Origin of the sequence: Undibacterium sp. Ji83W, assembly GCF_049340385.1 — a bacterium.
Classification (GTDB): Bacteria; Pseudomonadota; Gammaproteobacteria; order Burkholderiales; family Burkholderiaceae_D; genus Undibacterium.
Genome location: NZ_JBMPOZ010000010.1, coordinates 1 through 115,343 on the forward strand (window position 1 = coordinate 1; position 115,343 = coordinate 115,343).

Here is a 115,343-nt window from a genome sequence, read left to right on the forward strand (position 1 = left end):
TCTACTTGCTCTACTACTGATAATTTAAAAGTCAGCGTGTAATCTCGCTGACTCCTGCGCATCCCTGTGTCCATCTCACTTTCCTTTCCGGTTCTAGAAAAGTGTCAACTTTAATCAGGACGGGTCATAAGATAGAAAAAGGGGCGAATATATCGCCCCTTTTCCATGATCACTTACTAGCCAGCAGATCGATCAAGCCAGCCTGCCGTGGCATTGCTTGAATTTTTTGCCACTGCCGCAAGGGCAAGGATCATTGCGACCTACCTTCAGGGCGTAATTGATTTCTGGCTGGTCAGTACCAAAATCTGCCAGCGGTGCCAGCATTTCTTCAGGCGTTGCATCTGCATCAAAATCAGCGTGCTGATAATGGACGTTTTCAATCTGTGACTGTGCCAGTCTTTCTTCTGCCGCATCAATCTCTTCACGGGATTGTATGCGCACCGTAACCACGGTCCTGACCACTTCGCTTTTGATGGCTTCCAGCATCTGGCCAAACAGTTCGAACGCTTCGCGCTTGTATTCCTGTTTAGGATTTTTCTGTGCATAACCGCGCAGATGTATACCCTGACGCAAATGATCCAGCGCCGCCAGATGTTCACGCCAGTGGGTATCTATGCTTTGCAGCATGACATTGCGCTCGAAACCGGCAAAAGACTCTTTACCAACGATGGCGATCTTTGCGTCATACACTTCATTGGCGGCTTTTTGCACACGCTCCAGAATATCTTCATCCGTGATATTGGCATCGTCTTTGAGCATTTGCGTCAGTGGCAAATCCAGCGCCCATTCGTCACGCAAAACAGCTTCCAGGCCAGGGATATTCCACTGTTCTTCGACTGATTCTGCTGGTACATATTCACGTACGATATCTTCGAACATGCCATGACGCAGCGAAGAAATCAGTTCTGCCATGTCCTGCGCTTCCAGCAATTCATTACGCTGCTGGTAAATCACTTTACGCTGATCATTGGCAACGTCATCGTATTCCAGCAATTGCTTGCGGATATCAAAGTTACGTGCTTCGACCTTGCGTTGCGCGGATTCTATAGAGCGGGAAACGATGCCTGCTTCGATAGGTTCGCCTTCAGGCATTTTCAGCCTGTCCATGATGGCACGGACACGGTCACCCGCAAAAATACGCAGCAAAGTATCGTCGAGCGACAAATAGAAACGGGAAGAACCCGGATCACCCTGACGGCCAGAACGTCCACGCAATTGATTATCAACGCGGCGGGATTCATGGCGCTCAGTACCAACGATGTGCAAGCCGCCGGCATTGACAACAGTCTCATGCAGGGATTGCCATTCGTCGCGCAGTTTTTGCGATTGCGCCTGCTTGTCTGCATCAGACAAAGCGTCATTGGCTTCTATCATTTGCACTTGCTTGGCGACATTACCACCGAGCACGATATCCGTACCACGGCCCGCCATATTGGTAGCAATAGTGATGGCTTTTGGACGACCAGCCTGGGCAATGATTTCTGCTTCACGGGCATGCTGTTTGGCGTTCAGGACATTGTGCGGCAAACTGGCCTTGGTCAGTATGTCGGACAAGAGTTCAGAATTTTCAATCGAAGTCGTACCCACCAACACTGGCTGGCCACGCTCGTAGCAATCCTGGATATCCACCAGCATGGCATTGTATTTTTCTTGCGCAGACTTGTAGACCTGATCCTGCCTGTCCTTGCGTTGCGAAGGACGGTTGGGTGGAATGACCACGGTTTCGAGACCGTAGATTTCCTGGAATTCATAGGCTTCAGTATCCGCCGTACCTGTCATGCCTGACAGCTTGGAGTACATACGGAAATAATTCTGGAAAGTGATCGATGCCAGAGTCTGGTTTTCATTCTGGATGCGCACACCTTCTTTGGCTTCAACCGCCTGGTGCAAGCCATCAGACCAGCGACGGCCTGTCATCATGCGACCAGTGAATTCATCAACGATGACGATTTCACCGTCTTGCACCACATAGTGCTGATCCTTGAAATACAGTGCATGCGCGCGCAGGGCAGCATACAAATGGTGGATCAGCGTGATGTGGGCAGCGTCATATAACGATGCACCTTCAGGCAGCAATCCCATTTGCGTGAGGATGCTCTCTGCCTTGTCATGACCCGCTTCAGTCAGCAAGACCTGATGGGCTTTTTCGTCCTTGGTGTAATCACCATGCACTTCAATCTTGCCTTTGCCATCCGGTGTTTCTTCACCGATTTGCAGTGTCAGCAGTTTTGGTACTTCATTGATTTTGTAATACAGCTCGGTGTGATTCTCAGCCTGACCAGAAATGATCAAAGGCGTACGGGCTTCATCGATAAGAATCGAGTCTACTTCATCGACGACTGCAAAATTCAGGCTGCGCTGTACACGGTCTTTGGCTTCATAGACCATGTTATCGCGCAGATAATCGAAACCATATTCGTTATTTGTGCCGTAAGTGATGTCAGAGCCATAAGCTGCCTGCTTGGCGTCGTGATCAAGTTGCGACAGATTGATGCCGGTAGTCAGACCCAGCCAGCCATACAATTGGCCCATCCATTCAGCATCGCGCTGCGCCAGATAATCATTGACGGTAACAACGTGCACGCCCTTGCCCGACAAGGCATTCAGGTAAATTGGCAGGGTCGCCATCAGGGTTTTACCCTCGCCCGTGCCCATTTCAGCAATTTTGCCGTAATGCAAAACCATGCCACCTATCATCTGCACATCAAAGTGACGCATTTTCAAGACGCGTTTACTGGCCTCGCGACAGACTGCGAAAGCTTCCGGGAGGATGGCATCAAGTGTCTCTCCGTTCGCAACACGTGCTTTGAACTCCGCAGTCTTGGCTTGCAAAGCCTCGTCCGACAAGGCTTCCAGCTTGGGTTCCAATGCGTTGATTTCACGCACCGTCTTTTGGTATTGCTTCAAAAGCCGCTGATTGCGGCTGCCGAATATCTTGGTCAGGAATGACATGCTATGAACGGAAAGTTAAATTCTTAAAAAAATTGTTGAAATAGTGCTTAATTTGACAACAACATTAGGATAACCTGTGATTTTACCATGTGACACTCAATTAACCAGTAATTGCGCAATTCTCCTGCCAACTAAGCAAGAAAATAGATTTTTTAGCAATTACCATGAGCTCCTGGCAAACAATTCCCAGACATGCGCTAGCAGTTGGTGACTGAATCGGCAATCTCAATAGGACTTACGCAAAATTGCCCCAGCAAGGGCTATCGCTCTAAGAAATCGCCCTTGCAGGGGCGGTTCGTTACGTCGGCAGACAACATGTTGTCTGAAACCCCAACTACACCGACAGCGACGACGGCAGTACAAATAGTACGACTAGGAGCTGCAACGCAGCTGGGGCAATTTTTCGTATGTCCTACTTCTGGTTCACAGCGGCAAGATTGGCTTGACTCGCCCCTGCAGACAGGAATTTATGGGGATTTTGCGGCACGCCTTTGACATGTACCTCGAAGTGCAAATGCGAACCAGTGGACCGGCCCGTAGAACCAATGTCAGCAATATGCTGGCCACGTTTCACAATATCGCCGAGCTTGACGTAGATTTTGGAGGAATGGGCATAACGGGTCATGATTTCACCACCATGATCTATTTCTACCATGTTGCCAAATTGCGGATGGTATTCGGCCGCCACCACTACGCCACCAGCAGCCGCGACGATGGGCGTACCGCTGGGACTGGAGAAATCGATGCCTTCATGAAAGGCACTGCGGCCAGAAAATGGATCAAGTCGCCAGCCAAAGCCAGATGCATTATAAGCAACATTAACCGGCTGGATGGTGGGTAAGAGCTTGGATTGCACCTTGAAGCCCATGAGCTTGGTTTCCACCACATTCATATAATCTGAACGGTGTTCTATGTCCACGGACATGGCAGCAAGAGCCGCCTGGAACTCGGCCAGATTCAATTCCTGCGCTGGCTGGGTAGAGACTTCAGGGCCACCACGACCTGGCATTTCCTTGAAATTGAATTCTTCTGGCTTGACGCCTGCAAGACCCTGCACCCGTTCACCAAGTGCATCAAGGCGTATCAGTTGCGCCTGCATTTCGCCTAGCTTGGCGGCCATGGCAGCCAGGTTTTCTTTCATGAACTTGTCTTTATTGCCAGTATCACTACTTGCTGCAGCTACTGGCACCAAATCGCGCAAAAGCGGCAAGTCGGCACTGGCCAGTTTAAGGGTCATGGCAGCCATCAGAGCAGCGCAGAAAGTGATGACAAGCAAAAATGCAAATAAACCAAGAACCACGTGACGGGAAGACAAAGTCACTGACTTTGCCTGGGTAAAACGGGAGTGCATCAAAATGATTTGCATCAATATGCTCCTCTGAAAACGATGGATGACCTATAGCTCCTTGTGAGAGCTGGCCTGTCCTGTTTGTGGTAAGGTAATGCGCATGTCAACATTCTCACGCCCTACCTATCCGATTAACATTAAACGCGGTCGCAAAGTGCCTGGTGCCAGCGAAGCCGGTGACTTTTTGCGCAGTAATGAGAGAATCTCCCAACTGCTACCCACAGTGCAGCGCAATTTGAAGCTGCAAAAAGACTGTGGGTCCATACTGCCGCCGATATTTGCCTCTTGTGAGGTTATGCAAGTAACGGAGGGACAGTTGACGCTTTCCGCGCCGAATGCCGCACTGGCGACCAAATTGAAACAGCAATGCCCGAAACTGCAAGCATTTTTGCAAGAACGGGGATGGCAGATTAACGCAATCCGGATTAAAGTACAAGTCAGGCGTGTCGTGGAGAAACCTGTTGCCGTAAAGCAAATAGCTTTTTCAGGCAAGGCTTTGCAGGCTTTTGGGCAGTTGGAACATGCGCTGGAAGACACGCCACAGAATGCAGACTTACGTGCCGCACTGGGGCGTTTGATACAGCGCCACCGATCTGAAAGCTGAATCAGCAGACCACAAACGCGCCGAAAGCCAGGGCCTTAAGCGAGTGCCCACTCCCTGTCTACTTGCGTGGCATAAGTTGGTGGTGCCATGTCCAGATCGTCAAAACTGACGATTTCATAGGCATCGGGCTGGGCCAATAAAGCGCGCAATAACTGGTTATTCAAGCCGTGACCAGACTTGTGGGCAGTGTAACTGGCGAGGAAGGGATGGCCGATCAGGTATAAATCACCAATGGCGTCGAGGATTTTGTGGCGCACAAATTCATCATCAAAACGCAGGCCATCTGAATTCAGAATGCGGTATTCGTCCATGACGATCGCGTTTTCCATGGAGCCGCCGCGTGCCAGGCCTATGCCTCTGAGCATTTCCACATCCTGCATGAAACCGAAAGTGCGCGCCCTGGCAACATCTTGTACAAAGGTGGCACTAGCAAAATCAACTTCTGCCGTTTGCACAGTACCATCGACTGCCGGGTGATTGAATTCAATAAAGAAATGCAGCTTGAAACCATTGAAGGGTTCCAGTCGGGCCCATTTCTCCGACTTGCCTGCGCCTTCGCGAATTTCTACTGGCTTTAATACACGAATAAATTTCTTGGCCGCGTCTTGTTCCTGCATGCCAGCCTGCTGCAATAAGTAGACGAAAGATGAAGCCGAACCATCCATGATGGGGATTTCTTCTGCGCTGACATCAATGTACAGATTATCTATGCCCAGACCGGCGCAGGCAGACAGCAAATGCTCAACCGTTGATACCTTGCCATGTTCATTCGACAAGGTCGATGCCATGCGGGTATCGCCCACAGCCAGCGCCTGGGCTGGCAAGACCACGGGAGGATTCAAGTCAGTACGTGTGAAGATAATGCCGGTATCTACTGGTGCCGGGCGCATGACGAGTTCAACCTTGGTGCCAGAATGCAGGCCGACGCCAACGGTTTTCACTACTTGTTTGATGGTTCTTTGCTTTAACATCGCGCTATTATAGCGTTTCAGGCAATTTCCCATGCAGGAGTGAGGAAAATTAGCCGTTTCACATATTAAAAATGAATACAAAAACAACAATTCAAATTCGCCCCGCAGCGGTCACTGATCTGGATGCCATGTGCGACCTTGCTGACCAGATCAATGCCCAGCATCATGCTGCTGCCCCCAGAATTTTTGTACAAAAACCGAATCGCGAACTTGACCGCCAGTTCTGGCACGGCACGTTTGAAAACCCGGTCGGCTGTGCATTGCTGGCCTGCGATGAAGAGCAAGTCCTGGGTTTTATCACCATGAGCTGGCATGAAAATGTAACCATCCCCTTCTTGTACCGTCGCCGTATCTGCCGCATAGGCACTATCGTGGTTTCTGACTCACATCAGAAGCTCGGCATAGGGAAGTTATTGATGGATGGCGCAACTAGCTGGGCACGTCAGCATGACGCAGTGGAAATCAGGCTGGAAGTCTTTGACTTCAACCGCAATGCCATGGATTTTTATGCAGCTCAGGGTTATGGCGTGCAGTCACACATCATGAGCAAGTCGCTTGAATAAAAATATCGTATAGTAAAAAAAATGGCGCTCAGTTCAAAAACTGCGCGCCATTTTTTATGCGAGTCAGAAGACCTGATTAGCCTAATTGTGCCAACAGTGTTTCTGCGTTCGACACTTCAAACTTGCCGCCTTCTTCGATATTCAATTGCTTGACGACACCGTCAACAGCCAGCAAGGAATAACGCTGGGAACGAGTGCCCATGCCGAATTTGCTGAAATCTGCATCCAGGCCCAACGCTTTGCTGAAATCTGCATTGCCGTCAGCCATCATGCGCACGATGCCTGTGGATTTTTGATCACGGCCCCATGCACCCATGACGAATGCGTCATTCACAGAGATACACCAGATTTCATCAACGCCTTTGGCTTTCAAATCTGCTGCCAGTGCAACATAGCCAGGCACATGCTTGGCTGAGCAAGTTGGCGTGTACGCGCCAGGCAGGCCAAAAATCGCAATGGTTTTACCTTTGGTCAGGTCTGCGACTTTGAACGTATTTGGTCCGAGTGAACAGCCTTCTGATTCCACTTCAATAAATTCTGCCAAGCTGCCTTCAGGCAGGGTATCGCCAATCTTGATTGTCATTTTATGCTCCCTAGATAAGTATTCGGATATTCATTGCCTTGCTGTATGCCCCTCCGCCAAAAGCAGGAAGTTTGGGCCATATCAACACCGACAGTGAAGGACGCAAGTATGCCTGAGCTAGAATTTTCTTGCAGAGGTTAAAAGAGTAAGGCTTAAGACCTCTCAACACAGAGGCACAGAGGAAGGAAGTCTGCTTGCAAGCAGACTTCGTTACGCAGGCACGCGGCATGCCGCGCGAATTCCCTGCTGCACCACAGAGAAGAGCAAGAGAAAAACAATCGAAATAAGTGCTTGATATCGCGCTGCGCCGAACCAATAGTTTTTTTAAGTATTGTCTTCACCAAAAATAGAATCTTTGCTATAAGTCTGATACCTAACCAAACACAGCATTTCTCTTGCCTTTCTCTGTGCCTCTGTGTCTCTGTGGTGAGCCTTTTGGTCTAGCTTTTCGATCTACCAAATAAAAAACGCCAGCCTCTTCCGAAGCTGGCGTTTTGCAGAAAAACCAGATAAATCAGTCAGCCTGTTTGCGCAGGAAAGCTGGGATATCGTAAGTTTCCATGCCATTTTTTTCCAGGGCACGTACTGTTTCTGACGCAGATTCACGGCGCCATACTGCAGGTTTGCTCAGGCCATCAAAGCCTGCTGAACCAGTTCCAGCACCAGTGCTGATGGTGGCAGATGTCATGACAGGGCTGGCCATTACTGTTTCATTGTGCGTACCGGTACGCAGCATTGGTGTTTGCACCAGCTGAATATTTTTCTTGCCACGGCCAAGACCAGTTGCCACTACCGTTACACGGATATCGTCACCCATGTTGTCGTCGTAAGCGATACCCTGGGCAATCGATGCATCCGGTGCAGCAAAAGCGCGCACTGTAGACATGACTTCCTTGATCTCTTTACCTTTCAGGCCACGGCTGGCTGTGACATTCACCAACACGCCACGAGCACCGGACAAATCGATACCGTCCAGCAGTGGTGATGCAACTGCCTGTTCAGCGGCAATGCGTGCGCGGTCAACGCCGGAGGCAGTTGCCGTACCCATCATGGCCTTGCCTTGTTCACCCATGATCGTTTTCACGTCATTGAAGTCGACGTTGATATGGCCGGGCACATTGATGATCTCGGCAATACCGGCGACGGCATTGTTCAAGACATCATCTGCATGCTGCAGCCATTCGATCATGCTGTCGTCTTCATAAATCTCTTCAAGTTTTTCGTTGAGAATAATGATCAGTGAATCGACATGTTGGGACAAGGCTTCCAGACCTTCGTCGGCGATGTCCATGCATTTCTGACCTTCGTAGGAAAATGGTTTGGAAACCACCGCCACGGTCAGTGCACCCAATTCCTTGGCGACTTGCGCAACTACGGGAGCAGCACCTGTACCTGTACCACCGCCCATACCTGCAGCGATAAATACCATGTGCGCGCCGCGCAATGCGTCTTCAATACGGGCACGGGACTCTTCCGCCAGCTTGCGGCCGACTTCCGGTTTCATGCCTGCACCCAGACCAGTCTCGCCGATCTGTATCACATTGTTTGCTTTAGACTGCAACAGTGCTTGCGCATCTGTGTTTGCTGCTATGAACTCAACGCCGGACACGCCTTTGTTGATCATGTGCTGAACCGCATTGCCGCCTGCGCCACCTACGCCGACAACCTTGATTACGGTGCCTTGTGTGGCGTTATCAACCATATCGAACTCCATCATGACTCCTCCAGGTAGGCAGTTATCAGTCGCTAGGCATCACCGGGGTGTGACGACTAGCGACTAATAACTGTATATCGAACTATTATAAAATGACTACACTAATTTAGATACAAAATACAAGCTAAAAATTCCCTAAAAACCACTCTTTCATGCGTTGCCAGACCGCTTTGGCTGAACCTTCTTGCCGAGTGACCAGATGACCGCGCAAATACTGCTTCTTCGCTTCCAACAACAACCCCAAAACTGTGGCATAACGCAGGCTGCGCACGACATCTGCCAACTGCCCGCTGTACGCTGGCATGCCTAATCTGGTCGGTTTCAAAAAGATGTCTTCTGCCATCTCCACCATGCCCGGCATGGCAGCAGAACCACCTGTCAAAACGATGCCGGATGAGAGCACATCTTCATAACCAGATTCGCGCACCACCTGGTGCACCAGCGCAAACAATTCTTCTACACGTGGCTCTATCACTGCGGCCAAAGCCTGGCGCGATAAAGAACGCGGGCCACGGTCACCCAGACCAGGCACTTCCAGCGTGTCGGACGGGTCAGCCAATACCTGCTTGGCGACACCAAAACGCACCTTGATCTCTTCTGCTTCTGAGGTCGGCGTGCGCAAGGCCATAGCGATATCATTGGTGATCTGGTCACCGGCAATCGGTATCACTGCGGTATGACGTATCGCACCTTCGCTGAACACCGCCACGTCAGTCGTGCCACCACCGATATCGATGAGCACTACGCCCAGCTCTTTTTCATCCTTGGTCAACACTGCTTCTGCCGAGGCCATCGGTTGCAAGATCAGGTCAGATACTTCGAGGCCGCAACGGCGAACACACTTGACGATGTTCTGGACTGCAGACACAGCACCTGTGACGATATGCACTTTGACTTCGAGACGTATGCCGCTCATACCTATCGGTTCGCGCACATCGTCCTGGCTATCAACGATAAATTCTTGCGGCAAGGTATGCAGCAATTGCTGGTCAGTCGGTATATTGACGGCCTTGGCAGTTTCTATCACGCGCGAAACGTCAGCTGCGGTGACTTCCTTATCCTTGATCGCCACCATGCCGCTGGAATTAAAGCTGCGGATATGGCTACCGGCGATCCCGGTGTACACATTGCGTATCTTGCAGTCAGCCATCAACTCGGCTTCTTCCAAAGCGCGCTGTATGGATTCGACGGTGGCCTCGATATTGACGACGACACCTTTTTTCAGCCCCTTGGATTCATGTTGACCCAGGCCTATGACTTCATGCCTGCCGTCAGGCATGACTTCCGCCACGACCGCCACAATTTTTGAGGTGCCGATATCGAGACCAACGATCAGATTTTTAGCGTCTTTTGTCATGTCTTTCCACTTGCTTTTGTTTGCTTTTTTGATCCGATATTACTGTGACTCGATTTGAGCGCCAGGCCATTCGGATAACGCATGTCCACACTTTCAATACTGTCCTGCAAACTGGCCAGCAGTTGCGGGTAAACTGTCATCAATTTATCCACCCTGCTCTTGAGCGTTGTTGCATCCTGCACCCTGCCCAATTGCACCTGCATGCCATTATTCAACTTCAGACTCCAGGCATAACGACTGGAATAATTCACTTCATCCGGTGCCAGGCTGATCTTGGCAAACCAGTTTTTAAATTCCATATACTGCGCGAGCACTTCTTTTTCACTACCCTCTGGCCCACTCAGAGCAACCAGATCTGCATCATCTTCTGCCTCTGCCAGATTGGCGGTGAACACATCGCCCTTGGCAGAAATCAATTGCCCGTTTTCACCCCAGGTACCCAGCGCCACATGTTCTTCCAGAGTGACGATGAGCTTGTTGGGCCATTCTCTTTGCACACTGGCCTTGCGCACCCAGGGTACTGCTTCAAATGCTGTCCGCACTGCATCCAGGTTTGCGGTAAAAAAATTGCCCCTGATCTTGGGTAAAGCTGTATTCCTGATCGTGAGTGAGTTCACATGTCGCAAATCCATACCGTCTGTTGTACTACTCGCTTCCACCCGGATCACACGCAAAGTAAAAAGCGGCCTTTGTATTACCCACCACACACCGGACAACACCAGGATGAACAGCACCAGCCCAAACAGGGCATTCGCGGTATTGTTCATCAGCTTGCTGTCATGCCACATTTTTTACTCTTACTCGTTTACTTTTTTTGTTCAGATTTAATTTTCAAGCTTGCTGTCTTCAAAATTTCCACGCATAAGTCTTCATAACTGATGCCAACTGCCTTGGCTGCCATGGGCACCAGCGAATGCCCGGTCATACCTGGAGAAGTATTAATCTCCAGCAAAAACGGTTTGTTATCCGACTTGCGCAACAAGACATCAACCCTGGCCCAGCCTTCGCAATCCAGAGCACGGTAGGCATCGACAGCCATTTTGCGGATGGCATCCGTCAAATCCTGTTCCAGCACTGCCGGGCAAATATATTGTGTGTCGTCAGTAAAATACTTGTTCTGGTAATCGTAGTTACCGTCGGGTGCCACGATCTCGGTAATCGGCAAGGCATACGCCTGCTCACCCTTACCCAGAATCGCGATTGTCAATTCACGACCTTCAACAAATTCTTCTGCCAGCACCACTTCATCAAACTGGGCCGCCAGAGCATAGGCTTCCTGCATGTCGGAATAACCCACGACCTTGGTAATGCCAATTGTAGAACCCTCATGTGGCGGCTTGATGATCAATGGCAAACCCAGTTCATCCGGCACGCGGCGCAATTCAGTCTGACCTGTCAATACGGCATAAGCAGGTGTGCTCAGGCCGTAGGTTTGCCAGATGCGCTTGGTAAAAATCTTGTCCATGGCGATTGCCGATGCCATCACACCGCTGCCAGTGTAAGGAATATTCAATTGCTCCAGCACACCTTGCAGACTGCCATCTTCACCGTAGCGGCCATGCAGGGCGATGAAGACGCGGTCAAATTTTTCTGCTGCCAGTTCGGCGATACTGCGTTCTGCCGTGTCGAAAGCATGGGCATCTATGCCCTTGCTCAATAGGGCTTGCAGTACGCCAGTACCGGACATGATGGAGATTTCACGTTCAGCCGAACGCCCGCCAAACAGCACGCCTACTTTGCCCAGAGATTTCAAATTCAATTCGCTCATGATGATCTGATCACTTGTTTTCTACATTTACACTGACTGCGCCAGTTTTGCCGGCACAGCATTGATGGAACCTGCGCCCATGACGATGACTACATCGCCGTCTTTCAATATCCGCACTATGCTGTCCGGCATTTCCAGAATATCTTCTACAAATACCGGTTCTACCTTGCCCATGACGCGCAAGGCGCGGGACAGGGAACGGCCATCTGCCGCCAGTATCGGTGCTTCACCTGCGGCATAAACTTCCGCCAGAACAACTGCATCTGCATCAGAAATCACTCGCACGAAATCTTCAAACAAATCACGGGTGCGGGTATAGCGATGCGGCTGGAAAGCCAGTACCAGCCTGCGGCCAGGATAAGCGCCACGTGCTGCTGCCAGAGTAGCCGCCATTTCCACAGGGTGATGACCGTAGTCATCGACCAGGGCGAAAGTGCCGCCATTTGCCAGAGCGATTTCGCCATAACGGGTGAAGCGGCGACCTACACCATTGAATTCGCTCAGTGCTTTTTGAGTTGCCTCATCGCTGACACCGACTTCACGCGCAATCGCAATCGCGGCGCAGGCATTTTGTACATTGTGCATGCCAGGCTGATTCAAACTGACCTGCATATTCTCATAGCCATCTTGCACCACAGTGAAATGCATCTTGCCATTGGCAGCGGTTGCATCAACGGCGCGTACATCGGCATCTTCATGAAAGCCATAAGTGACGATGGGTTTGGAAACAAAAGGCATGATTTCACGCACATTTGCATCATCCAGGCACAAGACTGCAACCCCGTAGAATGGCAGGCGCTGGGTAAATTCGATGAAAGCCTGCTTCAGGCGGGCGAAGTCATGGCCATAAGTTTCCATATGGTCGGCATCGATATTGGTGATGACTTCGATGACCGGCAAGAGATTGAGGAAAGAAGCATCTGACTCATCGGCTTCTGCCACGATGAAATCGCCACTACCCAGTTTGGCATTGGCACCAGCGCTATTGAGCAAACCGCCGATGACGAAAGTCGGGTCCAGACCACCTTGCGCCAGGACGCTGGCGACCAGACTGGTCGTCGTGGTCTTGCCGTGCGTGCCAGCAATCGCGATGCCGCTTTTCAAACGCATGAGTTCTGCCAGCATCATTGCGCGTGGCACGATGGGAATATGTTTGGCGCGGGCAGCGATGACTTCAGGGTTATCGCCCTTTACCGCAGTTGATGTCACGACGGCATCTGCACCCGCAATATTTTCAGCGGCATGACCTTGCACGACATTGGCGCCCAGTTGCGCCAGACGTTTTGAAGCAGCATTGCTACCGAGATCAGAACCTGAAATGGTGTAACCCAGGTTCAGCAAGACTTCGGCAATGCCGCTCATACCTGAGCCGCCTATGCCTACAAAATGGATGTGTTTGACTTTGTGTTTCATGCTAATGCTTCCAGAATATGGGCGATGTTGGCACTGGCTTCGCGCTGCCCCAGGGCATAGGCTGTTTCTGCCATCGCCAGGCATTGCGCTCTGTCCAGTACTTTTAATTTCTCTGCCAGCAAGGCTGGGCTTAATTCAGTTTGTGGCAAATGGATGGCGGCTGTTTGCCCTGCCATCCAGATGGCGTTTTCTTTTTGGTGTGAAGTGCTCGACGCCATGAAAGGCACGAGTATGCTGGCCACACCGGCAGCAGTCAGTTCCGACACGGTAATCGCACCGGCACGGCAAATCACCAGATCAGCCTCGGCATAACGACGCGGCATGTCGTCAATAAAATCCAGCACTTCAGCCTGCACGCCGGCCTGCGCATAACTCTGGCGCAAGGCTTCTATATGCTGTTTGCCAGACTGATGCGTAATCAGCGGACGCTGGCTTTCTGGCAACAAGGCCACTGCCTGAGGTACTGCATCATTCAATACTTTGGCACCCAGGCTGCCGCCAACCACCAGTATGCGCAAAGGGCCTGTGCGATTTGCATAACGTGCTGCTGGCGCGGGCAATTCACAAATTTCTTTGCGTATCGGGTTGCCGATGACAGTAGTTTTGTTATCCGCAGTCACCGTTGCCGATGGCAGGCCAAACAGCAATTTACTGGCGAAAGGACGCAAGGCCTTGTTCGACAACAGCAAGGCAGCGTCAGCATTCATCAGGACTACCGGTTTACCACGCAAGGCAGCCATGATGCCACCTGGCACGGTCACATAACCACCCATGCCCAGGACCACATCTGGCTGGCGACGACCGATGATGTTAAAGCAGCTAAAGAAACTCTTGACCAGCTTGAAAGCCCCGCTGACCGTATGCGATAAACCCTTGCCACGCAAGCCAGAGAAATCAATATTGTCCATGGCGATATTGTGCCTGGGGACGATCTGCCCTTCCATGCCTATCTGCGTACCCAGCCAGCTGACTTGCCAGCCGCGTTCGCGCATGATGTCGGCTATCGCCAGGCCAGGGAAGATATGCCCACCCGTGCCCGCTGCCATGATCAGCAATTTTTTCGGCATTTTTTGTATGACCTGGCTCATGCGCGGCCTCCACGCATCAATACGCGGTTTTCATAATCGACACGCAACAAAATCGCCAGACCCACACAATTAATCATGACACCAGAACCACCGTAACTCATCAAAGGCAGGGTCAAACCCTTGGTAGGCAACAAGCCCAGGTTAACCCCCATATTAATAAACGCCTGCACACCTATCCAGATACCTATGCCCTTGGCCAGCAAACCGGCAAAAGTTTGATCCAGCGCTATCGCTTGCCTGCCGATTTCAAAAGCACGTTTCAGCAACCAGTAAAATAAAAGCACGACCACCATGACACCAACGAAGCCCAGCTCTTCTCCGATGACAGCCAGCAAAAAATCTGTATGCGCTTCTGGCAGGTAATGCAGTTTTTGTACGCTGGCACCCAGCCCAACACCAAATAATTCGCCACGGCCAAAGGCGATCAGTGAATGCGTCAGCTGGTAGGCCTTGCCCAAGGCATGATCTTCTTCAAACGGGCTAAGGTAGGCAAAAATGCGCTCACGCCGCCACGGCGACAGCAAAATCACTGAAGTAAAGATGCCAATCAGGGTTGCGGCAATACCGCCAAACCAGACGCCATTGATACCGCCCAAAAACAGGATGCCCATGGCAATACAAACGATGACACCAAAAGCACCCAGGTCAGGTTCCAGCAATAACAGCAAACCCACGATGCCAACCGCCGCCAGCATGGGCACAAAACCCTTGGTCAGTTTGTGCATGTATTCTTGCTTGCGCACGGTATAGTCAGCCGCATACAAGACCATGAACAACTTCATCAATTCGGATGGCTGCAAATTCAACACCTTGAAAGACAACCAGCGCTTGGCACCATTAACACCCTTGCCCAGGCCGGGTATCAATACAGCCGCCAGCAACACCAGGGTTGCAACAAATAAATAGGGTGCATATTTTTGCCAGGTCGCAATCGGGACGCGGAATACCAAAGCACTGGCGATCAAGGCCACCACGACGAAGATCGCCTGGCGCATGAGGAAATGCGAATTCTTGTAATTGGCATACTTGGGTGAATCCGGCAAAGAGATAGAAGCCGAATACACCATGACCATGCCGAACAGCATCAGGATAATTGTCACCCACACCAAAGGCTGGTCATAGTCCATCATCTTGGACCGGCTGACCAGGTTAGTACTCGCTGGTGCTGCGCCAAACGGAGACCACCTTTGCAATGGGAGCAAGAGCTGACGCATCAGCAAACCTCCCCGCGTGCCAGTGCGATTTCGCGCACGGCATCTACAAACACCTGGGCGCGATGCGCATAATTGCGGAACATGTCCAGGCTGGCACAAGCCGGTGACAGCAAAACGATGTCGCCATCTGCAGCCAGTTCAGCCGCAGCCTGCACTGCCATTTCCAGCGTCGCCACATCGTGCACAGATACACCAGTCACTGCCAATGCCTGCTGCAATTCCTCTTTGGCTTTGCCTATCAGGATGACGGCTTTGGTATAACGTTCTACCGGATCAGCCAGCGGAGAAAAATCCTGTCCCTTGCCTTCGCCACCGGCAATCAAAATAATCCGCTTGTGCAATGCGTCAGATTGCTGACCCAAACCCTTCAAAGCAGCGACCGTAGCACCGACATTTGTGCCTTTGCTGTCGTCGATATAATCAACACCCGCTATATTGGCAACCTGCTCTACCCTGTGCGGCTCACCTTTATAATCACGCAAACCATGCAGTAAAGGCGCAAATGACAAACCTATGCCACGGCACAAAGCCAGAGCAGCCAGGGCATTTGCAGCATTGTGCTGACCACGGATTTGCAGTGCATCGGTCGGCATCAGACGACTGATGATGACCGGCATTTCTTCCACTTCTTTTTTCTTGCGGCGGCTATTTGTCACGACTGGTGCATCTTCTGCCGGATTTGCCACCGCCAGCCAGCCCATGCCATGCTCATTCAGCAAACCCAGATCAGCCAGATGTTTGGGTGCATCGATACCAAAGCTGATAGCATTACCAAGCGGTTTTGCCATGGACATGACGAGTGCATCATCACGGTTCAAGACTTGCAAAGTCTGATCACCAAAAATCTTTGCCTTGTCAGTGCAATAAGCTTGCAGACTGCCATGCCAGTCCAGATGATCCTGGGTGATATTCAAGACCGTTGCCACATCCGCTTGCAGACTATGTGTAGTGTGCAACTGGAAGCTGGACAATTCCAGCACCCAGACTTGCGGCAGGCTGTCTTGATCCAGACATTCACGCAGCACATCAAGTACAGCTGGACTGATATTGCCTGCGACCTTGACTGTCAAACCGGCGCGCTCTACCAGCAAACCAACCAGGCTGGTGACCGTGGTCTTACCGTTCGTGCCAGTGATGGCGATGACTTTCGGCTGGTATTCGCGCTCGGTTTTCAATACCTGTAGTGCCTGGGCAAACAACTCTATCTCGCCCCAGACCGGGATATCTTTTTCAGCAGCTACTGGTAACAGTTCCTGCAATTCACGCAGAGGTGACAAGCCGGGGCTGACTGTCATCAACTCGATATCATCGAGTAATGCCGGGCTGAAAGCACCACCAATAAACTCAAGCTGATCTGACAGGGCCTGCAATTGTGGCAATCTGTCCGGTGCTTCACGAGTGTCGGCAACACGCAGGCGCGCACCGGCGCGCAGCAGCCATTGCGCCATCGCCAGCCCGGTTTCACCCAAGCCCAGAACCAGTACATGTTTACCCGAAAAATCCATATCTGCTATTTCTATCCAACAAAACAAACATCAAACTACTTATTCACTTTTTTAACGCAACTTCAGGGAAGACAAACCTATCAGCACCAGCAACATGGTGATGATCCAGAAACGCACGACAACCTGGGTTTCTTTCCAGCCTTTTTTCTCAAAATGGTGATGCAGAGGTGCCATCAACAGCAGGCGGCGGCCTTCGCCATATTTTCTCTTGGTGTATTTGAAGTAACTGACTTGCAGCATGACTGACAATGTCTCGGCCACAAAAATACCGCCCATGATAAACAGCACAATTTCTTGCCTGACAATGACAGCCACCGTACCTAGCGCACCACCCAGTGCCAGCGCACCTACGTCACCCATGAATACTTGCGCAGGATGGGCATTGAACCAAAGGAAAGCCAGGCCAGCGCCCGCCATCGCACCACAGAAAATCAATAACTCACCAGCGCCAGGTATATGCGGTATCAGCAGGTACTTGGAGTAGCCTACATTACCGGTCAGATAAGCAAACAGGCCCAGGGCAGAACCAACCATGATGGTAGGCATGATGGCCAGGCCATCCAGACCATCAGTAAAATTCACCGCATTGCTGGTACCAACAATGACGCAGTAGGTTAACGCAATAAAACCCCAGACACCGAGGGGATAGCTGACAGTCTTAAAGAAAGGCACGATCAAATCTGCTTTGGGCGGCAAATCCATATTGAAACCGGACTGTACCCAGGCGATAAACAATTCCAGCACTTTGGAATTACTTGGTGCGGATACTGAGAACGCCAGATAAAAAGCAGCGATCAAACCGATCAGCGACTGCCAGAAATATTTTTCCCTGGAACGCATGCCTTCAGGGTCTTTATGAACCACCTTGCGATAATCATCGACCCAGCCGACTGCGCCATATCCCAGAGTGACTATCATCACCACCCAGATAAAACGGTTACTCAAATCGCCCCACAACAAAGTGGAGATGCCAATCGAAATCAAGACCAGTACACCCCCCATGGTTGGTGTACCTGATTTGACAAGATGTGTTTCCATACCATAGCTGCGCACAGCCTGGCCTACCTTGAGCCTGGTCAGCATGCGTATGACGGCTGGACCAGCAAAAATACCGATGGAGATGGCCGTCATCGTGGCAAACACTGCGCGGAAGGTAATAAACCCGAATACGCGCAGCCAGCCTATATCCTGCTTTAACATTTCAGCCAACCAGAGCAACATACTAGTGATTCCCTATTATTTTTTGTTGTAATCTATTTTTTTCTGCATTTACCTCACCTGCCAGCAAATGGGCAACGACTCTTTCCATTTTCATGAAGCGTGAGCCTTTGACCAACACTATCGTGTCAGCCGCAGTTTGCGCATCCAGGTTCTGGCACAGGTTTTCCAGGCTGGCGAAGTGCTGCGCGCCGACACCATAAGCTTGCGCAGCATGGGTAACCAGCTCGCCCAGCAAGAACAATTTTTTGATGCCACGCTGCTGCGCATACTCACCAATTTCATGATGGAATTGCGCGCCGTTTTCACCAACTTCACCCATGTCTCCAAGCACCAGCGCAGTGTCACCACCAATTTGTGCCAGTACATCTATCGCGGCACGTACTGAATCGGGATTGGCGTTATAACTGTCATCAATCACCGTCGCGCCACTTTGTGCTTGCTTGCGTTGCAGGCGACCATTCACGGGTGCGAAATTTTCCAGACCCGCAACGATGGCTTCTTTGCTGACACCTGTCGCATGGCAGCAAGCTGCAGCGGCAAGTGCATTCAAGACATTGTGCTGGCCTGCTGCATTCAAGCGTACTGACAAGACCTGGCCAGCCATGTTGATTTGCAGGTCACTGCCAAACACACTAGGCAGGTAAGTGGCATGCACATCTGCATCGGCTGTCAAACCAAAGGTCAGGGTTTTACGCTGGCCACGTTCAGACGCAAAGGATTGCCATAAGCCTGTGTAAGTATCATTGGCAGGAAATACAGCCACACCATCATCTGGCAGGCACTGTATTGCCACGCCGTTTTCGCGCGCTACTGCTTCCACGCTTTGCATGAATTCCTGATGTTCGCGCTGGGCATTGTTGACCAGTGCCACGGTAGGCATAGCGGCAGATGCCAGCAAGGCGATTTCACCAGGATGGTTCATGCCCATTTCTATGACGGCTGCCTTGTGTCCTGCATGTAATTGCATGATGGTCAGAGGCACACCGATTTCATTATTCAAATTACCTGCAGTCGCCAGGCGGCCATCTGTACCAAAGGCTGCGGCCAATATCGAAGAAATCATTTCCTTGACGGTGGTCTTGCCATTACTGCCAGTCACACCAATGACAGGCAGTTCAAATTTTTGACGCCAGAAGCGGCCCACTTTTACCAGCGCCAGTTTGCTGTCTGCTACCTGCAAGGCTGGCAGACTGAAGTCTGCTGGCAGGTGTTCAGCGATCACTGCTGCCGCGCCGGCAGCCGCTACTTGCGGCAAAAAGTCATGCGCATCAAAATTTTCACCACGCAAGGCGACGAACAGATCGCCAGCACCAACTTTGCGGCTGTCAGTAGTCAGGCCAGTGATACGGGTAATAACACCGGCATCACCTGTCAACTTCGCCGCTGGCAAGGCGGCCTGCAATTCCTGAAGAGTAAACTCCATCAGCTCCCCCTCTTCATATTACCGCTGGTTGCCACGGTAGCGAGTGAGAGGGCGGCATGCTCTTCATCAGAGAATGGCCATTTTTTTCCATTGATATCCTGATAGGTTTCATGTCCTTTGCCTGCCAGCAAAACCACGTCATGATGATCAGCATGCTTGATCGCATACAGGATTGCATTGGCGCGGTCTTCGATGACTTGCGGCGTGCTTGTCATGCCTTTCAGGATGTCTTGAATGATCTGCGTAGGATTTTCACTGCGCGGATTATCGCTGGTGACGACAACATGCTGCGCCAGTTCAGCAATCTTGCCCATTTGTGGACGCTTGCCCGGATCACGGTCACCACCACAACCAAACACGCACCACAAAGCCCCCGTTCTTTCTTGCGCAACTTGCTGCAAGGCTTCGATGGTTTTTTCCAGCGCATCTGGTGTGTGCGCATAATCAATGACGACCATGACATGACCGGCAGTACCCAGCAATTGCATGCGACCAGGAACAGGCGTCAGTTTTTCTATGATGCCCACCGCCTTGTTCAGGGCGATGCCCTTGCTCAGCAAGACAGCGAGTACCGCCAGGATATTGCTGACATTGAACTTGCCTATGAGCTGGGTCTTTACTTGCGCCGCGCCAAATGGACACTCAAGATGGAAGCTGGTGCCTGCGTAGCTGGTTTTCAGATTGCTGGCGACCAGTGCATCTATGCCTGACACCAAGTCTTTTTCCAGGCTATAGCCCAGCAGTTTTGTAGCTGGCTGACTGGCTTGCAAATGCTTTACCAATTCCAGGCCATAGGCATCATCCAGATTGATGACAGCAGTACCCAAACCCTGCCATTCAAACAGTCTGGTTTTCGCCGCAGCATAGCCCTGCATATCACCGTGATAATCCAGGTGATCACGCGTCAGATTGGTCAGTACAGCGACATCAAAATGCAAGCCATTAAGACGACCTTGATGCAAACCTATGGAAGAAGCCTCTATCGCAAGTGCCTGCGCGCCATCGCGCTGCAAGTCTGCCAGCTTTTGCTGCAAACCTATGGCGTCTGGCGTGGTGTAACCAGTCTCTGCCAGTTGCCCCAGCATGCCATTGCGGTACTGGCCTATGCCCAGCGTGCCGATCACCGCAGCAGGTGTGCCGCTCAGTGACAAGGCCCTGGCTATCCACTGTGAGCAAGAAGTCTTGCCATTGGTGCCGGTGACGGCGACATTGAACCAGCCATCGTCAGGCTGACCATACCAGGCATGGGCTACACGACCAACTACATCCTGCAAATTATCTACAGCCAGATGAGGGATATTTAGTGCTTCATCCCACACAAAATTATCAGCCTCATACACCACTGCAACTGCACCATTGGCAATTGCATGGGCTATGTGCGCACGGCCATCAGTAATGTGGGTGCGCAAGGCGAAGAAGACATCCCCTGTTTGTATGGAGCGGGAATCTGAGCTCAATTGCGCATTCGGCGCATGCAGCTTCAGCCAGTCCAGCGTTGCTATTATCATTGTATTTTTCTGTGTCATTACATGCTTTCCTGTACGCCTTCTTCAGGAATAATGCTGGTGACGGAAGAGTCTGGCTGCACATTCAGTGAGCGCAAGACATTCGCCATAATTGCTGCAAACACCGGTGCTGCGACCGGGCCTGCAAAGTGTCCCCCAGCAGTTGGTTCATCCACCATCACCGCTACAATCACACGTGGATTGGAAACGGGAGCGAAACCAACGAAATCAAGCAGATATTTATTCACGTAACGGCCACCCTCAAGTTTATGAGCAGTGCCTGTTTTACCAGCTACACGGTAACCAGCGATACGCGCCTGAGGGGCAGTGCCGCCCGGCTCTGTCACAGTTTCCAACATCATGCGCACTTGTTTCGAGGTCTTTTCAGAGATCACACGTGAACCTTGTGGCATTTCCGCTGATTTTTGAAAAGTCAGCGGAATCATGTCACCATTTCTGGCAAAAATCATATAAGCGCGCGCCATCTGTATCAGCGATACCGAGATGCCATGACCATAGCTCATGGTCGCCTGCTCAATGGGACGCCAGTTCTTGTAATTGCGCAAACGCCCGGCAACGGCACCGGGGAAACCGAATTTGGGTTGCTGGCCAAAACCCAGGGTAGTGAACATTTCCCACATCTCTTGCGGGTGCATCTGCAAGGCCATTTTCACCGTGCCGATATTCGATGATTTTTGTATGACTTGCGCGACTGTCAGTGAGCCTTGTTTGTGGGCATCATGTATCAGGTTCGGACCTATGGCCATGACGCCAGGCGCAGTCTGGAAAACGGTATCAGGTGTGACGCGGCCAGTTTCCAGTGCCAGGGCTACTGTCACTGGTTTCATGGTGGAACCAGGCTCAAAGGTATCGGTCATGACACGGTTGCGCAATTGCGCACCAGTCAGCACCGACCTGTCATTCGGGTTATAGGTAGGCAAGTTCACCAGCGCCAGCACTTCACCGGTTTGCACATCCAGTACCACGGCACCACCGGCCTTGGCCTTGTGTTTTTCCAGTGCTTCTTTCAAATGCGTAAACGCAATGTATTGAATCTTGCTGTCGATCGACAGTGTCAGATCCTTGCCATCATGCGGTTCGCGCACGGCTTGTATATCTTCAACAATATGGCCCAGTCTGTCCTTGATGACACGGCGACTCCCGGTCTTGCCCGCCAGGTTTTTTTCCGATGCCAGCTCTATACCTTCTTGTCCTACGTCTTCTACATTGGTGAAGCCGACCACATGGGCCATGACTTCCCCTTCTGGATAAAAGCGCTTGTATTCTTTGCGGGTTTCTATCCCGGCGATGTTCAGTGCCACGACCTTGTCAGAGATGGCAGGCTCGACCTGGCGTTTCAGATAGACGAACTGACGGTCAGAATCAAGCTTCTTGCGCAATTCTGCTTCTGTCATATCCAGCAATTTGGCCAGTTGTTGTATTTTTTCTTTTGGTGCTTCCAGTACATCATCCGGGATAGCCCAGATGGCTTTTACTGGTACTGACGATGCCAGTACCTGGCCGTTACGGTCAGTGATCTTGCCACGGGTGGCTGGCAACTCCAGCGTACGGGCGTAACGATTGGCACCTTGCTGCTTCAAGAAATCATTGGTAAACCCTTGCAGATACAGGGCTTTGGCAATCAGCGCGATAAACGCTGCAAACAATAAAAACAGCACAAAACGCGAACGCCAGGCAGGCAGCTTCACGTCCAGCACAGGGCTGGAAGAAAAGGCGACGCCGCGTGCAGCGGCGGTACGGGATGTACTTGCTGATCTGCTCATTTTGTCTCCACCGCTTTCAGGTACTGAGTACGGTCAGGTGTGACTGCCACCATATTCAACTCTCGCGCCGCCGTTGCTTCTATGCGTGCATGCTTGCCAAAAGTGGACTGATCGAGTTTCAGTTGCGTCCATTGCAATTCATATTGCTTGCTTAAACTTTGTTCACGCTCCAGCTCTATAAACAGGCGACGTGCCTGATACTGCGCATTAATCAATGACAGGGCACAGGCGATCAATGCCGCTGCCAGGATAATGTTCCAGCGGGTACTCATGCACCCACCTCAGGCAAACGTTCCGCCACCCGCAAAATTGCCGAACGCGAACGCGGATTGGCACTCACCTCAGCCTCGGTAGGCTTGATGCGGTTCAGCAAGCGCATTTGCGGTTTCGGCAAATCGATATGGCGTATCGGTAGACGGCGGTCAGGCTGCTCCACCTTGACCTTGGAAGCAAAGAACTGCTTCACGATGCGGTCTTCGAGTGAATGAAAACTGATCACCGACATGCGCCCATACGGGGCCAATGCTTCATACGCCGCAGCCAAACCTATTTCGAGATCTTCAAGCTCCTGATTGATGAAAATCCGTATAGCCTGAAAGGTGCGAGTTGCCGGGTCTTTACCCTTCTCGCGAGTTTTGACGGCGTGTGCGACGATTTCTGCGAGCTGTCGTGTTCCACGAATGGCGTCTGTCTTCCTGCGAGCAACAATCGCCTTTGCAATCTGAAAAGCAAACCGTTCTTCCCCATAATTTTTTATAACCTCCGTAATTTGTTCTTCTTCGGCAGTCGCCAGCCATTCGGCAGCCGAAATGCCACGCGTGGTATCCATACGCATGTCCAGCGGACCATCTGATCTGAAACTGAAACCCCGGCTGGCATCATCCACTTGCGGGGATGAAATACCCAAATCCATCAAGATGCCATCGACCTTGACTACACCACAGTCAGGCAAGGCCTCACCGATGGCTGCAAAACTGTCATGTACGATATGAAAACGCGGGTCTTTTATTTCTGCTGCACTGGCAATCGCCTGGGTATCTTTGTCAAAAGCAATCAGGCGGCCATTGCTGCCCAGTTGCGACAAGATCAGGCGGCTATGTCCGCCACGGCCAAAGGTGCCGTCTACATAAATCCCGCTGGCACGCTGGTCTGCGATGCCGAGGGCGTCTACAGCCTCATGCAACAGCACAGTCTGGTGCGTAAAATCTGCCGCTTGCTGAATACTCATTGCCTGCGATCAGAAAGAAAAATTGTTTAATACATCAGGAGCGCCGCCAGCTATGGCTTTCGCTTCGTTTTCTGCCAGCTTGGCAGCATCCCAAATCTCAAAATGGCTGCCCATGCCGAGCAGCATGACATCACGCTGCATGCCTACGGCACTGCGCAACTCAGGTGCAACCAAGATGCGGCCAGCACCATCCATGTCGACGTCAAAGGCATTGCCTAGAAAAATACGCTTCCAGTCGCGCGCCTGAATTGGCCAGGCGGCGATTTGTTCACGGTGGGATTCCCAGGTAGGGCGTGGAAAAAGCAAGAGGCAACCGTCAGGGTGACGGGTCAGGGTAATCCGGCCTTCGCACTGCACATTGAGCGCGTCACGGTGCCGGGCAGGGATGGACATCCTGCCTTTTGCATCGAGATTGAGTGAGGATGCCCCCTGAAACACGCTATCTACCTTCTTCCTGAAAATCTGTATGTCTGTCCAAGCATGGAATGTAAGCGAAATTGGAAATTCTATGCCACAAAATTACACTTTTTCACACTATTGCCCACTTTAGAGGATGACTTGAACTCGGTCAAGCGTATTTGAGGAGTAATTTGGGAAAATTTCTAATGAAGTCAATGACTTAGCGCCAACACTTGAGGTGACGCTCAGCAAACCTCAGACAATTTATCCTGATAAATTAGGTACTTACACTGGATAGTGAAAGTAGCGCCTTACATATAACCATGTGTTTATCCCGGACTGTTGCGTTTTGGGATGGAAGACTTAAGGAAAATGCCTGCAAGAAAGAGGAGATCGCCGCTTTTTAGCCGCTGAAGTGACAATTTATAAACGTTGATTTACTGAGGAGGATGGACACGGGGGCAGATTATCGCTGAAAACTGGCCTGCACGGGCAGGTTTTCACGCCAAAAGCAGGTGAATTAGTGAGCTAATTCAGCGCTGCATGCCAGGCTGGCAGCGTTACGATATACAGCTATTAAGTTTCCCTTCTTTGACGCTGTAATAATTGCAAAAATTCCTTGTCCGGAACAGCCTTGCTGAAATAGAAACCCTGGAACTCATCACATTTGCATTCACGCAAGGTTTCCAGCTGTATGGCTGAATCCACGCCTTCGGCAATCACCTTGATGCCCAGGGTATGTGCCATGGCGACTATGGCCAGCACGATGGCGGTGTCATTCGGGTCTTCCGGGATGTCTTTAATGAAGGAACGGTCTACCTTGACGCTATCAACAGGGAAGCGCTTCAAGTAAGCCAGCGAGGAATAGCCTGTACCAAAATCATCTATTGAGAGTGTAAAACCAGCTTCCTTGAGACCATCCATGAGCAAAATGGCTTGCTCACGGTTATGCATGACCATGCTTTCGGTAATCTCAAACTCGATGGAATTGGCAGGCACGCGCCAGAAATCGACGACGCTCTTGACCTCTTCCAGCATGTGCGCATCGTTGAACTGTGCGCCAGACAGATTGATTGCCACCCGGCCAAAATCCTTGTCAACATTACGGAAACTCAAGATGTCGCGACAGGCAATGTCGAGTACCAGCATACCCAGGCGAGCGATCAGGCCCGCCTCTTCTGCCAGGGAGATGAATTCCACCGGTGACAATACCCCACGCTCAGGATGGTTCCAGCGTACCAGCGCCTCGGCACCGACGATGCGTTCGGTTTTGACATCCAGCTTGGGCTGGTAATGGACGACGAACTCGCGTCGCTCCAGTGCCTTGCGCAAGCGTGCTTCAAAGGCCAGCCTCTCGACGGTATGGGTATTCATTTCAGAGGCATAGAACTGGTAATTATCCTTGCCCTTGTTTTTTGCCTTGTACATGGCAATGTCGGCATTTTTCAACAGGGTCTGGGCATCCCTGCCATCAGCCGGGAAGGTGGCTATCCCTATGCTGGCGCTGAGTTGGCATTCTTGCCCATCTATCTCAAAAGGCTGGGCAGCAGCATACAAGAGCTTGTCAGCAACATCACCAAGGTCACGCGCCTCGCTGAACTGGTCTATCAGGAGGATGAATTCGTCACCGCCTATCCTGGCAATGATGTCGGATTCGCGCAGGCATTGCCGGAAACTGAGTGCAATAGTGCGCAAGACATTGTCGCCCTCGTCATGACCAAAAGTGTCATTGATGTTTTTAAACCGATCCAGGTCAAGGAATAGCACCGCCAACTGGCTGCGGTTACGCTCTGCAATGGCCAGTGAACGCGCCAGATGCTGGTTATACAGAAAGCGGTTAGGCAGACCCGTCAGCTCATCATAATGGGCGAGCTGCATGATTTTCTTTTCGGAGCGGCGACCTTCTATGGCAATGCCGGCAATATCGACCGTGATCCTGACCAGGCCCAGGTCTTTTTCGCTGAGCGGTTCACGGCTGTATGAAAACAGGCTGAAGCTGCCGAGTAACTGGCCGTTCTTGCCAAAGATGGGCCAGGCTGAGCAAGAAGAAAATTCAACCAGGGTTTCCACCCCATTCACGAATTGCATGGCAGGTGCCTGTAAAAACTCACGCAACCAGACAGGCTCCATGGTCAGTGCGGTTTCAGACCAGATGCCGCTACCGTGGGTTACTGTCATGCCAGGTATCTGGGCCAGCAAGACTTCGGGGAAGCGACTACCGGTAGCATGGGCAAAGCTACGCCTGTCATCGGCCAGCAGCTGTATGCCACAACGCCAATGAGGGCACAGTTTTTCAACAAACTGGCTGATGGCTTCCAGTATGGAAGTCAGCTCTTCTTCACCACCGATAAGTTTCAGCAGGCGGTTTTGTCCGGCGATCAGTAATTCGCTATATTTGCGCGCATTGATATCACGCTCCACACAAAACAAGAGCATTTCACCATCAACTTCAACCCGGCTCAAGGAAATTTCTGTGTGCTGTATCTGGTCATTCCTGACCGTCACCCATTCAAAACGCTGTGGCTGCCCTTTAAAGGCCTGGTCTATCAGGGTAGCTACCAGCACATCCTTGTCCTGGGAGGCATAACCGGTCACGGACTGTATACTGGGTGAAAAACTGCCTACCTTGCGTCCTATCACTTCTTCCTGGCTATTGACACCAAAGAAGGCAACGGCGGCCGGGTTGCAATCAACATAGATATAGTCGCGGCTGATGAGCAGGATGGCATCTTGCGCGCCCTGATAAATGAGCCGGTAACGGCTCTCGCTGGCTTCCAGGCGGTTCCTGGAGTCACGTAAATGGCGAATTTGCCATAACAACATCAATGCCAGTAAAAATATGAAGCCCGCCGTTGCCGCTGTCACCATGATCTTTTGTGTGACCCTGGCATTCCAGTCTGTCAATATGACGTTGCTCTCGCGTGCATAGACCAGGATTAAAGGAAAATCACTGATTTTGCGATAACTGATCAACCAGGCCTTGCCTTCTTCATCTTCATCCCTTAGCGCGCCTTCCGGCGCCTTATTGCGGATGACGTTATTCACCACAGCCTTGGAATAATCACGCTCCTTCAGGCCAGCCGCAGCCAATTTTCTACCAGATTCATCATACAAGACGATGCTGGCACCGCTGCCAAGGGCAATACGTTCATAGAATTCATAGAGATAGCGAAGCTGGATATCAGCCTGTATCAAACCAGCGCGTTGACCATTTTTATCAAAAAAATTTTTAAGTACCGGCAAAATCCACTGACCGGTCTCGCTCAATTGATAAGCGTCACCCAGCACTACCCTGGTATCTTCAGGATGTTCAAGTAAAAATTTTATATGGCGCAGCTCTTCGACCTTGTCAGGCGCAGATATATTTACCTGGCTGGACGCCAGCCATTTACCCTGTGAGTCGAATACGGAAAGCGCATGTATGGGTTCAGATTCCTGCCTTTGCATGGCGAGGATTTGCTGCAACTGCCCGGCATCAGCAATCGATATTTTGGTTTCCGAGAGGACTTCTTCACTTGCCACCGTAGTGACACGCACCACACCACGCATGACTTCGCTGACATGCTCTTCAAGCATGCGTACTGCCAGGAAATTATGTTCCTGTGCAGCATTGATGGTCAGCGTTTTATCTTGGGCTATAGACCACCAGCTCTGCCCTATGATCGCGACTGCAATCAGGCAGATGCAAATAGCGAATGCCAGTATAGGCACATCGCGCTCTTTCTTTAGACCGCCAGTCTCCATGCGTTTTGCAATTTTGTAGATACAGCGTCAGTAGAACTTATTGCACCAGTGTACCACTGGTATTTTCAGAACAAGGACTTGCTTGCAAGGAATGATGCTTGATGGCGACAATCTGGGGCAGACTGCGGCATATTACGAGGCGGCAAGGGACTTGCCTGGTGGAAATGCAAAATAAATGAAGCAGGCCGATAGGCCGGATTTTGTTACGGCATAGACATTGCTGCCGTCTGCTATGACAATCATTCCTCTAGGCGACGGATTACTCCGCCGCTCAAGCTTTCTACCCGCACGCTCCGCGAGCAACATCAACGCGTGCCTATTTGAAATTGCTCCGGGTGGAGGTTACCGCGTTTCACCGTAACTTAATACGCTCGTCTCTGTGGCCCTATTCCTCGTCTTATACCAAAACTTGCGCCCTGGCTTTCAACGTACGGCCGTTAGCCGTCACCCTGCTCTATGGAGTCCGGACCTTCCTCCCGTCACCTTGATTACTCAAGGCAACCAGCGATTGTCTGGCCTGCTTCGGGCACTATTGTACCTTACTCGTACCCCACTCAGCGATAATTCAGTTCCTAACCCTCATTTACGATGCAAATTAAGCAGGCTTTCTGGTAGCGTACTGCTTTTACTTTTTATCATTGTCTATCATGCTGAAATCACGTTCTGGCGGCCAGTTGATTGTGGATGCCCTGCAGATCCACGGTGTCGATACCATCTTTGGTGTACCTGGCGAGAGTTATTTGCCAGTGCTGGATGCCCTGCATGACAGCCCCATACGCTTCATCATCAACCGCCAGGAAGGCGGCGCTGCCTTCATGGCTGACGCCTATGGCAAGATGACAGGCAAACCCGGCATCTGCTTTGTCACCCGCGGGCCGGGTGCGACCAACGCCTCTATTGGTGTGCATACGGCTTATCAGGATTCCACACCAATGATTTTGTTCATAGGCCAGGTCGGCAATGATTTTGTCGAGCGTGAAGCTTTCCAGGAAATTGATTACCGCCGCATGTTTGGCCAGATGGCGAAATGGGTAGCCCAGATAGACCGCGCGGACCGCGTGCCTGAATACATCGCCCGCGCCTTCCAGGTCGCCACCAGCGGCCGCCCTGGACCGGTGGTGCTGGCATTGCCGGAAGATATGCTGGCTCAGGTGGCCGAAGTCGCCGACACCCGTCATTACACACCGGTGCAGGCATCCGCCTCGCCACAGCAACTGGCGCAACTGCGCAATATGCTGACCGTGTCGCAACGCCCTGTGCTGTTACTCGGTGGCAGCGGCTGGGACCAGGCAGCCTGTCAGCACATCAGCGAATTCGCTACCAGCAATCACTTGCCTGTAGCCTGCGCCTTCCGCTTCCAGGATTTGATGGACAATGCCCACCCCAACTACATAGGTGATGTAGGCATAGGCATCAATCCCAAGCTGGCGCAAAGACTGAAAGATGCCGACCTGATAATTGCCATAGGCCCGCGCCTGGGTGAAATGACCACTAGCGGTTACAGCGTGCTGGAAGCACCGATACCCAAACAGAAACTGGTGCACATCCACAGTGACGCACTGGAGCTTGGCCGCGTATATCAGGCTGACCTGATGATCAACAGCGGCATGAAGGAAATTGCCGAAGCACTGGCAGAGATGGAAGGCCTGGATGCCGCCACCAAGTGGAAGGCAACAGTCAGCGAAGCACGGGCCGACTTGCTGGCCTGGCAAACCGAACCTGCAATTTTCGCCGAAGAAAATGCCCCGTTGAACCTGTGGCAAGTGGTGCAGGACATCAAGCACCTGGCACCCAAAGACACCATCATCACCAATGGCGCAGGCAATTACGCGACCTGGGCACACCGCTACTTCCCTTACGGTGGCATGCGCACGCAGTTGGCCCCGACCTCTGGCGCAATGGGTTATAGCGTGCCATCTGGTGTTGCCGCCAAGATCATAGACCCGCAACGCACCGTCATTACCTTTGCTGGTGACGGTGAATACCTGATGAATGGCCAGGAACTGGCAACTGCCGTGCAATACAAGGCAGGCGTGGTCATCATCGTCTTTAACAACGGCATGTATGGCACCATACGCATGCACCAGGAAAAAGAATTCCCGGCGCGCGTGTCTGGTACGGAATTGCACAACCCGGACTTTGCCGCCCTGGCCCGGGCTTTTGGTGGCAGTGGTGAAATTGTCAGTACCACGGCAGAATTTGCCCCGGCGCTGGAAAGAGCACTGGCCCATAGCCGCGAGCACAATCTGCCTGCGCTTATAGAACTGCGTTATGACGGCAACCTGATCACGCCAGGTGCGACGCTGGAAACTTTGCGCAAGGCAGCGCAGGATTCGGGTAAATAAATATAGCAATTCAGTAAGAAATGCGCCGCTATTCCCTGCGAGGGATAGCGGCGAAATCAGGCGAAGCTAAGCGGTCACCTGCAAGCGGCCTGCAGCCCGGCGCGCCAGCCATAACTTCGTCAATCCCCACATCACAACCAAGGCAAACAACCAGGCCAGATAGCAAACCAGGAGCGAAGCTTCATACTCCGGCGTCGCCTCAGGCTTGCGAAAATCCACTATCTGCCCATAACGTAGCTGCATATAAACCCAGCCCAGGGCATGAATCAATGCAATGTGCACCAGATAAAAGAACATGGGTGTCTTGCCAAACAACATCAGCAGCGGTAAAGGTTTTCGCACATACTTATCCATCAAGGCCAATGTGCCCAAACCTATGCTGAGCGTGATGCACAGGTAAAGCAGGGAGGGTGGATATTTATGTACCTTCATGAAAGACATGAAGTCATAGAACCAGCCCTTGCCCTGTGCCGACCAAAAATCAGGGTCGCCATAATAATTACCGCTGCGCAAAATCACGAAACTCACAAACAGGGTAGCCGCAGCTGAGAACAGGAAACGCTGGCGCTTGTCAGCTTCCCACAACATCACCGGCCCCAGCGCATAACCAGCCGCCATCAAGCCTATCCAGGGCATGAGCGGGTAGGCAAAGACAATACCCAACTTATCAGTCAGGGGATAAAAGCCGCCCTGGTGCCAGGCCATGAACAAGACATGGCTGCCTTTGGCATGCATGCCATCGAGCAGGTTATGCGGCAATATCAATGCTGCTGCAACCAGGGCAATCGCCCAGCGCGGCAACCAGATCAGCAAGCCCAGCGCCATCATCGCCACACCTATCGCCCAGATCACCTGCAAGATGAACACATTGAAATCAAATTGCCAACTGAAGCTGACCCAGGTGCATTCCAGAAAAACCAGCAAGGCACCACGACTTAGCAGATAGCGCGTCATATCTTTTTTATCACGCTGCTGCGCCCGCAAAAAGGCCGACATGCCCGCCAGAGTCACGAAGATGGGCGCGCATAAATGGGTGATCCAGCGCGTCCAGAACCAGCCTGGCGAGCCTTGCTGCAAATCCAGTGGATCAAATGGAGTGACCGCAAAAAAGTCGCGGGTATGATCCAGCGCCATCAGTACGATGACCAGACCGCGCAAGAGGTCTATGGCTTGTAGCCGGTTTTGTCGCATCATGGCGTATCCCCCGTCTGCGACCAGGCGCAGTTTTTATTTTAATGCAGCAATTCTATCCAGCACTCACAGCCCGCAGCAAAGTATTTCAAGTCAGGAAAAGAAAAAAGCGCCCATTTGTTGCCAAATGAGCGCCATGATTAAAACCAGTTAACACAAATAAGATGCTTACTCTTCATCCTTCAGCCGTCCGCCCTTGAGTTGTTGCAAGCGCTGCTTCTCTTGCCTGCGTTCGGTACGCTTGGGATTGAGTGCACCATGGACACCGGCATTACGTTGTTTTGCCACTACTGCCAGTGGATTGCGTGGCTTGGGCAATTTGATTGTGAGTTTCATCTCTTATCCTTTCACGCAAACGACTTGACGCAAGGTATGCACAACTTCAACCAGATCACGCTGATGCGCCATGACTGCATCGATATCCTTATACGCTGCAGGAATTTCATCGACTACGCCTTTATCCTTGCGACATTCTATACCCTGAGTCTGGGCTGCCAGGTCATCAGCATCATACGTCTCCCTCGCCTCACCCCGGCTCATCCTGCGCCCCGCCCCATGAGAACAGGAACAGAATGACTCAGGATTACCCTTGCCCCTGACGATATAACTACGTGCGCCCATGCTGCCAGGAATAATCCCCATCTCGCCCATGCGGGCAGAAATAGCTCCCTTGCGGGTAATGAAGAGGTTTTCATTACCATGGGTTTCTTGCGACACATAATTGTGATGGCAATTGATGGCTTCACCATCAAGCTTGAAACTGGTGACTTCTTTTTCCAGCACAGCCAGTGCCCTGCGCATCATCTCGCTACGGTTGGCCAGCGCATAATCCTGCGCCCACTGCACCGCTTCAACATAGTCGTCAAACAATTCCGAGCCTTCAGTGAAATAAGACAAGTCCTTGTCCGGCAAATGTATCTGGTGCCGCCACATTTCTTTCCTGGCGGCCCAGATAAAATGTCGCCCTATGACATTGCCCACGCCGCGCGAGCCGGAATGCAGCATGATCCAGACGCGCTGCTCTTCATCGATACACACTTCAATGAAGTGATTGCCGCCACCCAGGGTACCCAACTGGCATATCCAGGTCTGGTAAAACTTTGGCAGCATTTTCATGATGCTTTTGTGCTTGGCAACGATCTTGTCCAGCCTGTCATTCAAGGGCTTGCCCACCCTGACCAGCGCAGACCCGCGCATCCGGTTCCATGCATGCTGGCGAAAACCGACAGGTATCTCGGCTTCCAGGGCACTGCGCAGTTTCGCCAGATTATCTGGCAACTGGCTGGCAGTCAAAGTCGTGCGCACGGCATTCATGCCACAACCTATATCGACACCCACGGCACCAGGGATAATGGCTGCACGGGTAGGTATCACACTGCCTACCGTGGCACCCACACCCGCATGCACATCAGGCATGGCCGCCACGTAAGGATGGACGATGTTTAAATTAGCGATATTGAGCAACTGCTGTATCGCAGTGTGATCAACATCATCGGTAAATATATGCACAGGCACTTTGGCCTTGTGCAAACTTTGAGCTATAGGCATACAATTTTCCTTCTTGTGATGCCGGTGTTTTTTCAGCCAGTTGTTCACACCGAGTCAGCAAATCCTGCTGCTGACATGAGACATATCTGGCTGCTTTTCTTCGTCAATAAGCCTGCGTATTTTTTTGAGCGAACACCATCCCTGCTCGCACCGCGCAAGGCAATGCAAGTTCTGGCGTTCCAACAAAAAATCAGCGTTTTGAAAAGTAAAAAACCCCGACGAGTTTCCTCACCGGGGTTTTCAAAAAAACGACCGGCTCGGGTTGGCGATTTGCCTTAACCCCGAGCGTCGTGCACGGGGCTAAAAGTATTGATTGTTCTTACTAGCCGTATTCCGTGGCATGGCCGTTCCTTTCTTGAATTGGGTGTTGATGAAAAATCGGAAAAAATCGAATTGCTGCGGATTTCTAAATTGCTGCATATCGAAGAGACTAGATTCTGCACGAGATTAAATTACTGTGTCAACAAAAATTATTTTTATCGACGAAAAATCCACAAAAATCATTGAGCAAAAAATGCCAATGACTGAGTGGATTTTTTTAAACGGGTTGGAACATAGTCAGCGTGTGGTAGTCAAGTTTGCAGTATGCAATTTCAACAGTGCGATGTGATGGGCTGAGTTGTCATTTGTTGGCGCTGCCCATCGCGCTCGGTTAGCGATCCCAGTATATTTTCCACCCCCTGTCATCGGGCCGGGGTTCCACGCTCACCCTATGTTCCAAAAACTTTACAAGCTCATTTACAACACTACCTGCCAGTTACTTTCCTGGATTTTCGCATTCAATTCACGCAAATGTCTGGCCAGATCTTCTGACTGCTTCTGCAATTTCTTCACATCGAATACAGACACCCATTTTATTTCACGCGCGCTATAGCGATCTGGTTCTTTATGTGTCGACCCTATGGCTGCCTGCAACAAGGCATGGCGCTGTATCAAACTATCGCGCTCAGCGATGGCGGCTGTCAGGCTACGGCCATCTGGCAGTTTGTTGCTCATGTTCGCCGCATTGATTGCCAGTACCAGTTTTTCCAACTCTGTGGTCACGGTATAAGCCTCCAGCAATAAGGCTTCAGGATCTTCCTGAGGCGTATTGCCTTCCTGTACCAGACCATTGCGCACTATGCGTTCACGCATGGATGCCAGTTTTTTCTGTAAATCACCTCGTAATAACAAGGCTTCTGCAAGTTTCATATTAAACCTCTGCTTAATCGGTTTTTCGTATATAGCGAACCAAAGTTAGTCATACCCAAGCTTGATAAACTTGTGATTCGCAAATTTTAAAATGCATGCTGTGCATATCACTCAGGGCTCTATGAGAATTTTCATAGTATCCACTCATTGTTCGACCGCCATTTTCAGATCCAAGTGCTACTTTCCATTCGGTTGCAATTATTTGCGCCGCTTGCAAAGTAAGTACGACCAGTTCTGGCCAGTTATCCACCTGATGCTCCAGCAGAAAACTCGTCAATATCTGCTTTCCATTTTTTGAATTGTGAACTGACGTGGTGATATCAATCGCCGTTGTCTTCATGAGTCGCTGTAATTTTTTCATAAAAACACCAAAATGCGGCCCGCCATAGGACACTAGCCAATATGAACGTTTCATTCCAGTCTTTTCCTCTTTTTCATGATCTGGGTAATTATTTAATCACACACAAAAAACCTTTCTCATCCTCAGAAAATTCAGTACGAACTGGCAAAAACCTGGCGATCACGTCGGCATTAGTTTTGGCATGCTGCGATATCACGCTGGAGGTAAAACTACCACCACCCGCCAGTGCAAATGGCAGCATGACCTGGTCTGCCAGGTGCTCACCCAAAGCAGCACCGGATGCGACATACTCACGCAATTCCTGCACCGTGCGTTTGGCGACATTTTCTGCCTTGACGGCTTTTTCACCAAAACCGCAAAACACTTCGGTAACCTGTTCATGTTCCAGCGTAATCAGCAGCACATTGCCGGGCCCCTGGTCATTGCTAAGGCCACGTACCAGCAATTGATCGGCATTCCAGCCCATGCCGGCGCCTACGCATTCAAGCTCCCGTTTGGCGACATCGACAGGTACACCGGCGACAAAGCTCTCGGCGTAGCCTTTGAGTCTTTCACCGCGTTCCAGCAGATCAATTTTCTTCAACTGTTTGCATGGTTGTACCTGGGCGACGATTTCACCACCACCGGCAGGGACGAAACCATAGCGCTTCAATTCAAAGCTGACATCTGCACCCATTTGCTGCAATACCCGGCCATAGGCCTTTTGCAAGAATTGTGCAGGCGGTGCCATGTCATTGTGCGTGCCACCAGTGATTTTGATGGTCGATGGTTTATCGGCATACAGCAAAGCAGGTATCAGTGTTTGCAACACCAGGGTACAACTACCAGCACTGCCGATAGCGAACTGGTAAGTGCCACCATAGATACCCGATGGAATAAATTCCAGCGTGGTCGAGCCCAGCTCTGCACCAGTCACCTGTGCACCACTGACAGCCGCAGCCGATTGCACCGCAACCAAGTGCTGACGCAGCAAACCAGGCTTGGCGCGGCCAGCACGGATATTGATGATGCGAAACGGTTGACCAGTAATCATGGACAGGCTCAAAGACGTACGCAATATCTGCCCACCACCCTCACCCAAAGAGCCATCCAGCTCTATCATTTTCTTATTCATTATTTTTATTTTCAATTCAAATCAAGTTCAAGACCATTAACCACAGAGGCACAGAGACACAGAGAAATTCAAGAGAGAGTCATTGCCTGAAAACTGTACGCAGAAATAAAATGAATGGATCTTCTTCTGTTTTTCTCTGTGACTCTGTGTCTCTGTGTTGAGAGGTCTTAGGCTTGCAAACCAAATCAACCCTTAACGCAAACAACCTGCTTCAATACGTGCACCACATCCACCAGGGCAGTCTGGGCCAGCATCACGGCGTCGATATCTTTATATGCCATAGGGATTTCATCAATCACGTTGGCATCTTTACGGCATTCCACACCTTCGGTTGCGGCGATCTGATCAGCAACAGTGTACAACTTCTTGGCTGCGGTACGGCTCATGGTACGGCCTGCGCCGTGGCTGCAGCTATGAAAGCTTTCTTCATTTCCTTTACCACGCACGATGAAGCTTTTGGCTCCCATGGAACCAGGGATAATCCCCAGCTCACCGGAACGCGCAGATACCGCACCTTTACGGGTTACCAATACATCTTTACCGAAGTGATGCTCTTTCTGTACATAGTTATGGTGGCAGTTTACCGCTTCTACATGGGTCTCAAACGGTTTACTGATCACGGTACGCACAGCAGCAATCAAATTCAGCATCATCACTTCACGGTTCATACGCGCAAATTTCTGCGCCCAGCCTACTGCCTCAATGTAGTCCTTGTAATGCTGGGTGCCTTCTGGCAAATAAGCCAGATCCTGATCAGGCAAGTTAATGAAATGGGTACGCATATCCTGCTTGGCCAATTCGATGAAATGGCTACCAATCGCATTACCTACACCGCGTGAACCGGAATGCAGCATAAACCATACGGCATTGGCTTCATCCAGGCATACTTCAACGAAGTGGTTACCACTACCCAAAGTCCCCAAATGACGGTAGTTATTGGTGTTTCTCAAACGCGGGGTTTTCAAACAGATTTCATCGAAACCATCTTTCAATTCTGCCCAGGCATTATCCACAGCGCTTGGTGGCGATTCCCATGAACCCTTATCGCGGCCTTTGAAGCTACGGGTCTTAGGCGACATACCATGCGGTATGGCTTTTTCTATTGCAGTACGCAAAGGGCCCAGGTTATCTGGCAAATCGTGTGCGAACAGGGTAGTCTTGGCAGCCATCATCCCGCAACCGATATCCACACCAACCGCCGCCGGGATCACTGCGCCCAGGGTAGGTATCACACTACCGATAGTAGAACCTTTACCCAGATGCACGTCTGGCATCACGGCAATATGTTTGTAGATGAAAGGCAAACGGGAGGTATTCGCCAATTGTTGTTTGGCTTCTTCCTCAACAGGAACACCTTTGGTCCACATTTTGATAGGACGACCATCTTTGTACTGCACTACATCATAATCTTCGTGTTTCATATTTTTCTCTTTATTATTAAATTCTTTGGTGGCGACAAGGGGGTGATGAAACAAGCGCTCTACCACTGAGCTACACGGCGCCAGATTACGCCATGGCGGGAATCGAACCCACGACCTCCTCGTTCGTAGAGATGTAGTTTCATCAGCATTCGCCTAAACTTTTTTACTGCTACAACTATTAACCGTTGCCTCACTTCTCTTACTTTACAAGCTACCATTTTGGGGTGGCGACAATATTCGGTGAAATGTATGTGGTTACCCACAGGTGCTCTACCAACTGAGCTACACGAAACCGAGATTTCGTGACGGGCTTCGAACCCGCGACAGCCTCATTAAAAGTGATGTAATTTCACCAGCATTCGCCTAAAATTTTACTACTGCACAAGCTCTTTCATTTCCTCTTATTTCCTATTACTTGCGGCGACAAGGGTTTGTGAAACCGACGGCCGGGAGACTCGATGAAGAGTCAGTACCCAGGCTACACCAGACCATACTGAATCTGTTAACCACCTTAGGACCGTTGCACGTTCACTGGCATTCGCCTGGAAACTTTATTGTTTGTGCTTTGCTGCCAGACCACTCAAATGTGAGTCCCTGACCAGCTTCTTTCTTTGCTGCTCTTTCTTGCGACAAGGGCGACATCGAATAGCTACGCTATTGATATTCCCTTGCATGATTTCATACCACCATTTCTGCTGCTTGCCTGTCCATATCTGTGCGCATCCACAATCACGACAGTTGAAGGTATAGTCCACATAAAACAAGGGCAGAAAAATAGCATTCTTATTGTGACTTAATGCCTCACAATTAGCCATGACTGCTCCAATGGGTGCAGGCATCGCATAGACATCAAAACTTTCTTTCACAGGTATGCGGGCGTGCCGCTTTTCCATGATTTCTGCTCGTCTTTGTTTTCCACTTTTCATCACGTCCATACTTTAAAAATAAAACCCCGACAAGTGTTACCGGGATTTCTGCTTCACCCTTGCGGAATGAAACAGATTGGAGTCGCACCAATATAGTCTATGTAATCCTGATGGCATTCGGGTAAAACCAGATTGAACAAACCAGGACAAAATTTTGAAGTGAAGTCTCATTTTCGCAAAATGTAATCACGTCAGCATTCCTGTCTTATTCAAAACCTTTACAAATCTATTCCCTGAACCACCCTATGACAAGAATTGCTGTGAACATTGCAAATGTAGTCACATGAGCATTCATAGGGCATTCATAGGGCATTCAAGAAAACAAGCACAATGATATTTATTGAATATGGCATGACAAGAATAGAAAGTGATATTACGTTTCAAATGTAATCACGTCAGCATTCAAGCCATATTCAAAACCTGTACTGCGACATCTGATTGCGGTATTGAGAAACACGGTACGACAAGGTCTGCATGCGATTTTTTTGGATGTAATCGCCAGCGCATTCGTACTGCATTTCAAACTCAAGACCACACTCACATGGTTTTTGAAGCACGGCATGACAAGGTTTAAAGGTGATTTTACAGTGAGAGGTGTAATCACATTTGCATTCATGCTGCGTTCAAAAACTTTTATTACCTGGACTGGCGAGACTGTTACTGTATTTGCCCCGCCAGCGGTTCTCTAAATATCAATTGCCTTTACTTCACCTACCCAATGCTCTGCACTCAACTGGCCTGCAGAAAAGGCAGCGATGATTTTAAATACGGCATCAGAAAAACCACCTACATTCAAAATATCATCTCTTTCTGCTGCCTGTGTCGTGCCGTAAGGCGCAATGTCTATGCACACCAGCTTGGCTTGTGGATTGCGTTGTTTAAACACATTCCATTCGGCCATGGTGGCAGTGGAACGGCCACGGCTTGCATCCATCCATGATTCATTGTCAGAGACAAAGATCACAAGGTCAGCTTGCGCTTTCTCTTTGTTCAATTTCACCAGTGGTGCACTGCAATTGGTTCCACCACCACCTATCGCTGCCAGCTTCTGCGCATTGGTCATCACGCTGTCACGAGGGTTCAATTCACATTTCACAACCTGGTTTTCAAACGGCAAAACCAGAGTCGATGGATTCTTGCGCAGCATTGCTGCAGCGACCAGGGCGGCGATGTCTATGCAACGTACTGCTGTCGTTGCAGAGCCACGGTAACCTGTGACTGCAGATGACATGGAACCAGACACGTCAGCACATACCACGACCTTGCCAAATATTTCTGGCACATTACTCAAGGCGATTTCCATCGCATCCTGCAAGGCATTCTTGATGGGCAATGGCACTTCTTCATTCGCTGCCTTGTAAGCCGCCATCAACTGGTAAGGAAATACCTTGGCTTTGGCAATTGCCTCTGCATTATTCAATTTAGCGGCAATCAAGTCCACCATGCCTGGCAAGGCATATACACCATGACGGCCAAAGGTATTCAAGTTCATACGCAACATCTGCCAGCCAGCCTGACGGGCGATCTGTGCCCAGTCTTCTGTTGTCAAATCCATCGCTGTCAGCATCTGGAAAGGCACATCCGGCAATGCCAGGCTGCGGTCTTTCTTGAAAGCCTCAAACGCTGCTACGACTGGTGGCAAAGCCTCAGCCTTGTATGGCTTGCCTATCAACCAGGCGAAGAAAGCTTCGCGCCATGCCTCGACCGGTTTTGGATGCACCATTTTCACAACGTCTGCCAGTGATGGCGTAGTACCCACCGCTGCTGCCAGCAATTCTTTTTCGCTGGCAGTATTCAACCATGCCTGTACCAGCTTCTTAGGACGGCTACCCAGGGACTTACGACCTATCGCACCTGAACGCAGAATCTGCACAAAGTTACGCAGCATCTTGCCGTTATTCATCACTCGCTTGAAAGTACGTGGCAACTCGACTGCATTACGCATCGTCAGTGCTGCTACCAGCAAGGCTGGCATGTCTTTCATATAGCCACGCTCACGGCAATAGATCGCGGTTTGCGCTACAAACAGTGGCGTTACCTCTTTGGTCAATTCCAATACTGTTGCCAGTTGTGCTTCTGCACTGGCGTAGTAAGTCGCGTTCAGGCAACCAGTGGCTGCATACTGCGCCAGCTTGTGTTCAGCAGTGAACTTGTAGGCTGCAGCGCCGGAAAAATTTGCTGTATTTGTTGCATCTGTTACTGGCAAAAATTTATTTGTCAGTGAGTTTTTTAAACTCTGGAACAATTGAGTATTAACCATTTCATTTCCTCGCTATCTATTATTTTTATGTTTGAAGAGCTGTTTATTTACTCGCTCTTGCCCATCTCTATTGCAATGGGCGTGCCAGGTCTGCACCAACATCTAACAAGACGACTTAAGTTATTGATTTAAATAGATAAATACAGAATTCACCCGAAAACCATTGAAATGACTATACAAACTAATTTCATATATAATTATCCAAATAGATAAATTTTTATCAAATAATGATTAAGAAGAAAAAAGTCGTCATCGGTTTTATAGGCACGCAACTCGATAGTGGTCGTGGCAGTGGTCGCTGGGAAAAATGGCGGCCCACGGTTGCGCTGACCCAGCATGAGGATATCGTCATTGACCGCATTGATTTACTCTACAGCGGCCAGCATGAGTCCTTGCTCGCGCAACTGGAAAAGGACATAGCTGATACCTCGCCCGAGACCAAGGTATGCGCGCATCAGTTAGATATAAAAGATCCCTGGGATTTTGAAGACGTGTATGGCTGCCTGTTTGACTTTGCCAGGTCCTACCCTTTCGATACCGACAAAGAAGAATACTGGGTGCATATCACCACTGGCACCCACGTCGCGCAAATTTGCCTGTTCCTGATGACAGAAGCCAGCTACCTGCCCGGCAAGCTCTTGCAAACTTCGCCGCCACGGCGGCAGACCAAGGACAATTTTGGTGAGATGACCATCATCGATCTTGACCTGTCACGCTATGACCAGATCGCCCAGCGCTTCAGTCGTGAACAGGAAGAAGGCGTGGCTTTTTTAAAGTCTGGCATTGCCACTCGCAATGCGCGCTTTAATACCATGATAGATGAGATAGAGCGTGTCGCCATCAAGTCCAAAGCTGCCATCCTGCTGATGGGGCCGACTGGTGCGGGCAAATCTTTCCTGGCGCGGCGTATCTTTGAATTGAAAAAAGCCAGGCACAGGCTGGAAGGCAAGTTTGTCGAAGTCAACTGCGCTACCCTGCGTGGCGACGGCGCGGGCTCTACCCTGTTTGGTCATATCAAGGGTTCGTTCACCGGCGCAATGTCTGACCGCCCCGGTTTGTTGCGGACGGCGCATAAAGGCTTGCTGTTTCTCGATGAAATTGGTGAGCTGGGCCTGGATGAGCAAGCCATGCTGCTCAAGGCGGTGGAAGAAAAACGCTTCTTCCCGGTTGGTGGCGACCATGAAGTGCAAAGCGATTTCCAGCTGGTGGCGGGAACCAACCGTGATCTGGGCAAGGAAGTGGCAGCAGGCCGCTTTCGCGAAGATTTATATGCGCGTATCAATTTATGGTCATATGAATTGCCTGGCCTGAGTGGGCGGGTAGAGGACATTGCGCCGAATATCGATTATCTGCTATCGCAATACAGCGCCGAGAACGGGCAGATGGTACGCTTCAATAAAGAAGCGAAGGATAGTTATATGGAATTTGCCACTTCCGCACAGGCGGTGTGGGCAGGTAATTTCCGTGACTTATCAGCTTCAGTCACGCGCATGGCGACGCTGGCGGATGCAGGACGCATCAATGACCAGAATGCGGGTGAAGAAATCAAGCGACTGCAACGCCTGTGGTCGCATGCGCATGAAGGTGATGGCGGAAGCCATGAGCTGGATTTGCATGATTACCTGGATGCAGAGCAAGTCGCCCAACTGGATTTATTTGATGCAGTGCAATTACAAGCCGTGCTGGCGATATGTGTGCGTTCTAAAAACATGTCGGAAGCAGGCCGGAAATTGTTTGCCGCTTCGCGCAGCAACAAAGCCAACCCCAATGATGCAGACAGGCTCAAAAAATATCTCAACAAGTTTGGCTTGCAGTGGGATGCCCTGCATAAGAATTGATGACAGAAGCAAGTTTCAATTATGCCGTTCTATGATGACGTAGCCGTTTTCTGCCGTGCAAAACTGGCTGAAGCCCCTGCGGCTCAGCATCTTCATCATGTTTGAACCCGTCTTGCAGGCTGCGAACAGGCGGCGGTTTTTAAAATGCATGCAAAAGAAATCAGTCATGGCGGCACCTATGCCCAGGCCACGGTATTCATCTGCTACCACCATGGCATGCAATTCGCGCTCTGATCCTTGCTGGTCATCAACGCCATACAACATGAAAAAACCAGCCATACGGCCATTGATGATAGACACCCAGAATTCAACCGGCACTTTTTGCTGACCGCCAGCCCAGATATGCCTGATAGTTTGGCCCTCAACGATGCCTTGCCTGAAGGCTGTAGCCAGCGTGCGCTGCAAAACCGCATTTGAGATATCTTCGGATAAATCGCCATTTTGCGCGCCATTCACGGCCAGGCGTACGATGCCATCAGCATCATCTGGTAAAGCCCTGCGTATACTGGCTCTGTTGCGTCTTTGCTGACGCATCTGCCTGATATTGGCACGCAAATATTCAGCATATCTGAGCAAGCGCTGATGCATGCTTTTGACCGTCATTACCAATACTGCTATTGCGCCATACAACAACATGCTTTGGACGATATCAAATGCCAGCAACACCAGGCTGCCCGCCTGGAAAAATTGACTGAATACCTGCGCCCTGGCCAGGCTGGAGAGCATGACAAAGAAAAATGTCATGCGTCGGGAAAGCAAGGCTGCGCTAAAAGCAACGGGAAAGATATAGAAAGGCGCATAGAAACTATGCGGGCCGGTGAATTCATCAAGGCAATACAGCATGGCTTCAAGCAAGCACAAGCCTGGCAGTACCCAACGCGTTTCAAGCTTGAGCAATTTGTTTCGGACAGTGATCAGCGTTGCGGTGGAAAACATCTGGAGTATTATTCTTTTTTTGATTTGCCGCATAGTCTGCCAAGTAAGTTAAATAGGCAAGTATTTTATTGTCAAAATAGTCTCTATTTGTTACCGACTGCCTCTGCTGAAAAATACCGGCATTTACTTACCAGCAAGATACCCTGAGAAAAATCATATAGAATCCAGCCCTTTCATATTCTGCTCAATTTGCCAGTCTCAGATTGTACTCTGGGGCTTGGTCAACAAATGGATTTGGCTCACTTCAGGATTGCCCTTACCCGGCATCAGCTTTCATATTCATGTTAAAAAAACTCGCCAAACTCAGCCCCCTGCTCGTTTTTGCTGTCGTCAGTCTTTCCTTTGTTGATCTCTCGTTTCTGGATAACGCTATCTTCAACTTTCCAACTCAGAACACAGGGGAGTTTGCCGGGTGCCGCCAGTTCTTTGCCAAAGGACAGATCCCGGCAATACGCCCTTCCACTGATATGCGTCCGCGCGCCTTGTGCTTCTCGGCATTTGCCGTACTGCATTCTGGTAAAAGCCATACGCCCATCTATGTGGCTGAAAGACTGAATCGCCAGATCATTTACAAGGCAAGAGAGAATAAACGCACTGATCAGTTCTATGCCGATGCACGCCTGCCGCTTACAGAAAGAGCTGAACTGGATGACTACAGAGGTTCTGGTTATGACCGTGGCCATATGGCACCAGCTGCTGACATGGTGGATAGTACGGCGATGGCGCAAAGCTTTTCGCTGGCCAATATGGTGCCGCAGGCACCGGCCAATAACCGTAAAACCTGGGCCGCCATAGAAAAAGCTACGCGGCAATATGTATTACGGGCATCAGGTGATGTTTACGTCATTACCGGCCCAGTTTACGACTCCCGTCCAGCAACGGTGGGAAACAATAAGGTTTGGGTACCCAAATATCTGTTCAAGCTGGTATATGACCCCGCTAGCGGGCGTGCCTGGGCGCATTGGGTAGAAAACACGGACCAGGCACATGCCAGCAAACCCATAAGCTATAAGGAGTTGGTCAATAAAACGGGGATACAGTTCCTGCCCATGATGGGAAAAGATGACACCTAGCAAGACATGAGATTCATTGTGCGAAAACAGCAGAAAAGTGCTTAATTTTGTCCTACTTGCAAAAAACTGTAATAAACTTTGTCAGTTAGTCAAAAGCTAAGTAGCCTGTTTTCTTCAGTTTTCCTGTTTTTGGTCGCAGATACCGACCTTACCCTTCATTAAAGGAAAAACCCATGAATCTCGTAGAACGCGCGAAAAATATTGTCCTGACGCCAAAAACTGAATGGCCAGTCATTGCCGCAGAAACCACCAGCACGGCAGACCTGTTTAAAAACTATGTTGCGCCACTTGCTGCCATCCCGGCAGTAGCCAGTTTCATTGGCATGAGCATTATTGGCTTTGGTGTGCCCTTGCTGGGCAATATACGACTCCCTATCGTCTCTGGTATTAGTGCGATGGTGTTGAGTTTTGTCTTTGCCTTCATCGGGGTCTATCTGATTTCCTTGATTATCGATGCGCTGGCACCACAATTTGGTGCAGAGAAAAATCCCGCGCAAGCGTTGAAGCTTGCCGTTTATGCTTTTACTCCTTCGTGGCTGGCCGGTATTCTGTTCTTGCTACCATCATTGAGCATACTCGGCTTTATCGCTGGCGCATATGGCATTTATATACTGTACCTGGGCTTGCCAGTATTGATGAAAGCTCCCGAAGAAAAAGCAACTGCCTATACCGCAGTCACTATCATATGTTCCATTGTGCTGATGGTGGTGTTCAGAATGGTCACCGGAGCCATAGGCGGAGGCCCCATGTATAGCATAGGTGACATGGCGACTTCACGTAACACAGTGGCAACCAATGGCGCACTGGGTGAGTTGGAAAAGATGGGCCAGAAAATGGAAGAAGCCAACAAGAAGATGGAGGCGGCTAAAAAATCTGGTGACTCACAAGCTGAAATGAAAGCAGCAACAGAAGCAATAGGTGTAGCTTTGGGTGCTGGCAGCCAGGCAGAAGTGGTGGACAAAGACAAACTAAAAGCCTTATTTCCGGAGGCCATAGGCAATTTGAAACGCAATAGTCTGGAAGGTGAAAAATCTGCCATGGGCGAGTTCAAGGTTGCCAAGGCAGAAGCCCGCTACGGTGATGAAAACAATCATCAGATAAGAATGACGATCACCGATACCGGGGGCAGCAAGATGTTTGGTGCCATGTTTGCCTGGGGCATGATAGAGCAGGACAAGGAAACCGATACTGGCTATGAAAAAATGGGCAAGGTGAATGGCCGCCCCACCCATGAAAGATTCCAGAAAGATGGGCCGTCAGGCGAATACAGTCTGCTGGTCGGTGGTCGCTTCCTGGTAGAAACCCATGGTGATAATGTCGATATGGCGACTATCAAAACAGCCTCGGCAACTGTCGGTTACGACAAGCTGGAAGCGATGAAGAATGAAGGCCTAAAACAGTAAGCCAGCTGCAAAATTAAATTTTCACCGTAGGCAAGCAAGCGTACATCTCTGCTCAGACTTGCCCCAATAAATAAAATGATAGCTAGTAGCTAAGGCTCTCCGGCTATCAATTTCCTTCTATCCTCCCTTTACTACCTCATTTCTATCTGCATCGCAGTCATTTGGGTAGTAGTCTTTGAGTTTATTCTATACGGCAGATACTTTTTGCGCCTTAGCCTGGCAAATGCCAGAGGCAAGACAACTTAAATCTTCCCGACTCCAGATTCGCTCTTCAAATTGCACCAGCCGGCAGGCTGCAAAAAAATAAATTTCTTTTTTTAATACAAAAGAACCACATTGTGCGCCAGCGCACCGATGAAATATCGCCCCCGCCTTAATCTGCCGTTCAGGACTTAATTACGCACCCCATTTCTCCGCAGGACAAAAATGTGGTTTCGTGACTTTCCAGCCGAGCAAAACATTTCCCATGAATTCACCTACTTAGAAAGATTATCCATGAGCACATTAAAAGCACTTCCCGCCGCACTGGCATTGCTGTTTTGCGCAGGTAGCGCAATGGCTGCAGACTACAATCCCTCCTGGTATATCGGTGGCAGCGTCCACGCGGCAGAGACTGATGAAACTTTTGGCGCGGGCAACCGTGGTTATGGCGTAGGTTTGCGTCTGGGTAAACCACTGTCAGAAAACGTGGATGCACAAATCAATACCAATTACACACGCTCCTCAGATAACGGCAAGCGCTATCAGCAAAATGCCCTCGGCGTTGATGTGCTGTATCTGTTTTCCCGTGAAGCATTCCGTCCTTACCTGGTATTAGGCATTGCCGCCAACCGTGACAGGAGCAATGGCGGGCTGAAATCTGGTGACAGCACAGCCCCTGCAGTTAGCGGCGGTGTCGGTGCACAATTTGCACTGAACGATCAATGGTCTGCACAGGTAGAATGGCGTAAGGTGCATGGCTATTTGCATGGCAACGACTTTGGCTTTAGCCAGGCCAGCAATTCCCATCTGTCATTCGGCCTCAATTACGCCTTCGACAAACCAAAGGTCGCAGCAAGGCCCGTTAGCTACGCACCTGCACCACCTCCAGAACCAGTAGTTGTACAAGCGCCACCACCACCTGCGCCAGTTGCACCGCCACCACCGGTATATCAAAAAATCACCCTGTCTGCGACCGAGCTGTTTGCCTTTAATAGTGCGATACTGAGCATACCGCAGCCAAAACTCGATGATATCGCCGCAGCCTTGAATGCCAATCCGCAAATCAACCAGGTAGTTATCACTGGCTATGCAGACCGCATCGGTTCAGATCAATACAATTTGAAATTGTCCGAGAAGCGCGCCAATTCCGTTAAAACCTATCTGAACGATAAAGGTGTTGATGGACAAAGATTGAATGCTGTAGGCAAAGGTGAAAGTAATCCAGTCGTTGTTTGCAACAACAAAAAACGCGCTGACCTGATCGCTTGCCTGGAACCTAACCGCCGTGTAGAGATTGAACAATTTACAGTTGAAAAACGCGTGAAGTAATCAATAATGCATAATAAGAAACGGGAGCTCAGGCTCCCGTTTTTTTATCTCTGATGCCGTCCCTAAGTTCATAGCGCACGCAGCAGGATGCAAAGAGCTCGCAATGCAGATATTTAAGTGATTAGAATGAGCGGGTGCTATGCATGCGCCTGCAAGTGAAATGAAGCAAGTTACGCATCTGCATATTGAGATAGGTATATGATCACGCAGACCAATTTTATTTAATGAACTTTAAGCAAATCAGCACTGTGAAGAAAGAAAGAAAGAAATTGGCTCATTACTGGCATTCTTTGGACATAAAAAAAGCGCTGTCAATTGACAGCGCTTTTTCATACAAAACCAAGTCTTATTTCAGGCGCATATCATTTTTCACGGAACGTACGCCTTTTACATTACGTGCGATAGAGACTGCTTTTTCAATATTGGCACTTGAAGTCACAAAGCCACTGAGTTGCACTGTGCCTTTAAATGTTTCGACATTGATTTCTGCCGATTTCAATGTTGGTTCATTAAAAATTTCTGCCTTGACCTTGGTTGTGATGACGGAATCATCAACATATTCACCTGTGCCTTCTTTTGTGGATGTTGAAGCGCAGCCAGTGATCACCATCAGGGAACCGACGAATACCATAGTCATCATGCGTTGAGCGATTTTCATTTTTTTCTTTCAGAGATTAATTAAAATTACATACATTAAATGAACACAAAGCCGTTTGGTGCATAACGCTTCCGGTACGACTTTGTGTTGAAGCGAACTTATTTACCGAATTTCGATTTTGCTGCTGCGACACAACTGTCTTTGCCCTGACCAGACAAGGCATCACATTTTTCTATCGCAACTTTGTATTCTGCATTGACCTTTTCGTCATTGGCATCAACACGGGCATCGACTACTTTTTTGTCGGCCTTGGCATTTGATACAGCAGCGACTTTATTGGACTTGGCTTGCTTGATACAAACATCTTTATCATTGCCAGTCATGCTGCCACATTTTGCTTTCTCTACGTCGTAGTCAGCATCGGCAATATCTTTTCTGGCACCGGTGCGGGCTGCCACGGTATTTTTATATTCCGCCTTGGCATTTGCTTCCGTGTGCACACGGGCAGCTTTTGCTTCAGCCAGGCAGACATCTTTGGGATTACCAGTGATAGCGTCACATTTGCTTTTTGCCAGTTTGAACTCAGTACTCGCTGATTCTTTTGCTGCTGTATAAGCAACTGATTTTTCATCTGCAGCTGCCCAAACGGCGCTGCTCAACGTAGCTGTACAAACCAGCATCATGGCTAATTTCTTATTCATATTTTTCCCCTTAGGTGTGAATGTCAGGCAGATCAAAATCTGCCATCAACAATTGCAGCGTCGGAAAAGTCCGATGCCCGATTCTGATGTCAGCTCAACTACGTATCTGTGCGGTATCGAACATTGCTCAATATATATTTCAATAACACAGCAAAAACACAGCATAAGCAGACGTTTTTTTGAAATTTCTTTTGCAGAGTGTGCCAGCGCACAGAGACATGGTCGGGAAAAGCATAGATTTGTTATGCGTCAGATTTTTATCTGAATTCAAATTGCTTTTCAAATCTAGCTGAAACAGGTAGATCTACTTTCTACTCATTACTAAAAAGGAAAAAATCATGAACAAAGACCAAATCAAAGGCGTCGCTAAAAATATCGCCGGTAAAGTGCAAGAAAACACGGGAAAAATCATAGGTAGCAAGGACCAGGAAATTAAGGGCCTGCAAAAACAAGTTGTCGGCAAGATGGAACAGACCATGGGCGATGCCCGTGAAGCCATAGAAAAAACCGTCAAAGAAATCACCAAACCATAAGCACAGGACCTACCCGGTGTGAGCCGGCTTTTACCAGGGAAGCAGACATCATGATCACTATCAATGACACGCAATCGCTGAACATGAACAGCACAGGAACACAGTCCCCCCGCACTCTGCCTACGCATCTTTATACACGACACAGCGATTTCAAAAGGCAAGCCATGGAACATTTGCAATTCAGTTCCAGTATCAGCACTGGTGCATGTATAGGCATGGCAGTCGGCTGTGTGCTGGGCATGATTAACGCGACACTTGCGGTCATGATTTCTCCGTTTTTTGTCCCTGGTTTGGATTTACTGGTCACCGAGCCTATGGCAGCAGCACTGACAGGGGCAGCTATGGGCATAGTGCTTGGGGCTGTCGTCGGTTCCTTGCTGGGTTGGGGTATTTCCAGTCAAAAGTTTGAAGAGCTGGAAACTGATCTGGAATCCAATGCCAGTTTCTGCCCGATAGCCAGAGCTGATGATCAACAAAGGCTGGAAGCGTGGAAAGATCAACATGGGGAATACGCCAATATCTGAGTCTAACCCAGGAACTTATTAGTTATCCAAGAAGGAGAAAAATCATGTTGGCCAAACGCGAGGCTTATATAGCCAGTATCAAGACACAGCTGGATGAATTAAATCTCAGCATGACTGAGATGGAAGAAAGAATTGCTGCGTCCAAAGAAGTGATGCACGAGCAATACAAGAAAGAAATGGAACATCTCCATACACAGGCACAACAGGTCCGCGAAAAGCTCGATGAAATCAAATCTGCCAGTGAAAGTAATTGGGAAAGTATGATCGCCACGACCGAAAAAGTACGCGATGCCTTTGTCAATTCTTGCCATTATTTTAAAGCTCAACTCAAGGATAAATAAATCCTGAATACGATGCCGGCGGAGATCAAAAAATCTATCCGAAAAAAATGAACGCTAACCCGACTTAACTAACTCACTTAACTAACTCTATAGGCTACCAAATGATCACCATACTACTCGTCATACTTGTCCTGGCCCTGATTGGTGTTTTCCCAAGTTGGCCACACAGTCGTTCCTGGGGTTATGGTCCCAGTGGCGTTACTGGCCTGATCGTGATTATTCTCGTTATATTATTGCTGACTGGCCGCTTGTAATGTCCTTGTAATGTTCTTGCATTTGTAATGTATGCAGTTTCTACATTTCTTAATGTCTCACTTTTAAGGAGTTATCATGAAAACGACAAAACAACAATTTGTAACCGGTATTCTTTTTGCGTTGATCAGTGGCGCAATGCTGAACCCGGCACTGGCTGCGGATGTTGATCCAACAGCGATTTCCCAGCGCGGTGATCCTGAACGCTGGTATCAGGAAGAAATGACGCCTATGGCTTATTTCAAGACCCTGAAGAAAGAAGCAGAAGCCGTGTACCAGTTGTCAGCGATGGAATGTAAACGGGCAGAACGCAATCAACAAAGCGCTTGCCTGCGTGAAGCCAAAGCGACCATGCAGCAAGATATGGCTGAAGCCTATAGAAAATCGGGCATCCGTCCACGTTGATACCAGAACACATCTCATCTATGTCGTTAAGATGTGCTCACACAAGGAAGAAGCAATGCCCACCATGAAAGCAGCTGTCTATCTGCGTCCAGGTAAAATCGCGATAGAAGAGAAACCCATCCCTGCTCCCGGACCGGGTGAGGCGCTCATCAAGATCACCACGACGACCATTTGCGGTACTGATGTCCACATACTGAAAGGCGAATATCCAGTCAAACCTGGCTTGACCATAGGGCATGAACCGGTAGGTGTGATCGCAGCATTAGGTGCAGGTGTGACTGGATATGAGTTGGGCCAACGCGTCGTCGTTGGTGCCATATCACCATGTGGGCAATGTTATTCTTGTCTGGATGGACAGCATTCGCAATGCGGCGGAAAACCTGCAGGCGGCTGGCGCTTTGGCAATACTATCGATGGCTGCCAGGCAGAATACCTGTTGGTGCCATATGCTATGAGTAATCTGGAAGTGATACCCGATGGTCTTACAGATGAACAGGTGCTGATGTGCCCGGACATCATGAGCACGGGGTTTGGTGGTGCTGAAAGTGGTGATATCAAGATAGGTGACACTGTCGTCATCTTTGCCCAGGGGCCAATAGGCCTGTGTGCGACTGCCGGTGCCAAATTACGTGGAGCCAGCCTGATTATTGCAGTGGATGGGGTGGCCAGCCGCCTGGACATGGCCAGGGCGCTGGGGGCAGATATCACAATTGACTATACTAAAACTGACCCATTGACAGAAATCATGCGCCTGACTCACGGTCGTGGTGTGGATGTGGCGATAGAAGCTCTGGGTACGCAAATGACTTTCGAAAGTTGTTTGCGTGCATTAAAACCTGGCGGGAGATTGTCCAGCCTTGGCGTCTATTCCGGCAAGTTAAGCTTGCCATTGGATGCATTTGCTGCAGGCCTGGGGGATCATAAAATCATTACTACCCTATGTCCGGGTGGCAAGGAGCGTATGCGACGCCTGATGAATGTCGTCAAATCAGGACGCGTGAAGCTCGATGCCATGGTGACGCACCGCTTTAAACTTGATGATATAGAACAAGCCTATGACTTGTTTGCCAATCAGCGCGACGGCGTATTGAAAGTCGCTATTACAACCTGACTCTACAAAAAGGACTGAACATGGCTGCTCACCATAGATTACCGCCTCATTTATTGATGAGTTCTGTGGGCATAGCCACCATCATCTTGCTCAATGCCTGTAGTTCGCTGCCAGAAATCAATTACCTCGAGCCAGCTCTTGATCAGCCGCAAAAAACTGCATCAGCCAAACCTACCATCAGCAATGCCAAGGGTGAACTTAGCACCTCGAAAGCGCAGGCGCTGATGCGGCAGCGCTGGAAAAACTCCAGCGTTGGCCTGGCCAATATGCAAGCCCTGGCAGCACTGGAAGAGGCTGTTACTGGCAGCCCGCTGATTGCTGGCAACCAGGTTACTTTGTTATTCGATGGTCCACAAACCATGAATGCGATGATGACCGCCATCAGGCAGGCAAAAGACCATATACACCTGGAAACCTACATTTTTGACCAGGACGAACTAGGTCTGGAATTTGCCAGGCTGCTGATAGAGAAACAGCAAGCTGGCGTAGAGGTCAATATCATCTATGACAGTGTCGGCACCATAGGTACGCCCCAAAGCTTTTTCGACAATATGAAGGCAGCGGGCATACATCTGCTGGCATTTAATCCAGTCAACCCGACTAAACTTCAGGGGCCCTGGTCACCAAACCGGCGTGACCACAGAAAAATCCTGATCGTCGACGGTGAAATTGCCTTCACTGGCGGTGTCAATATCAGCGCCAGCTATGCGAATAGCTCACTATTCCGTTCGAAATCAAAAAACCCTGATAAGGTTGGCTGGCGTGACACGCATATACAGATCACCGGACCAGCCGTGGCCGCATTGCAATGGATATTCCTGGAAACATGGTTGAGTGTCGATGACAAGCCACCAGTTGATAAATTGTATTTCCCTGTCCTGAAAAACCAGGGCAATAAAATGGTTCGCGTACTTGCCAGTGAGCCAGAAAGTAACCCGGCTATTTACAAAGCGTATTTACTGGCGATACAGGAAGCCAGGGACAGCATTCATATCACCTCAGCTTATTTTGTACCTGATGCACAAATATTGAAAGCCCTGATTGCAGCGGCCAAACGCGGTGTGGATGTGAAGATCATCATGCCTGGGGTGACTGATAGCGGCCTGGTGTTTCACGCTGGTCAATCGTTTTATGATGAGATGCTGGCTGGAGGAATCAAAGTGTATCAACTGAATACTTCCGTGTTGCATGCAAAAACCGCCGTCATTGACCAGGTATGGTCAACGGTAGGATCGACTAATATCGATACCCGCAGCTTTTTGCACAATAAAGAAGTCAATGTCGTCGTTATTGATACTGAATTTGCAGTGGCGATGGAAAATGCATTCAAAGAAGATTTGAGCCTGTCTACAGAAATTACCCTGGAAAGCTGGCAACAACGTCCGCAAATGAACAAGCTGAAAGAATGGCTGGCCAGGCGACTTGAATACTGGCTGTGAGATGGCCTGCCATACTTAATTCGCCGCATATACCTGAGTCAGATCAATCATAGATGCTATAAATGATAAATCCATTCTTCACCGGACAGGTAATTGGGCAGACTCCGGTAAGTGTGCACTCGGCGATTACAGCAATTATTTCTTCTTGTCAGACGCTGGTATATCTGCCACGTTCTGCGGCGTAATTGAGATAGCCACCGGGTCACTGGCTGGGAAACTTTCATCCAGGGCCTCGTCCAGGTCATCCTCTTTCTTTTCAATGATTTTTTTCTTTTCTTCTGGCTCGGGCTTGATTGGTGCTGGTGCTGGTGCTGGTGCTGGTATCGGTTCTGGCGCTGGTTTTTCGTTTAGCTCATTGCTCATCATATTTGTCCTGCATTAATTGGTAAAACTTCCCCGCATCATTTAAAGATGAGGGGAAGTACGAAACTGCAAAACCTGGCAAAAGCCTGATCAGTTTTTTACCTTGAGATTATTGATAACGCTTTGCACACCAGAAACACTCTTGGCGACCTCAATTGCATGTGTTGCCTGCAATTCACTATCGACAAAGCCGCTCAGTTGTACTTCACCCTTGCGGGTGACTACAGCAACGTCCATGCTTTTCATTTGTGTATCCTGCAGCATGGCTGTTTTAATGCCGGCTGTGATGACACTATCGTCGATCTTGTTACCCACGGTCTGCTTGCCTTCTTTGAGCACGAGTTTATTATCGACTTTCTTGACACCTTCTATCGCCATCGCGACGGCGGCACTATGGTCGATTTGCGCCTGGTTGTCGGCAAAACCACTCAGTAAAACCTCACCCTTGCGCGTTTCAATTTTTACGTCCGTGCCTTTGATGATATCGTCAGACATCAATGCAGTCTTGACCTTGGTGGTGATGACAGAGTCATCAATTTCCACACCAATAGTAGTGGAGGCATTTGATGCAGCGCCATCTGCCCCCTTATTGCAACCTGCCATTAACAGCAGAGAGGCAGATAACAGGGGCAAGATATATTTAATGCATTTTGTATGTAGTAAGTAGCTCATCATCATTCCTTTCTTCTCTCAGAGTCTGGCAATTAGCGTGGCAATATCTTGCCGTTCACATCAGACAAAATGATCTCTACGCGACGGTTCAACTGACGGTTCTGTGCTGTATTATTTTCGGCAACAGGGAAGGCTTCGCCCAAACCCTTGGTTTCGATACGATCACGCGACACGCCCATCAAGACCAGGGCACTGCGTACTGCATTGGCGCGACGTTCTGACAAGTCCTGGTTGTGTGCCTGTGAGCCAGTATTGTCGGTATGCCCTTCAACCAGCACTGTTCTTTGCATATTGTTTTGTAAGACAGTTGCCAGTTTTTGAACGGTACGCATACCGTCAGGATTCAGTTTGGATTGATCCACGCCAAACAATACGTCACCCAGGGTAATAACGATGCCGCGTACGGTAGTCTTGGCTTGCAAGTCTGCCAGTTGTGATTCCAGGGCAGCATTGCGGTTTTGCATTTCCAGCGCCTTGGCCTGTTCTTCCTGTGCTTTGCGTTGTGCTTCACTGGCTTCGCCCTGCGCTATTTGTGCTGCCAGCCTGGCTTGCTCGGCTTGTGCCTTGGCCTGCTCTGCTTGCATTTTGGCTTTGTCGGCTTCATTGGTACGTTGTTCCAGACGGATCTGGTCACGGGCTTTGGCGGCGTCGGCAACACTGGCTTCTGCCTGTTTTTGCTTGGCCAGCTCTTGAGCTACACCTATTTTTTGTTTGGCGATATAAGCCAGACGGTCAATTTTTTCTGAGCTTTCATTATCTTTGGCAGCTTTATTGGCATCGTTCATTGCCACATCCGCCTGGCGCATTTCCAAGGGTGCCAAAGTCTGTACATTTGGATTATTTTGTGCCGCCTGATAATCCATCCGTGTCTGGTCCAGCAGGCTGGTAGTTTTTGGCGCGGTGCTGCAAGCTGAAAGCAGCATTGCTGTCATCAAGATGACTGGTGCAAATATTTTCTTATTCATGATTTTTCCTTAAAATATTATTGCAAACTCTGTAGTAGAGTTGCTGACAACGTTCTTTTGCTTATTTTTTTATTGCTTATTTTTATTGCTTGTTATTTGCGCGTTGCAGCTCTTCACGCAAAACGCGAATATCGTCTTGCAGAGCGTTGGCAGCTTTTTCTGCCTTGGCAGAATTGGCTTTGGCCTGTGCCAGTTTGGCATCCGCCTGGGCTTGGGTCGCCAGATCACTGGCCAGCTTATAGTCTTTATCTTGCATGGCCTTGTTTGCCAGTGCCATTTTTTGACGCGCAGAATTCATTTCTACTGGAGCAAATTCACTGCCGCCAGCTACGGTAGCGTTATCGACTGCTTCTTTAGAGACAGCAACTTCTGCCGTCGCTGGTGTTTTCATGCTGCTAGCGCAACCCATCATCATTACCAGGCTCATACTGCATACGGTCAAAAGACCAGTTTTCAAGTTTTTATTCATTTTTATTCTCCAGTAGATAAGTATCTGTACTCTCGCAAGCCACATTTATTGTGATCTTCGCCGCCTTTATACCGCTCACGGCAAGAGCAGGTCTGTTCGTTGCCGCACACTCCCACCGTGGGCTATGGACACAGGTATCCATAGCTCTGCGCAGGACACTATGGAGGTTTGAATCAGGCGCGTATGTACGCTAACGAACTTACACTCCAGTGCTGATGTTTTATTATCAAAGCACAGCCGCTCTCATAGGTCATACCGTCGTTTTTGCATACTGAAATCCCACACATGCAAACATGGCCTAAGGCGTGGCAGCGACGACCAATCACGACGGTCACTGACAAATCCCAATAAAAGAAAGAAGTGTGCGATTTGAAATCAGCCAAAGATATGCTGTCAGCCAGCCTGCATCAGCTAAAAAATGTCTTGAAAAACAGCCAGCTACGTTTGCGCGCCTATGTTGCCCAGGCTGGCGCAGAACTGCCTTTACGTGCCGACTTGTACAGCGCCCTGCAAATGGAGCAGCATGGCCGCATACTGGCGAACAGTCATAAACTGAGTTCTGTCTTTGGCCAGGATCAACTCCTGTCACGCCTGGCAGATAATCAGGACGTGATCATGAATGCCTGTACCTTGCTGACGGAAGCCATCAAGGATGGCCGACCAGTAACACCAGCTGCGGCCTGGCTGCTGGATAATTACTACCTGATAGAAGAACAGATACGAACAGCCAAGCGTCATTTGCCGAAAGATTACAGCAAGGAATTACCACGGTTATTGCGCGGCAGCTCAGCTGGACGGCCCCGGGTATATGACATTGCGCTGGAAACTATTTCACATGGGGATGGCAGGGTTGATCCTGAAAACCTGAGCCGTTTCATCAGCGCTTATCAATTGGTATCCGTATTGAAGCTGGGCGAGCTGTGGGCCATACCCATCATGCTGCGCCTGGCACTGATAGAAAACCTGCGCAGGGTCGCCAGCAACCTGACGACTGCGCATAATCACCGCAACCTGGCGGCCAAATGGGCAGAGGAGATGGCAGAAACTGCCGAGAAAGATCCCAGCAATCTCATCTTGCTGGTGGCCGACATGTCACGCTCACAACCACCGCTGGACAGCTCCTTCGTGGCGGAAATGCTGAGACGCCTGCAAGGACAGGGGCCTGCTCTGGCACTGCCTTTGAACTGGCTTTCGCAGCGCCTGGCAGAGACCGGGCAAACCATAGAACATCTGGTACATCTGGATTCGCAGCAACAGGCTGCTGATCAGATTTCCATCAGCAACAGCATAGGTAGTCTGCGTCTCCTGACATCCATGGACTGGCGTGAATTTGTAGAAAACATGAGTGTGGTTGATCGTTGCCTGCGCGATGACCCAACCGGCATCTATGGCAGTATGGATTTCGCTACGCGTGATCTGTATCGCCACGCGATTGAAAAAATCGCCAAGGGCAGCAGTTTTTCTGAAGCCGATGTAGCTCACAATGCCTTGCGCTTTGCGCGTGAAGCAGCCAACAAACATGGCCAAGCTGCGCGCAATGCCCATATAGGTTATTTCCTGATAGGGAAAGGACGGGCCGAGCTGGAGCGTTCAACTGCGATGCAACACAGCTTCCCTGAATCTGTCAAACGAGCCGGGCGTGAATCAGCCTTAAGTATTTATCTGGGCAGCATCACTATCCTGAGTCTGCTGAGCACTGGATTATTCCTGCACCAGGCCAGACATACTGCCATCAATCCTTATTTGCTGACTTGTTTCATTGTCGTCAGCCTGATTGCCAGCAGTCAGTTTGCCTTGTCCATGGTGAATTGGCTGGTGACCTGCATTGCCCTGCCCCGTCCTTTGCCACGCATGGATTTTTCACTAGGGATACCGCTGGAATCCAGTACTCTGGTCGTGGTACCTACCATGCTGTTCAACACGCACAATATCGATGCTTTATGCGAAGCCATGGAGGTACGCTTTCTTGCGAATAACGATGCCAACCTGCGCTTTTGCCTGCTGACTGATTTTGCTGATGCCGATCAGGAACAGTTGCCAACAGATGAAGTGTTGCTGGCGCACATTACCAGCAGCATCGAAGTATTGAATAAGAAATATCCGCGCCCGAATGGCGATCATTTTTTGGTCATGCACAGGCCAAGGGTATGGAATCCGCAAGAAAAAACCTGGATGGCATATGAGCGCAAACGCGGCAAACTGGGCGCGCTGAATGCCTATCTGCGCGGTACAGGCACGGAAGCATTCATGCGCGTCATCGGCAATGCCGCTGGCCTGGAACATATGAAATATGTCATTACCCTTGACACTGATACTGAGTTACCACGTGATACGGCACGCAAATTCATTGCTACGATGGCGCATCCCTTGAATCGCGCCCATTATGATGAAAACCTGAAAAGAGTGACCGACGGTTATGGCATTCTGCAGCCCCGCGTCGCGGTCGGTCTGCCGGCCAGTGATGCCTCTTTCTATGAATTGCTCTGCGGTGGCGAAGCTGGCATAGACCCTTACACACGCAGTGTGTCTGATGTCTACCAGGACGTATTCGATGAAGGCTCTTTCATAGGCAAAGGTATTTATGATATCGATGTATTTGAGCAAGCCCTGAAAAACCGCATGCCGGAAAACCGCATACTCAGCCATGATTTACTGGAAGGCTGCTATGCCCGGGCCGGCCTGTTAAGTGATGTGCAACTATATGAAGAATATCCTTCCAGCTATCTGGCGGATATACGCCGACGCCACCGCTGGATACGCGGTGACTGGCAAATAGCTTCATGGTTGCTGCCCAAAGTACCTGGCCCCAGGGATGAAACCAGCGGTCAAACCAGTCAACTGGGTAATTCCCTGTCTTTGCTGTCGCGCTGGAAGTTGCTGGATAATCTGCGACGTAGCATGGTGCCACTTGCTCTTGTCACCTTTTTACTGATCGCCTGGAGCAGCTTGCCAAATGCCTGGTTCTGGTCTGCAGCAGCTATCGGGTTTTTGCTGATTCCCGCTGCCAGCGCATTTTTTTGGAGCCTGAGTAAAAAACCAGATGATGTTTTTTTCCGTCAGCATCTGTTGTCCTTATTGCGCTCCAGTACCCAGCATTTCATCCATGCATCCCTGAGCCTGATTTTCTTGCCGTATGAAGCATGGATCAATCTTGATGCCATACTGCGGACGCAATGGCGCATACTGATTTCGCGCAGACGTTTGCTGGAGTGGAATCCATCCACGCTCAGCAATCATCAGTTCGAGAATAGTCTGTGGAATAATATTCGCAGCATGTGGATAGCCCCGGCGTTTTCGATCGCTACGTTTTTCCTCTTGCGGTATGTCAATCCACTTGCCTTGCAGGCAGCCGCACCAATATTATTGCTCTGGCTTATTTCACCACTCATCGCCTATCAGATGAGCCGTGCCAAGCAAAGGCGTGAATCACAGTTAAGTGAAGCGCAAGTAGAGTTCTTGCAAGCCACAGCCCGCAAAACCTGGTTGTTTTTTGAAACTTATGTCGGCCCTGAAGATAACTGGCTGCCGCCAGACAATGTGCAATACCAGCCCGTGGGCGTGGTTGCACACCGCACTTCGCCGACGAATATAGGCTTGTCCCTGCTGGCCAATCTGGCAGCCTATGACTTTGGTTATATCCCCGCTGGACAGCTTTTGCAGCGCACGCAAAATACCTACGCCAGTCTGGCCAGGCTGGAACGTTATCAAGACCATTTTTATAACTGGTATGACACCAAAAGCCTGCAACCCTTACAGCCTTTGTATGTATCAACGGTGGATAGTGGTAATCTCGCCGGTCATCTGCTGACGCTAAGGCCGGGCTTAAGCGAATTAATTGACGCACCAATTTGTCAGCCTCGCCTGTTTTGTGGTTTGCATGATACTTATCTGCTGCTACGCAATTCTGTGGGAGCCAGCATCGCGCACAGGCTGGCGGAATTTGAAACTGACCTGGATGTCCTGTGCCTGGGTGCGCCAAAATCCCTGATCGTCATCTATGACTGCCTGAAGCGACTGACGCATCAGGCAGATACCTATTTGTCCAGCGTGACTGTAACTGCCGACAACGCCAGCCATATCTGGGCAAGCGCCCTGAGCAGGCAAACCCATGCGCAACTGGAAGAACTGCTTTACCTGGCGCCATGGCTGAGCCTGCCTGACCCTGCCAACTGGATACATGCATTTCCTCAGCTTGATAGCATACCAAGTTTGCAGGGACTGGCAAAATTGGCGTATGACTATGTCTCCCCCAATGAAGATGGGCTTTCGCTTGATCAGGCTCAACAAATAGAAAAACACAATACTGACCTGGTGGCATTGTTGATGACAGCCAGCAAACGCGCTACTGACCGTATCCTGCAAATTGAACAGTTGGTCATGCAAACCGGCGAGTTTGCCAGGATGGAGTATGAATTCCTCTATGATGCCAACACGCACTTGCTGACCATAGGCTATAACGTCAACGAACGCAGGCGTGATAATGCCAGCTATGATTTGCTGGCATCAGAAGCCCGGCTGGCCACTTTTATCGCTATCGCCCAAGGGCAAATCCCGCAGGAAAGCTGGTTCGCATTGGGGCGCCAACTGACCATCGCAGGTGGCGAACCGATACTGCTGTCCTGGAGTGGCTCGATGTTTGAATATCTGATGCCCTTGCTGGTCATGCCAAATTTCCAGAACACCTTGCTGGATCAGACTTACCGGTCCGTCGTGCAACGCCAGATAGAGTATGGACAACAACGCGGTGTAGCCTGGGGTATTTCCGAATCCGGCTACAACACTTTCGATGCGCATTTGAATTATCAGTATCGCGCCTTTGGTGTTCCTGGTCTTGGTTTTAAACGTGGTCTGGGTGATGATCTGGTGATTGCGCCTTACGCTTCCATGATGGCTTTGATGGTCGCGCCTGAACAAGCCTGCAGCAACCTGGAGCAATTGTCGGCTCAGGGCTTTGAAGGAATGTATGGTTTCTTCGAGGCGATAGACTACACCCCATCTCGTTTGCCACGCGGCCAGACGCATGCACTGATACGCTCTTTCATGGTCCACCACCAGGGCATGGGTTTCTTGTCATTGGCTTATCTGCTGCTCGACCGGCCTTTGCAAAAACGCTTTGAATCTGATCCATTGTTCCAGGCCACCATGTCACTGCTGCATGAGCGCGTGCCCAAGGCCAGTGCCGTGTATTCCAACACTACCGAATTGGCTGACATACGCAGCGCCAGCAGTGGCCAGGAAATCCCCTTGCGTGTCCTGCATCATGTGAATACCCGCACACCAGAAGTGCAATTGCTGTCAAATGGCCGCTATCACGTCATGATCAGTAGTGTGGGCGGCAGCTATAGCCGCTGGAATGACATGGCCGTCACTCGCTGGAATGAAGACAGCACCCGCGACCACTGGGGTAGTTTCTGCTATGTGCGTGATGTCAACAATGGACGTTACTGGTCAACCGCATTCCAGCCCTGCCTGGTCAACTCACCCACTTATGAAGTAATCTTTTCTGAAGGACGTGCAGAATTCCGGCGTAGCGACAATAATATTGACATGCACACCGAGATCGTGGTGTCACCCGAAGACGATATAGAATTACGGCGCACCCGCATCGTCAATCGTTCACGCCATCCTCGCACCATAGATTTCACCAGCTATGCTGAAGTTGTGCTGGCACCCGCAGCCGCAGATGCCATGCACCCGGCCTTCAGCAAGCTGTTTGTTGAAACAGAAATCCTGGACGAGCAGCATGCAATTTTATGCACCCGTCGCCCGCGTTCTGTCGATGAAAAAATACCCAGCATGTTCCATCTGATGGCCTTGCATGGTGCCAGCATGGAAAGCGTTTCTTATGAAACTGACAGGGCCCGCTTCATAGGACGCGGCAATACCCTGGAAGCCCCGGCCGCCATGCGTGTCAGCCGCTTGTCAGACAGCCAGGGTTCAGTGCTCGACCCAGTCGTCGCCATACGCTATCAGATTACGCTGGAACCGGAACAGGCTGCCACGCTGGATGTAGTCACCGGCGTTGCGGAGAACCGCGAACTCTGTTTGGCAATGATAGATAAATACCAGGACAAGCATCTGGCTGACCGGGTTATCGAACTTTCCTGGACGCATAGCCAGGTCGTGCTGCGTCAGCTAAATATCAGTGAAGCTGATGGGCAGTTATATGGGCGTCTGGCTAATTCCGTCATCTACATGAACCCGCTTTTGCGTGCCGATACCAGCGTACTTAGCCGCAATCACCGTGGGCAGTCAGGTTTGTGGGGTTATGCCATCTCTGGTGATTTGCCGATAGTGTTGCTGCAAATTAATCATCAGGATCATATAGAGCTGGTCAGGCAACTGGTGCAGGCACATGCCTATTGGCGCTCCAAGGGCCTGGCAGTTGACCTGGTCATCTGGAATGAAGACCATGCCACTTACCGCCAGGCCCTGCAGGAACAAATCATGGGCATGATCTCTTCTGTCATCGGCACCCATGCCATAGAGCGACCAGGCGGTATCTTTGTCAGAATGGCAGAGCAGATTTCACCGGAAGACAAAATCCTGTTCCAGGCAGTCGCCAGAGTGATATTGAATGATCATCGCGGCAGCTTGCTGGAGCAATTGAACCGGCGCGACCTGGTGGAACTGCGGGCGCCCAAGCTGTTGCCAGCCAAGCAGATGTATCAACAAACCGGTTATCAAACACTGACCAGTAACAAGCTCAGTCATTCACCTGAAAAACTGCAGAGTTTCAATGGCATAGGCGGGTTTTCTGAAGATGGCCGCGAATATGTCATCACGACCAGGGAAGGACAAGTAACCCCTGCACCCTGGGTTAACGTACTGGCCAACCCGCATTTTGGTAGTGTCATTTCTGAAAGCGGACAAGCCTACACCTGGGCTGAAAATGCCCATGAATTCCGCCTGACACCATGGAATAATGACCCCGTCTGCGATAGTAGCGGTGAAGCATTTTATATACGCGATGAAGACACCGGGGCTTATTGGTCACCCACGGCCCTGCCCTGCCGTGGCAGCGGTGACTATGTCACGCGTCACGGTTTTGGCTATAGCGTGTTCACACACCAGGAACAAGGCATACGTACCGAGTTGACGGTGTTTGTCAGCATTGATACAGCAGCCAAATATTCTGTGCTGCGTGTCGTGAATGAATCGGATGAGCAAAGAAAATTGTCGGCTACCGGTTATGTGGAATGGGTATTGGGTGATTTACGACCAAAATCCCTGATGCATATCGCCACGGAAATTGATCCTGCCAGCGGCTGCCTGCTGGCGCGCAACCCGTACAATACCGAATTCCCAGGGCGCAGGGCTTTCTTTGACCTTGATGGTGGTAATCGTAGTGTCAGTGGCGACCGCAATGAATTCATAGGCCGCAACGGCAGTTTGCGTAACCCGGCCGCCATGGAAAGACAGCGCCTGTCAGGAAAGACCGGGGCAGGCCTGGATCCCTGCACAGCTTTGCAGCAAGAATTCGAACTTAGCCCTGGGCAAGAAAAACGTCTGGTATTTGTGCTGGGTATGGCAATGGCCGAAAATGGCAATGTCACGCAATTCATACAACAGCACAGAGGCATTACTGCAGCTGAGCAGGCACTGAATAAAGTCCATGAATACTGGCGCAATACTTTGGGTACGGTACAGGTCACTACTCCAGACCAGGATTTGAACCTGTTGGCCAATGGCTGGCTGCTGTATCAAACCATTGCCTGCCGCCTATGGGCGCGCAGCGGTTATTACCAGTCCGGTGGTGCTTTTGGTTTCCGTGACCAGCTACAGGACAGCATGGCCCTGGTGCATACGGGTCAGACCCTGGCACGTGAACAGCTGCTATTGTCAGCTACCCATCAATTTCTGGAAGGCGATGTGCAACACTGGTGGCATCCACCTGTTGGCCGTGGTGTGCGCACCCATTGCTCCGACGATTATTTATGGCTGCCTCTGGCCGTGGCGCGCTATGTCAACAGTAGCGGTGACCTTGGTATTCTTGATGAAGAACTGCATTACCTGGAAGGGCGTGCAGTTAATCAGGAAGAAGATTCATACTACGACCTGCCTGCCAGATCAGGGCAAACGGGTAGCTTGTATCAGCATTGCGTCAAAGCGATAGAACATGGTTTGCGGTTTGGTAGCCATGGCTTGCCGCTGATCGGTTCCTGCGACTGGAACGACGGCATGGACAAGGTTGGTCATCTGGGCAAGGGCGAAAGCGTCTGGCTGGCTTTTTTCCTGCATCAGGTCTTGACGAAATTTTCGACGATTGCACTGAGCCGTAACGACAAAGAGTTTTCAGCGCATTGTCTGAGCCAGGCCAGCCAGTTATCGAAAAATATTGACGCCAACGCCTGGGATGGTGCCTGGTATAGACGGGCATATTTTGATGACGGCGGCGCACTGGGCTCGGCACAAAATGCTGAATGCCAGATAGATTCGATCTCACAAAGCTGGGCCATACTGTCTGCGGCGGCCAGCCCGCAAAGGGCGACACAGGCCATGCAGTCTCTGGATAAACGCCTGATGCGGCGCGACAAGCAGATCATACAATTGCTCGATCCCGCCTTTGATTGTTCAGGACAAAATCCCGGTTATATCCGTGGTTATGTGCCAGGCGTACGCGAGAACGGCGGGCAATACACCCATGCTGCCATCTGGACTGGCATGGCATTCGCCAAAATGGGCGATGCCACCCGCGCCTGGGAAGCATTTGACATGATCAACCCCATCCATCACGGCAACTCTCCAGACAGCATCGCCCGCTACAAGGTCGAACCCTATGTCATCTGTGCCGACGTATATGCAGTCGAACCACATACAGGGCGCGGTGGCTGGAGCTGGTACACAGGTTCGGCAGGCTGGATGTATACCTTCATGATGGAGTCATTGCTGGGATTGAAACGCGAAGGCAAACACCTGAGCCTGACACCATGCGTACCTGCAGGGTGGACCAGCTTCAGCCTGCGTTACCAACATCTGAGCAGCACTTACCAGATCACGGTCAAGCTGAGGGATGTGGCTTATGGGCAAAGCCTGCTGTTTATTGATGATATCGCCATGGGTAATTTGTTGATCCCTCTGATGGATGATCAGCGTGAGCATGTAGTGGAACTCAACTATGTACAGCCGGTTCAAAAGTAATCTAACCAGGACTTGAGGAAAATCATTCAGTCGGCAGCTTGGTCTTTTCCAAAGCTGATCACCATTTAAAAACCCGCCGTCGCTTTTGCGAGAGCGGGTTTTTACATGGATGAAAGTGCACATGATTTTCCCAAAAATTTTCGGGCATCGCTGATTGAATGTTAGCAGCCATGCTGGAATCGCATAAACACTGAAGTTGATTTCAAGAGCGATGCTTAATGCAGAGCCTCCTTGATTGTCGGGCACTAGGAGCGGTTTTAGCCGCGAACATCTGGCCGTGTCGTACATTCGTGGCTAAAGCCGCTCCTGCAACATAAGGCCAGGCGCGCTATTGAAGCAATGAATGGGAACTGACAGAATCTGGCTTGACAAGACTCATCACAAATGGCGCGATGACAATCGCTTATTCGATGCAATGGCTTTCACTGTTACTGATGGCTTCTGATAGCAGACAAAAGAAAAGGCCAGATACTTTTCAGCATCTGGCCTTTCTCACTTGAATCTATTGATAACTATTTTTACTGCCTGGGTTCGCCATTACGGTTCACTGCAATGGTAGATCCCGGAGGAGAGCTCATTTGCACATGATGCTCCGTGCCACGGTAGTTATAAGTCACGTCCCAGTATTGCGGTGTTGTATTGGCCGTAGTCTGGCAACGGCGCACATCGCGCTCGTAAGTACCACCGTTACTGCGTCCTGCATTGGCACCCAGTGCGCCACCGGCGACAGCACCACCAGCGGTTGCCAGGTCACGGCCCGTACCGCCGCCAACCTGATGGCCCAGAATGCCGCCTATCAAGGCACCGGCAATCGCGCCACCAACATTTGGATCGCTGCGTTCAGATTGAACTTGCTGGCGCTCTACCCAGCAACGTTCATTTGGTGGGCCCACCACAGCGCGCACTGAAGTCACAGGTGCGTCATAGACACCTTCATTCGGACGGCGGCGATAATCATAATTCGGCGAGCTCAAAGGCGCTTCTATTTCATTATCATAACGACGCCTGTTACTGATCGGGCGCACAGAAGAAATGCGGTTATTCATACCCATGCCTGACAGGGTATCGTAACTGCCTTTGCTCAAAATCATGCAACGACCACCGAAATTGGCATCGTCACAGACTTCCCAACGGCCATTAGAAACAACCACAGATGAAGCCAGGTCATTAAAGCCGCTGTTGCGGAAATTGTTTTGCGGGCCGTTGGCGCTAAAAGTACGGCCACGGAAACCTTCGCCTTCATAGAACACAATTTGAGCGCTCGCATGAGCGACCAATAACAGGCTGGACACACCAAAGATGAATTTTAATTGTTGTTTCATTTGTTTCTCCAAGGTAGAAATCTGAAAAAGCCATGGCGGATAATTCCATCCCGCCATTCAGACTTAGCAAGAGAGCCAGTATGAACAATATATTCATACCCGGGCACCATGTGAACAGCATTACCTTTTTTAAAAATCTGGTCTGTACGCTGCCACACATAAAATTCTTGCGTATTCCTATATGCACAACATATTTCAAATGATCAAAATGACATGAAAATACATTGTATACAGATACGAAGCTCGTTGGCGAACTTTAATTGTTTTCGCGCTGTGCTTTCTCGCCATCCTTGCAGTTGGCACCGCAAGCCATGACATAGGCAAACACCCAGTCGCAATAGCGTCCCTTGCCATCCAGATAGGTAAAATCACCTGCGGTAAAACTGCGTTTGATACTGTTGGCACAAGAAGCGCTTTTGATGCCCATGATGCCGCCACCGGGAGCAAGCACCAGTTGCCAGTCAAGCTTGCCAGTAATGGGATCGGGATAAAGTTGCCGGATATAACGTCGCACACCTGCCTGCCGCGGGTCTCGCAACAAGTCCTCCAGACGTGCGGGAGCACGGTTTGCATGGCCTGCCGGAGTATGCAGTTCATATTCGAGTATGGCTTTGATGTATTGCTTTCCCGTAATCAGCAATTCTTCCTCGGCAATACGTTTCCTTGCTGTTTCTGCTACCGTTGCCGTCGCTGCCGTAGCGATACCTATGACCGCTATCAGTATCATGATGCCCACATAGGTGAACCCAGCCTGACGGCTTAAACCTGGTGAGCGCTGAACGCTAAGTATGGTCATGAAATTTTTACTTGCTCATTCATGCTGAGCGACATGGTACAAACTTGTCCGTTGCAACCTGCCGTCCACAATTTTCAAAAAAGAGAAACGCCATCAAGTTTCTGATGGCGCACTCTCTTAACACTTAAAATGACAATTAATTCGATATCTTGCAAGAACGGGCGACGTTCGCTGCATTAGTATCATCCTTGGGTTCATTGCCCGATACTGTTGCGACGCTGCCAGTGCAAACAGGCGTGATATTCGATTTGAGGTCTTTGATAGTAGCAACATCAAAGGCATTTTTCAGATCGGGCAATTTGCTGCTATTGAAACTGCTGTTGACGATAACAGGATGGCTGACATTGAAGACTGTCACATTACTGATATCCGCAAAGCGAGCACTTTGCTTGGACGCACTGCAGTTACCACAAGACCGATACAGCTTGCCGGCTTCTTCTGCATAAAAATTGGTGATGACAATTTTCCCGCCCTTGCCATTGTTCTGGAAGATCTTGTCAGCTGCCTTGTAAGCAGCACCACCGGTCACTGTCATCGTACCTGGGCCTTTCAGCGTCGCCGCATCTTCACCGACATCACCCCAGTACACATTTTCTATCCTGCAATTGCCACTGCAATGTACGCCGTCCGCACCACCTGCCTTCAAATCCCGTCCTGATCCAAAGTTTGGATCACCGAGGACGACATTTTTCAGCGTTGCCCCTTCTTCCAATATGAAGTGCGGTATCTGATCCTCTGACTGATCGCCAGCCATGCTTTTACCAGTACCAACCAGGCACACCATCTTGCCGAATTTGACCAGACCATCAAAGACTGTATTGGCAGGTACTGTCGTCGTTGATGAAACAGATTGTTTGGTACATGCTGGCACCGGCCTTTTGGCTGGTGCTGCATGCGCGCTGACTGCGAAAGCAAGACCCAAAATTGCAAAAAGTAAACCACATGATTTTTTCATTTTTATCATCTCCAGATAAGGTTCTAAATAAGGTTCCAAATACGGTATTCAATAAGATATTCAGCAGCACGATCCGCACAGCATCCATCACTTGATCAGTCACTGGATTTTTTGCATGTAAGGACCGGCTACATCAAGATTGTCCTTCGTGTTTATTGCGCCAGATTGGTACGTGCACCAGCAGTCGCAATAGCCTTGGCTTTCACTCCAGCTGCGGCGGCTGCGCTGTAGGAGTAACCCGTAGCACCGTAGGCCTTGGTAGTGCCCCAGTCGGTCGCATTGGCATAAGGTTTGGAAGTGCTGTCAGGGGCCGTCCAGGTAATACCACTGCCAACGAAATTATTTTTCAATTCCCAATATCCCAGCTTGCTGCTATCGCGGGAAGTAACGGGATTAGCTACATTCTCAAAATAATTTGACTCAACCAGTACCTGACCATCCATGCGTACATTGATACCGGATGTATGGACATTGCTGAAGTAATTATTGAAGATATGTGCCTTGCCAAACCGCAGCAGTGGCAAACGTGCCTTGACATTTTCAAAGCGATTATTGTGGTAAGTGGTTCTTGAACCTGCATTCAGTGTGTCGCTATCACTGTAGCCATTCAGCGCCACTTTCTGGTAGTCATACACGTAGTTGTAAGAGACGGTGATATTGTTTGCCCCTTTTTTCATGTCTATGCCACCGTCGAAAGAAGCATCACCAGCACCTGAACACATCGTCAGCGAAGCAAAGATGGTATTGTGATCAATCCAGACATTGCTGGGCTTGCCGGTAGAATTACCTTCTATGGAAATAGAGTCGGCATCTTCACCGCCCTGCAACAGGCCTATGGTCATGTTTTGCACAATGACATTGTGCGCATCACCAACGACGTGAATGCCAAAGTTGGCACTGGAATCGGCTGTGCCCTTGATGGTAACGTCACTCTTGTTTTTGATTTCTACAGTCTGCGCAGGCTTTTTCCACTGCGCGCACACATCGGTAATACTGGCATAATTGAATTTGCCGGTATAGCTCAAGACCAGGCCCCCACTGCCTGAGTACTTGTCTATCTCCGCCTGCATGGCAGCCATGGTAGCAACCACTATCGGCGTCTTGTTACCGCCGCCGGTGGTAGCTGCACCATAGCCAACCGGGGCAGCGATTGCGTTAGCACTGGCTGCAATAGCTGTGATGCCTGCGGCCAATACTGTCAGCTTCAGAAAAGATAACTTCATTTTTTGTCTCCGTTTATATTGATGGATGGTTTGCCCATAACCGGGGCAAGCGATCATCTAAAGCGCGATAGAAATTAATCGCTCTCACTGCTCGTACGGCAGCGTTATGTCCCTGTATGGGATAGATCAAAATCAGCATTTCAATTTCTCCAAAAAATCCCTGCCCGGATATTGCAAACCATCAAACCAGGGTGAAATTTTTAGAAATTTCTAAAGCTTTTTCGATCTGGGTCGAGAATGCTCGCAAATGTAAGATACTGTCAATCATGCTAATTTCATCAGTGCCTGAAAAAAACGCTTAAAACTGTATTTCTTAGTCTTAATACAAACCTCAGGTGAATTAACAAAAATATTAAAATCTTCTATCAACATCAATAATTAATCTAATTTACAGTTAATTTACTTAAAATACACTTTAGCAAAGACAGGGATGTATCCTGATTAGATTGATTTCAAGATATTTCATTTGCTTTTTCGCCTATAAATTAATCAATAAAATAAGCCTAAAAAACAACAATTGGCCTAACCAATATAAATTATGGTTAACCAATAATTAAATTTGGTTAGGCCAATTATTAAATTTAATTTGTTTTTTTGATGCTGTTGCAAGAAAATGAAAATACTGGTCAGACCAGTTTTTCAGGGAATGGAGGGGCTCGAAAAATTACATCAAAGTCCGTCAAGACAAGCAATTCACAGACGGCTGAACGGCAAACCTTCACGTGTTGCACCCGGTGCTCCGCTTTGAATGTCGTACACGCCACTGCCCTTTTCAGGAGCGACAAGTACCCAGGTCGCGCTGCTGTCAGTGACCGGATCCAGCGGTAGTGATCGCAAGTATCTACGCTCAACCAGTTCATCCAGCGATTGCGGATAGCGACCGGTGTCGCCATAGAATTTATCGATGACTTCACGTGTCACATGCAGGTTTTTTTTGAGGACAGCCTCTCTGGATTGCTGGATGCTATGGAAATAACGTGGCACGGAAATCGTCAGCAGCAATGACAATATCGCCAGCACCACCAGCAATTCAATCAGCGTAAAGCCGTGTGCACCTGCATGCTTGTGTACGTGCTTCAGGGTATGCCTATTCGCGTGTTTACAGGTGATCTGCCGCACCCATAGATAAACACGCATGCGGGCATGCGTGTACGTGCTATGCGCGGTTTCACCAGCGTTGATAGGGTATGCCATTCAGACCGACCTGTTCAGAATTGGAATGTATATCGTAGACATCTTCGCCCGGCTTGGGCTTGTCAGCTTCACTCTGGTAAGAACGCAGGCCCCAGGTTTGCTCATCAGGCAAGCTACTGTCGTCACAAAACGGGTCACGTGGAATGTGGCGCAAGAAAAATATCTTCCTTGGCTTGGCACTGCGCTGGTCGGCAACACCCTTCACCAGCAACAGCAAATCAGGTGGATAGCCGCTGCTATCCGGCGTGCTGCCAATGCGCCCCTCGCCGCTGGCGCGTTTGTAATCATCCAGTGCATTACGTATTTCACGCAGGGCCAGACGCAGCTCCTGCTCTTTTTGGCGCTGCACCGCCACCTGTGCCACCGGCAAGGCGATAGTGGCCAGCAAAGACACAATCACCAGTGTCACCATCAGCTCTATCAAAGTAAAACCCTGACTGCGCATATCAGCCGCCGGCTTTCTCGCCTGCTGGCGGGCTGACTGAAATGGGCTGTTGTGGTGCCGCCTGTTGCGGCAATGCGGTCGGTTGCTGCCCTGGCAGCCCATCACGGCCACGCAGGCTGGCATCGGTACCAGCATCAAACTCAATATCAGCCGATGCACCCTGAGTCTGATTGCGTATCACCCTTGGCGTAATGGACAGGACGATCTCCGTCTTGCTTCTTTCTGAACCGCGATTACCAAACAGGCGATCAAGCACCGGCAACTCCCCCAGGCCGGGTATGGCATTGACTGAACGTTTGTCGTTGTCACTGATCAACCCGGCCAGCACCTGATTTTCTCCATCGCGCAAACGCAAAACCGTGCTGGCATTGCGGGCACCTATGCGGTAACCATAAGGTTGATTATTGCTGTCGTAAATAGTGCCGAGTATGCTGCTGACCTCCAGGCTCAATTTAATAGAAATTTCATCATCCAGGTAGACTATCGGTTCAGCCTCCAGTTTCAGACCCACGTCCAGATAATTCACCGACTGCGATGTCACCCCGGTGGCGGTCACATTGGATGACACACTGGGCACCCTTTCGCCCACCTTGATCAATGCTTTTTCCCTGCTCTTGATACGTATGCGCGGGTTCGCCAGCACACTGACATTTTCACGATTGACGGTAGCAGACAATTTCATGGCATCCACGCTAGCCAGCACACTGCGCGAATTCAGGTGGGTCAGGTCATGCAGCGTGAAGGCTGCGCCACTGATACTGCCGTCTTCACTCATAGTAGATTTAGCCAGGGGGCTCAAGCCGATATTGCCCGGCCATTTGACCCCCAGCGCTTCCAGGTCGCTACGCTGAACTTCCAGTATCTCTACTTCCAGCATGACTTCCGGTTCGGCCACATCATGCAGCGCCACCAGTTTTGCTGCCATGCGTATGGTTTCTGGCGTATCACGGATCACCAGCATATTGAGTTTTTCATCCACCACCAGGTCACGGGTCTTCAGCAAAGTCCTGAGGCTGTTTGCTACCAGCTTGGCTTCTGTATTGGCGATCTTGAAACTGCGTATGCTAAGTTGCTGATAACTGCGTTGCTTGGCCTGGTCGCTGGGGTAGATCAGGACAGTACGTTCATCGACGATGCGTTGTTCCAACTGCGTACTCATCAAAAGATTGCGTAAAGCCTGCTCGACGGTGGTATCTCTCAAGTCGAGATTGACCCGCATATCGGAAGGCACGTCACGGTCCAGCGTAAAGTTGATGCCAGAAGAATGCGCCATCGCTTCCAGCACTGCACGCACAGGCGCATCACGAAACTGCAAGCTCAATGGTTTTTGAAAAGCCTTGCTCAACACCAGGTTTTTTATCCCTGGCTCGGCCTCGCCTATTTTTCTCTGCAACAACAAGCCTTTGCCATGTCGGGGAAACTCAAGCAGAAATGCCTGTAATTCCTTACGAGCCTGATCAGACTTCCCCGCGTCCCAAAGCTCATTCACATTCCTCAATAGCCTGGCCTGGTACTGGCTGGCAGCCAGCGTGCGTACACCCAGCATGGCTTGCTCGACCTCGCCCAGCGCTGCCGCTTGCCGGTAAGCTGCCTGTGCTTCATCCCAGGCTTCACGTCGCAAGTCTTGCGCTGCCTTGTTGAGCAACTGGGTAGCTAACTGACGGCGGGCATTCACCAGTAACACGCGGGCTTCTACATGACCTGGTGTTTGCCTCAACAAGTCTTCCAGTTGCACTATGCCTTCTTCCAGTTTGCCTGCATCCAGTAATGCACGAATTTCAGTCGGCTTTGTTTGCTTTGTCTGTTCAGTGCTTGCGCATGCCCCCAAACCCAGCAAGCCACATAGCAACAACGCATTTCTAGCAATTCGTCTCATTGATTCACCTTGAAGCCGATCCGGATTTCCGAACCCGATTGATTGTCTTTGATATGCACACTGTCTTGCTGCAAGCTCAGAATACGGTAGCGCTTTTCTATGAGCTGTCCGGCAGCAACTGGCAGCACGTCACCATTTCTCATTAAAAATGCCTCGCGCTTGCCATTTTCTTCTTTAAAGCCAAGCAAACTGAAATCGACTTCTGCAACACTAACTTTTGTTTTTACGCCATCATCGCCCTGCATCTGCTGGCTGACCGGTGCGACTACATGGTCGGCAAACAGATCAGGTATCGCTGCATCCGCAAGCAGCACCTGTTTCTCTGCTTTCATCTCAGGCATGGCAGATGAAGCGCGTCGCGATGGCTGGCTGATTTCGGTTTCGGGCACAGTGGCAGATGGCCTGTCAAACAGGATCAACAAACCAATACCAGCCAATACTGCCAGCATCCAGGCCATTCTTTTTGACATCAGGATGCTCCTTCCATCACAGGGCTTGCCGGTTTCTCCACCTCAAACCAGATAGAAAATGACAGACGGGCATCTACACCGGCACCTGTATCACTACCGCGCAAGCCAAGTTCATCTAATGACAGGCCCGGGATTTCATGTGTTGCACGCAAGAAGCGGCGTATCTGTGGGTAACTGGCAGTGACAGGCAATTGCACTTGCCAGCGCCCGATATGGCCATCTGCATGCCGCTTGTAATCTGCTTGCGCGACAGCCAATCCATACTCTTTCGCCATTTGCAAAATATGCTGTACGCTATCGCTTGCCTTGACTTCCGCAGGAAGATTAAAGCCACTCCCTGTCTGCACAGATTTGCTGACACCTGCACTAGCTGACGGTGCTGATAGTTCCTCAATTTCTGCCTGCACGCGCGCGCCCTCTGCAGGTAACCACAGCAGCCACATCAGTAAAGTCAACACAAGAAAAAGTACGCCAGGTAGAGGCCACAGACCATGCCTGTGTACCAGCACATTCCAGTGCCAGCGCCAGTTATTCAGCTTGTCCATGATAGTCATGGTGCGTCCCTGGCCTGCAGATCCGGCATGCGATATGGCTCAGCCAGGACGACCTCGAAATGGAAATTCAAACGTCTTTCCTGCGTCTCATGACGTAACAAATTTACTCTTGAAAAAGCCTGATTCTTCTCTAAATTGCGTAAATATGCCTGCATGGTGACAAGGTTTTCAGCATGTGCCTGTACTCTGATCATGCCACGCATCAGTTCAGGCTCAAAAACATCCAGCCCGGCACCTGGCACACTCTCAAAGGCCAGAAAAATTGCCTCCCAGGGCAGGTTTCGCAAGTATTCAGACTGACGTAACAGGCGTATCTCTTCACTGCCCAGTTGTCTGGACTGAAGAGTCTGGCCATCAAGCTGTTCTTGCCTGCGCTGCGATTGCAGACGCTTTTCATCCAGTACCAGCATGTCAGCCTGCAGACGCTGCCAGCCATTCCAGATCAACACTGCCGTGCACAAAGCCAGCGCAAGCAGTACCAGGAATACCTGCACTCCACGCTGTCGCCATCCCCAGTGCCAGGGATGACTGTTCTCTGCAAAATTGATTTGCACAGGCTTCATGCGATTGCTTCCAGCAAGTGCCATTGCGTGGGCCTGGCATCACCAGTCCAGAATTTTTCAGTTGGCAATTGTTCTCCCAGCCTGAGCAACTCCAGCGCCAACAAGGCATCCACATCGGCACAGTGCAGTTGACGTACCAGCCGCAAGATACCCTGCTGCCAGTACAGCAGTGTACTGATACCATCCTGCACAAAACACCATGCGCCAGTGGCGGGCAGGCTGGCACATTGTTTGCGCCAGATCGTCACCAGGTGAGGTTCCAGGCTGGACAATGAATAGGTATCGACAGCCTGCAACAAGCTACGTGGCAGTGCGCATGCCAGCATGGGCTCGTTTCTGTGCCAGTCCGCCTGCAGCAGCCAGTCTGTCGCGGCTTGTCCATACAGGCTTTCAAAGCGTGCGTTCAAGAGGCGAAAAGCATCTTTCAGATTCACTATCCCGTCCGGCAACTCCATTAAAAAATAACGTATCCAGCAGTCAGCCACCACCACCTTCAGACCGGCTTTTGGTGTCAGCATGCTTACCAGTTCGTCACGCAATGCATCCCAGTCACCTGGCTGCGCTTTCAGTCGCTGTGGTGAACTGCCATCCGCCCGACTCAACCATATCTCTTGACCATCAATTTTCAAATGATTCTTTTCAACCCGCCAAAGTGACACGCTTAACCTCTTCCAAAGTAGTTTGACCATTGGCGACCAGCTTCAATGCGTCTTCAAATAAACTGCGCATGCCGCCGGCACGTGCCATTTCCTTAATTTGTCGCAAAGGCCGGCGTTCAATCACCAGCTCGGCCAATGCGTCATCCAATATCAGTATTTCTGCGACGGCACGCCGCCCCCGGTAGCCTGTGCCACGGCAATCACCGCAACCTATGCCGCGCCGGAACAAATAATTTTCTACCGTTGCGCGCTCCAGGCCACTGCGCAATAATTCTTCATCGTCGGGTATGTAGTCAGTACTGCAATGGCTGCAATTGAGCCTGATGAGACGCTGCGCAATAACGCCATTGAGTGAAGAAACAAAGGAATAGGGGTCTATCCCCATATGGGCGAAACGGCCAAACACATCGAATACACTGTTGGCATGCACGGTGGACAAGACCAGATGCCCTGTCAATGCAGACTGTACGGCAATTTCACCGGTTTCCTGGTCACGAATTTCACCGACCATGATGATGTCGGGATCATGCCGCAGTATCGAGCGCAGGCCACGGGCAAACGACAAGCCTTTTTTATCATTCACCGGTATCTGCAAAATGCCTGACAGATGATATTCAACCGGGTCTTCAATCGTAATAATCTTGGCGCGGCCAGTATTGATTTCCGTCATCGCACCATACAAGGTCGTGGTCTTGCCTGACCCGGTAGGCCCGGTCACCAGCACCATGCCATAGGGCTCAGCCACCAGCCGCCGTATGGTCGCCAGATGGTCATCGGCAAAACCGGACGCATCCAGTGTCAGGCCGCCATGTGCACTCACCATGGCTTGTTTGTCGAGTATCCGTATCACGGCATCTTCGCCATGCACACTGGGCATGATGGATACTCGCAAATCAATTTCACGTCCCTGAGCTTCTACCCTGAAACTGCCATCCTGGGGCACCCGGCGCTCAGAAATATCCAGCTCGGCCAACACCTTGATACGGGAAATAGCCTGCTCCGCCAGCGCCCTGCCCGTTACCTGCGCGGCCTGATCCAATACCCCGTCGATGCGGTATTTGGTCAACATGCCATTTGGGGTTGACTCAAAATGGATGTCGGACACTCCTGTCTTCAAGGCATCATAAAGTGTGGAGTTCACCAGCTTGACGGCGGGACTGGCAACATCATTGAGGGTGGCATAGCTCAGGTTTTCCAGCAGGTTTCTTTGTTCGCTATCTGCTTGCTGATCATGGATCATGGTATCGATGGACCGTACCGACTCCTCTTGTTTTGCCAGGTAGGCATGTACTTCGCCAGGTAAAGCAAGCCGCCATTGCAGCGCTACGTCAGCCAGGGTTTCCAGCCAGATTTGCAAGTCTTGATCATAGGGGTCGCAGACCACTGCAATCATTCCTTGCGCATCACGCAGGAGTACGCATTGGCGCACCTGGGCACGTGCCAGCGACAGGCATTCAAATGCAGGTGCATATGCCAGCATGGCGGCCATATCTATCGTCGCCATGTGAAACAATGCTGCTGTCTGCGACAACAAGACCCGCGGTTCTATGTGCGTCAGGGCTTCCAGCTCAATAAAGAATGCCCCGCCTGATTGCAGGGAATTGCGATGCGCAGTACGCGCCGTATCCATCATATTCACAAGCTCCCTTCCTGACTGCAGACTATGCCAAAGACCAGTCCGTACCACGATCAAACCTGCTACGCATTTATTGCAAATTTATTGCAAATTTATTGCAAAGTACCCGCCAGATCAAAAATAGGCATGTACAGCAACACCACGATCAAACCAATCACAATGCCGATCAAGGCCATTAATACCGGCTCAAAGATCTTGCTGAATTTTTCTATCCACAAGGTAGTTTCTGCATCATAAAAAAGCGCCGCCCGCGTCAGCATCAACCCCAGTTGTCCTGAATGTTCGCCGACCCGCAGCATGCGCAAGGCTATCGGCGTGGTTAAATCATTTTTTTCAAATGCATCGGAAAAATTGCCACCCTGAACTATGCTGTAGCGTGCAGCAGATAAAGCCTTGGCCCTGTGCGCGGACAAGGTACCGCTGACCATTTCCAGCGCATTTACAACGGCAATACCACCCTCCAGCAACATGCCCAAGGTCAGGTATAAACGTGCCAGCTCAAGAATATTGACGCGCTGCGCCACACCGGGCAAACGTGTCAGCATCACCATCAGGTAAGCTGATCGTCTTAAATGACGCAACCAGAAAAACATCGTGCAGAGCAATCCAGTTGCAGCGATCAGCAGCAACTTGCCATGGGCAGTCACTACTGCTCCCCAGGCAATCAGCCATTGCGACATCAATGGCAACTCACGGCCACTACCCTGGTAAACCACAGAAAACCGGGGTACCACATAACCAAGTAAAAACATGCTGACCATGCCACCTACAATCAGCAATATCGCCGGATAAATTGCGGCGCTGACGATGCGGTTACGAATACCGCTGATGCGCACCTGATATTCGATATAGCGAGACAGGGCCTGTGGCAAATCACTGGTACGTTCAGCCGCCCTGACTATGCCTATGAATAAAGGCGGAAAGTATTCAGGCTCAGCAGCGACTGCCACTGAAAAACGCAAGCCATCCCGCATTCTTGCCAAAAGGCGAAAAAGGATGGCGGCTGTTTCGCTTTGCGTATCTTTTTCAGCCAGTGCTTCCAGGCTTTCTATCAAACCCAGGCCTGCCTGCAACAAGGCCAGTAATTCCTGCGTGAACAACAGCAATGAAAAATTCTTGCCACGCTTTTGTGCCTGCGCCGACAGAGCGCGTACTTCCAGCACTGTCATCTGCCTGGACTCGGCGGCACGCGACGCTGCATCCGCATCAATTGCATCCAGCTCCAGCATTTGCACGCGATTGTCACGACCTACGGCACGGATGGCATAACGCATGTTTGCCTCAGCCCTTAATTACTGACATCGGCTGCTTCACCGGTGCCACCAGCACGACCATCTTCACCGAAGGACGACAAATCGAATTCCTTGCCATTGCGCCCTGGAATGCGATAGGCATAAGAATTCCCCCAAGGGTCAGGTGGTATGGCTTTTTGCAGATAAGGGCCATTCCAGCGAGCAAGACCAACTGGCCTGACCAAAAGTGCATTCAAGCCCAGATCAGCAGATGGATAGCGACCTACATCCAGCCGGTAATTGTCCAGTGCCTTGCTGAAAGACTCGATTTGCGCCTTGGCTACTTTTTGTCGCGACTCGCCTACTTTAGAAAAATACTTGGGGCCAACGTAGGCACTCAGCAAACCGATAATGGTAATTACCACCAGCAATTCCAGCAGCGTAAAGCCTGCCGCCTGCGAAGAACCACGCATGAATTTATCTGATTCATTTCTCATATGAATGAATTACCTCCCCCGAATGTAAGGTGGCCAAGTGATTATTTTCATTGCCACACCATCAATTCCGAATGTAAAGATGGGTTCGAAATATGCACCATTATTGGTCAGACCTGAATAAATATTGGCCTGACCAAAATACATTCTACTATGCGAATTTTCTTTTGTGAATGGCAATTCATAGCAAAAACAGCATTTACTGGTACTACCGGTGGGAGCAAGCTACAGATAGGTGTTTAGCTGCATTGCAGCGTAAATGTGACTTACTTGCGCAATTGCTTGCGCCGAGTTTAGTGAACTCTTATCAGATACAAGCGTACATCTGTGGCAAGAAAAAATAGATATTGCAGTGAAGCATTTTGCAATTTCAAGGAGGATGTTCTACTACTAAAAATCAAAACACAGCTGTCGCAAGATCGCGACGAACGACACACCAAAGCCTCATCACCAGAGTTCTCCATGTACGCCAACGTACATTCCATTTAAAAAAAATGACGTATACATACACCTCATACACCTCATACATCTGAGATTCGACCCTCTTAGGGTTCAGGTAATGCATGCGGACATTGTCCAGTTCAGTCTCAGTCATCCGCACTCAAGGAAAAAGCAATGAGCTTACAAGCCCTCAATGAGAAAATGGAACAATGCCTGGCCAACTGCCTGGCATGTCACCGCATTTGCACTGCAACCGCTGCCCATGTCATGCATGGTGACAGCCATCACAGTGAAGTTTTGCACCTGGTCAGCCTGCTGGACTGTGCGCAGATTTGCCTGGTGCATGCGGATTTCATGGCGCGCCGCTCGCCGCACCACATGCATCTGGCGAGAGAATGTGCAGAAATTTGCCTGTCTTGCGCGACTTTCTGCGAAGCCCATGCGGATGCTGATGGCATGATGAGCGAGTGTGCAAAAGCGTGCCGGACCTGCGCGGATAGTTGTACTGATATGTGATATCCGCTTCGAGAGAAGCTTGGTTGTTGCAACTCATCAGGAAGCAAAAATTTGATTTGTTTGTCATAGCGCAAAACATGCAAAGGCATGCATGCGAGGATGTTATATGTCAAAAAAATACTCGGCGTAACTCAACATATCAAGGAAATCATGACCAGCAATACAAAAGCATATTTGATCGGCGGCGGCATAGGCTCACTGGCAGCTGCCGCATTCATGATACGCGATGGAAAAATCAAGGGCGATAACATTTCCATCTTCGAAGCAAGCTCCCTCATCGGTGGCAGTCTGGATGGTGCTGGTAATCCCGACCAGGGATATTCATTGCGTGGTGGCCGTATGCTGACGACCGACAATTATGAATGTACCTGGGATTTGTTCAAATCCATCCCCTCATTGCATAATCCGGGAAGATCGGTATTTGAAGAAACCGTGGAATTCAACGAGCACTACAAGTCCAATTCCAAAGCCCGGCTGGTAGACAAGCGGCGCGCCAAGGTGCCGGTGTCGTCCATGGGTTTCTCCATGCAAGACCGCATGGAATTGCTCAAGCTGAGCCAGGCAGATGAGGCAGAGATGGGCAACAGCACCATCACTGACTGGCTATCGCCCTCCTTCTTTGAAACTGAATTCTGGTTCATGTGGGCAACGACGTTTGCTTTCCAGCCATGGCATAGTGCGGTCGAGTTCAAGCGCTATCTGCATAGATTCATGATGGAATTTTCACGCATAGAGACACTGGCGGGTGTCAAGCGCACCATCTACAATCAATATGATTCGCTGGTATTGCCGCTGCAAACCTGGCTGAAACAAAATGGCGTGCAATTCATCACGAATTGCCAGGTGCAAAAACTGACGCACACTGCGATCAATGAGCAGTTCCAGGTCACTGGCCTGGAATGCCTGCGTGACGGCGTGACAGAAAGCATCGCCGTTGCTGACGGCGACCTGGTATTCCTGCAAAACGGTTCCATGACCGATGCATCCAGCCTGGGCTCGATGAGCAGCGCGCCGGAAAAACGCAGCAAGATAGATAGTTGCGGCTGGCGTTTGTGGGAACAGCTTGCGGCTGAAAGACCCAACATGGGTAATCCGGCAGCCTTCAATACCTGCATTGCCCAGTCCTGGTGGGAATCGTTCACGGTCACACTCAAAGATCCGCGTTTCTTTGATCTGATGCAAAAATTCAGTGGTAATGAAGCTGGCACCGGCGGGCTGGTGACGTTCAAGGATTCCAACTGGTTGATGTCTATCGTGCTGGCGCACCAGCCGCATTTCATCAACCAGCCTGCTAATGTCCAGGTATTCTGGGGTTATGCACTCTACCCAGACCGCATCGGTGACTTTGTGGCGAAACCCATGAATGAATGCAGCGGAGCAGAAATCCTTGAAGAATTGCTGGGCCACCTGCGCTTTGATGCCGAAGTGTTTGACAATGCCAATTGCATCCCCTGCCGCATGCCTTACATCACCAGCATGTTCATGCCACGTTCAGTTGGCGACCGGCCTTTGCCTGTGCCGCCGGGTACAAAAAACTTTGCTTTCATCAGCCAGTTTGTCGAAGTACCGGATGATGTGGTCTTTACTGTGGAATATTCAGTGCGTGCTGCCCAGATGGCGGTATATCAGTTGCTGGGTGTAAATCGTGAAGTGCCGCCAATTACGGCGCACGACAAATCCTTGGGGACGAAGTTTGAAGCGCTGGTCAAGGCGTTTAAATAAGTAGCTGTCGGCTCTAAAAACAACGCAGCCTTCCATAGGGGGAAGGCTGCATTGCATCGCAAAATGATGTCTTTTGACAGCCAGCAAAGCTCATGACTCAGGGTGTTCTTTCTTGAATCGCTGATTCGCCTCATCCAGATGCTTGATCAGCACATGTGAAATGATATTGACCCCAATACCACCGAACATGGCAGGTACCAGATACAGTGCCAGCGAAACCTCCGAGACAAATATCGTGTCGTCAGCAAGTGAGGGTGACAGTTTTGCGGCAGCTGAGAGCACCTTGAGAAAATAAACGTCCATGCCAGCAATGGCAACCAGCGCAAACCCAAATACCAGGGTGGTTTTTTTGGAGATGGCTTTTTTTAATATCAGGTAGCTGTAGATGCCAAAAGGCATTACCACCGAGGCTATCATCATCAGCCAAAACTTCAATTCTGAAAATATCGTGTTTTCCACACATGCATCCTTAAAACAGGTGTCAGGCCAAACGCTTACTTGGCCGCTGGAAAGATTATTAACCTAATGCATGTCCGTGCAAGTAACGTATTCTCTCACTTTCGTAACGAATTGAATTCTGCCTTGAATAGACTAGCTGTTTTCCGATAGTATAGTTTCAACTAGAACTTATTTCCTGAGAGAATGATCGCCATTGTCGGTGACGCGCGGTTCTTTACTTGCGGGATTGCATGCGAATGTATCTATCTTTTCCGCGCCAGTCTATCGTTGACATTGCTGCGCGCATAGGCAACTATTGATATAGCCACATCGATCCTGCTGTATTGCTCCCGCTGTAAGCGTCTGTTTTGCGCTATTCAAACTCATGAAATAAACTGTGCCGCTCACTTTTCACCCTGTGGTGGATATCGCTGGGTGCCAGAAGTTCTCTGCATGATACGCATGGATACCAATTAATTTGCTATTCGTTTTAGTACTGACAGTGTGAAGGCATTAAGATGACATCAAGAATCGTCAATTGGAAATCGGCTGGAGCCGTGCTGGTCCTTATTGCAGTAGCGGCTGGGGGCTGGTGGTATTACCACCGCACGGATGCAAGCGCACCAGCAGATGCAGGCAATGGCCCTTCAGGGAATTCAGGTAAGCGAGGCGGCGGACGTGATGGCGCCAATAAAGTGCAGCCTGTGTCGGTCGTACCTGCACAAAAACGTGATATACGTCTCATCGTCACGGCGATAGGCAATATCGCTGCCGCCAATACTGCCATCGTACGTACCAAGGCAGACGGTGAACTCAAAGCGATTTATTTCAAGGAAGGCCAGGCTGTGCAGGCCGGGCAGTTGCTGGCACAGATAGACCCCAAGCCTTTCCAGATTGCCCTGTCACTGGCACAAGGCACCCTGGCGCGTGACCAGGCGCAGTTAAAAAATGCCGAGCTCGATTATCAACGCTACAAAGACCTGGTCGAAAAACAGGCAGCCCCAAAACAGCAAATGGATACGCAAGAAGCACTGGTGCAGCAACTGCACGGCACTATCCTGTCTGACCAGGCCTCAGTAGATAATGCCAAACTGCAGTTGAGTTATACCCGCGTAACCGCTCCTATCTCTGGCCTGGCTGGCTTGAAGCAGGCTGACCTGGGCAATATCGTGCATAGCTCAGACACCAATGGTCTGGTATCGATTACGCAAACCCAGCCGGTTGCCATCGTATTTGCCATCCCCGATGTACGCCTCGATAAATTGCGCCAGCAAATGAAAAATGATGTGCCTTTGCGGGTAGAAGCATGGGACAGGGAGCAAAAAAATATCCTGGCAGAAGGCAGTGTCGCCAATACCGATAACAGCATAGATCTGACGACAGGCACGATCAAGGTCAAGGCCTTGTTCCCGAACAAGGACAATGGCCTGTTCCCCAATCAGTTTGTGAATGTGCGCTTGCAACTCGATACCATGAAAGACGCGCTGGCAGTGCCAGTGGCATCTGTACAGCGCGGCACGGTAGGCAATTTTGTATACGTCGTCGGTGAAGGTGGAGTAGTTACCCTGAAGCCTGTCACTACACTGGCCACCGATGGTGACTGGGTGGCCGTCAAGGCTGAACTCAGGCCAGGTGACCAGTTGGTGACCGATGGTGCAGACCGTTTGCGTGATGGTGGCAAGGTGGAAGTCATTGCGGCATCAGCCAGACCTGGTGGCGGTGATGAGCCTCGCGGTGGTGGTGGCAAACGACGCAAGGGAGGCGGAGCTTCTGCTTCAGGGTCGAGCTCGGCCTCTGCTTCAGCATCCGGGCCTGCATCTGCCCCAGCTCCGGCCCCTGCCTCCGCAGCAGAAACCAGGAAATAAGGGCGCTCAGCTCATCATCACATCATGGCTACCCTGAACCCCTCACGTCTGTTTATTGAAAGACCGGTCGCAACTTCGCTGATGATGCTGGCCATCTTGCTGGCCGGTTTGCTGGCTTACCGCCTGCTACCTATCGCGGCCTTGCCGGAAGTTGATTACCCCACCATACAGGTGACCACACTTTATCCGGGTGCCAGCCCGGATGTCATGACCTCGTCTGTCACGGCACCGCTGGAACGCCAGTTTGGTCAAATGCCAGGCCTGGCGCAAATGTCGTCGACCAGTTCTGGTGGCGCCTCTGTGATCACCCTGCGGTTCGAATTGAGCCTGTCGCTCGACGTCGCCGAGCAAGAAGTGCAGGCCGCCATCAATGCGGGCAGCAATCTATTGCCCAGTGATTTGCCTATGCCACCGGTATATAGCAAGGTCAACCCTGCTGATGCGCCGGTATTGACGATCGCTGTGTCATCGACCACGCTGCCAGTGATACGCATACATGATCTGGTCGAGAGCCGCCTGGCACAAAAAATCTCGCAAGTACGTGGCGTCGGTCTGGTCAGCATTGCCGGTGGGCGCAGGCCTGCTGTCAGGATACAGGCCAACCCTACGGCACTGGCTAATCTTGGTCTCTCGCTGGATGATTTGCGCACTGCCATAGGTAGCGCCAATGTCAACCAGGCCAAGGGCAGCTTTGATGGCCCGCTGCGTGCATCGACGATTGATGCCAATGACCAGATGAAAAGCGCGGCAGAATATGCCAACCTGATCTTCGCCTACAAGAACGGCAACCCGATACGCCTGCGTGATGTTGCCACGATGGTCGATGATGCCGAGAACATGCGCCTGGCGGCCTGGGCAGACAAGGCCCCGGCTGTTATTCTCAATGTACAGCGCCAGCCTGGTGCCAATGTGATACAGACGGTAGACCGCGTGAAAGCCCTGCTACCTAGCTTGCAAGCCGCCATGCCGGGCTCTGTCGACGTGCGGGTACTGAGCGACAGGACAACCACCATACGCGCCTCTGTTGATGATGTGCAAATCGAATTGCTGCTGGCCATAGGCCTGGTGGTATTCGTGATCTTTGTATTTTTGCGCAGTGTGCCTGCCACCATCATCCCCAGTGTTGCCGTACCCTTGTCGCTGGTAGGCACCTTTGGTGTCATGTACATGGTAGGTTTCTCTCTGAATAACCTGACACTGATGGCGCTGGTGATATCAACTGGCTTTGTGGTTGATGATGCGATAGTCATGATAGAAAACATCGCCCGTTATGTCGAAGAAGGCGAAACCCCGATGGCGGCAGCCCTGAAGGGATCACAGCAAATCGGCTTCACCATTATTTCCCTCACGGTTTCCCTGATTGCGGTATTAATACCGCTGCTGTTCATGGGCGACGTGGTGGGCCGCCTGTTCCATGAATTTGCGATTACCCTGGCTGTCTCGATATTGATTTCTGCCTTCGTGTCCCTGACCCTGACACCAATGATGTGCGCCCGTCTTTTGCATCATGAAAAAGAAGAAGACTTTGGCCCGGTCAAGCGTGCCGTGGGCCGCATGTTTGACCAGACCATTGCAGGCTATGGCCGCATGCTGACCTGGGTATTGGACAGGCAAAAAACCACCATGCTGGTGTTTGTGGCGACACTGGCACTGACTGGTTTGCTGTACATCTTTGTGCCCAAAGGTTTCTTTCCTGTGCAGGATACCGGCCAGATACAGGCCATTACCGAGGCAGCGCAATCCACTTCGTTTGCCGCTATGGCAGAACACCAGCAAGCGCTGGCCAGCGTGATTTTGACTGACCCGGCGGTGGAAAGCGTGTCGTCCTTCATCGGTGTAGATGGTGCGAATGCTACCCTGAATGCAGGCCGCATGCTGATCGTACTGAAGCCCCTGAATGTACGCGTGATATCGGCCACCCAGATTGCCAGACGCCTGGCTGAGTTGACGCGCAAGGTACCAGGCATCGCCATCTATATGCAGGCAGTGCAGGATCTGACCATAGAAGACAGGATAGCCAAGACGCAATACCAGTTCATGCTGAGTTCGCCCGATATTGCTGAACTGTCGCGCTCGACATCCGCCCTGCTGGAACGTCTGCGCAAATTGCCGCAGTTGGCCGATGTTGCCAGTGACCAGCAAGAGCTGGGCCTGCAAGCTTATGTGAATATAGACAGGGATGCCGCAGGCCGCTTTGGTGTCAGTGTCGCAGCAATCGACAACTCACTATACAACGCCTTTGGCCAGCGTCTGATCTCGACGATTTTTACGCAAAGTAATCAATACCGCGTGGTACTTGAAGTGGCACCGCAATACAAAGTGGGTATGGATGCCTTGAACAATTTGTATGTACCGGGCACGAATGGTGTACAGGTGCCACTGTCTTCAATCGCCAAAGTGGTGGAGAGGATAGCGCCACTGGCAGTCAACCATGCAGCGCAATTCCCTGCCGCGACGATTTCCTTCAACCTCGCCCAGGGTGCAGCGCTGGGTGATGCAGTCAATGCCATCAAGGCAGAAGAAGCCGCCTTGCATTTGCCAGTCAGTGTGGAAACCAGTTTCCAGGGTGCTGCACTGGCTTTCCAGGCATCCTTGTCCAGCACCCTGTTGCTGATACTGGCTGCGATAGTCACCATGTATATCGTGCTGGGTGTCTTGTATGAAAGCTATATACATCCGCTGACTATACTTTCGACCTTGCCATCTGCAGGCCTGGGAGCCTTGCTGGCCTTGCTGGCATTCAGGCTGGACCTGGGTATCATCGCCATCATCGGTATCGTGCTGCTGATCGGTATCGTCAAGAAGAATGCCATCATGATGATCGATTTTGCCCTGTATGCCCAACGTGAAGAAGGCTTGAACCCGCGTGAGGCCATACACAAGGCTTGCCTGCTGCGTTTCCGCCCCATCTTGATGACAACCATGGCAGCCTTGCTGGGTGCCCTGCCACTGATGCTGGGCTCAGGCGTAGGCAGTGAATTGCGTCACCCTCTGGGCGTGGTCATGGTCGGTGGCCTGATTGTCAGCCAGTTGCTGACCCTGTTCACGACGCCAGTGATTTATCTTGGCTTCACGGCGCTGGCGAGCAGGTTTACCCGCAAGCCCAAGTCAGACACTGCAGCAGAAACTGCGGCGTAAGCAGATGAATCTTTCCCGCCCCTTCATAGAACGCCCAGTTGGCACTGCACTCATTACCCTGGGTGTGGCGCTGGCGGGCATCATTGCTTATTTTTTGCTGCCGATTGCACCACTGCCGCAGGTTGAGTTTCCTACCATCTCTGTCAATGCTTCTTTGCCAGGTGCCAGCCCGGATACCATGGCAGCCACCGTTGCTACACCGCTGGAACGTGCGCTGGGCAGCATTGCTGGCGTCAATGAAATCACCTCTTCTTCATCATTGGGAAGTTCCCGCATTACCCTGCAATTTGACATGAGCAGGGATATTGATGGCGCAGCTCGGGATGTACAGGCTGGCATCAATGCGGCGCGCGCCATGCTGCCGTCCGGCATGCCCAGTAACCCGACTTACCGTAAAGTCAATCCTGCCGACGCGCCGGTGATGATTATCGCGCTGACATCAACAACGCTGACACGCGGCCAGATGTATGACGCTGCCTCGACCGTATTGGCGCAACGACTGTCGCAGGTGGATGGCATAGGCCAGGTCACCATAGGAGGTGGTGCATTGCCTGCGGTGCGCATAGAGATAGATCCCAACAAGCTGGCAGCGAATGGTATTTCGCTGGAAAATGTACGCGCCACGGTGGTAGCCAGCAATGCCAACCGCCCCAAGGGTTCGGTCGAAGACCAGCAACATTACTGGCAACTCAGCGCCAATGACCAGTCTTATAAAGCTGAACAATATGCGCCGCTGATCATCAGCTATGCCAACGGTGCCGCACTGCGCCTGCGCGACGTCGCTGAAGTGGTAGACAGCGTACAGGATGTACGCAATTACGGTATGGCGAATGGTACACCCGCGATCCTGCTGATACTGAACAAGGCACCTGGTGCCAATATCATCAAGACCGTCGATACCATCCGCGCCCTGCTGCCCCAATTGCGTGCTTCCATCGCACCCGCCATTGATGTGAATGTGGTCATGGACAGGACGCCAACCATACGCGCATCCATCACTGAAGTGCAGCGTACACTGGCGATTGCCTTTGGCCTGGTCATCGTGGTGGTGTTCGCTTTCTTACGCAATTTCCGCGCTGCCTTGTTGCCTGCAGTGGCGGTGCCGGTTTCACTGGCTGGCACTTTCGGTGTCATGTACCTGCTTGGTTACAGCATAGACAATCTCTCGCTCATGGCGATGACGGTGGCTACCGGCTTTGTAGTGGACGATGCGATCGTCGTGCTGGAAAATATTTCGCGGCATATAGAACGCGGCAAGACGCCGATGGAGGCAGCATTGCAAGGTGCGCGCGAAATTGGCTTCACAGTAGTCTCCATCAGCCTGTCATTGATTGCGGCCTTCATCCCCATCCTGGCGATGGGTGGCATAGTCGGGCGCTTGTTCCGTGAGTTTGCGGTGGTGTTATCTGTATCTATCCTGGTATCCATGCTGGTGTCGCTGACCACCACGCCCATGATGGCGGCTGCCCTGTTGCGACCTGTGGAAAAAGCCAAGGCACCGGGCAAATTCTCACGCGCGCTTTCCCGCTTCCAGCGTGGCCTGATGCGTGGCTACCGCCGCAGCCTGCGCTGGACCTTGCGGCATCAGCCATTGACCTTGCTGGTACTGGCTGGCGTGATTGCGCTAAATGTATCGCTGTATATCACCATCTCAAAAGGATTTTTCCCCCAGCAGGATACCGGCTTGATGATGGGTGGCGTGCAGGCTGACCAGGCCAGTTCTTTTACGTCCATGCAGGAAAAACTCAATGCCTTCAGCAAGATAGTGCTGGCCGACCCTGCGGTGGCCAATGCGACTGGCTTTACCGGTGGTGGCCAGCGCAATAGCGCGAACATGTTTATCTCGCTCAAACCCAGGACTGAGCGTGAAGAAAGTGTAGACCAGGTCATCAACCGCCTGCGCGGCAAGCTCGCACATCTGCCGGGTGCCAATCTGTTTTTGTCACCAGTACAGGATATACGCATCGGTGGCCGGCAAAGTAACGCCTCCTGGCAATATGCCTTGCAGGCCGATGACCTGACCGACCTGCGCACCTGGGAGCCACGCATACGCAAGGCCTTGTCGCAATTGCCTGAACTGGCTGACCTGAACAGCGACCAGCAAGACAAGGGCATACAGACTTCGCTGGTGATAGACCGCGATGCCGTGGCCAAGCTGGGTTTGACCGTCAGCGCCATCGACAGCACACTCAACGATGCCTTTGGGCAGCGCCAGATAGGTGTCATTTATAACCCGCTGAATCAATATCGGGTCGTCATGGAACTAGCACCTGCATATCTGCAAAGCCCCGAGAGTTTGAAGAGCCTGTATGTCACTACGTCCAAGGGGGTGCGCATACCCCTGGCCAGCGTGGCAAAGGTGGAGACCACCAATACGCCCTTGGCTGTTAATCACCAGAGCGGTTCACCAGCCAGCACCATCAGCTTCAACCTGGCACCGGATGTCGCCTTGTCGCAGGCGGTTGATGCAATCAATGACACCATCGCCAAACTGGGGGTACCGATATCCGTGCATGGCAGCTTCCAGGGTACGGCGCAGGCTTTCCAGTCGTCTCTGAGCAGCCAGCCGCTGCTGGTACTGGCGGCCATCATTACTATCTACCTGGTGTTGGGCATGCTGTATGAAAGCCTGATCCATCCATTGACCATACTCTCAACTCTTCCCTCGGCAGGCATCGGTGCTTTGCTGGCGCTGATGTTGTTCAAGACTGATTTTTCCATCATCGCACTGATCGGTGTGGTGCTGCTGATAGGCATCGTCAAGAAGAACGCCATCATGATGATCGATTTTGCGATTTCTGCGCAGCACGAAGCAAACAGCCGTGGCAGCAGCGTGACTGCCGGTGCCGCAATTTACCGTGCCAGCCTGCTGCGCCTGCGCCCTATCCTGATGACTACCCTGGCAGCAATTTTTGGTGCCGTGCCACTGGCACTGGGCACGGGCGATGGTGCTGAATTGCGCCAGCCGCTGGGCATAGCCATCGTCGGCGGCCTGTTGTTGAGCCAGTTGCTGACCCTGTATACCACACCTGTCGTCTTTGTCTGCATGGACAGATTACGCCGCAAGAAAAAACCAGTAAAAGCAATAGCGAGCGCAGGCGCTTTGGATATTGCATGAGAGCGATTATGAAAAAAAATATTAACTTGCGTCCCGCATCTTTTACAAGTTCCTCTGTTCCACGACTGTCCGTGCTGACATTGGTCTTGCTGTTATCTGCCTGCGCACAGACCAAGGCACCGCCACCGGCGACTGTCCCACTGGCTGCAGAATTCAAGGAAGCCAGCTACTGGAAATCAGCCCAGGCTACACGCACCGGTACTGAAGCTGCAGTGTCAGAGTCCTGGTGGGAAATGTTCAATGACCCCGTGCTCAATGATCTGCAACAAAAACTATTGCTGGGCAATGAAAACCTGAAATCAGCCGCCGCCCAGATCGCCAATGCCAAGGCTGTGCTGAAAGCCAGCCAGTCTGCATTGTGGCCTACAGTGTCACTGAATGCGGGCGGCACGCGCAGCGGCAACCCCGGTTCAGGCCAGAATGGTCGCACCACCAGTAATAGTTATTCACTGGCGGTAGATACTTCATGGGAAATTGATTTATGGGGCAGGTTATCAAAAGCCACCGATGTGGCCAACGCCAGCTTGCAGGCAAGCCGTGATGACTATGACGCTGCCCGCCTGTCTGCCCATGCAACGCTGGCACAAACCTATTTCGCCATGCGCGTGGCTGAGGCCCAGCAAGCCATATTGCAAAGAACCACCACCTCCAATCAGCGCAGCCTGGAATTGACCGAGGCCAGGTACAAGGCCGGTGTCGCTGGGCAAAGCGATGTCTTGCAAGCCAAAATACAAGTAACAACCGGTCAGGTGCAATTGAAAGACGCCGTAGCACAAAGAGCGCAACTCGAACATGCGATTGCCGTGCTGCTGGGCGTAACGCCGGCAGCCCTGAATATCAACAATACGGCTACCTTGCCAGCAGCGCCAGCCGTGCCAGTGCTGATCCCGGCCACCTTACTGGAGCGCAGGCCAGATATCGCAGCGGCTGAACGCAAGCTGGTCGCGGCCTATGCCCAGATAGGCATCAAGGATGCGGCTTTCTTCCCCGACATCAGCTTGTCGGCAAATGCCGGGTACCGCAGTTCTTCACTGAGTAAATTAATCGATGCACCTAACCTGGTCTGGTCGCTGGGTCCTTCGCTATTGCTGTCTATTTTTGATGGTGGAGCACGCCAACTAGCCAGTGACCAAGCACGTGCAGCCGCAGATATCGCCGCCTCTGCTTATCGCCAGACGGTACTGACCTCATTACAGGAAGTGGAAGACAATCTGGTGGTGCTGGAACAGCTGGATGCAGAACTGCAATTACAGACAGAAGCCTTGCAGGCAGCCCAGCGTAATCTTGAAATCACGCAGGAGCAATACAAGGCAGGTACAGTCAGTTACCTGAATGTAGTCACATCACAGAATGCTGCCTTGTCCAGTGAATCCAATTTGCTGTCGATACGCAACCGTCAGCTTGCAGCGACCAATATACTGTTGAAAAATATCGGCGGACGCTGGCAAAAACAATGAGCCAGGTTTTAGAACTCATTTCATCAATAATGCAATGAGTTCTAAAGTTGCAGATGGCTCATTCGAAAATTTGGCAACTCTTGCAGCTCTTTATTGCACAGCCAATCCAAACTGTACATTACCATCCGGATGATGTCTCGGTTCCACATCAAAGCCGATGAGGCCGTGATGTTTTAAATGCGTGCGCAAGATGTTTCTGGAAATGCCCAACAGCTTGGCTGTCTGCACCTGGTTTTGGGCACAGAAATGAAATGCCGTGTGTATCAGCGTCTGCTCAAAAAACTCAAAAACACCGGCATCTCCGGTTTCTATGCTCTCGACGATCAGGGATTGCAATCTGTCTTTCAGACTGGTTTCCGTAGCAGGCACCTGCGGGATACTCACCGCATGCTGCTGAAGCTCTGCGGGTGTATGCTGTGCAGTTACTGTCGTCAGTGCAGCAGCACCACGTCTCCTCGCTGCACCAGCGAGTTTCAGGTCTTCTGCCACGATGATACGGTCGCGGCAAACGATGAGGGCAAAGTGAATGACGTTTTCCAGTTCACGTATATTGCCCGGCCAGTCATACTGCAGCAAGGCTGTCTCAGCTTCCGGTGACAGTCGCACATTATCGAGCTTCATTTTTTCGCCATACAGGGCGATAAAATGATGGGCCAGTGGCAGTATGTCGCCCGTTCGCTCAAACAGCGGCGGCAGGTTGATGGTTGCCACACTCAGTCGGTAATATAAATCCGAGCGAAAATGTTCAGCCTCTATGGCCTTGTGCAAATCCACATTGGTGGCGGCCACCAGCCTGACATCCAGGGGTATCGGTTTGCGTGACCCCAGCCTGACCACCTGGCGTTCCTGCAATACCCGCAGCAGTTTCACTTGCAATGCGAGTGACAGGTCACCGATCTCATCAAGAAATAAAGTGCCGCCATTGGCTGCTTCAAACCAGCCCGAACGTGACTGCGTTGCTCCAGTAAACGCACCGCTTTCATGACCAAATAATTCAGCATCAATCAGGGTTTCGCTGAAGGCGCCGCAATTCACGGCAATGAACGGGCCTTTGCGACCGCTATGATTATGGATATGGCGTGCGACCAGTTCCTTGCCTGTTCCGGTTTCGCCTATGATCAATGCAGTTGCCTCGCTGCGGGCAATGCGTTCGACTTGCAGCAAGAGAGCTGCAGAACGGGGATCATTAAACATCATGGCCTTGGCCCGGATGGACAAGATCATGTTTTGATTATCAGGAAAAGTCAGTAATTTGTTCACGACGCGCTTTCTGGCTGAGTCTGCTGAAAGTAAAATGAATGCAGAAACAAATAGAGTAAAGAGCGGCTGGAATTTTCCTCCTTCACTGTTTTTGCATTCGACGACACCAGACTAACGTGCGAGTTCCGCAAGTAGAACGAATTTTTCCAAACTTTCTTATCCATTTTTTATAGAATATTTCTGTCAGAAAATTAAATTCAATACCAGTGAGGGGAAGATATCTGGAGAGACATCTTTTGCTTCGCATACCAGAATGCAAAAAATGTCTGTCCCTTGCTTGTTGCGTGCTGACGACACCGTACTCGATCCCGCACCTGAGTCAGCACTGATTCAGTCTCTAATTCGATACTTTGAAGTCATCGTGACAAGCTTTGCAGGTGCGCGTCAATTTTCCATACTGTTCTTTGACCGCTACTGGGTCACCTGCCAGCGCAAGCTTGGCCAGCTCATTGGCCTCCTTACTGAAGTTGGCAGCCAGTTCACCAACGTGCTTGCCATCCTTGAACAATTCAGGTTTGACTGCGGTATCATGCCAGCCCTTGCCCTGCTCGGTACCTGCCGGGAACAGCGCACCCAGGCCCGCATTCGACAAGACTGCAATGGTATTGGCAGCCTTGATGACCTCCTCCTTGTTGTATTGCCCTTCCAGCGAAGATTTGATGCGGCCTGAATTCCAGCCTATGACCTGGTAAGCAGATTGTCGCCATTTGATCAACGTCTCTGGCTTGGGTGCCTGTTGCGCCAACACGGATGTTGATGCAATCAGAACAGCCGCTGCGCTTAAGGCTAGCAATATTCTTGATGCAGTTTTCTTCATGGATGTTCCCGGACTGTTGTGGTTAAAAAAGAACTTGTTGTCAGGCTCGCAAATTGGCCTTGAAAAAATCTACCGTGCGCTGCCATGCCAATGTGGCTGCAGCTGCATCGTAGCGTGGTGTCGTGTCATTATTAAAACCATGCTGAGCCCCGGCATAGACAAATGCCTGGTATTTGACGCCAGCCTTGGTCAGGGCGGCCTCGTATTTTGGCCAGCCAGCATTGATGCGTTCATCGACCCCGGCATAATGAATGAGCAGAGGCGCCTTGATTTTTGCCGTATCTTCTTCCGTTGGCTGACCGCCATAGAAAGGTACGGCTGCAGCAAGATCAGGCACTTTGGTAGCAAGGAAATTGGAAATGCCACCCCCGTAGCAAAAACCGACCACGCCAACCTTGCCATTTCCTTCTGGCAGTTTTTTCAAGATCGCTGCTGCTTCTATAAAGTCGGCACGGGTCTTGGTCTGGTCAAGTTTGGGGAAGAGTTCACGGGCTTTTTCTTCATCACCGGGATAACCACCCAGAGGTGCCAGTGCATCCGGCGCAAAGGCGATAAAGCCATCCAGTGCCAAACGACGGGCGATGTCTTCTATATGCGGGTTCAAGCCACGGTTTTCATGCACCACCAGCACGGTAGGCAATTTGCCTTTTACTTCTGCTGGAGTGACCAGATAGCCACGCAAAGTGCCATAACCCTGTGGCGATGGATATTCAACATAGCGCGCCTGTATGCGCGCATCAGTCTTGGGCACTTGTTGTGCCTGGGCAAAGTTGGGACTTAACTGCTGCAGCAATACCTCTGCCGTTACCGCACCTACGGCAAACTTGCTGGCCGACTGCAAAAAACCACGCCTGTCGATTTGCCCATGGACATACTGGTCAAATAGTTGCAATACTTCTGGCTTGAAATCATCTGAGGTTTGACGGGTCACACTATTCTCCTGAGTAATATTAACTTTAGGGCTTACTTGAACGGGCGGTAGCTGTCGTGGCAAGCGCTACAAGCTTTGGCTATACTGACAGCGGCCAGCGCCCCTTTATCATAATCCTGATTGCGCACAGATGCACTGATGATGGCTGCGGCATCTTTTCCATCCCTGGACATCTGCACGGCCTCTTCAGGATGCTTGATCTGTATGAAGTAGTTTTCCATTTTCAAATACAGGTCTTCGATTTCCTCGGCACTTTGTATGGCCGCCTCATCCTCTTTTTGCGATATGCGCTTTTGCACATCCACTATCTTTTTATCTATCTTGCGCATCCAGATATCAAAGTCGAGCATGCTGGCAGCCAGGGACGACTGCATTGCCGTCACCATCAACGCCAGCAACATCGTGCAAACACAGCGTCTTCTGGTCATACCTGACTTCATGACTTGGCGGCTTTGGTACCAGATAGTTTTTGTACGGCTTCCAACGCCCTGGCCACGTTCTGTTCAGGCGTCAGGCCACCTATCGCTGCATATACTTTGCCAGTAGCGGTGACGATGAAAGTGCTGCGCTCTGCCCGCCCATGGTCGATGTCATTGCCTCGAGTGTCCTTGCGCCCCGCTGGAGTCTCGGCTACTGCGAGGTCATAGCTTTTGGCAATCTTGCCATCGACATCAGATGCGACGGGAAATTTACCTGCGCAATAATCCGGGTCAGCAGAAAAATCATTGAGGCGGCTGATACTGTCCAGGGAGACACCGACTACGGTGGCCCCGGCTTCCTGAAATTTTTCATGGCTGACAGCAAAGCTGTGTGCCTGTATATTGCAGCCGCCAGTAAAAGCTGAAGGATAAAAATATACTACCACTGGCCCTTTCTTCAGGGCGTCTGTCAGTGAATACGTAAAACTCTTACCTGCCAGCGAAGCCTGCGCCTTGATATCAGGCGCAGCATCCCCTTCCTTCAAGGCAGCCACGGCAATAGAAGTCATCGCTGCCAGCGACAGCAATAAACTGGATCTGATTACATTTCTTTTCATATACCCTCTGTCTGCAACAGCTTCTTACTCAACTTTTCTTATAAACCTGGTGGCAGGTCTTGCATGATTTTGCCAGCGCACTGACGGTAGCAGAAGCATTATCAAAATCTTTTTCACTGACTTGCCGTATCAATTCGCTGGCGAAATTCTTGCTCTTTTTTGCATACTCAATCGCATCAGCAGCATCGCCCTTATGCTTGTAGAATAATTCAACCTGACTGAACATTTCTTCTATTTCACGAGCATCAGCCAAAGCCGCCTTGCCATCTTTCAGGGAGATATTCGAATCTACACTTTTTGTGGATTCTTCTATTTTCTGCATCAAGTCCATATCAACTTCAGTTACTGCCGCTGCAATACCCGCTGTACCCACCACAGCTGCCAGCAAACTGAATAGCAGGACAGTTTTTTTAATCAATTTCTTTTTCATTTCTACATCCTGTTGCTTCCATGCCGTTACGGAAAGGGCGCTTTCGCCTGAAGGCTAAGCGCCCAAATCCGCAATCAGGCTATGAGTTCCTTGACAACCTCACCAAACACGGTCGTGGGGCGTTCTGAACGGCCCTGATGGGTATAAGTCAGGTTACGGTAGTTCAATCCCAACAAATGCAATACCGTTGCCTGCAAATCATAGGTATCGACCAGACCAGTTTCTGCACGCAAACCTATTGCATCGGTAGAGCCGTGGGTATAGCCGCCTTTGGAACCGCCGCCAGCTATCCAGGTGGTATAACCCCAGGGGTTATGATCGCGGCCATCGCCAGTCTGGCCATAAGGTGTGCGGCCAAATTCAGATGTCCATACCACCAGGGTGCTATCAAGCAAGCCACGGGCCTTCAAATCAGCCAGCAAGGCACCGATGGGCTTGTCGACAGACTTGGCCATGACAGCGTGGTTTTTTTCGATATTGTTGTGGGCATCCCAACTGCCATAGGTTTTGTCATTAGACCCTGAAATGACATGAATAAAACGCACTCCCCGCTCAACCAGACGACGCGCACGCAAGAGATTGGTGCCATAGTCTTTTGTCGCGTCATCATCGAGGCCATAGGCCGCCTTGGTCTCTTTGCTCTCCTTGTTCAAGTCAACGGCTTCAGGGGCAGATGACTCCATGCGGTAAGCCAGATCATAAGAGCGGTTACGCGCTTCCAGCTCACTGTCAGATGGATAGCGTGAGGCATGCTGGGCATTCAACTTGCGTATCAGGTCCAGGGTATTTTTTTGCTCGGCAGATGAGACCACAGATGGCCTGTCCAGATGCAAAATAGGTGAATCACCCTGACGGAAAGCAGTACCCTGATAAGTCGCAGGCAAGAAGCCGGAACTCCAGATCGTCTGGCCACGGCCACCACCGCTATTGTCATAGCCAGTAGGCAAGACCACGAAACTGGGCAGGTCAGGATTGGCACTGCCCAGGCCATAGGTGATCCAGGCACCCAATGCCGGGCGGCCAGGCGTCAGGGCGCTGGTATGCAATTTCAAGGAAGAAATCACATGAGTACTGCCCTCAGTCTTGCTGCCTTTGATGAAGCAGATATCATCCGCCTGCTTGGCGATATTCGGCACCAGGTCAGAGAACCAGGCACCGCTTTCGCCATGCTGTTTCCAGGTGCGTTTGGTGGCATACAGGGCACCGACACCACCGTCAGTCGCGGTCTTGAGGTTTTTAGAAAATGAATCTGGCATGGGCTGGCCTGCCAGTTTGATCAAGTCAGGTTTGTAGTCAAACAGGTCAAGCGTACTTGGCGCACCGGCCATATGCAGCCAGATGACCGACTTGGCCTTCGCTGCATGATGGGCGACTTTCAAAGCCAGTGGATCATCAAATGTCGCTGCCTGTGCACTCGACAGCAAGCCCCCACCCAGAAAACCTCCGGCAGCCAGCCCCCCCAGACCCAGTCCGGCATGTGACAAAAAGTCGCGGCGTGATTTATTGGTCATGATATTTCCCTTTTCACTCTATTCGTAATTTTCGTATTTTTAAACTGATGACCTGGCATCAGAACCGGTAACTGAATTCATTTGAATTTGCCGCTGCATGCACGAGGCTGAGGAAGGCAGCAGCCCTGGCCTTGTTGAGCTTCTGGCTATCATCCTTGGCAGTTGGCGTATTGCTGGTGTCAGCATCATCATCGCCCTGGCCAGATTTGGCTTTGGCCTGCTTCTGTTTTTCAAAAAATTCCAGGAAGGCGATTTTCTCGAAGCGGTCTGCAGAACGGCCATAGGCAGTTTTATACAGTTTGTCGATGTTGTTCCTGAGTTCAGCGGATTCACCAAAGCCTTCAGGCACGCCAACTTTCTTGCCATCAGCAATCTGCTTTTTGGTGATTTTTTCCTGGTTGTCGAGGAAGCCCAGCAAAGTCGCCTTTTCGGTTTTATCTGGCAAACGGGCATACAGAATCTGGTACAAACGGTCTATCTGTGCCGATTCACTATTGCCTGCCTCACGCAGGACCCGGCCTGCCAATGCCTGTGACCACTGGAACACCAGGTCACTATTAATCAGAGCCAGAGCCTGCGGTGCAGTGGTAGTCACATCGCGCTTGCTGTGTACCAGTTGCGGGTTCGCCATATCAAAGGTTTCCAGCAGCGGGTAAGGGATATTCCTGCGGGTGAAGACATACACACTGCGACGGTGGTAATCATGTGGATCTGTCGATGTGACCCAGGCATTACCGGCATTAAAGTTGCTCGGCACTGGTGGCAATACAGACGGACCACCGAGTTTTTCTTCCAGTAATCCAGAAGCCAGCAACAATGAATCACGGATCTGTTCTGCATCCAGACGCTGCCTTGGGAAAGATGCCAGCAACTTGTTGCTTGGGTCAGTTACTTTGGTATCTTCACGCTCTGCAGATGACTGGCGATAGACATTCGACAGCAAAATCTGACGATTCAATTTCTTGACGCTCCAGCCTTCCTTGATGAAATTGCTGGCCAGGTAATCCAGCAACTCTGGATGGCTGGGCTTGGTACCCATCTTGCCAAAATCACTGACTGACTCAACAATGCCACGGCCAAAATACTGGGCCCAGACACGGTTCACAAAGACACGGGCAGGCAGAGGATTGTTCTCACTGGTCAGCCAGTTCGCCAGGGCTGTACGGCGGCCAGATGAAGTGGCTGTTGCTACGATATTTGGTTTTTCATTGGTCAGCAAAGACAGGAAGGCAGGTTGCACTTCTTCAAGATGCCGGTCATAGATACCATTCGCCAATATGTAAGTTGGTGGCGCATCAGCGTGACCAAGCTCAGTCATGGCAGAGATATAGCCTGGATGTTTAGGTTTGATGTTGTCAAACTTCTTCAGTTCAACTTCCAGCTTCTGGTATTTTTCGTAACCTTCCTTATCCTTGGTTTTAAGCTGGTTGACAGCATTGCGGGTACGGCCTTGCATAGTCCACAGATTGCGGTGATAAATCCAGCGGTCGTAAGCGTTGCGTTCATTTTCTGACTTGGTGATGGAATCACGCGTGGCCGGCACAAAGCCCAGCAGGCGGTCTGCCTCTGCCTTGTCGATGATGGGACGCAGCAAGGTTTCCTGCTTGTCACGGACATCCTTGGTGGCAGCTTCCCATTTCGCCTGCTTCAACTCAAATTCTTCTTTTTGCTTGCCAGTTGCAGCAAGTATGTCATCGCTGGCACTGGCATTCACAAAGAAGGATTGCAGTTGGTAATATTCTTTTTGCGAAATCTTGTCGAACTTGTGATTGTGGCAGGCGGCGCAACCAACCGTCGTGGCCAGGAAGACCGAACCGACGGTATCAGTCAGGTCAGTGGCGATTTCCACTTGCTTGAGGTTCAGGTCACGGGCATTGACTTCATCAGGGTAATTACGCAAGAAACCAGTGGCGATCAGGGCTTCCTGATTGCCGGGGAACAGCTCATCACCGGCCAGTTGCTCCTGTATGAAGCGGTTATATGGTTTGTCTTCGTTAAACGCCTTGATGACGTAATCACGGTAACGCCAGACGTTCGGGCGTGTGCCATCGGCATTGAAACCATCGCTATCGGCATAGCGGGTCAGGTCCAGCCAGCGACGGCCCCAGCGTTCACCGTAGCGGGTAGAGGCCAGCAGCTTGTCCACCAGCTTTTCATACGCCTTGGGTGACTTGTCTGTGACGAATGCCTGTACCTCTTCTGGCGTCGGTATCACGCCCCAGGTGTCGAGCGTGGCACGGCGGATGAAGCTGGCCCTGTCAGTATCCGGCGAGGGCTTGATGTTCTTCGCTTCAAGCTGCGCCAGGATGAAATTGTCGACTGGAGTATGTACCCAGCTTTTTTGTTTGACTGCTGGCAGCTCAGGATTCTTCAAAGGCTGGTAAGCCCAGCCCTGAGCGACAGCGGCCTGGGTTTTGGCGACAGCTTTGGTTTCTTCTGCGGCACTCAGGCTGATGGCTGTGCCTGACAAGGTCAATATGACGGCGAGCGCTAGCGGCTTATACATGAAGCACTCCTTGCTGATAACGGGTTTTAATCATGAAAATACTCCCTGGAAATAATTAGTAAACAAGACTTTCACTATCAATAGCAACTATCGCGCCACCATTAAAACTCACAAAAAATTTAATATAAGTCATTGATAAATATGGTTTTTTTAATATACATCGATAGAAATGAAGAATCTCAAGCTGCTCATTTTTCAAACATCTGCATTTGCTCTGCTGATTTAAAAACAAGCCCGTGTTACGACCTGCCTCAAGTCCAACAGTAAGTATCGTTTTGTAACGTACAAACAAAAACCCAGGCAATTGCCTGGGTTGGTGTTGATACAGTTTTTCTTCGTCAATTACAGTTTGCCGCTCAGTGTGATGCCTACCAAACGCGGTACTGCCGGTGTAAAACTATTCCAGGTCTTGAGCAAAGGTGTATTGTCATTGAAGGCATTTTTGACGACCAGACTCAGATCATAGGATTGATTGCGACTGCCTATGCCTATCGCTATGTCAGTAACGCTTTTTGCAGATATCCAGCCATAATCAGACAAGGAATTGTCCGAGTTATATTTACTGCTATACAGGGTGTTCGTACTGGCATGAAATTCCCGGTTACCCAGAATTGGCAGGCGATAATCTATACCCACATTGAAGCTGTATTTTGCGGCTCCAGGCAAAGCCTGGCCAGAGACATCACGATATGGTGCAGCGCCGGTATAGCCATTTTCAACTGGCTGTGCAGAGTTAGTGAAGGTCTTGTAGCGCGCATCGTTATAAGCACCTGAGAAACGCACCAGGGTATTGGGTATACCACTGTAGACGCCATCAATTTCCAGACCCTGTGCCCTGACTTTTGGTACGTTGCCTGTGGCCGAGGTGTAGTAGTTGCTGCCGTCATTGTTCAGATTGGTGGTGTAGACATCCAGCACGCGCACAGCCTGTTGGTAATCCTTGATGTCCATGACGAACAATGCTGCATTCAAAATCAGCTTATTGTCCAGCAAAGCTGATTTCAAACCAAATTCAAAGGCGCTGGTTTTCTCAGCTTTGACCAGATTGGATATCCCATTGGTGACCTGGGATATACCCGCCTTTTCGCCATACTGCCAGGATGCATAGCCCGTGACGTTGTCGTTGATTTTATAAGACGGACTGATCACGAAAGCTGGCAAACTACCCTTGAAAGCTTCTGCCTGCACAGGATTGAATACCACCCCGATTTGGGACTGGCGCAAGGTTTTCGCTGCTGCTATCTGGGCTTTTTGCGCTGTCGTCAAACTATTATAGGCAGTGCCCGCAGCACCTGTAATCGTCGTGCCAAAATACTTGCTGGCTGCCAGATCAGCCAGAGCCAGTTGACTATCTGTGTTACCGGCATTCAGCAAGCCCGCGCTATTCGATGAAAAACCACCCAGTTGCACACCATTGATGGCAACCGGGTTCAACTCAGGGGCATTACCATAGTCTTTCAATAACGTGGAGGCAGTATTTTTGCGGTACTCATAGGTGTAACGCAAACCTGTGGTCAAAGTAAAATCATCGCTGACATGCCAGTCAGCCTGGGCAAAAGCAGCAGCACTTTTGTTTTTGATTTTTTGCAAGCCAGCCGGACTGTTAAATGACATGTTCAAACCATCCAGCGAGTTTTGCAGCAAGTAACGACCTGCAGCATCCTTGTCCAGGGTGGTGTACTGACTGGCACTGGCAAACCAGGCACCTGCATCATTCGCCCATTGACGGCGATAATCTGCGCTGTTGGTGACGTCCAGGAAGAACAAACCAGTCTGGTAATCTACTTTGCCACCAGGCTGTGAAGTCAGGCGGATTTCCTGGCTGGCCTGACGATAATCATTCCAGAAACCACCTGCATTGCGGTAGATATCAAACGGTGTTCCTTCGTCATTGACGGCATTGAAATGGTAGTCTTTGTAGGCAGTAATCGAAGTCAGGGTATGCGTGCCCAGGTTCCAGTTCAATTCAGCCGAGGCACCATTGCTACCGGTAATCAAGGGGCGCTGGTAATCATTGTTAACCGCATTCTGCCCGCCGCCATTCAGATAATCCCTGAGATAAGTATAGCTGCTCTGCTGCGTGAACCAGCGGCGCGCCAGGCGTACACTGGCATCTGTACTCAGAGTATTCACGCTGCCATTGGCATAGGTAGTTGGCGTTGCTGTATTGATGGTGCGTCCATTGGTGGTTTCACCTGCGCGTGGCTGGGCATCAAAAGCAATACGGGCACTGAAGTCTTTGGTCGGCGTCAGCAAGAACTGCACGCGGCCAGAAACCCTGTCCTTATTGGTATAGGTGATATTCTTGTTGTACAAATTGGTGATATCGCCAGCGCCTTTGCTGACACTCAGGGTACCGCGCCATGCCAGCACATCATCAACGATAGGACCGCCAGCAGAGAAGCGGCCTTGCACGGTATCGTTCTGGCCAAAAGTCAGGGAATAACTGGCATCAGGTGTAAATGAAGGACGGCGCGTCGTCACATTGATGACACCCACACTGGTATTTTTGCCCAGCAAGGTACCTTGCGGGCCACGGGTAACTTCTACTGCATCGACATCGGTAAAGTCATAACTTGATGAGAGCGCATTGTAGGCGTAGTTGACACCATCCACGATCAGGCCAACGCTGGGGTCTTGCGCCTCGGTCTGACCTTGCTTGCCTATGCCGCGTATAGACAGACTGCTGGTGCGCTGGTTACCCTGGTTCCAGGATACATTCGATACTCGCTGGGCAATCGCGCCTATGTCTGTAGCTTGCAAACGATCCAGCTCCTTGCCAGTCACCACGGAAACTGATAGCGGCACGTCCTGCAGACGTTCTATACGGTTACGGCTGCGTACTGTTACAGCACCGAGAGTATCAACTTCTTCTGGGGCTGTGCTCTTCGCTAATTGAGTATTGGCCGCGTTAGCAGATGGATTAGCTTGTGCGCTAGCCGTTGGCGCTGCTGGTGCATTACTGATTGCCTGTTTGGCAATAATCTCCTTGAGACGGGCTATCTCCGCCTGCAATTCTGCGACGCTGGGGCCATCTGCTGCATGCAAACTGCCAGACGCCAGCAAGGCAGCACCAGCCAATACACTGGCGATAGGTGAGCGGCGGAATGGCACCAACCCACGGCGGAGAGAAAAAAATGACGGCGTTCGTACTGATTGTGTTGATTTTGCTGCTTGATGATTGTGACTCATGCGTGTTGCTCCTGTAGCATTTGAAGGAAGTGTTTCCTCTTGCTATCGCAAAGAGCATGCCACGCGAGCTGCTTATCGGGATTCATATAAAAACTTCTGATCCAAATCCTGATCTATTCGGCGCGTGTTGAATACCAGACATAAACAAAGATATTGTTTATGGATTGCTGCGGACTCAGCAAGGTCTTTGTTTTATTTTGCTGCATTTTGCTGCGTATCGGGCATAACACCACATATGCATATTCCAGGCACTGCTGAACCATGAACAACGTAAAACCTTACAGCTGTTGCATAGCCATCAGCGCATGTTGGCTACGCAACTTGCTGCTTCGCTGCAAATTTGCTTATCAGAGCTAATCTGCCAATTGATCAACTTGGCATGGTAGTTGCACTAAGAGAGAAGACTGATCTTCTTCCACTCCCCAACTATTGAAAGCCCAAAATGATCAAACGTAAAAATTTTATCGCTCTCTTCCTCAGTGTCGCTGCGGCCAGCGCAATGGCGCAACAAGCAGCGCCAGCAACTGGCGCTACCGGTGCCGCTGCCGAACAGGCATGGAAATACAAAACCAAACGCCTGGAACGCAGCGAAGTTGATGCCTTGCTGGCCAAGCCTGAAAAACTGGTGGTTATCGATGTGCGTCGCCCAGATGAACTGACGGCCAAAGGCAGTTTCCCTGTGTACCTGAATATCCAGAACAAGGAACTGGAAAAAAGCCTGGCTTACATACCGAAAGACCGCGTCATCTTGACAGTATCAAATCACGCTGTGCGCGCTGGCGCAGCAGGTGACCTGCTTGCAGCAAAAGGTTTTACAGTCGCTGGTGCGACTGGATCTGAAGACTATGAATCACAAGGAGGCACGATCACCAAGATAGCAGTGCCACCACCGCGCACCGCTGCAGCCGCTCCTGCAGTAACCACCGCTGCGGCTGCAGTTAAAAAAGACTGGTAATTGACCTGCAAGAATAGAAATGAATACAGCATGACTTCATCCATTATTTCTACTGCGGCCAGTGACACGGTGGATACTGTGAGTAATAAGCCAGGTAGCAACAAAAAACGCATACTGTTATGGGACTTGCCTTTACGCCTGTTTCACTGGCTACTGGTCTTGGCCATAACGATTGCAACTGTCACAGGTTTTATAGGTGGTAACTGGATGAATTTGCATGCCAAGGCAGGCCTGGCTATCCTGGGCCTGCTCAGCTTTCGGCTGGCCTGGGGATTTGTCGGCACTACCTATGCCAGGTTCAGCAGTTTTTTTCCATCGCCGGAAAAGATACGTCTATTTTTTCAAGGCCGATGGTCAGCACCGGGTCACAATCCTTTGGGTGCAATTTCAGTCTTTGCTTTGTTACTGGCTGTCGCTGCACAGGCAGGCAGTGGTTTGTTCAGTAATAATGACATTGATTTTACCGGCCCCTTGTTTAGCCTTGTTGCGGAAAAAACCGCGGCTACCCTGACTTCATTTCACAAACTGAGTATCTATGTCTTGCTGGCACTGATCGCCCTGCACATACTCGCCATATTCTGGTACCTGAGAATTAAAAAACAGAATCTGCTGAAACCCATGATCACAGGTTGGAAAGAAGTCGATGACGACGTCAAGCCAGCAGAAAGCAAGCCACACTGGCTGGCGCTTATATTGTCGCTGGCTTTGCTTGTCTTCACTATCTACTTTGCCAGTGGCACATATCTTTCTCAAGTAAAAGTACCGGAAGCGGTGCAGGAAAAACCAGCTTGGTAAGCCGTCAATTTATACACTGCGTAGTTCTGGGAAAGCTGCCTTGATGGCAGCTTTTTCTATTTGAGAAATGCATTTGAATAGTCGAATTATTTCAGCATGTATCAACTTCATCAGACTGTTGAAATTACAGCAGTTGCATAAGACTGTGCAGATGAAATCCGTACATAAAACCTCCAATTACCGCCATCCCCCTTGCAATTCCATTGGCACACTTCCTGCAATAGGAGATGCAAGTCCAGTGGAAAATTTGCCTGCGTATTTCATAGTCAAAACCTGAATATCACAAGCAAATTTTCTTACATAGAAAGGGAAAAACATGACTAGCATGACGTTTGAAAGCAGCGACTTCTTCTTGCGTAAATCCGCAGTGAGAAGATCAAATCGAGCGGTGCCCAAGCTACCCAAGCCAAAAGTAGCGCAAGAATTACCACCGGTAAAAGTAGCCACGGTTTTACCTGCACAAGATAAAACCGGCAAGTTCAACTGGAGTCTGAGTACGCTAATAGTAGCAGTAGCAGGTGTCCATGTAGCACTGGTGTATGGCCTGCATCAACCTATCAATGTTACGCCAGTAGAAAAAGCCAAAGTGGTGCCACTCAGCATAGAAATTGCACCGCCACCAGTGAAAGAATTGCCACCACCACCTCCTCCACCTGAAATCAAACCCAAGCTGCAACCGCAGATCAAACCTGTGGCTGCACCAGTAAGGACGCCACCGCCGGATAATGTTCCCGTAGTCAGCGCCGCACCTGTGGACACTACGCCCAGCGCAAATACCGTGGCTGTTGCTGTAGCTGCACCGCCAGCGCCACCTGGGCCGGCAATTGCGCCCGCACCGCCAGAGCCAATAACAGAACCCAAAGGTTATGCAGGTTACTTGCAAAATCCTGCACCCAATTATCCACCAGCCGCTCAAAGGCGCGGACTGGAAGGCCAGGTCACCTTGAAAGTGCATGTGCTTGCCAGCGGCCATCCAGACAATATCCAGATCGCCAAGTCCAGCAGCCATCCAATACTGGATGAAGCTGCCATCAAGGCAGTCACATCCTGGGTCTTCCAGCCGGCCAAGCGCGGGCAGACACCGGTAGATGGCTGGGTACACGTTCCCCTTATTTTTAAACTGTAAAGAGATCACATCATGAATGATTATTACCTGAACCTTATCGTCCAAGCATCCCTGTATGCCTTGCTACTGTTTTCTGTCGTCACCTGGATACTGATCTTCGCCAAGGCAGTACAACACTGGCGTTTGTCAAAGCAGGATAAATTGTTCGCCAAAAAATTCTGGAGTGCCACCAGCCTGGATGCAGCAACCGCCATCGCCAGTGATGCCAGCCCCAAATCCCGCCTGGCAAAAGTAGGCTTCGGTGCGCTGTATGTGAATGAAAAAAATGGCGAAGGCCATGACCTGGAACATAGCTGGGACAGGCAAGAATTGCTGGAGCGTCATTTGCGCCAGCAAATCCAGAAAGAATATCAGTCGCTGGAAAGTGGTCTGGCTGTACTGGCATCCATAGGTAGCACAGCCCCCTTTGTCGGCTTGTTTGGTACGGTCTTCGGCATTATCCACGCGCTGAGTGCGATAGGTAAAAACGCTTCTGCCAGCATAGACGTAGTCGCTGGCCCTATCGGTGAAGCGCTGGTCGCTACTGGCGTAGGTATCGCCGTCGCCGTACCTGCAGTACTGGCCTATAACTTTTATATTCGCAGATTGAAAGTCACCGCTGCCGAGCTGGATAACTATGCAACTGATTTTGTTAACCTGGCGCAAAAGAATGCCTTCCGTGTCAGCAAGCCCGTCAATAAATCTGTTGATGCAGGCAAAGCCGCACCTGCCCATGATGATATCCCGGTTACAGGAGCACTCGCATAATGGCCTTCTCAACTGGAAATGACCGTGGTGACGTGGTCAGCGAAATCAACATCACGCCGCTGGTAGATGTCATGCTGGTCTTGCTGGTGACCTTTATCATCACGGCCCCCTTGCTTAATAACGCAGTACGTATCAACTTGCCCAAAACTGCTGCGACTTCTGCGCCTGACACGACCAAGTCGGTCACGGTCAGCATAGATGCGGCCAATAAAGTGTTTATCGACAAGCGTGAAATCGCGCAAGAGGCGCTGGAAGCTGAATTGAAATCCCAGGTCAGCGCCAGCCCTGACCTGGCACTCAGCCTGCAGGCTGATGAAGGTGTCCCATATCGCTCGGTCGCCAAGGTCATGGCGACCATACAGAAATCAGGTGTCAGCAAACTGTCAGTGCTGACCTCACCTGGCGGCGGCTAATTACTTCCTCATTTTTTTATATTATTCTTTGAAAGGACTATCCATGTTGTTAAAAAAATTTGCAATTTCCGCCCTGATATTGGGCACACTGACACAAGCCGCCATTGCCGCCGACATCAATATACTCAATGTATCGTATGACCCTACCCGAGAACTGTACCAGGACATCAATCAGGCTTTTGCCAAACAATGGAAAGCCAAGAGCGGCGACAACCTGAACTTCAAGCAATCGCATGGCGGCTCAGGCAAACAGGCAAGAACAGTGATTGATGGCCTGGATGCAGACGTCGTCACCCTGGCCCTTGCCTATGATACAGATGCGATTGCAGAAGCTGGTTTGCTCGACAAAGCCTGGCAAAAACGTTTGCCGCATAATGCGTCGCCGTATACATCCACCATCGTCTTCCTGGTGCGCAAGGGTAATCCAAAAGGCATCAAGGATTGGGCTGATGTCGCCAAGCCCGGTGTGTCCGTCATCACGGCCAACCCCAAAACCTCCGGTGGTGCTCGCTGGGCTTACCTGGCAGCCTGGGGCTATGCTTTGAAACAACCGGGTGGTTCGGAAGCACTGGCCAAAGACTATGTGCAGAGAGTCTACAAAAATGTGCCTGTACTCGATTCTGGTGCACGCGGATCAACAGTGACTTTTGCTGAGCGTGGCATAGGTGATGTCTTGCTGTCCTGGGAAAACGAAGCCCATCTGGCATTGAAAGAATTTGGCGCAGATAAATTCGAGATCATTACCCCGTCCATCAGCGTACTGGCAGAGCCTCCCGTAGCCATCGTTGACAAAGTGGTCGACAAGCATGGCACACGCAAGGTTGCTGAAGCTTACCTCAACTATCTGTATACCGACGAAGCCCAGGACATCATAGGCAAGAATTACTACCGCCCAACGACGGAGAAAGCCCTTAAAAAATATGCAAATACCTTCGCAAAGGTCAAACTGTTTGGCATAGACGATACCTTCGGTGGCTGGACCAAAACCCAGAAAACCCATTTTGCTGATGGCGGCGTATTTGACCAGATTTATCAACCGGCAAAAGTAAGTCAAAACTAAAAACAGCAAACAAAATAATAGGGAAACACCATGAATGCTATAAAAATCAAGACGGGTCATTTGCTGCTGCCACTTGCCCTGCTGGCAGGACAGACTCAGGCTGCCAGTCTGCAGGCCGCAGCAGATGCATTGAATGCAGCAAATACGCAATCCGTCAGTGTAACTGGAACCGGGAAGTGGTTCCAGTTTGGCCAGGCACCGGCACCAAGTCTGGCCTGGCCAGAATTTGATGTCAGCAGCTATAAAGCGTCCATCAATTATGACAAGGCAGCAGCGCGTGTGCAGATCGCACGCTTGCAAACTGTTGATCCCAAGCGCGCACGTCCCACGGCGGCTGAACAAAAACCGGATCAATATGTCAGTGGTGCCCTGGCATGGAATGCCACTGTGGCAGCCAATGGAAGCAGTAATTACAACCCACAACGGGCGGCCCTGGAAGAACGCCGCGCGGAAATCTGGTCTACACCACATGGCTTTATCAAGGCAGCACTGGCAAACAATGCTACATCCAAAGCGTTAAAAGGAGGAGTAGAAGTCAGCTTCAATGCTGATGGCAAGTATCGCTATGTGGGTTTCATCAACAAGAACAACCAGCTGGAACAGGTAAAAACCTGGATAGATAATCCTGTGCTGGGTGATGCCGAATTGCTGACGAAGTTTAGCCAGTACAAGGACTTTGGCGGGCAACAATATCCTGCACATATAGTCCGCAGCCTGGGTGGGCACCCAGTGCTGGATTTGCAAGTCGCTGAACTGCAAGTCAATGCGCCGGTAGATATCAGTGCACCCGCAGAAGTCGTCAATGCGACGGCACCTGTCATCACAGTGACATCGACCAAGCTGGCAGATGGTGTCTATCACCTGACCGGTGGCACACATAACAGCGTCGCCATCGAGCAGGCTGATCACATCGTCATCGTTGAAGCACCATTAAGTGAAGAAAGGTCGCTGGCCGTGATTGCCAAAGCCAAAGAGATCATTCCTGGCAAGCCCATCAAATACCTGATCAACACCCATGCCCATTTTGACCATTCTGGTGGCCTGCGCACCTATGTTGATGAGGGTGCCATCATCGTTACCCATCAGGAAAACCGTGGCTATTACCAAAAAATCTGGGCCAATCAACATAGTCTGAACCCTGACCGTCTGGCACTGTCCAAAACCAAGGCCCGCTTCGATACCTTCAAGACCAGGCATGTACTGAATGATGGCAAGCGTGCGATAGAGATTTATCCTATCGCAGGCAATACCCATAATGATGCGTTTGCCCTGGTATATCTGCCAGCCGAGAAAATCCTGGTCGAGGCCGATGCCTATAACCCACCGGCGGCAAATGCCCCGGCGCTGGTGCCTGCCAATCCTTACTCCGTTAATCTGTATGACAACCTCAGGAAATTGAAGCTGGATGTCGACCAGATTGCTGGCTTGCATGGCCAGAAAGCAGTTAAGCTGGCTGATTTGCAGAGCTATATCGGTGTCAACTGAGAGGTGTCAACTAATCGGCATCAATTAAGCTGAATAGCCTGTATGTAAAGCCGGGACTGCAGGAATGCATTCCCGGCTTTTTTAGTTTAAATCCATGAGCACGCATTAAACTGCATGAGCTTATGCAAAGATATTCTTGCCCTGTATTGTAATTAGCTGCATCATCAAAATTACAATGACTACATTCTTTCATTTACGTAGATACACATGAGCCATTTCAATAAAAAACGCCGGCAAATGCTGGGCAGTATTTCAGCGCTATCGCTAAGTTCCCTGATCAGTGAAACCAGTCATGCCGCTGACAATACCGCAAACGCAAAAAAACCAAACATCATTTTCATCCTTGCCGATGACCTTGGTTATGCTGATCTCAGCGTTTATGGGCAAACCGACTTCCAGACCCCACAACTGGATCAACTGGCAAAGCAGGGCTTGCGCTTTACCCAGGCCTATGCCAACTCTGCCGTCTGCTCAGCCACCCGTTTTGGCCTGATAACCGGACGCTATCAATATCGCTTGCGCGGCGGGCTGGAAGAACCTATCGCCGGGGCATCAGAAAATATAGGCTTGCCGCCCGAGCATCCTACTCTGCCATCCCTGTTGAAAAAACAGTCGTATACGACAGCCTTGTTTGGCAAATGGCATTTGGGCTTCTTGCCCAAATTCAGCCCATTGAAGAGTGGTTATGATGTTTTCTTTGGTAATTATGGTGGAGCAATAGATTACTTTACCCACAAAACCGGCGTAGGGCCAGATGCAAAAGATGGTTTGTTTGAAGGTGAAGTGCCTGTCAATAAAGTAGGCTACTACACTGACCTGGTGGCTGACAGGGCTGTAGCTTATGTAAAGCAACAAAGCGCAGCACAGCCTTTCTTCCTGTCCTTGCATTTCACTGCCCCGCACTGGCCGTGGGAAACGCCGGATGATGAAGCTGTATCACGCGAGATCAAATCCTTATCCCATCTCGACGGCGGCAGTCTGGAAACTTATGGAAAAATGGTGGTGTCCCTGGATACTGCCATAGGCCGGGTATTGAAGAGCCTGGATGAGCAGGGCCTGGCTGAAAATACCATCGTGATCTTTACCAGTGACAATGGTGGCGAACGCTTTTCCAGGACCTGGCCGTTGAGCGGACAAAAGACAGAATTGCTGGAAGGAGGCATACGCGTGCCAGCCATCGTACGCTGGCCAGCGAAGATCAAGGCTGGGCAAGTCAGCAGCCAGGTTGCCATCAGCATGGATTGGTTACCCAGCTTGCTGGCCGCTGCCGGTGGTGCGCCTGACCCTGCCTACCCCAGCGATGGCCAGAATCTTTTACCCGTCCTCCTGGGTACACAGGCAGTGCAGCCACGTACCCTGTACTGGCGCTATAAGGCCAATAAACAAAAAGCAGTGCGTTCTGGCGACTGGAAGTATCTGAAGATAGCGGACAATGAATTCCTGTTTGATGTGGCACGTGATCCGCGTGAGAGAGCGAACCTGGCACAAAAAAATCCTCAGGTATTTGCAAAACTAAAGCAGGATTGGGAAAACTGGAATGCGCAAATGCTGCCTATCACGAAAGAGGTGAGAACGTATGCTGTTGATGGCAAAGCTCAGGCTGACCGCTATCGTGCATTGCTGGACGAGTAATCTGCATTTCCCCTGATGCTCCATGAGCATCAGGGGTTTTCTATTTCTTTTTCTATTTCTTTTGTGATACCAATTTTTCTGCTTTGCTGATACTGGCATTGATAGACACTGCCATTTCATCGTCTGCCGGTAATTGATCTACTATCTTTTTCCACGCCATGACAGCAGCCTTGTAATCCTGTCTTTCATAGGCAGCACTGCCAAGTAAAGCCAGTGCCTGTATATGGCCGGGCTTGATGGCCAATGCTTTTTGCAGCAATTGCTCAGGCTCGCCAGATAAATTCTGTTGTCTGCTCACAGCCAGGGTCACAGCATAATCAGTCAGCACATCAGCATCACCTGGCCGCAAGCGTATCAATTGCTGGTAGGCATTCACGGCAAGGTCAAAGCGTCGCAAAGTTTCGTAAGAACGTGCAAGGCGTCGCCAGCCTTCTACATCATCAGGCTGCTTTCGCAAGCGCGCAGCCAGTCCATCGACCATGGCCAGTATCTGTTTTTGCCCTACTCCCTGTTTCTCTTGTTGAGCATTTAATTCACGGTCAAATTGGGGCTGGGTAATGGCTTGAATATTACCAAGACAGGCATACAATATTCCTGTTGAGCAAAGCAAGACAATGAGAAATCCTCCAACCTGACCTGACAGCCATTTCTTTGACTGGTTTGCATTGCTACCGGCATTGCGAGCATGGTAAGCCAACAATACCCGCAAAGGTAAGGCACTGGCAAGAACCAGCAGCAGCAAGCATAGTATGTAGAAAGAAGTCATGAGCAAATTCAATAAATAAAATCAGAGCAAGGGTTCAGAAAAATGTCGCCTTCCCCTTGTAAATTCTGTTAATTCTGCTGATTCTGTTGATTCAGCTACTACAGCGGTTTCATCAGTACCATGCATGATTTTGACCCTGGTAAACAAAAAAATCAGCGCAGCTAGCAGCAATAGATACGGACCCGTCCAAAGCAACGCAGTCTGATAATTGAATGGTGGGCGGTAATGCACAAAGTCACCATAGCGCGCCACCAGGAAATCGGTTATTTCTTTTTCATTTTGCCCCTGTTGAAATTTCTCACGAATTTGCTGTTTGAGATTGAGCGCCAGTTCAGCATGTGAATCTGCCAGGGTCTGATTCTGGCAAACCAGGCAACGCAATTCTTCTGACAGCTTTTGTACCCGTTGATCGATGCTAGGTGTGGCTGCCTGGGTGAGAGTAGCAATGAACAAAAGAGTGATACTAAGTGCCCACCGTATGAGATATTTAAAAAACGGGTTCATATCATTGCTCACGCTGCAGTTGATCAATCAAGGGTTGCAATTTGCCAAACACGACTTGCTCAGTGAGAGGGCCTACATGCTTGTAGCGCACCAGGCCATGGCTATCGATGACAAAGGTTTCGGGCACGCCCACCACGCCGTAGTCAGTCGCAGCACGGCCATCGATATCCTGTACAGACAATTGATAGGGATTACCAAAATCGCTGAGCCAGCGCCTGGCATCTGTAGCTTTGTCCATGTAATCAAGACCGATGACAGGTGCAGAAAGCTGACCGGCAAATTTCACCAGTACCGGATGCTCATGGCGGCAAGACTCGCACCATGATGCCCAGACATTCAGCAGCCACACCTTGCCTTTGAGGCTGGATGATTGAAAATGCGCTTGTTGCTCGACTTGCGGTAATGAAAAACCGGGCGCTGGCTTGCCTATCAAGGCAGATGGCAGTTCATCCGTCTTGATCAGCAAACCTGTCGCCAGGAAAACCAGCAAGACCACGAAACCAAATAAGGGCAGCAAAAAGCGTTTCATGCTGGCTCCGCGATCTGAAAGTTCTCTGCGGGTGCAGAGGTGCGGTCCTGCTGCGTTGCGATAACAGTTGTGGGTTTATATCTGCGCTCCAGCGCTGCCAGCAAGCCCCCCAAGGCGATAGCCAGGCAACCCGCCCAGATCCAGCTCATGAAAGGTTTGATTTGCACCCTGACCATCCAGCCCTGGTCTTTGCTGGCCTCACCCAGGGAGATATATACATCCCTGAGCCAGCCACGATCAATGGCGGCCTCGGTCATGGGCATGTTTTGTGCGGTATAGATGCGGCGTTCTGGTTGCAGTTGCAAAGCTGAATCTGCATCACTGACGGCAAAGTGTCCTCGTGCAGCAATGTAATTCGAACCGTCAATTTTTTCCAGTGATTTGAAAACCACGTCATAGCCCGTCAGCCGTATATGATCGCCAGGGCGCAAGTGATAATCTTCACTGGTTTCCAGGCTCTTGACCGCGCTCACACCTACGGTAAAGATGGCGATGCCAGCATGGGCGACGATCATGCCCCAAAACCCAAGGGATGGTGCATGCAGGCTAGTCAACCAGCGTGAATTATTGACTGGCCGGTATACCCGTTTCCACACTTGTCCTGCCGTAGCCAGCAATATCCATACACCTAAACCAGTCCCAAGTCCAAACATGAAGCTGTAGCGATAAGTCAGCGCACCAGCCGCAGACACGGCAAGTATCAGGGCAATCAATAAAAACCTGTCCAGAGTTTTCAGCTTCGCCTGCTTCCATGCCAGGTAAGGTGCCAGTGCCATGAGGAACAGCACTGGTAGAATCAGTGGCACAAAAGTCGCCTCAAAATAAGGGGGGCCTACTGAGATCTTCCCTAGTTGCAGGGCATCAAGGAACAGGGGATATAGTGTTCCCAGCAATACCGTGGCCGCTACTACTAACAGCAGCACATTATTCAGTAACAAAGCAGTCTCTTTCGATACAGGCGAAAACGCTGCATTCGAACGGATTTGAGGCGCACGCCATGCATACAAAGCCAAAGCACCACCACTGACCAGCGCCAGGAAGATCAGGATAAACACGCCACGCTTGGGATCTGAAGCAAAGGCGTGTACCGAAGTCAGCACACCTGAGCGCACCAGGAAAGTACCCAGCAATGACAGCGAGAAAGCCAGTATCGCCAGCAGGATAGTCCAGCTTTTAAAGCTGTCGCGTTTTTCACTGACGATCAGGGTATGCAGCAAGGCCGTACCTACCAGCCAGGGCATGAAGGCGGCATTTTCTACCGCATCCCAAAACCACCAGCCGCCCCAACCCAGTTCATAGTAAGCCCAGAAACTGCCCATGAAGATGCCCAGGGTCAGGAAAGTCCATGCAGCCAGAGTCCAGGGGCGTACCTGGCGCGCCCAGTCGCGCTCAACTTTGCCATCTATGAGCGCCGCCAGGGCAAAAGAAAAAGCCACGGAAAACCCTACATAGCCCATATACAGCAAAGGCGGATGGATGATCATGCCAGGGTCTTGCAGCAAAGGATTAAGGTCACGCCCCTCTGCCACAGCAGGAAAGGCACGAATAAAAGGATTGGAAGTGAACAGGATGAAACTTAAAAAGCCAAAGCTGATCGCCCCCATGAAGGCCAATACTCTGGCCAGGAAAACAGCAGTCAAAGCACGGCTCCGCAATGCGACTGCCAGACCCCAGCCTGCAAGTATCAAGACCCATAGCAAAAGCGAACCTTCGTGCCCGCCCCAGCTACCAGCAATTTTGTAAAACACTGGCAAGCGGGTATTCGAGTGCGCTGCGACATAAGCAACAGAAAAATCATCACTGACAAAGCCAGTAATCAAAATCACAAAAGACAATAAGATCAGCAAGAATTGTGACGCTGCCAGGGGCCGCGCCAGTGCTATCCAGGCAGCTTGTTTTTTGACTATCCCCAGGCTTGGAACGACGGCTTGCAGGACCGAGAAGACCAGTGCCAGTATCAGGGCGAAATGCCCAAGTTCAATGATCATGGTAGTGGCACTCCTGACTTGGCTTGCGCCCGGTCTATCGCATACTTCGCATCTGGCGGCATATAGTTTTCATCATGCTTGGCCAGTACTTGCTCGGCTATGAATACACCCGCCTGCGCCAGCTTGCCTTGCGCTACCACGCCCTTCCCTTCCTTGAACAGATCAGGCAAGATGCCACGGTATTGCACTGCAAGGCTATTGCGCGTGTCGGTAACCAGAAAACGTACTGTGATGCCATCTTCCAGTGTTTTCAGGCTGCCGTTTTCTACCATGCCGCCGACACGAAAACTATGCTGCAAAGGTGCCTCACCTGCACTGATTTGTGTTGGGGTAAAGAAGAACACCAGGTTTTTTTGAAAGGCATTCAAGATAAAAAAAGTTGCCAGTGCCAGCAGGGAGAGGCTGATTGCCACCAGCAACAATCGCTTGTGTCGTGCTTTCATGCTGCCCTGCCAGCTTCAGGATCACGGCTTTGCTGCTCCAGCTTCAGTTCGCGCAAGAGCGATTTTTT

General features: G+C 50.6%; 94 protein-coding genes, 1 other RNA gene and 1 pseudogene (1 of these 96 running past the window's edge). 29 read left to right on the top strand and 67 right to left on the bottom strand.

Features of this window, described 5'->3' with window-relative positions; all coding sequences use genetic code 11:
• Nucleotides 1-192: 192 nt before the first annotated feature.
• Entirely contained in the window at nt 193-2,952 is a 2,760-nt protein-coding gene (secA, locus tag ACO0LD_RS16955) for a preprotein translocase subunit SecA (RefSeq protein ID WP_423008860.1), read from the bottom strand.
• Between the two features lie 412 nt (nt 2,953-3,364).
• A complete protein-coding gene (locus tag ACO0LD_RS16960; RefSeq protein ID WP_423008862.1) occupies nt 3,365-4,318 on the bottom strand; it encodes a M23 family metallopeptidase in 954 nt (317 codons plus the stop codon).
• Nucleotides 4,319-4,400: 82 nt separating this feature from the next.
• On the opposite strand from ACO0LD_RS16960, the gene ACO0LD_RS16965 reads away from it, so the two are divergent.
• Nucleotides 4,401-4,904 (top strand): DciA family protein, encoded by a 504-nt coding sequence (locus tag ACO0LD_RS16965; protein WP_423008864.1) that lies wholly within the window; start codon nt 4,401-4,403, stop codon nt 4,902-4,904.
• Nucleotides 4,905-4,939: 35 nt separating this feature from the next.
• Here ACO0LD_RS16965 and lpxC read toward each other — a convergent pair whose 3' ends face one another.
• A complete protein-coding gene (gene lpxC / locus ACO0LD_RS16970; protein WP_423008866.1) occupies nt 4,940-5,875 on the bottom strand; it encodes a UDP-3-O-acyl-N-acetylglucosamine deacetylase in 936 nt (311 codons plus the stop codon).
• A 71-nt stretch (nt 5,876-5,946) separates the two neighbouring features.
• Here lpxC and ACO0LD_RS16975 point away from each other — a divergent pair, with 71 nt between their 5' ends.
• Nucleotides 5,947-6,438, top strand: a complete 492-nt coding sequence (locus ACO0LD_RS16975) for a GNAT family N-acetyltransferase (protein ID WP_423008868.1) — start codon at nt 5,947-5,949, stop codon at nt 6,436-6,438.
• A gap of 76 nt (nt 6,439-6,514) precedes the next feature.
• Here the strand turns inward: ACO0LD_RS16975 and ACO0LD_RS16980 are convergent, their stop codons facing one another.
• The 18 genes from ACO0LD_RS16980 to rnpB all read right to left on the bottom strand — a co-directional run bounded on the left by ACO0LD_RS16980 (nt 6,515) and on the right by rnpB (nt 28,908).
• Complete coding sequence (locus tag ACO0LD_RS16980) at nt 6,515-7,021, bottom strand: peroxiredoxin (RefSeq protein WP_110255260.1); 507 nt, start codon at nt 7,019-7,021, stop codon at nt 6,515-6,517.
• Nucleotides 7,022-7,535: 514 nt separating this feature from the next.
• Nucleotides 7,536-8,735 carry a cell division protein FtsZ gene (gene ftsZ, locus ACO0LD_RS16985; RefSeq protein WP_423009272.1) on the bottom strand — a complete coding sequence of 400 codons (1,200 nt, stop codon included), beginning with the start codon at nt 8,733-8,735 and terminating at the stop codon, nt 7,536-7,538.
• A 124-nt stretch (nt 8,736-8,859) separates the two neighbouring features.
• On the bottom strand, nt 8,860-10,092 hold the full coding sequence (gene ftsA, locus ACO0LD_RS16990; protein WP_110255262.1) for a cell division protein FtsA: 1,233 nt from the start codon (nt 10,090-10,092) through the stop codon (nt 8,860-8,862).
• Entirely contained in the window at nt 10,089-10,880 is a 792-nt protein-coding gene (locus tag ACO0LD_RS16995; RefSeq protein WP_423008870.1) for a cell division protein FtsQ/DivIB, read from the bottom strand. The genes ftsA and ACO0LD_RS16995 overlap by 4 nt, the downstream gene beginning before the upstream one ends.
• Nucleotides 10,881-10,897: 17 nt before the next feature.
• Complete coding sequence (locus tag ACO0LD_RS17000) at nt 10,898-11,860, bottom strand: D-alanine--D-alanine ligase (protein WP_423008872.1); 963 nt, start codon at nt 11,858-11,860, stop codon at nt 10,898-10,900.
• A 27-nt stretch (nt 11,861-11,887) separates the two neighbouring features.
• Complete coding sequence (gene murC, locus ACO0LD_RS17005; RefSeq protein ID WP_423008874.1) at nt 11,888-13,273, bottom strand: UDP-N-acetylmuramate--L-alanine ligase; 1,386 nt, start codon at nt 13,271-13,273, stop codon at nt 11,888-11,890.
• The gene (gene murG / locus ACO0LD_RS17010; RefSeq protein WP_423008876.1) at nt 13,270-14,361 is read right to left on the bottom strand and encodes an undecaprenyldiphospho-muramoylpentapeptide beta-N-acetylglucosaminyltransferase; all 1,092 of its coding nucleotides are present in this window, start codon (nt 14,359-14,361) and stop codon (nt 13,270-13,272) included. The genes murC and murG overlap by 4 nt, the downstream gene beginning before the upstream one ends.
• Nucleotides 14,358-15,575: a putative lipid II flippase FtsW gene (gene ftsW, locus ACO0LD_RS17015; protein WP_423008878.1), complete on the bottom strand. Its 1,218-nt coding sequence runs from the start codon at nt 15,573-15,575 to the stop codon at nt 14,358-14,360. The genes murG and ftsW overlap by 4 nt, the downstream gene beginning before the upstream one ends.
• Nucleotides 15,575-17,080 (bottom strand): UDP-N-acetylmuramoyl-L-alanine--D-glutamate ligase, encoded by a 1,506-nt coding sequence (gene murD / locus ACO0LD_RS17020; RefSeq protein WP_423008880.1) that lies wholly within the window; start codon nt 17,078-17,080, stop codon nt 15,575-15,577. The genes ftsW and murD overlap by 1 nt, the downstream gene beginning before the upstream one ends.
• Nucleotides 17,081-17,131: 51 nt before the next feature.
• Complete coding sequence (gene mraY / locus ACO0LD_RS17025) at nt 17,132-18,301, bottom strand: phospho-N-acetylmuramoyl-pentapeptide-transferase (protein ID WP_423008882.1); 1,170 nt, start codon at nt 18,299-18,301, stop codon at nt 17,132-17,134.
• A 1-nt stretch (nt 18,302) separates the two neighbouring features.
• Nucleotides 18,303-19,724 (bottom strand): UDP-N-acetylmuramoyl-tripeptide--D-alanyl-D-alanine ligase, encoded by a 1,422-nt coding sequence (locus ACO0LD_RS17030; RefSeq protein WP_423008884.1) that lies wholly within the window; start codon nt 19,722-19,724, stop codon nt 18,303-18,305.
• A complete protein-coding gene (locus ACO0LD_RS17035) occupies nt 19,724-21,250 on the bottom strand; it encodes a UDP-N-acetylmuramoyl-L-alanyl-D-glutamate--2,6-diaminopimelate ligase (RefSeq protein WP_423008886.1) in 1,527 nt (508 codons plus the stop codon). The genes ACO0LD_RS17030 and ACO0LD_RS17035 overlap by 1 nt, the downstream gene beginning before the upstream one ends.
• Nucleotides 21,250-23,013, bottom strand: coding sequence for a peptidoglycan D,D-transpeptidase FtsI family protein (locus tag ACO0LD_RS17040; RefSeq protein WP_423008888.1), 1,764 nt, complete (start codon nt 23,011-23,013; stop codon nt 21,250-21,252). Before ACO0LD_RS17040 ends, ACO0LD_RS17035 begins: the two co-directional genes overlap by 1 nt.
• Complete coding sequence (ftsL, locus tag ACO0LD_RS17045; RefSeq protein ID WP_423008890.1) at nt 23,010-23,285, bottom strand: cell division protein FtsL; 276 nt, start codon at nt 23,283-23,285, stop codon at nt 23,010-23,012. Before ftsL ends, ACO0LD_RS17040 begins: the two co-directional genes overlap by 4 nt.
• Complete coding sequence (rsmH, locus tag ACO0LD_RS17050) at nt 23,282-24,241, bottom strand: 16S rRNA (cytosine(1402)-N(4))-methyltransferase RsmH (protein ID WP_423008892.1); 960 nt, start codon at nt 24,239-24,241, stop codon at nt 23,282-23,284. The genes ftsL and rsmH overlap by 4 nt, the downstream gene beginning before the upstream one ends.
• A gap of 9 nt (nt 24,242-24,250) precedes the next feature.
• Nucleotides 24,251-24,679, bottom strand: a complete 429-nt coding sequence (mraZ, locus tag ACO0LD_RS17055; protein ID WP_162039857.1) for a division/cell wall cluster transcriptional repressor MraZ — start codon at nt 24,677-24,679, stop codon at nt 24,251-24,253.
• Nucleotides 24,680-25,216: 537 nt separating this feature from the next.
• The gene (locus ACO0LD_RS17060) at nt 25,217-28,384 is read right to left on the bottom strand and encodes an EAL domain-containing protein (RefSeq protein ID WP_423008894.1); all 3,168 of its coding nucleotides are present in this window, start codon (nt 28,382-28,384) and stop codon (nt 25,217-25,219) included.
• A 173-nt stretch (nt 28,385-28,557) separates the two neighbouring features.
• Nucleotides 28,558-28,908, bottom strand: an RNA gene (rnpB, locus tag ACO0LD_RS17065) — RNase P RNA component class A.
• A gap of 123 nt (nt 28,909-29,031) precedes the next feature.
• On the opposite strand from rnpB, the gene ACO0LD_RS17070 reads away from it, so the two are divergent.
• Entirely contained in the window at nt 29,032-30,729 is a 1,698-nt protein-coding gene (locus ACO0LD_RS17070) for a thiamine pyrophosphate-binding protein (RefSeq protein WP_423008896.1), read from the top strand.
• Between the two features lie 609 nt (nt 30,730-31,338).
• On the opposite strand, the pseudogene ACO0LD_RS17075 reads toward ACO0LD_RS17070, so the two are convergent.
• From ACO0LD_RS17075 to ACO0LD_RS17115, 9 genes and pseudogenes are all read right to left on the bottom strand, one after another.
• Nucleotides 31,339-31,923, bottom strand: a pseudogene (locus tag ACO0LD_RS17075) (DUF1624 domain-containing protein); the annotation flags it as partial.
• Between the two features lie 165 nt (nt 31,924-32,088).
• The gene (locus tag ACO0LD_RS17080) at nt 32,089-32,256 is read right to left on the bottom strand and encodes a hypothetical protein (protein ID WP_423008898.1); all 168 of its coding nucleotides are present in this window, start codon (nt 32,254-32,256) and stop codon (nt 32,089-32,091) included.
• Nucleotides 32,257-32,259: 3 nt separating this feature from the next.
• Entirely contained in the window at nt 32,260-33,468 is a 1,209-nt protein-coding gene (locus tag ACO0LD_RS17085; protein ID WP_423008900.1) for an RtcB family protein, read from the bottom strand.
• 738 nt (nt 33,469-34,206) lie between these two features.
• Complete coding sequence (locus ACO0LD_RS17090) at nt 34,207-34,659, bottom strand: DIP1984 family protein (protein WP_423008902.1); 453 nt, start codon at nt 34,657-34,659, stop codon at nt 34,207-34,209.
• A gap of 49 nt (nt 34,660-34,708) precedes the next feature.
• The gene (locus ACO0LD_RS17095) at nt 34,709-35,074 is read right to left on the bottom strand and encodes a hypothetical protein (RefSeq protein WP_423008904.1); all 366 of its coding nucleotides are present in this window, start codon (nt 35,072-35,074) and stop codon (nt 34,709-34,711) included.
• Between the two features lie 34 nt (nt 35,075-35,108).
• On the bottom strand, nt 35,109-36,134 hold the full coding sequence (gene rtcA / locus ACO0LD_RS17100; protein ID WP_423008906.1) for an RNA 3'-terminal phosphate cyclase: 1,026 nt from the start codon (nt 36,132-36,134) through the stop codon (nt 35,109-35,111).
• A 185-nt stretch (nt 36,135-36,319) separates the two neighbouring features.
• On the bottom strand, nt 36,320-37,555 hold the full coding sequence (locus ACO0LD_RS17105; protein ID WP_423008908.1) for an RtcB family protein: 1,236 nt from the start codon (nt 37,553-37,555) through the stop codon (nt 36,320-36,322).
• A gap of 551 nt (nt 37,556-38,106) precedes the next feature.
• Nucleotides 38,107-38,448, bottom strand: coding sequence for a zinc-ribbon domain containing protein (locus ACO0LD_RS17110; protein ID WP_423008910.1), 342 nt, complete (start codon nt 38,446-38,448; stop codon nt 38,107-38,109).
• 718 nt (nt 38,449-39,166) lie between these two features.
• Nucleotides 39,167-40,741: a vWA domain-containing protein gene (locus tag ACO0LD_RS17115; protein ID WP_423008912.1), complete on the bottom strand. Its 1,575-nt coding sequence runs from the start codon at nt 40,739-40,741 to the stop codon at nt 39,167-39,169.
• Nucleotides 40,742-40,971: 230 nt separating this feature from the next.
• On the opposite strand from ACO0LD_RS17115, the gene rtcR reads away from it, so the two are divergent.
• Nucleotides 40,972-42,579, top strand: coding sequence for an RNA repair transcriptional activator RtcR (rtcR, locus tag ACO0LD_RS17120; protein ID WP_423009274.1), 1,608 nt, complete (start codon nt 40,972-40,974; stop codon nt 42,577-42,579).
• 15 nt (nt 42,580-42,594) lie between these two features.
• Here the strand turns inward: rtcR and ACO0LD_RS17125 are convergent, their stop codons facing one another.
• A complete protein-coding gene (locus tag ACO0LD_RS17125) occupies nt 42,595-43,515 on the bottom strand; it encodes a GNAT family N-acetyltransferase (protein ID WP_423008914.1) in 921 nt (306 codons plus the stop codon).
• A 281-nt stretch (nt 43,516-43,796) separates the two neighbouring features.
• Between ACO0LD_RS17125 and ACO0LD_RS17130 the strand changes: the two genes are divergently transcribed.
• The 3 genes from ACO0LD_RS17130 to ACO0LD_RS17140 all read left to right on the top strand — a co-directional run bounded on the left by ACO0LD_RS17130 (nt 43,797) and on the right by ACO0LD_RS17140 (nt 47,521).
• Nucleotides 43,797-44,588, top strand: coding sequence for a DNA/RNA non-specific endonuclease (locus ACO0LD_RS17130; protein WP_423008916.1), 792 nt, complete (start codon nt 43,797-43,799; stop codon nt 44,586-44,588).
• A gap of 173 nt (nt 44,589-44,761) precedes the next feature.
• Complete coding sequence (locus ACO0LD_RS17135) at nt 44,762-45,991, top strand: Yip1 family protein (protein WP_423008918.1); 1,230 nt, start codon at nt 44,762-44,764, stop codon at nt 45,989-45,991.
• Nucleotides 45,992-46,486: 495 nt separating this feature from the next.
• Entirely contained in the window at nt 46,487-47,521 is a 1,035-nt protein-coding gene (locus tag ACO0LD_RS17140) for an OmpA family protein (protein WP_423008920.1), read from the top strand.
• A 346-nt stretch (nt 47,522-47,867) separates the two neighbouring features.
• Here ACO0LD_RS17140 and ACO0LD_RS17145 read toward each other — a convergent pair whose 3' ends face one another.
• Nucleotides 47,868-48,179: a BON domain-containing protein gene (locus tag ACO0LD_RS17145; RefSeq protein ID WP_423008922.1), complete on the bottom strand. Its 312-nt coding sequence runs from the start codon at nt 48,177-48,179 to the stop codon at nt 47,868-47,870.
• Between the two features lie 98 nt (nt 48,180-48,277).
• Entirely contained in the window at nt 48,278-48,820 is a 543-nt protein-coding gene (locus ACO0LD_RS17150; RefSeq protein WP_423008924.1) for a hypothetical protein, read from the bottom strand.
• A gap of 338 nt (nt 48,821-49,158) precedes the next feature.
• On the opposite strand from ACO0LD_RS17150, the gene ACO0LD_RS17155 reads away from it, so the two are divergent.
• The 7 genes from ACO0LD_RS17155 to cls all read left to right on the top strand — a co-directional run bounded on the left by ACO0LD_RS17155 (nt 49,159) and on the right by cls (nt 53,425).
• Nucleotides 49,159-49,353, top strand: a complete 195-nt coding sequence (locus tag ACO0LD_RS17155; protein WP_423008926.1) for a CsbD family protein — start codon at nt 49,159-49,161, stop codon at nt 49,351-49,353.
• Nucleotides 49,354-49,403: 50 nt separating this feature from the next.
• Entirely contained in the window at nt 49,404-49,877 is a 474-nt protein-coding gene (locus ACO0LD_RS17160; protein WP_423008928.1) for a hypothetical protein, read from the top strand.
• Between the two features lie 44 nt (nt 49,878-49,921).
• Nucleotides 49,922-50,218: a hypothetical protein gene (locus tag ACO0LD_RS17165; protein WP_423008930.1), complete on the top strand. Its 297-nt coding sequence runs from the start codon at nt 49,922-49,924 to the stop codon at nt 50,216-50,218.
• A 101-nt stretch (nt 50,219-50,319) separates the two neighbouring features.
• Nucleotides 50,320-50,472, top strand: a complete 153-nt coding sequence (locus tag ACO0LD_RS17170; RefSeq protein ID WP_423008932.1) for a DUF3309 family protein — start codon at nt 50,320-50,322, stop codon at nt 50,470-50,472.
• A gap of 76 nt (nt 50,473-50,548) precedes the next feature.
• Nucleotides 50,549-50,875 (top strand): hypothetical protein, encoded by a 327-nt coding sequence (locus ACO0LD_RS17175; protein WP_423008934.1) that lies wholly within the window; start codon nt 50,549-50,551, stop codon nt 50,873-50,875.
• A 55-nt stretch (nt 50,876-50,930) separates the two neighbouring features.
• A complete protein-coding gene (locus ACO0LD_RS17180; RefSeq protein WP_423008936.1) occupies nt 50,931-51,986 on the top strand; it encodes an NAD(P)-dependent alcohol dehydrogenase in 1,056 nt (351 codons plus the stop codon).
• A 20-nt stretch (nt 51,987-52,006) separates the two neighbouring features.
• Nucleotides 52,007-53,425 carry a cardiolipin synthase gene (gene cls / locus ACO0LD_RS17185; protein WP_423008938.1) on the top strand — a complete coding sequence of 473 codons (1,419 nt, stop codon included), beginning with the start codon at nt 52,007-52,009 and terminating at the stop codon, nt 53,423-53,425.
• Nucleotides 53,426-53,560: 135 nt separating this feature from the next.
• Here the strand turns inward: cls and ACO0LD_RS17190 are convergent, their stop codons facing one another.
• The 4 genes from ACO0LD_RS17190 to ACO0LD_RS17205 all read right to left on the bottom strand — a co-directional run bounded on the left by ACO0LD_RS17190 (nt 53,561) and on the right by ACO0LD_RS17205 (nt 55,894).
• On the bottom strand, nt 53,561-53,791 hold the full coding sequence (locus ACO0LD_RS17190; RefSeq protein ID WP_423008940.1) for a hypothetical protein: 231 nt from the start codon (nt 53,789-53,791) through the stop codon (nt 53,561-53,563).
• 87 nt (nt 53,792-53,878) lie between these two features.
• The gene (locus ACO0LD_RS17195; protein ID WP_423008942.1) at nt 53,879-54,466 is read right to left on the bottom strand and encodes a BON domain-containing protein; all 588 of its coding nucleotides are present in this window, start codon (nt 54,464-54,466) and stop codon (nt 53,879-53,881) included.
• Nucleotides 54,467-54,492: 26 nt separating this feature from the next.
• The gene (locus tag ACO0LD_RS17200; protein ID WP_423008944.1) at nt 54,493-55,425 is read right to left on the bottom strand and encodes an OmpA family protein; all 933 of its coding nucleotides are present in this window, start codon (nt 55,423-55,425) and stop codon (nt 54,493-54,495) included.
• Between the two features lie 82 nt (nt 55,426-55,507).
• The gene (locus ACO0LD_RS17205; protein ID WP_423008946.1) at nt 55,508-55,894 is read right to left on the bottom strand and encodes a DUF4398 domain-containing protein; all 387 of its coding nucleotides are present in this window, start codon (nt 55,892-55,894) and stop codon (nt 55,508-55,510) included.
• Between the two features lie 369 nt (nt 55,895-56,263).
• Here ACO0LD_RS17205 and ACO0LD_RS17210 point away from each other — a divergent pair, with 369 nt between their 5' ends.
• Complete coding sequence (locus ACO0LD_RS17210; protein ID WP_423008948.1) at nt 56,264-65,035, top strand: GH36-type glycosyl hydrolase domain-containing protein; 8,772 nt, start codon at nt 56,264-56,266, stop codon at nt 65,033-65,035.
• 518 nt (nt 65,036-65,553) lie between these two features.
• On the opposite strand, the gene ACO0LD_RS17215 is transcribed toward ACO0LD_RS17210, so the two are convergent.
• The 14 genes from ACO0LD_RS17215 to gspG all read right to left on the bottom strand — a co-directional run bounded on the left by ACO0LD_RS17215 (nt 65,554) and on the right by gspG (nt 78,457).
• Nucleotides 65,554-66,357, bottom strand: a complete 804-nt coding sequence (locus ACO0LD_RS17215; protein WP_423008950.1) for a beta/gamma crystallin-related protein — start codon at nt 66,355-66,357, stop codon at nt 65,554-65,556.
• Nucleotides 66,358-66,613: 256 nt separating this feature from the next.
• Entirely contained in the window at nt 66,614-67,153 is a 540-nt protein-coding gene (locus tag ACO0LD_RS17220) for a type II secretion system protein (RefSeq protein WP_423008952.1), read from the bottom strand.
• Nucleotides 67,154-67,289: 136 nt separating this feature from the next.
• Nucleotides 67,290-68,108: a pectate lyase gene (locus ACO0LD_RS17225; protein WP_423008954.1), complete on the bottom strand. Its 819-nt coding sequence runs from the start codon at nt 68,106-68,108 to the stop codon at nt 67,290-67,292.
• A 152-nt stretch (nt 68,109-68,260) separates the two neighbouring features.
• Nucleotides 68,261-69,331, bottom strand: a complete 1,071-nt coding sequence (locus tag ACO0LD_RS17230) for a pectate lyase family protein (RefSeq protein ID WP_423008956.1) — start codon at nt 69,329-69,331, stop codon at nt 68,261-68,263.
• 693 nt (nt 69,332-70,024) lie between these two features.
• The gene (locus ACO0LD_RS17235; RefSeq protein ID WP_423008958.1) at nt 70,025-70,525 is read right to left on the bottom strand and encodes a type II secretion system protein; all 501 of its coding nucleotides are present in this window, start codon (nt 70,523-70,525) and stop codon (nt 70,025-70,027) included.
• Nucleotides 70,500-70,970, bottom strand: a complete 471-nt coding sequence (locus ACO0LD_RS17240) for a type II secretion system protein (RefSeq protein ID WP_423008960.1) — start codon at nt 70,968-70,970, stop codon at nt 70,500-70,502. Before ACO0LD_RS17240 ends, ACO0LD_RS17235 begins: the two co-directional genes overlap by 26 nt.
• 1 nt (nt 70,971) lies before the next feature.
• On the bottom strand, nt 70,972-72,846 hold the full coding sequence (locus ACO0LD_RS17245) for a secretin N-terminal domain-containing protein (RefSeq protein WP_423008962.1): 1,875 nt from the start codon (nt 72,844-72,846) through the stop codon (nt 70,972-70,974).
• The gene (locus tag ACO0LD_RS17250; protein WP_423008964.1) at nt 72,843-73,316 is read right to left on the bottom strand and encodes a hypothetical protein; all 474 of its coding nucleotides are present in this window, start codon (nt 73,314-73,316) and stop codon (nt 72,843-72,845) included. Before ACO0LD_RS17250 ends, ACO0LD_RS17245 begins: the two co-directional genes overlap by 4 nt.
• Nucleotides 73,316-73,870, bottom strand: coding sequence for a type II secretion system protein GspM (gene gspM / locus ACO0LD_RS17255; RefSeq protein ID WP_423008966.1), 555 nt, complete (start codon nt 73,868-73,870; stop codon nt 73,316-73,318). The genes ACO0LD_RS17250 and gspM overlap by 1 nt, the downstream gene beginning before the upstream one ends.
• Nucleotides 73,867-74,433, bottom strand: coding sequence for a hypothetical protein (locus ACO0LD_RS17260; protein ID WP_423008968.1), 567 nt, complete (start codon nt 74,431-74,433; stop codon nt 73,867-73,869). The genes gspM and ACO0LD_RS17260 overlap by 4 nt, the downstream gene beginning before the upstream one ends.
• Nucleotides 74,430-75,062: a hypothetical protein gene (locus ACO0LD_RS17265; protein WP_423008969.1), complete on the bottom strand. Its 633-nt coding sequence runs from the start codon at nt 75,060-75,062 to the stop codon at nt 74,430-74,432. Before ACO0LD_RS17265 ends, ACO0LD_RS17260 begins: the two co-directional genes overlap by 4 nt.
• Nucleotides 75,063-75,072: 10 nt before the next feature.
• The gene (locus ACO0LD_RS17270) at nt 75,073-76,722 is read right to left on the bottom strand and encodes a GspE/PulE family protein (RefSeq protein ID WP_423009276.1); all 1,650 of its coding nucleotides are present in this window, start codon (nt 76,720-76,722) and stop codon (nt 75,073-75,075) included.
• Between the two features lie 98 nt (nt 76,723-76,820).
• The gene (locus tag ACO0LD_RS17275; RefSeq protein WP_423008971.1) at nt 76,821-78,002 is read right to left on the bottom strand and encodes a type II secretion system F family protein; all 1,182 of its coding nucleotides are present in this window, start codon (nt 78,000-78,002) and stop codon (nt 76,821-76,823) included.
• Between the two features lie 14 nt (nt 78,003-78,016).
• Nucleotides 78,017-78,457, bottom strand: coding sequence for a type II secretion system major pseudopilin GspG (gene gspG / locus ACO0LD_RS17280; RefSeq protein WP_423008973.1), 441 nt, complete (start codon nt 78,455-78,457; stop codon nt 78,017-78,019).
• A gap of 612 nt (nt 78,458-79,069) precedes the next feature.
• Between gspG and ACO0LD_RS17285 the strand changes: the two genes are divergently transcribed.
• The gene (locus ACO0LD_RS17285; RefSeq protein ID WP_423008975.1) at nt 79,070-79,411 is read left to right on the top strand and encodes a four-helix bundle copper-binding protein; all 342 of its coding nucleotides are present in this window, start codon (nt 79,070-79,072) and stop codon (nt 79,409-79,411) included.
• 150 nt (nt 79,412-79,561) lie between these two features.
• The gene (locus ACO0LD_RS17290) at nt 79,562-81,133 is read left to right on the top strand and encodes an oleate hydratase (RefSeq protein WP_423008977.1); all 1,572 of its coding nucleotides are present in this window, start codon (nt 79,562-79,564) and stop codon (nt 81,131-81,133) included.
• A 90-nt stretch (nt 81,134-81,223) separates the two neighbouring features.
• On the opposite strand, the gene ACO0LD_RS17295 is transcribed toward ACO0LD_RS17290, so the two are convergent.
• The gene (locus ACO0LD_RS17295; protein ID WP_423008979.1) at nt 81,224-81,592 is read right to left on the bottom strand and encodes a hypothetical protein; all 369 of its coding nucleotides are present in this window, start codon (nt 81,590-81,592) and stop codon (nt 81,224-81,226) included.
• A gap of 497 nt (nt 81,593-82,089) precedes the next feature.
• On the opposite strand from ACO0LD_RS17295, the gene ACO0LD_RS17300 reads away from it, so the two are divergent.
• Genes ACO0LD_RS17300 through ACO0LD_RS17315 form a run of 4 tightly spaced genes read left to right on the top strand, consistent with a single transcriptional unit; the run spans nt 82,090 to nt 91,149 of the window.
• On the top strand, nt 82,090-83,436 hold the full coding sequence (locus ACO0LD_RS17300; protein ID WP_423008981.1) for an MdtA/MuxA family multidrug efflux RND transporter periplasmic adaptor subunit: 1,347 nt from the start codon (nt 82,090-82,092) through the stop codon (nt 83,434-83,436).
• A gap of 33 nt (nt 83,437-83,469) precedes the next feature.
• Nucleotides 83,470-86,574 (top strand): MdtB/MuxB family multidrug efflux RND transporter permease subunit, encoded by a 3,105-nt coding sequence (locus ACO0LD_RS17305; protein WP_423009278.1) that lies wholly within the window; start codon nt 83,470-83,472, stop codon nt 86,572-86,574.
• A gap of 4 nt (nt 86,575-86,578) precedes the next feature.
• Nucleotides 86,579-89,692 (top strand): multidrug efflux RND transporter permease subunit, encoded by a 3,114-nt coding sequence (locus ACO0LD_RS17310; protein WP_423008983.1) that lies wholly within the window; start codon nt 86,579-86,581, stop codon nt 89,690-89,692.
• Nucleotides 89,693-89,700: 8 nt separating this feature from the next.
• Nucleotides 89,701-91,149: an efflux transporter outer membrane subunit gene (locus tag ACO0LD_RS17315; RefSeq protein WP_423008985.1), complete on the top strand. Its 1,449-nt coding sequence runs from the start codon at nt 89,701-89,703 to the stop codon at nt 91,147-91,149.
• A 90-nt stretch (nt 91,150-91,239) separates the two neighbouring features.
• Here the strand turns inward: ACO0LD_RS17315 and ACO0LD_RS17320 are convergent, their stop codons facing one another.
• From ACO0LD_RS17320 to ACO0LD_RS17360, 9 genes are all read right to left on the bottom strand, one after another.
• Nucleotides 91,240-92,409 carry a sigma-54 interaction domain-containing protein gene (locus tag ACO0LD_RS17320; RefSeq protein ID WP_423008987.1) on the bottom strand — a complete coding sequence of 390 codons (1,170 nt, stop codon included), beginning with the start codon at nt 92,407-92,409 and terminating at the stop codon, nt 91,240-91,242.
• Nucleotides 92,410-92,746: 337 nt separating this feature from the next.
• A complete protein-coding gene (locus tag ACO0LD_RS17325; RefSeq protein WP_423008989.1) occupies nt 92,747-93,226 on the bottom strand; it encodes a c-type cytochrome in 480 nt (159 codons plus the stop codon).
• A gap of 40 nt (nt 93,227-93,266) precedes the next feature.
• On the bottom strand, nt 93,267-94,157 hold the full coding sequence (locus ACO0LD_RS17330; RefSeq protein ID WP_423008991.1) for a dienelactone hydrolase family protein: 891 nt from the start codon (nt 94,155-94,157) through the stop codon (nt 93,267-93,269).
• 32 nt (nt 94,158-94,189) lie between these two features.
• Nucleotides 94,190-94,585: a hypothetical protein gene (locus ACO0LD_RS17335; RefSeq protein ID WP_423008993.1), complete on the bottom strand. Its 396-nt coding sequence runs from the start codon at nt 94,583-94,585 to the stop codon at nt 94,190-94,192.
• A gap of 8 nt (nt 94,586-94,593) precedes the next feature.
• Nucleotides 94,594-95,193, bottom strand: a complete 600-nt coding sequence (locus ACO0LD_RS17340) for a peroxiredoxin (protein WP_423008995.1) — start codon at nt 95,191-95,193, stop codon at nt 94,594-94,596.
• A 28-nt stretch (nt 95,194-95,221) separates the two neighbouring features.
• Nucleotides 95,222-95,623, bottom strand: coding sequence for a hypothetical protein (locus ACO0LD_RS17345; protein WP_423008997.1), 402 nt, complete (start codon nt 95,621-95,623; stop codon nt 95,222-95,224).
• 74 nt (nt 95,624-95,697) lie between these two features.
• Nucleotides 95,698-97,134: a DUF1501 domain-containing protein gene (locus ACO0LD_RS17350; RefSeq protein WP_423008999.1), complete on the bottom strand. Its 1,437-nt coding sequence runs from the start codon at nt 97,132-97,134 to the stop codon at nt 95,698-95,700.
• 58 nt (nt 97,135-97,192) lie between these two features.
• Nucleotides 97,193-99,640 carry a DUF1549 and DUF1553 domain-containing protein gene (locus ACO0LD_RS17355; protein ID WP_423009001.1) on the bottom strand — a complete coding sequence of 816 codons (2,448 nt, stop codon included), beginning with the start codon at nt 99,638-99,640 and terminating at the stop codon, nt 97,193-97,195.
• 342 nt (nt 99,641-99,982) lie between these two features.
• A complete protein-coding gene (locus ACO0LD_RS17360) occupies nt 99,983-102,832 on the bottom strand; it encodes a TonB-dependent receptor (RefSeq protein WP_423009003.1) in 2,850 nt (949 codons plus the stop codon).
• 442 nt (nt 102,833-103,274) lie between these two features.
• Here ACO0LD_RS17360 and ACO0LD_RS17365 point away from each other — a divergent pair, with 442 nt between their 5' ends.
• From ACO0LD_RS17365 to ACO0LD_RS17400, 8 genes are all read left to right on the top strand, one after another.
• The gene (locus ACO0LD_RS17365) at nt 103,275-103,787 is read left to right on the top strand and encodes a rhodanese-like domain-containing protein (protein WP_423009005.1); all 513 of its coding nucleotides are present in this window, start codon (nt 103,275-103,277) and stop codon (nt 103,785-103,787) included.
• A 30-nt stretch (nt 103,788-103,817) separates the two neighbouring features.
• Entirely contained in the window at nt 103,818-104,582 is a 765-nt protein-coding gene (locus ACO0LD_RS17370) for a cytochrome b/b6 domain-containing protein (RefSeq protein ID WP_423009007.1), read from the top strand.
• 316 nt (nt 104,583-104,898) lie between these two features.
• Complete coding sequence (locus ACO0LD_RS17375; protein ID WP_423009009.1) at nt 104,899-105,708, top strand: TonB family protein; 810 nt, start codon at nt 104,899-104,901, stop codon at nt 105,706-105,708.
• Nucleotides 105,709-105,720: 12 nt separating this feature from the next.
• Nucleotides 105,721-106,455 (top strand): MotA/TolQ/ExbB proton channel family protein, encoded by a 735-nt coding sequence (locus tag ACO0LD_RS17380; RefSeq protein WP_423009011.1) that lies wholly within the window; start codon nt 105,721-105,723, stop codon nt 106,453-106,455.
• A complete protein-coding gene (locus tag ACO0LD_RS17385) occupies nt 106,455-106,868 on the top strand; it encodes an ExbD/TolR family protein (RefSeq protein ID WP_423009013.1) in 414 nt (137 codons plus the stop codon). Before ACO0LD_RS17380 ends, ACO0LD_RS17385 begins: the two co-directional genes overlap by 1 nt.
• A 43-nt stretch (nt 106,869-106,911) precedes the next feature.
• On the top strand, nt 106,912-107,928 hold the full coding sequence (locus ACO0LD_RS17390) for a sulfate ABC transporter substrate-binding protein (protein WP_423009015.1): 1,017 nt from the start codon (nt 106,912-106,914) through the stop codon (nt 107,926-107,928).
• A 30-nt stretch (nt 107,929-107,958) separates the two neighbouring features.
• On the top strand, nt 107,959-109,413 hold the full coding sequence (locus tag ACO0LD_RS17395; protein WP_423009017.1) for an MBL fold metallo-hydrolase: 1,455 nt from the start codon (nt 107,959-107,961) through the stop codon (nt 109,411-109,413).
• 207 nt (nt 109,414-109,620) lie between these two features.
• A complete protein-coding gene (locus ACO0LD_RS17400; protein ID WP_423009019.1) occupies nt 109,621-111,045 on the top strand; it encodes a sulfatase family protein in 1,425 nt (474 codons plus the stop codon).
• Between the two features lie 52 nt (nt 111,046-111,097).
• On the opposite strand, the gene ACO0LD_RS17405 is transcribed toward ACO0LD_RS17400, so the two are convergent.
• The 6 genes in view from ACO0LD_RS17405 to ccmD are tightly spaced (at most 52 nt apart) and all read right to left on the bottom strand, a layout consistent with a single transcriptional unit that may run on beyond the window.
• The gene (locus ACO0LD_RS17405) at nt 111,098-111,811 is read right to left on the bottom strand and encodes a tetratricopeptide repeat protein (RefSeq protein WP_423009021.1); all 714 of its coding nucleotides are present in this window, start codon (nt 111,809-111,811) and stop codon (nt 111,098-111,100) included.
• Nucleotides 111,812-111,832: 21 nt separating this feature from the next.
• A complete protein-coding gene (locus ACO0LD_RS17410) occupies nt 111,833-112,264 on the bottom strand; it encodes a cytochrome c-type biogenesis protein (RefSeq protein WP_423009023.1) in 432 nt (143 codons plus the stop codon).
• A 52-nt stretch (nt 112,265-112,316) separates the two neighbouring features.
• A complete protein-coding gene (locus ACO0LD_RS17415) occupies nt 112,317-112,844 on the bottom strand; it encodes a DsbE family thiol:disulfide interchange protein (RefSeq protein ID WP_423009025.1) in 528 nt (175 codons plus the stop codon).
• Nucleotides 112,841-114,832: a heme lyase CcmF/NrfE family subunit gene (locus tag ACO0LD_RS17420; protein WP_423009027.1), complete on the bottom strand. Its 1,992-nt coding sequence runs from the start codon at nt 114,830-114,832 to the stop codon at nt 112,841-112,843. The genes ACO0LD_RS17415 and ACO0LD_RS17420 overlap by 4 nt, the downstream gene beginning before the upstream one ends.
• Nucleotides 114,829-115,275, bottom strand: coding sequence for a cytochrome c maturation protein CcmE (gene ccmE, locus ACO0LD_RS17425; protein ID WP_423009029.1), 447 nt, complete (start codon nt 115,273-115,275; stop codon nt 114,829-114,831). Before ccmE ends, ACO0LD_RS17420 begins: the two co-directional genes overlap by 4 nt.
• On the bottom strand, nt 115,272-115,343 hold the end of the coding sequence (gene ccmD, locus ACO0LD_RS17430; protein WP_423009031.1) for a heme exporter protein CcmD. The gene runs 120 nt beyond the window's last position; only the last 72 of its 192 coding nucleotides appear in the window; its start codon lies off the right edge, out of view — the gene reads right to left on this strand; the stop codon is at nt 115,272-115,274. The genes ccmE and ccmD overlap by 4 nt, the downstream gene beginning before the upstream one ends.

What these genes read in the sequence shown, in the direction of transcription:
- secA (WP_423008860.1), bottom strand. Translation starts at nt 2,952, where the DNA reads ATGTCATTCCTGACCAAGATATTCGGCAGCCGCAATCAGCGGCTTTTG.
- ACO0LD_RS16960 (WP_423008862.1), bottom strand. Translation starts at nt 4,318, where the DNA reads ATGCAAATCATTTTGATGCACTCCCGTTTTACCCAGGCAAAGTCAGTG.
- ACO0LD_RS16965 (WP_423008864.1), top strand. Translation starts at nt 4,401, where the DNA reads ATGTCAACATTCTCACGCCCTACCTATCCGATTAACATTAAACGCGGT.
- lpxC (WP_423008866.1), bottom strand. Translation starts at nt 5,875, where the DNA reads ATGTTAAAGCAAAGAACCATCAAACAAGTAGTGAAAACCGTTGGCGTC.
- ACO0LD_RS16975 (WP_423008868.1), top strand. Translation starts at nt 5,947, where the DNA reads ATGAATACAAAAACAACAATTCAAATTCGCCCCGCAGCGGTCACTGAT.
- ACO0LD_RS16980 (WP_110255260.1), bottom strand. Translation starts at nt 7,021, where the DNA reads ATGACAATCAAGATTGGCGATACCCTGCCTGAAGGCAGCTTGGCAGAA.
- ftsZ (WP_423009272.1), bottom strand. Translation starts at nt 8,735, where the DNA reads ATGGAGTTCGATATGGTTGATAACGCCACACAAGGCACCGTAATCAAG.
- ftsA (WP_110255262.1), bottom strand. Translation starts at nt 10,092, where the DNA reads ATGACAAAAGACGCTAAAAATCTGATCGTTGGTCTCGATATCGGCACC.
- ACO0LD_RS16995 (WP_423008870.1), bottom strand. Translation starts at nt 10,880, where the DNA reads ATGTGGCATGACAGCAAGCTGATGAACAATACCGCGAATGCCCTGTTT.
- ACO0LD_RS17000 (WP_423008872.1), bottom strand. Translation starts at nt 11,860, where the DNA reads ATGAGCGAATTGAATTTGAAATCTCTGGGCAAAGTAGGCGTGCTGTTT.
- murC (WP_423008874.1), bottom strand. Translation starts at nt 13,273, where the DNA reads ATGAAACACAAAGTCAAACACATCCATTTTGTAGGCATAGGCGGCTCA.
- murG (WP_423008876.1), bottom strand. Translation starts at nt 14,361, where the DNA reads ATGAGCCAGGTCATACAAAAAATGCCGAAAAAATTGCTGATCATGGCA.
- ftsW (WP_423008878.1), bottom strand. Translation starts at nt 15,575, where the DNA reads ATGCGTCAGCTCTTGCTCCCATTGCAAAGGTGGTCTCCGTTTGGCGCA.
- murD (WP_423008880.1), bottom strand. Translation starts at nt 17,080, where the DNA reads ATGGATTTTTCGGGTAAACATGTACTGGTTCTGGGCTTGGGTGAAACC.
- mraY (WP_423008882.1), bottom strand. Translation starts at nt 18,301, where the DNA reads ATGTTGCTCTGGTTGGCTGAAATGTTAAAGCAGGATATAGGCTGGCTG.
- ACO0LD_RS17030 (WP_423008884.1), bottom strand. Translation starts at nt 19,724, where the DNA reads ATGGAGTTTACTCTTCAGGAATTGCAGGCCGCCTTGCCAGCGGCGAAG.
- ACO0LD_RS17035 (WP_423008886.1), bottom strand. Translation starts at nt 21,250, where the DNA reads ATGACACAGAAAAATACAATGATAATAGCAACGCTGGACTGGCTGAAG.
- ACO0LD_RS17040 (WP_423008888.1), bottom strand. Translation starts at nt 23,013, where the DNA reads ATGAGCAGATCAGCAAGTACATCCCGTACCGCCGCTGCACGCGGCGTC.
- ftsL (WP_423008890.1), bottom strand. Translation starts at nt 23,285, where the DNA reads ATGAGTACCCGCTGGAACATTATCCTGGCAGCGGCATTGATCGCCTGT.
- rsmH (WP_423008892.1), bottom strand. Translation starts at nt 24,241, where the DNA reads ATGAGTATTCAGCAAGCGGCAGATTTTACGCACCAGACTGTGCTGTTG.
- ACO0LD_RS17060 (WP_423008894.1), bottom strand. Translation starts at nt 28,384, where the DNA reads ATGGAGACTGGCGGTCTAAAGAAAGAGCGCGATGTGCCTATACTGGCA.
- ACO0LD_RS17070 (WP_423008896.1), top strand. Translation starts at nt 29,032, where the DNA reads ATGCTGAAATCACGTTCTGGCGGCCAGTTGATTGTGGATGCCCTGCAG.
- ACO0LD_RS17080 (WP_423008898.1), bottom strand. Translation starts at nt 32,256, where the DNA reads ATGAAACTCACAATCAAATTGCCCAAGCCACGCAATCCACTGGCAGTA.
- ACO0LD_RS17085 (WP_423008900.1), bottom strand. Translation starts at nt 33,468, where the DNA reads ATGCCTATAGCTCAAAGTTTGCACAAGGCCAAAGTGCCTGTGCATATA.
- ACO0LD_RS17090 (WP_423008902.1), bottom strand. Translation starts at nt 34,659, where the DNA reads ATGAAACTTGCAGAAGCCTTGTTATTACGAGGTGATTTACAGAAAAAA.
- ACO0LD_RS17095 (WP_423008904.1), bottom strand. Translation starts at nt 35,074, where the DNA reads ATGAAACGTTCATATTGGCTAGTGTCCTATGGCGGGCCGCATTTTGGT.
- rtcA (WP_423008906.1), bottom strand. Translation starts at nt 36,134, where the DNA reads ATGAATAAGAAAATGATAGAGCTGGATGGCTCTTTGGGTGAGGGTGGT.
- ACO0LD_RS17105 (WP_423008908.1), bottom strand. Translation starts at nt 37,555, where the DNA reads ATGAAACACGAAGATTATGATGTAGTGCAGTACAAAGATGGTCGTCCT.
- ACO0LD_RS17110 (WP_423008910.1), bottom strand. Translation starts at nt 38,448, where the DNA reads ATGGAAAAGCGGCACGCCCGCATACCTGTGAAAGAAAGTTTTGATGTC.
- ACO0LD_RS17115 (WP_423008912.1), bottom strand. Translation starts at nt 40,741, where the DNA reads ATGGTTAATACTCAATTGTTCCAGAGTTTAAAAAACTCACTGACAAAT.
- ACO0LD_RS17125 (WP_423008914.1), bottom strand. Translation starts at nt 43,515, where the DNA reads ATGTTTTCCACCGCAACGCTGATCACTGTCCGAAACAAATTGCTCAAG.
- ACO0LD_RS17130 (WP_423008916.1), top strand. Translation starts at nt 43,797, where the DNA reads ATGTTAAAAAAACTCGCCAAACTCAGCCCCCTGCTCGTTTTTGCTGTC.
- ACO0LD_RS17135 (WP_423008918.1), top strand. Translation starts at nt 44,762, where the DNA reads ATGAATCTCGTAGAACGCGCGAAAAATATTGTCCTGACGCCAAAAACT.
- ACO0LD_RS17140 (WP_423008920.1), top strand. Translation starts at nt 46,487, where the DNA reads ATGAGCACATTAAAAGCACTTCCCGCCGCACTGGCATTGCTGTTTTGC.
- ACO0LD_RS17145 (WP_423008922.1), bottom strand. Translation starts at nt 48,179, where the DNA reads ATGAAAATCGCTCAACGCATGATGACTATGGTATTCGTCGGTTCCCTG.
- ACO0LD_RS17150 (WP_423008924.1), bottom strand. Translation starts at nt 48,820, where the DNA reads ATGAATAAGAAATTAGCCATGATGCTGGTTTGTACAGCTACGTTGAGC.
- ACO0LD_RS17155 (WP_423008926.1), top strand. Translation starts at nt 49,159, where the DNA reads ATGAACAAAGACCAAATCAAAGGCGTCGCTAAAAATATCGCCGGTAAA.
- ACO0LD_RS17160 (WP_423008928.1), top strand. Translation starts at nt 49,404, where the DNA reads ATGATCACTATCAATGACACGCAATCGCTGAACATGAACAGCACAGGA.
- ACO0LD_RS17165 (WP_423008930.1), top strand. Translation starts at nt 49,922, where the DNA reads ATGTTGGCCAAACGCGAGGCTTATATAGCCAGTATCAAGACACAGCTG.
- ACO0LD_RS17170 (WP_423008932.1), top strand. Translation starts at nt 50,320, where the DNA reads ATGATCACCATACTACTCGTCATACTTGTCCTGGCCCTGATTGGTGTT.
- ACO0LD_RS17175 (WP_423008934.1), top strand. Translation starts at nt 50,549, where the DNA reads ATGAAAACGACAAAACAACAATTTGTAACCGGTATTCTTTTTGCGTTG.
- ACO0LD_RS17180 (WP_423008936.1), top strand. Translation starts at nt 50,931, where the DNA reads ATGCCCACCATGAAAGCAGCTGTCTATCTGCGTCCAGGTAAAATCGCG.
- cls (WP_423008938.1), top strand. Translation starts at nt 52,007, where the DNA reads ATGGCTGCTCACCATAGATTACCGCCTCATTTATTGATGAGTTCTGTG.
- ACO0LD_RS17190 (WP_423008940.1), bottom strand. Translation starts at nt 53,791, where the DNA reads ATGATGAGCAATGAGCTAAACGAAAAACCAGCGCCAGAACCGATACCA.
- ACO0LD_RS17195 (WP_423008942.1), bottom strand. Translation starts at nt 54,466, where the DNA reads ATGATGATGAGCTACTTACTACATACAAAATGCATTAAATATATCTTG.
- ACO0LD_RS17200 (WP_423008944.1), bottom strand. Translation starts at nt 55,425, where the DNA reads ATGAATAAGAAAATATTTGCACCAGTCATCTTGATGACAGCAATGCTG.
- ACO0LD_RS17205 (WP_423008946.1), bottom strand. Translation starts at nt 55,894, where the DNA reads ATGAATAAAAACTTGAAAACTGGTCTTTTGACCGTATGCAGTATGAGC.
- ACO0LD_RS17215 (WP_423008950.1), bottom strand. Translation starts at nt 66,357, where the DNA reads ATGAAACAACAATTAAAATTCATCTTTGGTGTGTCCAGCCTGTTATTG.
- ACO0LD_RS17220 (WP_423008952.1), bottom strand. Translation starts at nt 67,153, where the DNA reads ATGACCATACTTAGCGTTCAGCGCTCACCAGGTTTAAGCCGTCAGGCT.
- ACO0LD_RS17225 (WP_423008954.1), bottom strand. Translation starts at nt 68,108, where the DNA reads ATGAAAAAATCATGTGGTTTACTTTTTGCAATTTTGGGTCTTGCTTTC.
- ACO0LD_RS17230 (WP_423008956.1), bottom strand. Translation starts at nt 69,331, where the DNA reads ATGAAGTTATCTTTTCTGAAGCTGACAGTATTGGCCGCAGGCATCACA.
- ACO0LD_RS17235 (WP_423008958.1), bottom strand. Translation starts at nt 70,525, where the DNA reads ATGGCATACCCTATCAACGCTGGTGAAACCGCGCATAGCACGTACACG.
- ACO0LD_RS17240 (WP_423008960.1), bottom strand. Translation starts at nt 70,970, where the DNA reads ATGCGCAGTCAGGGTTTTACTTTGATAGAGCTGATGGTGACACTGGTG.
- ACO0LD_RS17245 (WP_423008962.1), bottom strand. Translation starts at nt 72,846, where the DNA reads ATGAGACGAATTGCTAGAAATGCGTTGTTGCTATGTGGCTTGCTGGGT.
- ACO0LD_RS17250 (WP_423008964.1), bottom strand. Translation starts at nt 73,316, where the DNA reads ATGTCAAAAAGAATGGCCTGGATGCTGGCAGTATTGGCTGGTATTGGT.
- gspM (WP_423008966.1), bottom strand. Translation starts at nt 73,870, where the DNA reads ATGACTATCATGGACAAGCTGAATAACTGGCGCTGGCACTGGAATGTG.
- ACO0LD_RS17260 (WP_423008968.1), bottom strand. Translation starts at nt 74,433, where the DNA reads ATGAAGCCTGTGCAAATCAATTTTGCAGAGAACAGTCATCCCTGGCAC.
- ACO0LD_RS17270 (WP_423009276.1), bottom strand. Translation starts at nt 76,722, where the DNA reads ATGGATACGGCGCGTACTGCGCATCGCAATTCCCTGCAATCAGGCGGG.
- ACO0LD_RS17275 (WP_423008971.1), bottom strand. Translation starts at nt 78,002, where the DNA reads ATGCGTTATGCCATCCGTGCCGTAGGTCGTGACAATCGCGTGCAAATG.
- gspG (WP_423008973.1), bottom strand. Translation starts at nt 78,457, where the DNA reads ATGAGAAATGAATCAGATAAATTCATGCGTGGTTCTTCGCAGGCGGCA.
- ACO0LD_RS17285 (WP_423008975.1), top strand. Translation starts at nt 79,070, where the DNA reads ATGAGCTTACAAGCCCTCAATGAGAAAATGGAACAATGCCTGGCCAAC.
- ACO0LD_RS17290 (WP_423008977.1), top strand. Translation starts at nt 79,562, where the DNA reads ATGACCAGCAATACAAAAGCATATTTGATCGGCGGCGGCATAGGCTCA.
- ACO0LD_RS17300 (WP_423008981.1), top strand. Translation starts at nt 82,090, where the DNA reads ATGACATCAAGAATCGTCAATTGGAAATCGGCTGGAGCCGTGCTGGTC.
- ACO0LD_RS17310 (WP_423008983.1), top strand. Translation starts at nt 86,579, where the DNA reads ATGAATCTTTCCCGCCCCTTCATAGAACGCCCAGTTGGCACTGCACTC.
- ACO0LD_RS17315 (WP_423008985.1), top strand. Translation starts at nt 89,701, where the DNA reads ATGAAAAAAAATATTAACTTGCGTCCCGCATCTTTTACAAGTTCCTCT.
- ACO0LD_RS17325 (WP_423008989.1), bottom strand. Translation starts at nt 93,226, where the DNA reads ATGAAGAAAACTGCATCAAGAATATTGCTAGCCTTAAGCGCAGCGGCT.
- ACO0LD_RS17335 (WP_423008993.1), bottom strand. Translation starts at nt 94,585, where the DNA reads ATGACCAGAAGACGCTGTGTTTGCACGATGTTGCTGGCGTTGATGGTG.
- ACO0LD_RS17340 (WP_423008995.1), bottom strand. Translation starts at nt 95,193, where the DNA reads ATGAAAAGAAATGTAATCAGATCCAGTTTATTGCTGTCGCTGGCAGCG.
- ACO0LD_RS17345 (WP_423008997.1), bottom strand. Translation starts at nt 95,623, where the DNA reads ATGAAAAAGAAATTGATTAAAAAAACTGTCCTGCTATTCAGTTTGCTG.
- ACO0LD_RS17350 (WP_423008999.1), bottom strand. Translation starts at nt 97,134, where the DNA reads ATGACCAATAAATCACGCCGCGACTTTTTGTCACATGCCGGACTGGGT.
- ACO0LD_RS17355 (WP_423009001.1), bottom strand. Translation starts at nt 99,640, where the DNA reads ATGTATAAGCCGCTAGCGCTCGCCGTCATATTGACCTTGTCAGGCACA.
- ACO0LD_RS17360 (WP_423009003.1), bottom strand. Translation starts at nt 102,832, where the DNA reads ATGAGTCACAATCATCAAGCAGCAAAATCAACACAATCAGTACGAACG.
- ACO0LD_RS17365 (WP_423009005.1), top strand. Translation starts at nt 103,275, where the DNA reads ATGATCAAACGTAAAAATTTTATCGCTCTCTTCCTCAGTGTCGCTGCG.
- ACO0LD_RS17370 (WP_423009007.1), top strand. Translation starts at nt 103,818, where the DNA reads ATGACTTCATCCATTATTTCTACTGCGGCCAGTGACACGGTGGATACT.
- ACO0LD_RS17375 (WP_423009009.1), top strand. Translation starts at nt 104,899, where the DNA reads ATGACTAGCATGACGTTTGAAAGCAGCGACTTCTTCTTGCGTAAATCC.
- ACO0LD_RS17380 (WP_423009011.1), top strand. Translation starts at nt 105,721, where the DNA reads ATGAATGATTATTACCTGAACCTTATCGTCCAAGCATCCCTGTATGCC.
- ACO0LD_RS17385 (WP_423009013.1), top strand. Translation starts at nt 106,455, where the DNA reads ATGGCCTTCTCAACTGGAAATGACCGTGGTGACGTGGTCAGCGAAATC.
- ACO0LD_RS17390 (WP_423009015.1), top strand. Translation starts at nt 106,912, where the DNA reads ATGTTGTTAAAAAAATTTGCAATTTCCGCCCTGATATTGGGCACACTG.
- ACO0LD_RS17395 (WP_423009017.1), top strand. Translation starts at nt 107,959, where the DNA reads ATGAATGCTATAAAAATCAAGACGGGTCATTTGCTGCTGCCACTTGCC.
- ACO0LD_RS17400 (WP_423009019.1), top strand. Translation starts at nt 109,621, where the DNA reads ATGAGCCATTTCAATAAAAAACGCCGGCAAATGCTGGGCAGTATTTCA.
- ACO0LD_RS17405 (WP_423009021.1), bottom strand. Translation starts at nt 111,811, where the DNA reads ATGACTTCTTTCTACATACTATGCTTGCTGCTGCTGGTTCTTGCCAGT.
- ACO0LD_RS17415 (WP_423009025.1), bottom strand. Translation starts at nt 112,844, where the DNA reads ATGAAACGCTTTTTGCTGCCCTTATTTGGTTTCGTGGTCTTGCTGGTT.
- ACO0LD_RS17420 (WP_423009027.1), bottom strand. Translation starts at nt 114,832, where the DNA reads ATGATCATTGAACTTGGGCATTTCGCCCTGATACTGGCACTGGTCTTC.
- ccmE (WP_423009029.1), bottom strand. Translation starts at nt 115,275, where the DNA reads ATGAAAGCACGACACAAGCGATTGTTGCTGGTGGCAATCAGCCTCTCC.